The sequence below is a fragment of the Citrobacter sp. RHBSTW-00986 genome (assembly GCF_013783065.1).
GTDB lineage: Bacteria > Pseudomonadota > Gammaproteobacteria > Enterobacterales > Enterobacteriaceae > Citrobacter > Citrobacter braakii.
Genome location: NZ_CP056200.1, coordinates 3,164,323 through 3,277,783, shown reverse-complemented (window position 1 = coordinate 3,277,783; position 113,461 = coordinate 3,164,323). Strand labels below are relative to the sequence as shown.

Below are 113,461 nucleotides of genomic sequence, written 5' to 3'. Positions count from 1 at the left end.
CGTTTATCGAAGCCAAGGATATCCAGCCACTGTTGCACCAGCTTGTGCTGCCTGTCGGAAACGGCCTGATAGATGCCGATTGAATCAAAATAACCAGAGAGAATAACGTTGCGAACTGTGGTACTCACCCGGTAATCCAGATGCAGACTGCTGCTGACGTAGCCGATGTGTTTTTTGATATCCCAGATAGTTTCACCGCTGCCACGGCGACGGCCAAACAGGGTCAGGTCGTTGCTGTAGCCCTGGGGGTGATCGCCGGTGATTAAACTGAGCAGAGTTGATTTTCCCGCTCCGTTGGGGCCGACGATTTGCCAGTGTTCCCCCGGATTTACCTGCCAGCTCAAATGGTGAAGGATAGGGCGATCGTTATACGAGACCGTGCCATCGTTAAGCACAATTCGCGGCTCGTTATCTGACAACGTACGGCGCACCGAAGGCTCGTCCGGTTCAGGTAACTGAATTCCTTCCAGCCGCTCGCTATGGGCAAGCTGAGCGATTAATGCTTGTTGCAGAAGGTCGGTTTTTGCGCCGGTTTCTGTCAGTGTGCAATCGGCAAGTACGCCAGCAAACTGCACGAATTCGGGAATCTCATCAAAGCGGTTAAGTACCAGCACCAGCGTAAAGCCGGCCTGATGCAACTCCGCGAGCAGTTCTGCTAACTGACGGCGTGACGCCACGTCCAGCCCGTCAAAGGGCTCATCAAGGATCAGTAAATCCGGCGCGGACATTAACGCCTGACAGAGCAGGGTTTTGCGTGTTTCACCGGTGGAAAGGTATTTGAAACGCCTGTTGAGAAGGGAAGAAATGCCAAACTGCTGCGCCAACGCAGCGCAGCGGGCGGGATCGTTGATCTCATCCTGGATGATTTCGGCGGTGGTGCGCCCGGTGTCGTCTTCACCGGGACTAAGAAGATCGGTGTTGTTTCGCTGCCACTCGTCGCTGACTAGCTTTTGTAGCTGCTCAAAGGAGAGTCGGGTAATACGCGTGAACTGACAGTGGCGCTCGCCTTTCAGAAGCGGCAGCTCACCCGCCAGTGCGCGGGCCAGCGCGGATTTCCCGCTCCCGTTAGCGCCAACAAACGCCCAGCTATCACCCGCGTTTAACGTCAACGCATCTAACTGGAGCGTTTTTGTGTCGCTAAGACGAAACGTGCCTTGCGAAATTTGCAACGATGACATTTTGTATCCCATTATTTGCAGCGATTAATAACAGGGATACGTGTTCTTCAGGCTGATGTCAATCTACTCAGCACAGCGTGGCGATAATCACTCTGTCTGCATTAAACCATGCGGTGACGTTAGCACCTTCTTGCAGCGTTGCGGCGTCTTGGGCCGGAACGGTGGCGCACAGCGTCTGGCCGTCTGGTAACGTCATCAGCACTTCACACTGTTCCGCACCGCGTTCAATATGGCTAATCGTGCCCTGCAACTGGTTATCGGCGGCCTGAGCGATGGCGTCGTCCTGAGTGATTCCTACCCACGGCGCTTTCAGCAGAATCAGTACTTCTTTGCCTTCCTCAAGACCCAGACGCTCGCCGCTTTGCGCAGTGATCGCCACTTTCAGGCGCGTTTCGCCATCGGCCAGCAGGACGTCGACATGCTGCTGGACCTGATCGTGGTCGCGGGCGGTGATTGTGCCAAACCATTGGTTACGGGCGCTGGTTTGCAGTGAAAATCGAGAGATAGCCGCCAGCAGGCTATTGAGCGGTAGCGCATCGTCATCGCTCAAAACATCAAAGGCTTTTTGTTGGATCTGCGCCAGCAAATCATACAACTGAATTAAGCGTTGGCCGTAGCGCGTTAATACCGCGCCGCCGCCGCCTTTGCCGCCGGTGGCGCGCTCAACCAGCGTCTGCTCGCTGAGTTGGTTCATTTCGTTAATCGCATCCCAGGCGCTTTTGTAGCTAATACCTGCATCCTTCGCGCCCTGACTGATGGAGCCGGAAAGCGCAATATGCTTAAGCAGAGAAATGCGACGGGGATCGGCAAACAGTTTTTGCTGAAGTTTCAGCGTAAGAAGGATTTCGGCCTGCATCACAAGCTCCTGGCAAAAGAGGGTATTGTGACGGAAAACCGGGCTTGAGCAAAGTCGACCGCACAAAAGGGGAGTGCTTTTCTGCGTTATGTGGTTAGAATACAGCTAAGGACTACATCTGGAGTTGACCATGTTAGAGTTATTGAAAAGTCTGGTATTCGCCGTAATCATGGTACCTGTGGTAATGGCCATCATTCTGGGTCTGATTTACGGACTGGGTGAAGTGTTCAACATTTTCTCCGGTATCGGTCAAAAAGACCAGTCCAGACAGAATCATTGATTCCCCAAACGCCCGCTCAGTCGGGCGTTTATATTTTTTACGCCTTCCAACCCGTTTTCTCTGTCCACCGTTTCTCAAGATCCTGCTTTCCCTGCCGATATTTTCTTCGTGTAACCTCAAATTGGTATCAATAACCACTGGGAAAATCCTGGTTTACTCGTTATATTTGCGACTACATAACGAAACGCAAAGGAGTTACAGATGGCACGTACATGGTTACGCTTGTTTGCCGGGGCAACACTTTCTCTTACTGTTGCCGGGCATGCGCTGGCGGATGAAGGAAAGATTACTGTTTTCGCAGCGGCTTCACTGACTAACGCGATGCAGGATATTGCGACGCAATACAAAAAAGAGAAGAACGTTGACGTTGTCTCTTCTTTTGCGTCTTCTTCCACGCTGGCGCGCCAGATTGAAGCAGGCGCTCCGGCCGATCTGTTTATCTCTGCCGATCAGAAATGGATGGATTACGCGGTAGACAAAAAGTCGATTGATACCGCAACGCGTGAAACGCTGTTGGGTAACAGCCTGGTGGTTGTCGCACCGAAAGACAGTGCGCAGAAAGACTTCACCATCGACAGCAAAACCAACTGGACCCGTTTGTTAAATGGTGGGCGTCTGGCCGTTGGCGATCCGGAACATGTTCCGGCGGGCATTTATGCTAAAGAAGCGCTGCAAAAATTGGGGGCATGGGATACCCTGGCCCCGAAACTGGCACCTGCCGAAGATGTGCGCGGTGCGCTGGCGCTGGTAGAGCGTAACGAAGCGCCGCTGGGGATCGTCTATGGTTCCGATGCTGTCGCCAGCAAGGGCGTAAAAGTTGTTGCGACTTTCCCGGAAGATTCACACAAAAAAGTGGAATACCCTATCGCAATTGTTGATGGGCACAAAAACGCAACGGTCAGCGCGTTCTATGATTACCTGAAAGGACCGCAGGCTGCTGAAATCTTTAAACGTTATGGATTTACGACCAAGTAATGATACTGACCGATCCTGAATGGCAGGCCGTTATACTGAGCCTGAAAGTTTCTTCCCTGGCTGTGTTGTTTAGTCTGCCGTTTGGGATCTTCTTTGCCTGGCTGCTTGTGCGATGCAAGTTCCCGGGCAAAGCGCTGCTCGACAGCGTTCTGCATTTGCCGCTGGTACTGCCGCCGGTCGTGGTGGGCTATCTGCTGTTGGTCGCCATGGGACGCCGCGGATTCATTGGCGAATGGCTGTATGACTGGTTTGGCATTACCTTTGCCTTTAGCTGGCGCGGTGCGGTACTGGCTGCGGCGGTGATGTCTTTCCCGCTTATGGTACGGGCTATTCGTCTGGCGCTGGAAGGTGTCGATGTCAAGCTGGAGCAGGCGGCCCGCACGCTGGGCGCTGGACGCTGGCGCGTATTTGTGACGATTACTTTACCGCTGATGCTACCTGGCATTATTGTCGGTACGGTGCTGGCGTTCGCGCGTTCCCTCGGGGAATTTGGCGCAACGATTACCTTTGTCTCCAATATTCCTGGCGAAACCCGCACTATCCCATCGGCGATGTATACCCTGATCCAGACCCCAGGCGGCGAAAGCGCGGCGGCAAGGTTATGTATCATTTCTATTGTGTTAGCGCTGATTTCACTGCTGATTTCTGAATGGCTGGCGCGTATTAGCCGTGAACGGACGGGGCGGTAATCATGCTGGAACTTAATTTCTCCCAGACGCTGGGGACGCATTGCCTGACGCTCAACGAAACGCTGCCAGCCAGTGGGATCACCGCTATTTTTGGCGTTTCCGGTGCGGGTAAAACCTCGCTGATTAACGCCATCAGCGGCCTGACGCAGCCGCAGTCCGGGCGCATCGTGCTTAACGGACGGGTTTTGAACGACGTCGAGAACGGTATCTGTTTAACGCCCGAAAAACGCCGGGTGGGCTATGTTTTCCAGGATGCGCGCCTGTTTCCACATTATAAAGTGCGCGGCAACCTGCGTTACGGTATGGCGAAAAGTATGGCCGGACAGTTTGATAAGCTGGTGGCCCTGTTGGGCATTGAATCGCTGCTTGACCGTCTGCCCGGCGGGCTTTCTGGCGGTGAAAAACAGCGCGTAGCCATCGGTCGGGCGCTGCTTACCGCGCCGGAACTGTTGTTGCTTGATGAGCCGTTAGCCTCGCTGGATATCCCGCGTAAGCGTGAACTGTTGCCTTACCTGCAACGCCTGGCGCGTGAAATTAATATTCCGATGCTGTACGTCAGCCACTCGCTCGATGAAATCTTGCACCTGGCTGACAAAGTGATGGTGCTGGAAAACGGGCAGGTTAAAGCGTTCGGTTCGCTGGAAGATGTCTGGGGCAGCAGCGTGATGCACCCGTGGCTACCAAAGGAACAGCAAAGCAGCATTCTGAAAGTCAGCGTGCTGGAACATCATCCACATTACGCAATGACTGCACTGACGCTTGGCGATCAGCATCTATGGGTCAATAAGCTGGATCAACCGCTGCAAACTGCGCTGCGTATTCGTATTCAGGCATCTGATGTTTCGCTGGTGCTTCAACCGCCGCAGCAGACCAGTATCCGTAACGTGCTGCGGGCGAAAGTCGCGCAGTGCTATGACGATAATGGTCAGGTGGAGGTTCAGCTTGAAGTGGGCGGTAAAACGCTGTGGGCGAGGATCAGCCCGTGGGCCAGGGATGAACTGGGTATCAAACCTGGCCTGTGGCTGTACGCGCAAATTAAGAGCGTGTCGATTACCGCGTGATTACAGCAGGTGGGAGTAAATAAATTTCGCGATGCTGTCGGTGGTGTTGTCACCAATTACGATGTTGGCGCGGGCTTTGACCGCGTCGTCCGCATTACCCATCGCCACGCCGGTACCTGCGGCTTCCAGCATGCTGATATCGTTAAAGTTGTCACCAAAGGCAATGACGTTTTCCATTGACCCGCCCTGTGCTTCAATCCACTGGGTAAGGCGTCGTCCTTTGCTGTTGCCTTTACGGGCAATGTCGACCTGATCGTGCCAGGACCATTCACACTCCAGCCCCAACTGTTGTTCAACATGCTTACCAAACTGCTGCAGTTTCGGAATATCTTCGTCGGTGAGGGCAAATTTCCAGACGGCGTTAACGTCATGTGCGGCCTGCGCCAGCGAAGGCACCTGGGTGAAGGTCGGGCGCTGTTCCGGCGGCAGGGTTTGCGCCCAGTTAGCGGTACGCACCACATGCCCGGTTGGGCGCTCATACAGCATGGCCTCATCCACATACATCAGCCCGTGGATCTGATGTTCATCCAGCATTTCGATCAGCTGTAATGCCTGGTTTACCGGAAGGGGATCGGATTCCAGTACCGTTTTTGCCTGATAATCATACAAGTAGGTGCCGTTGCAGCAAATTGCAGGTGTATCCAGCGCCAGTGCCTGATAAAAAGGATGAATAGCAACGTGATGGCGACCTGTGACAATGATAAGTTGGTATCCTGCTTCTCTGGCGCGCGCGAGCGCTTCAACAGAGGATGGCAGCAAGGTTTTTTTCGGGGTCAACAGGGTACCGTCTAAATCCAGGGCAATCACGCGTGCGGTCATAGTTATTTCCAGATTAAGGTTGAGAATTTTATCTGCTGGAATGGTACACCGAGACGGGAGCCGGACAAAATTCTGCGCCTTAATTAAGCATTCACCGTTAAAAGCGTCTACCTTAGGCGTGTGTCAGGCAATTGCAGCCACCTGCCAAAAAGCAAAGGAGTATTCATGAAGCAAACCGTTTATACCGCCAGCCCTGAAAGTCAGCAAATCCACGTCTGGAGCCTGAATCATGATGGTTCTTTGACGCTGACGCAGGTGGTTGATGTGCCGGGTCAGGTACAGCCGATGGTCGTCAGCCCGGATAAGCGCTACCTCTATGTTGGCGTGCGCCCGGAGTTTCGCGTGTTGGCTTACCGCATTGCGCCTGATGACGGTGCGCTGACCTTCGCGGCGGAGTCTGCGCTGCCGGGTAGCCCGACGCATATTTCTACCGATCATCAGGGACGTTTCGTGTTTGTCGGCTCTTATAACGCCGGGAGCGTGAGCGTCACGCGTCTGGAAGATGGCCTGCCGGTGGAACAGGTTGACGTGGTTGAAGGTCTGGACGGCTGCCACTCGGCTAACATCTCACCGGATAACCGTATCCTGTGGGTTCCGGCGTTGAAACAGGATCGTATCTGTCTGTTTGAGGTAAGCGATGATGGACATCTGGAGGCGCAGGAACCGGCAGAAGTGACCACCGTTGAAGGTGCTGGCCCGCGTCATATGACGTTCCATCCGAATAAGCAATTTGCCTACTGTGTGAATGAGCTGAACAGCTCCGTTGACGTCTGGGCGCTGAAAGATCCGTACGGCAAGATTGAGTGTGTGCAGACGCTGGATATGATGCCGGCTGATTTCACTGATACCCGTTGGGCAGCGGATATTCACATTACACCGGATGGTCGTCATCTGTACGCCTGTGACCGTACCGCCAGCCTGATTACGATCTTTAGCGTGTCTGAAGATGGCAGCGTGCTGACCAAAGAGGGTTTCCAGCCTACTGAAGTTCAGCCGCGCGGGTTTAATATCGATCACAGCGGTAAATACCTGATTGCTGCCGGGCAAAAATCGCACCATATCGCGGTGTATGAGATTGCTGGCGAGCAGGGGCTGCTGGCAGAGAAGGGGCGTTATGCAGTGGGGCAGGGACCGATGTGGGTCGTGGTGAACGCGTATTGATTCTGCGTTGAATGCCGGATGAGCACCCGGCATACTGCCCGGCAGAGTATGAGTCTGCCGGGCCTGGATAAGGGAATGGCGTTTACTGCTTCGGTTCGGCAACCACTTTGCTACCGATACCGCGGTTGTTGTATTCCCACATGCGGTTGAAGTTGGTGTCGTTCAGGTTGCGCTGGATTTCACCTTTGTCATCTTGTGCACCGGTATTACCGGCAAAAGGACGCTTCGAGATAACGCTGTCAGCCCATGGTTTTGCCATGTTAAAGCCTTCGTTGATCACGCTGTCGCGGATAACGACCTGACCGTTAGTGTTTGAATCGACATCCAGCGAGCGGCCCAACTGTGCCACGCCATCACCACTCGCCGTGAAGCGGCTATTTGTGGCGAGGAAGCCGTAGTAGATGTTTGACAGCGTCGCGGGTGCAAACACATAGGCTTCCTGCTGAGTACGGGAGTTCACAACGCGGAAATCGGTGTTATCGAACACCACGGCGCCGCGACCGGAAACAATATCCACATCGCCTTCAATGTAGCTGTTGGTTACCAAAGTACGCGGTTGACGATCGTTTTCCAGACGGTTTTGTACGCCGCTGTTGGTCACGAAAAACGTATTCTGGCGACCGAGGATGTTGACCTTATTGATCTGCACTTTATCGCCATCGGTACGTAGCGCAACGGCCGGGTGATTACCCGCATCAACGCTGTCACCCAGATTGTTTTCGATGGTCAGGTTCTGCAATTGCAGACCATTATTTTGCGACCAGACGACGGCAGAACACATCACGCCAATATTCGTGCCGCGCTTGTTCTGGCAATTATCAAACATATACCACGCCGGTTTACCCGGCATGTATTTACCGCCCGGGTTCACCGTACGACGCCAGTCTGCGGTGCTCATGTCACCATCAATAGCCTGGCCAATTTTCACATCCAGCGGTTTTTCGCCCATACCGTACAGCGTCAGACTCCCCGTTGCTGCCGGGATATATACCGTGCCCTGATACTCGCCCGGCATAATCGCGATGTACTGACGTTTGTTAGTACGTTTGATGATTGCCGCATCAACCGCAGCCTGAATGCTGGTATGGGTGACGCCCTGAGTCCCAGCCGGGCCAACCACGAAGTCAGGCTGTGCAGGCAGAGAAATAGCAGAAGGGCTCCACGGCGCGGTGTTTGGCGTCAGCGCGGAAAAATAGTGCGCAGCAACGAAGTTATTCGCTTCATTGGCCGACAAGATCGGGCGCGAAGAGGTACCTGGCGCGGTCTGATCGGAAGGAATTTGATCGGGCGGCGTAGAGCTACAGGCGGTCAGCGTCACGCCAAAAGCCATTGCCAGCGCCAGACGGGAAACTGATGATATGTTCACAGGTTGCTCCGGGCTTTGAAAGTTATCCATTGAAGCCTGCTTTTTTATACTAAGTTGAGCGAAACGGGAAGGTTAAAAGGTAAAAAGTTGTTTTTATCGCCGTAAAGCCCGGCGCGGAGAGTCCTTATATCACAAATACATAACAATTACGGTCCTTCAGGTTGACAACATCCGTATAATCAAAAATAAATGTCTATACAACCTATGACAAGTGGTGAGTCGAATGCAGCAATTCTTCCCTGATGATGTTATCTGGCGCAATGTTCGTCTGGCGACCATGGATCCCGAACGTAACACCCCGTATGGGCTGGTGGAGGGTCATGCGCTGATCGTCCGCCAGGGGAAGATTCGCGATATCGTCCCGGAGTCATCGCTCTATCTCACACATGACAACACCTTTGATATGCAGGGCAGGCTAATTACACCTGGCCTGATTGACTGTCATACGCATCTGGTCTTTGGTGGAAACCGCGCAGGTGAATGGGAGCAGCGGCTAAACGGTGTCTCCTACCAGCAGATAAGCGCCCAGGGTGGGGGTATCAATGCCACGGTATCAGCGACCCGCAGCGCCAGTGATGAACAACTCTTACATCTAGCGCATCAGCGTATGGAACAGCTGATCAAAGAAGGCGTTACGTTGTTGGAAATAAAATCCGGTTACGGCCTGGATTTGCAGACAGAAGAGAAAATATTGCGCGTGGCAGCCGTGCTGGCAGCGGAGAATATCATTGAAATAAGCCCCACGCTGTTGGCTGCCCATGCGACTCCAGCAGAATACCGGGATGATCCTGACGGCTATATTACGCTGGTGTGCGAGACCATTTTGCCGCAGCTGTGGGAACAAGGGCTGTTCGAGACCGTCGATCTGTTTTGTGAAAGCGTGGGTTTTTCGTTGGCGCAGAGCGAGCGAGTGTTTCAGGCCGCGCAGGCGTTGGGCATCCCGATTAAAGGCCATGTTGAACAGCTGTCATTGCTGGGTGGCGCACAGCTGGTAAGCCGCTACCACGGGTTATCCGCCGATCATATTGAATATCTCGATGAAGCGGGCGTGGCGGCGATGAGCCAAAGCGGTACGGTCGGCGTGCTGCTGCCCGGCGCATTCTATTTCCTTAAAGAGCAACAGCGTCCGCCGGTGGCGTTGCTGCGTCAGTATCAGGTACCGATGGCGGTGGCGACAGATTTTAACCCGGGTACCAGCCCGTTTATCAGCCTGCACTGGGCGATGAATATGGCCTGCGTTCAGTTTGGCTTAACGCCGGAAGAAGCATGGGCGGGCGTCACCCGTCATGCGGCCCGGGCGCTGGGACGTCATGCCACTCATGGTCAATTGAAGGCCGGGTTTGTGGCCGATTTTGTGGTGTGGGATGCAACTCTCCCGGTCGAGATCCTGTATGAACCGGGGCGTAACCCGCTCTACCAACGCGTATTCAAAGGACAAATAGTATGACTCACTGGCAACCTGTTTCACCTGCGCTGTGGCAGGGACGTGATGACCGCGCCGAATCGCCGAATGCGCTGCGCCTGTTTCAGACTATCACGCTGAGCCCGACATTTAGCCCAGAAATGTATCGCGAGCAGATAGCGCTGCTTGGGTTTGCCTGCGACGAAGGCGTGAAACGTAATCAGGGCCGGACGGGAGCCGCCGGAGCGCCCGATGTGCTGCGCAAGGCGCTGGCGAATTTAGCCAGCCACGATGGGCATCATCGGCTGGTAGATCTGGGAAATATTGTGGCCCAGGCCCCCGATCTTGAGGGCGCGCAGCAGGCGCTACGCAATGCGGTGCAGCGCTGTCAGCAGGAGAATATTCGTACCTTTGTTCTGGGAGGAGGACACGAAACCGCATTTGCGCACGGCGCAGGCGTGCTGGATGCGTTCCCGCAGGCGAAAGTGGGGATCGTCAACTTCGATGCGCACCTCGATTTGCGCCATGCCGATCAGGCTACTTCCGGCACACCGTTTCGCCAACTGGCGCAGCTTTGCGATGAACAGCAGCGGGAATTTCACTATGCCTGTATCGGTGTCAGTCGGGCGGCAAACACCCAGGCGTTATGGGATGAGGCGCAGCGGCTTGGTGTGACCGTGGTGGAGGATCTGTACTGTGCAACGGCGCAGGCGCAGTTAGCGCAGTTTGTCGCCAACCTGGATGTTATCTATCTGACTATCGATCTCGACGTGCTGCCGGTGTGGGAAATGCCCGGCGTGTCGGCGCCCGCTGCGCTGGGCGTACCGTTGGCGACGCTGCTGAGTCTGATTGAACCCCTGTGTCGTAGCGGTAAACTGCAGGCGGTGGATATGGTTGAATTTAATCCACGCTTTGACGATGATGGCAGAGCGGCGCGCGTTGCGGCGCGATTAGGTTGGCAAATCGCGCACTGGTGGCACTGATATACCTGATGGCGTTGCGCTTATCAGGTTCGGGTAATGCCTGTAAACTGTACCCACTCACATTCTCAGCTTAAGGAAGGCTTACGCATGCTCCCATCCCGTTCTGCTCCGGCACCTTTTTACGAAAAGGTCAAACAGGAGATCAGCGAAAAGATTGCCAGCGGTATCTGGCAACCTCACGATCGCATTCCCTCTGAGGCGGAGCTGGTGGCGCAGTATGGTTTCAGCCGCATGACCATCAACCGGGCGCTGCGTGAGTTAACGGATGAAGGGTTACTGGTTCGCTTGCAGGGCGTAGGGACGTTTGTCGCCGAGCCGAAGGGCCAGTCTGCGCTATTTGAAATTCGCAGCATCGCGGATGAAATCAACGCCCGTCAGCATCAGCACCGGTGCGAGGTGATCACGCTGGAACGAACCCAGGCAAGCGCGCAGCAGGCTTTGGTGTTAAACGTCAAAGAAGGCACCTCCATTTTTCACTCTGTCATGGTGCACTACGAGAACGAACTGCCGGTGCAGATTGAAGATCGCTGCGTGAATGCCGAAATTGTGCCAGCGTATCTGGCGCAGGATTACAGCCAGACTACGCCGCATGCGTATCTGTCGCTGATAGCCCCTTTAACGGAAGGCGAGCATATTGTTGAAGCGGTCCGCGCCAGTGCCGAAGAGTGCGCGCTGCTGAATATCAAAGAACACGATCCCTGTCTGCTGATCCGCCGTAAAACCTGGTCTGCGTCATCTATTGTCTCTCATGCCCGTTTGCTCTTCCCGGGTTCCCGCTATCGCCTGCAAGGGCGGTTTATGTCCTGAAAAGCGTGATTGCTGCCGCAGTATAATAAAATTGTATCTTTTTTGTTAAAAGCACGCTTGCGACAACTTGTATAGACAAGTATATGTTACTTATCTGTCCGATCGTTCGCGAGGAGTGCTCTACCATGTCTCATAGCAAGTACCGTCAGCAGGATATTCGTGCCCCACGCGGCACCACTTTAACGGCCAAAAGCTGGCTGACCGAAGCGCCGCTGCGCATGTTAATGAATAACCTGGATCCCGATGTGGCGGAAAATCCGCATGAGCTGGTGGTATACGGCGGGATTGGTCGCGCCGCGCGGGACTGGGAATGTTATGACGCCATCGTCAACGCGCTGACCAAACTGGAGACCGATGAGACCCTGCTGGTCCAGTCCGGTAAACCGGTTGGCGTTTTCAAAACCCATGACAATGCGCCGCGCGTGCTGATTGCCAACTCCAACCTGGTGCCGCATTGGGCTACATGGGAACACTTCAACGAACTGGACGCCAAAGGGCTGGCGATGTATGGCCAGATGACCGCCGGGAGCTGGATCTACATCGGCAGCCAGGGCATCGTGCAGGGGACTTATGAAACCTTCGTTGAGGCCGGGCGTCAGCATTATCAGGGTAACCTGAGCGGACGCTGGGTGCTGACCGCCGGGCTGGGCGGCATGGGTGGGGCGCAACCGTTAGCCGCAACGCTGGCAGGTGCTTGCTCGCTGAATATTGAGTGCCAGCAAAGCCGGATCGATTTCCGTCTGCGTACCCGCTACGTGGACGAGCAGGCGACATCGCTTGACGACGCGCTGGCGCGTATCGAAAAGTACACCCGCGAGGGTAAAGCGGTCTCCATTGCGCTATGCGCTAACGCCGCCGACGTTGTGCCGGAACTGGTGAAGCGTGGTGTGCGCCCGGATATGGTCACTGACCAGACCAGCGCCCACGATCCGCTGCATGGTTATCTGCCGTCCGGCTGGAGCTGGGAAGCGTATCAGGCGAAAGCGGTGTCCGATCCGCAGGGCACGGTACAGGCGGCGAAACGCTCAATGGCAACGCACGTCGAGGCAATGCTGGCGTTCAGCAAAATGGGCGTGCCGACGTTTGATTACGGCAACAACATTCGCCAGATGGCCAAAGAGATGGGCGTGGAAAACGCCTTTGATTTCCCCGGTTTCGTCCCTGCTTATATTCGCCCTCTGTTCTGCCGCGGCATTGGCCCATTCCGTTGGGTGGCGCTTTCCGGCGATCCGCAGGATATTTATAAAACGGATGCCAAAGTGAAAGAGATCGTGGCTGACGATAAACATCTGCACCACTGGCTGGATATGGCGCGTGAGCGGATTAACTTCCAGGGATTACCGGCGCGTATCTGCTGGGTCGGTCTGGAATGGCGTCAAAAACTGGGGCTGGCGTTTAATGAAATGGTGCGCAGCGGCGAAGTGTCTGCGCCGATTGTTATTGGTCGTGACCATCTGGATTCCGGCTCCGTCGCCAGCCCGAACCGCGAAACAGAGGCCATGCGTGACGGTTCTGATGCAGTATCCGACTGGCCGCTGCTGAACGCGCTGCTTAACACCGCCAGCGGTGCAACCTGGGTGTCACTGCATCACGGTGGCGGGGTAGGAATGGGCTTCTCCCAGCATGCCGGGATGGTGATTGTTTGCGATGGCACTGATGAAGCCGCAGCGCGTATCGTCCGGGTATTACATAACGATCCGGCTACCGGGGTGATGCGCCACGCCGACGCCGGGTATGACATTGCGGTGGAATGCGCCGTCGAAGAAGGGCTAAATTTGCCGATGGTCGCGGCGACGCAGGAGAAACGCTGATATGAACACCATGACATTAACGCCGGGTCATCTGAGCTTTGCGCAACTACGCGACATCTGGCAGCAGCCGGTCAAACTGAGCCTGGATGCCGGGGCGATTGATGCGATCAACGCAAGCGTCGCCTGCGTCAATAATATTGTCGCTGAAGGCCGTACGGCGTATGGCATTAATACCGGCTTTGGCCTGCTGGCTCAGACCCGTATCGCCACGGAAGATTTGCAGAATTTACAGCGTTCGCTGGTGCTTTCCCATGCGGCAGGCGTTGGTGAGGCGCTCGATGACGCGATGGTACGCCTGATTATGGTGCTGAAAATCAACAGCCTGGCGCGGGGTTTTTCGGGTATTCGTCTCAGCGTGATTGAAGCGCTGATTGCGCTGGTGAATGCCGAGGTGTATCCACTGATCCCGGCGAAAGGGTCAGTGGGCGCATCGGGCGACCTGGCACCGCTGGCGCATATGTCTCTGACGCTGCTGGGCGAAGGTAAAGCGCGCTGGCAGGGGGAATGGATTCCGGCGACCGAAGCGCTGAAAAAGGCCGGGTTGGAGCCGATTACGCTGGAGGCGAAAGAAGGGCTGGCGCTGCTCAACGGTACCCAGGCTTCCACAGCCTTTGCGCTGCGCGGGTTAATTGAAGCCCAGGAGCTGTTCGCGTCTGCGACGGTATGTGGGGCGCTGACCACCGAAGCGGTATTGGGCTCTCGTCGCCCGTTTGATGCCCGTATTCATGCCGCACGAGGACTGCGTGGGCAGATTGATGCCGCAACGTTGTACCGCCACGTGTTGACCGACACCAGCGCGCTTTCTCAGTCGCATCATAACTGTGAAAAAGTGCAGGATCCGTATTCTTTGCGCTGTCAGCCGCAGGTGATGGGGGCGTGCCTGACGCAAATGCGTCAGGTAATGGAGGTCTTGCTGGTAGAAGCCAACGCGGTTTCCGACAACCCGCTGGTGTTTGCCGAAGAGGGCGATGTCATTTCCGGCGGCAACTTCCATGCTGAACCGGTGGCGATGGCGGCAGATAATCTGGCGCTGGCGATTGCGGAAATCGGGGCGTTATCAGAGCGACGGATTGCGCTGATGATGGACAAACATATGTCGCAGTTGCCGCCGTTCCTGGTGAAAAACGGCGGGGTGAACTCCGGCTTTATGATTGCTCAGGTAACCGCGGCCGCGCTGGCGAGCGAGAACAAAGCGCTGGCGCATCCGCACAGCGTGGACAGCTTGCCGACCTCCGCCAACCAGGAAGATCATGTGTCTATGGCGCCGGCAGCGGGCCGCAGGTTGTGGGAGATGGCAGCGAATACGCGCGGCGTGATTGCCGTGGAGTGGCTGGCGGCGTGTCAGGGGATTGACCTGCGTGAAGGGTTAACCTCAAGCCCGCTGCTGGAGCAGGCGCGCCAGGCTCTGCGCGAGCAGGTTGCCCACTATACGCAGGATCGCTTTTTTGCTCCGGATATTGAGTGCGCAACCGAACTGTTAGCCCAGGGGGCATTGTTGAAATTGTTGCCTGAATTTCTGTAGATAAGCCTTGTTTAGTAGGCCGGATGCGGTGAAGCCGACATCCGGCACAACACAGCTTAACTGAATATCGCCGTAATGGAGGCGCTGGCGAGCGAGTGGAAGTGAACGTTAAAGCCAACCATCGCGCCGCTGGCGTCCTCATCGACATCAATACGCTCCACATCCAACGCGTGAACCGTAAAGATATAGCGATGGGTTTCCCCCTTCGGCGGCGCAGCACCGCCATAACCTGCTTTACCAAAATCCGTACGGGTCTGAATCACCCCATCCGGCAGCGCAACCAGCCCGGAGCCGAAGCCTTGCGTGAGTACGCGGGTATCTGCTGGCAGATTTACCACCACCCAATGCCACCAGCCGGAGCCGGTTGGCGCATCAGGATCGTAGCAGGTCACGACAAAGCTTTTGGTCCCTGCAGGCACGTCATCCCACGCCAGATGCGGGGAAATATTATCCCCGTCATATCCCATGCCGTTAAAGACGTGGCGATGCGCAAGCTTTTCGCCATCGCGCAGATCGTTACTGATTAGTTTCATGCTGACTCCTCTCGTAAGCCAAAAAGTGTAGCCAGGAACCGTATGTAGCGTGGCGAAATATTCTGGACTGTTTTGCGTTCAATCAAGGGTGGCAAATCCGGTTTCGTGCAAACCAAGGTATGTGAGAATGTCGGCAATAGTGTTCTTGCTGATAATGTCACGACCAACAGAAGTTAAATCAGCCAGCGCTGCCTTATCCTCTCCGGTGAAGTAGGGTACTTTATTCGCACTGGTGACCAGTCCAGCCAGTGCGGCATCGAGTAAACTCCAGATACTCCTTCTCGGCGGTGTCAGGGAAAATCTGGCGAATAATCCAGCCCTGATAGGCGTAGAGATCGTCCGCCACGCCTGATACAGCATTAGCCCAGACGGCGTAGTCGCTGTCGCTGCTGGTGTCGACGTTCTCATCGGGTAGCGCGTTCTGAATATCGCGTAACTGGCGGTCGGTACTTTCCGCAACGGTCGGGACGGGAAATGTCATTAAATAATCCTTACTGGGTGCCGGAACGTGTGCGGGGTGCCGGTGCTGTCGGTTAAACCCACTGCATGAGCGGTTATTGTGTGGTGTTGAGTATTCAGGGAGCGGCTGCGGCACGAAAAATCAAAGGGAAGCGGAGGAAAGGACCCGGCCATATTGACCGGGTTAATTATCTTACTTAACCTGACGGGCGTTGTCTGCTTTCCATTCCTCATATGTTGCTTCGAGGAACCACAAGCAGCGAGCGCCCTTATCAGTGCTTAACAACGCAGGACGTGTCCGCTGATAAAAATCCTCAACGGTTGCTGGAGCTTCAACAGGCACTCCGCAGACAATATCAGTCCCGATCATGTGCGGCCATTTTCCCGCGTCAATGACGCTGAGCGCATCAAGAGCGCCGGTTGTATTTGCTGTTAGGGCAGCAGATAAAGCATCTTCCAGTTTAATGGCCTGCTTAACATCTGCCGCAGCCGCGAGTTCTGGCGTTTTATTCAGCCACGCTTGATCGCCCGTAGCCACGCCTTTCAGCGCATCGGGCCAGTTCACTTCGCCAGCTGCTGAAGTGGCCACAATAAACGGAAGTAGTAGCAACAATGCGAGCCGTTTCATCGTACAACCTCAAGCTGGCCGCCTTCACGTCCATGAACATCGACGGAACCTTTGATATCAGCGCCGCCGTCATCTTTGAGCCATAAATAAGCTGGAATAGCCATTTTCTTAAAACTCCATTTAAGGAAAATCTCATAAAATCCTTTCACTTTAGTCAGTTATGTGACAAAGTCACGTTATCGCTTACTAAATCACCCGTCAATTTTTGCTCAGCATCGACATAAAACGATTTGCAATTTCTTTGATGCAAATAAAAAAAGGCCGGAATAATCCGGCCTTCATGTCTAAATATTGTTACTTCATCAGTCATCGAATAATCCGGGCTGTTTCACTTTTCCACGTCCGGACCGGGCGCTGATTAATCGCTAAAAAATGTTGCACTGCGCACAGCCTCGTTTACGGCCTGGGTCAGACGACGCAACTGATCGGGCTGAATAATGTACGGCGGCATCAGATAGATCAGTTTGCCAAACGGTCGTACCCACACACCCTGTTCAACAAAGAACTTCTGTAACGCCGCCATATTCACCGGATGCGTGGTTTCGATCACGCCGATGGCGCCGAGTACGCGCACGTCGGCTACCCAACTCGAGTCTGCCGCCGGGGCGAGTTCTGTCCGCAGTTGCGCTTCAATAGCCGCTACCTGTGAGCGCCACTCACCGGTTTCGAGTAACGACAGGCTGGCGGAGGCGACGGAGCAGGCCAGCGGATTACCCATAAAGGTTGGACCGTGCATGAAGCATCCGGCTTCACCGTTGCTGATGGTTTCCGCGACCTGACGCGTGGTCAGGGTGGCGGAAAGGGTCATCGTTCCGCCGGTTAACGCTTTGCCGAGGCACAAAATGTCCGGAGTTATGTTGGCGTGTTCACAGGCAAAAAGCTTGCCTGTACGACCAAATCCGGTGGCGATTTCATCGGCAATCAGCAGGATCCCTTCACGGTCGCACATCTTACGGATGCGTTTTAACCATTCGGGATGATACATGCGCATGCCGCCAGCGCCCTGCACAATCGGCTCAAGGATCACCGCCGCAATCTCGTGGCGATGCGCGGCCATCAGGCGGGCAAAAGGCACCATATCCAGTTCGTCCCACTCGCCGTCCATGCGGCTTTGCGGGGCGGGCGCAAACAGGTTCTCCGGCAGATAACCCTTCCACAGACTGTGCATCGAGTTGTCGGGATCGCAGACCGACATCGCGCCGAAGGTATCGCCGTGATAACCGTTTCGAAATGTCAGGAAACGCTGACGGGATTCGCCTTTGGCCTGCCAGTATTGCAGCGCCATTTTCATTGCTACTTCTACGGCGACCGAACCTGAATCCGCGAGAAAAACGCACTCCAGCGCCTCTGGCGTCATCGCCACCAACTGGCGGCACAGCGCAATGGCCGGGGCATGGGTAATGCCGCCAAACATCACATGTGACATGGCATCAATCTGCGTTTTCATCGCGGCGTTCAGCTGTGGGTGATTGTAACCGTGGATCGCCGCCCACCAGGACGACATGCCGTCTATCAGCCTCTCACCGCTGGCTAAAATCAGTTCGCAACCTTCGGCACGCGCCACCGGATAAACCGGTAACGGGGAGGTCATGGAGGTGTAAGGGTGCCAGATATGGCGTTGGTCAAACGCAAGATCGTCCGTTGTCATAATCGACTTGTAAACCAAATTAAAAAGATTTAGGTTTACGAGTCTACACCAAACTCATAACGAAACGTATACCAATATGGCTCATTCTTCTCGCTGGACAATGTCGCAAGTCACCGAATTATTTGATAAACCGCTGTTGGATCTGCTGTTTGAAGCGCAGCAGGTTCACCGTCAGCACTTTGATCCGCGGCAGGTTCAGGTCAGTACGCTGCTGTCGATTAAGACCGGTGCCTGCCCGGAAGACTGCAAATACTGCCCGCAAAGCTCCCGCTATAAAACCGGTCTGGAAACGGAACGTTTGATGGAGGTTGAACAGGTACTGGACTCTGCGCGTAAAGCGAAACAGGCCGGTTCAACGCGGTTTTGCATGGGCGCGGCGTGGAAGAATCCACACGAACGCGACATGCCTTACCTGGAACAGATGGTTCAGGGCGTAAAAGAACTGGGGCTGGAAGCGTGTATGACGCTGGGTACGCTGAACGAAAATCAGGCCCAGCGGCTGGCTAATGCGGGTCTGGACTACTACAACCATAACCTCGACACCTCGCCGGAATTCTACGGCAATATCATCACAACCCGTTCGTACCAGGAGCGCCTGGATACGCTGGATAAAGTGCGTGAGGCGGGCATTAAAGTTTGCTCCGGCGGGATTGTGGGACTGGGGGAAACGGTGACCGACCGCGCGGGTCTGTTGCTGCAATTAGCGAATCTGCCAACGCCGCCAGAAAGCGTGCCGATCAACATGCTGGTGAAAGTGAAAGGCACGCCGCTTGCCGATAACGACGATGTGGATGCCTTTGATTTTATTCGTACTATCGCCGTGGCGCGGATCATGATGCCGGCTTCATATGTCCGTCTTTCAGCTGGACGCGAGCAGATGAACGAACAAACCCAGGCGATGTGCTTTATGGCCGGGGCTAACTCGATTTTCTACGGCTGCAAACTGCTGACCACGCCGAACCCGAACGAAGATAAGGATTTGCTGTTGTTTCGCAAGCTGGGTCTCAATCCGCAGCAAACGGCGGTGCTGGCGGGTGATAACGAACAGCAGCAACGCCTGGAGCAGGCGCTGCGTACCCCGGATACCGACGAATACTACAACGCGGCAACCGTATGACCTGGCAGCAAAAAATAGACGATGCGTTAACGGCGCGTCGTCGTGCTGATGCGCTGCGTCGGCGCTATGCGGTGACGCAGGGCGCCGGTCGCTGGCTGCAGGCCGACGGTCGCCAGTACCTGAACTTTTCCAGCAACGACTACCTTGGCTTAAGCCACCATCCGCATATTATCTGCGCGTGGCAGCAAGGCGCTGAGCGTTTTGGCGTCGGCAGCGGCGGCTCGGGTCATGTCAGCGGTTATTCCGTTGCTCATCAGGCGCTGGAAGATGAGCTGGCGCAATGGCTCGGCTATTCACGGGCGCTGTTGTTTATCTCCGGTTTTGCCGCTAATCAGGCGGTCATTGCCGCGCTGATGGGCAAAGAGGACCGGATTGTTGCTGACCGGCTCAGCCATGCCTCACTGCTGGAAGCTGCCAGCCTTAGCCCTGCCGTGCTACGTCGCTTTACCCATAACGATCCGCAACATCTGGAACGTCTGCTGACCACCCCCTGTCCGGGGCAACAACTCGTGGTCACTGAAGGGGTGTTCAGCATGGATGGCGATAGCGCACCGCTGGCGGAAATTCACGCGGTGGCAGAGCGGCATGGCGCGTGGTTGCTGGTGGATGATGCGCACGGGATTGGCGTCAGCGGTGAGGAAGGGCGCGGTTCGTGCTCCCGACAGCAGGTGAAACCCGAGCTGTTAGTGGTGACGTTTGGCAAAGGGTTTGGCGTCAGCGGTGCGGCAATCTTGTGCTCAGACAGCGTGGCCGATTATCTGCTGCAGTTTGCCCGTCATCTGATCTACAGCACCAGTATGCCTCCGGCGCAGGCCCAGGCCTTGCGCGCCGCGCTGGAGGTGATCCGCAGCCGCGAAGGCGATGAGCGCAGAGAAAAATTGGCGATGCTGATCCAGCGTTTTCGCGCTGGGGTGAATACGCCGGACTTAACGCTGGCGCAGTCAGACAGCGCCATTCAGCCACTGATCGTGGGCGACAATCATAAAGCCTTGCTGCTGGCGGCGGCATTACGTCAACAGGGATGCTGGGTGACGGCTATTCGCCCACCGACGGTGCCGGTTGGTACGGCCAGGCTGCGGCTTACGCTGACCCAGGCGCATGAAGTCCAGGATATCGATCGCTTACTGGAGGTGCTGCATGGCGCAGGTCAATAAGCAGGCGATTGCTGCCGCGTTTGGCCGCGCGGCTACTCACTATGAGCAACACGCGGAACTCCAGCGTCAGAGCGCCGATGCGTTACTGGCGCGACTCGATGGTCGGGCATTCTCTCAGGTTTTAGATGCGGGCTGCGGACCCGGGCGTATGAGCCGTTACTGGCGGGAGCAGGGGAGCGAGGTCTGCGCGCTGGATCTGTCGGCGCAAATGCTGACTGAAGCACAGCGTCACGATGTCGCCCACCGCTATTTGCTGGCGGATATTGAAGCCATTCCGCAGGCTGCTGCTACTTTCGACCTGGCCTGGAGCAATCTGGCCGTACAGTGGTGCAGCGATCTGCGCGGCGCGTTACGCGAGCTTTACCGGGTGGTGCGTCCTGGCGGGACGGTGGCGTTTAGTACCCTGGCGCAGGGGTCAATGCCGGAACTTCGTCAGGCGTGGCGAGCGGTTGATGAGCGGGAGCACGCCAATCGTTTTTTGCCCGTGGATCAACTGGAAAACGCCCTGCATGGGTGGGACGTTGAATACCAGTCTCATGCCGTCACGCTGTGGTTTGACGATGCGCTGAGCGCCATGCGCTCGCTGAAGGGCATTGGCGCGACGCATTTGCATGATGGCCGCGAGCCGCGCGTACTGACCCGCTCACAGCTGCGCCAGCTACAGCTAGCCTGGCCCTGCCAGCAGGGGAAATATCCGCTGACCTATCATCTATTTTTGGGAGTGATTCAACGTGACTAACACTTTTTTTGTCACCGGGACGGATACCGAAGTGGGGAAAACTATCGCCAGTTGCGCGTTGCTACAGGCGGCGGGGCAGAGGGGATTGCGAACCGTCGGCTATAAGCCAGTGGCGTCGGGCAGTGAAATGACGGTTGAAGGTCTGCGCAATAGCGATGCCCTGGCATTACAGCGCAACAGTGTTGTGACGGTGGACTATGCGGCTATCAACCCCTATACCTTCGCGGAACCTACCTCACCGCATATCATCAGCGCGGACGAAGGTCGCCCTATTCAGGCCTCTGTAATGTCTGCGGGTTTACGCGCGCTGGAACAACAGGCTGACTGGGTGCTGGTGGAAGGTGCCGGCGGGTGGTTTACGCCGCTTTCGCCAACGCTGAGTTTTGCTGATTGGGTAAAAACAGAGCAGTTGCCGGTTATTCTGGTGGTTGGCGTTAAGCTCGGCTGCATCAACCACGCTATGCTGACCGCCCAGGCGGTGCAGCAGGCCGGACTGACGCTTGCCGGATGGGTCGCCAATGATGTGACGCCACCTGGCAAGCGTCATGCTGAATATATGGCAACGCTCAGGCGTGTGCTTGCGGCTCCGCTGCTGGGGGAAATTCCCTGGCTGGCAGAAGAGCCGGAGCGGGCATCGACAGGACGTTATATCGATCTTAGCGTTTTGTCTGTGGCGTCACCCAATCGGTGATTAGCGGGTTGCTGAGCTGTGTGATTTGCCCCTGAGCCACGTTGCGCCCACGGTGTAACAGGCAGTAGCAGTCAGCGACCCGACGAATAAACGGCAGGCTCTGCTCCGCGAGCATTATGGCGATGCCGAGCTCCTGGCTTAACCTTACCACCAGGTTCCCCAGCTTGTGGATATATGCCTGGCCACTTCCCCGCGTGGGCTCATCGAGGATCAGCAGGCGCGGGCGTGTGACCAGCGCGCTGGCGAGCGCAAGCTGGTGCTGATCATCTTCCGATAATGCCGCCCCTTTGGTCTGACGCAGAACGAACAACTGTGGAAACAGGCGGTAAATATCACTGCTGTTCATCGTTTCGCTTTCCTCAACCGCCTGGCGCGCAATATGCAGATTTTCCTCTACCGTCAATTGCGAAAAAATCCGTCTCTCTTGTGAAACGTAGTTAATGCCCAGCGCGATGCGATTTGCCGCCGGAATGGGACTCAGGTCGCGCGGCGGCGCGCCAGCCTGATGCCAGAACATGGTGCCGCTTTCGATCGGTAAATTGCCGATAATGCAATTGGTCAGCGTAGTCTTTCCCATTCCTGGAAGCCCCAGCACACCGGTACATTTACCGGGCAGCAGGTCGAGATCCACATCCCATAGGGAGTGTTGATTACCGTAATAATGATTCACTGCGCGAAGACTCAACATAGATTCCTCCAGCATGATGCTATCCGCCCCACGTACAGGTCGTCGGAAGAAAATTGCAATTCTCTTGCCAGAAGAGGGATTGGGGTCAAAAAACAGCAGGAGAGTGTGCCGCGCAGGCGGTAACGTCTGGCTGGCCGGAGGGCTGGCGTTGTTTTGTGCACATTGCCAGTGCCTGGCGGTGTCGTAATGGTGCAGGCAAGAAAATGATGAAAATGCGAGCAAGATCCCGGCCATTCCAGGCCGCTTCGTTAGCTGATAAATATCAAAAAATAGCGATAAATTTTTTTTATCCCTCCGGAAAAGGGAGTGAGGGCGTTTTTGCCAGGCTACAGTCCATACGGGCTGGAGGCAGTTATCCACTATTCCTGTGGATAACCTTGTGTATTAGAGTTAGAAAACACAATGTAAGCGAGAGAAGACGCGGCCTGCGACTAAATTGATGCGAAAGACGGCTCGGGAGAATAGTCATTAAATTACAGAATGTTAGATAAAATCAATGGCTGTCGCAGAAGTGTCATGCGTTGCCACAAAACTTTCATCGGGCAGCTTGACAAATGTTAAAAAAGTCATTGCTTTGGGGATAACACGTTTTTGCTGGTGTTTTATCTTGTCTGAGGCCAAATTTTAGCCTGCAGTCACGGTCATTCTGATGGCGTATCAGAAATATTCTGGTGCGTTACTGTTTTTTCATCCAGTATATTTTACTGGCAAAATATACGACTGCGAGTAAAATTACACACCTGCCCGCCCATTGCTTCAGGTAGCTGCTCATGAGTAAACCGTTCAAACTAAATTCCGCTTTTAAACCCTCTGGCGATCAGCCTGAGGCTATTCGCCGTCTGGAAGAAGGGCTGGAGGATGGTCTGGCGCATCAGACGCTGCTGGGGGTGACGGGCTCGGGGAAGACATTCACCATCGCTAACGTAATTGCGGACTTGCAGCGGCCTACGATGGTGCTGGCTCCCAATAAGACGCTGGCCGCGCAGTTGTACGGTGAGATGAAAGAGTTCTTCCCGGATAACGCGGTGGAGTATTTCGTCTCCTACTACGACTATTATCAACCGGAAGCCTACGTACCAAGTTCTGACACCTTCATCGAGAAGGATGCCTCGGTTAACGAACATATTGAGCAGATGCGTCTGTCGGCGACCAAAGCGCTGCTGGAACGTCGGGATGTCGTCGTCGTCGCGTCAGTTTCCGCTATCTATGGTTTGGGCGACCCGGATCTGTATCTGAAAATGATGCTGCATCTGACGGTAGGGATGATTATCGACCAGCGTGCGATCCTGCGCCGCCTGGCGGAACTGCAATATACCCGCAACGATCAGGCATTTCAGCGCGGAACCTTCCGCGTGCGTGGTGAAGTGATCGACATTTTCCCGGCTGAATCCGACGATATCGCGCTGCGCGTGGAACTGTTTGATGAAGAGGTCGAACGTTTATCGCTGTTTGACCCGCTTACCGGGCAGGTTGAATCCACGATTTCGCGCTACACCATCTATCCTAAAACGCACTACGTGACGCCGCGCGAACGTATCGTGCAGGCGATGGAAGAAATCAAAGTTGAGCTGGCAGAGCGGCGTAAGGTCCTGCTGGCAAATAACAAACTGCTGGAAGAACAGCGGCTAAGTCAGCGTACGCAGTTCGATCTGGAAATGATGAATGAGCTGGGTTACTGCTCGGGGATTGAAAACTACTCCCGCTATCTGTCCGGGCGTGGCCCCGGCGAGCCGCCGCCGACGCTGTTTGATTACCTGCCTGCCGACGGCCTGCTGGTGGTGGATGAATCCCACGTCACTATCCCGCAAATTGGCGGTATGTATCGTGGTGACCGGGCGCGTAAAGAGACTCTGGTCGAATACGGATTCCGTTTACCGTCGGCTCTGGATAACCGTCCGCTTAAATTTGAAGAGTTTGAAGCGCTGGCCCCGCAGACCATCTACGTCTCAGCGACGCCGGGCAACTATGAACTGGAGAAATCCGGTGATGACGTCGTCGATCAGGTAGTACGACCGACCGGCCTGCTGGATCCTATCATTGAGGTACGCCCGGTGGCGACGCAGGTTGACGATCTGCTGTCTGAGATCCGCATCCGTGCGGCGATTAACGAACGTGTGCTGGTCACTACGCTCACGAAACGGATGGCAGAGGATCTCACCGAATACCTCGAAGAGCACGGTGAGCGGGTGCGCTATCTGCACTCAGACATCGATACCGTGGAACGTATGGAAATCATTCGTGACCTGCGTCTGGGCGAGTTTGACGTGCTGGTGGGTATCAACCTGTTACGTGAGGGTCTGGATATGCCTGAGGTCTCACTGGTGGCGATTCTGGACGCAGACAAAGAAGGGTTCCTGCGTTCGGAACGTTCGCTTATTCAGACCATCGGTCGTGCGGCGCGTAATATCAACGGGAAGGCTATTCTCTACGGCGACAAAATTACCGCCTCAATGGCTAAGGCGATAGGTGAAACTGAACGCCGTCGTGAGAAACAGCAGCTCTACAACGAAGAACACGGTATTACGCCGCAGGGGCTGAACAAGAAAGTGGTCGATATTCTGGCGCTGGGTCAGAATATTGCGAAGACTAAGGCGAAAGGCAAAGGGAAGTCACGCGCAGGCGCGAAGTCTGAAATTGTCGAACTGGATATGACGCCAAAAGCGCTGCAGCAGAAGATTCATGAGCTGGAAGGGCAGATGATGCAGCATGCGCAGAATCTTGAATTTGAAGAGGCTGCGACAATCCGCGACCAGTTGCATCAGTTGCGCGAGTTGTTTATCGCGGCATCGTAAGATTGTTTCCACTTTCCAATTCGCCATCGCGTAAATGCCATGGCGATTGGAAAAATAGAGAATGTATTATCACTTATAATTATATTATTCGTTTTTTTATTGCCATTTATTATTCTTAAAATTAATGCGCTCACTCTAATTGATTCTTTGCTGAATTGATTTTTGTTTTTCAGCTTTGTGAACCTCATCGTTTTATTCTTTACATTTCTGACGATTCTTTCAGCATTTTGGCAGCAAGCAAAAGGCTGTCATTGTTCCTTTTTTTATAATTGTCCTGTTATAGAAATTTCCCTGACGAAAATATAAAGGAAAATTATGAAAGAGATAATATGCAATTACGCTGAGAATGATTATGCCGTTCAGGACGCCATGATATGTTCTGGAGTTGGTGAACAACACCAGAAAAATTTTGGTGCAGTCAGCCCTCCGCTAGTAAAAACCAGTCTGTTTGTGCAGCAGAGCTATCAGCAATACTGTGATGATATGCAGCACGAAGCTGAACGTTACATCTATTCCCGGGGGCTTAACCCAACAACGGAACTGTTAGAACATAAACTGGCAGCGTTGGAGCGTGGCGCGGCCTGCAAAGTTTTTGGCTCGGGCATGGGCGCGATAAGCGCAACATTGTTTGGCCTGCTGAAAAGTGGTGACCATATTATTCTGGTGAATAATGTTTATGGTCCAACAGTTGTGCTGGTGAAGCAAATGCAACAACGATTTGGTATTGACTATGACATTGTTCTCAGTGGCGATGTCGAGGATATTCGGCAGAAAATAAAGCCGAATACTCGCATGATATACACGGAATCCCCAGGAACAATGACCATGCGAGTTGTGGATCTGCAGATGATAGCAGGGTTGGCGAAAGAGAATAATATTATTACTGCCATTGATAATACATGGGCTACGCCACTCTTCCAAAAGCCATTGACTCTTGGTTTCGATTTAGTGCTCCACTCTTGTACTAAATATATCGGCGGTCACAGTGATTTAACGGCGGGGGCTGTGGTAGGCGCAAAAGTCTATCTTGATATTATTCGTGATTTTTCACATCAGCTTCTTGGCGCAGTGCTGGCCCCGGATAGTGCATGGCTAGTGATTCGCGGTTTACGAACGTTGCCGCTGCGCATGAGACAACATCAGAATAATACCTATGCAATTCTTACTTTTCTCAATAGCAGAGCAGAGGTTGAGAATATCTGTCACCCTCTTATGGCTGATGCAAAACAACGTGAAATTGTTTCACAACAAATGTTTGGTACTTCTGGTCTCATTAGTTTTGAACTTAAAGATGGCAGTTTTGAAAAAGTTAAAGCCATTATTGATAGTTGTAGAATTTTCAAACCGGGGTGCAGTTGGGGGGGATATGAAAGCCTGATTATTTCTCCAAATCGCGGTTATAACCAGGATGTAATATGCAAAGATGGGATGGCACCTGGTTTAATTAGGATTTCAATTGGACAAGAATCTCCAGAGATGTTAATCGCGGACTTAGAGAATGCGTTTGATTCTATAAAAACATATTAATAGCGGGAAAATAACATGGTAAGCACAAATAAGCAACCGAGCTTTTATGCAGCATTGATGTTATTAGTGGCTATTTTCCTGGTTTTCTTTATAGGTATTGGGATTTTAAATTACCCAGTTGAATTTATCTTAATTGTTATTACGATTATTACAGGTTTTTTTGCCAGATACTATGGCGCGGGCTGGAAGGAAATTCTCCAGACTTTTATAGAAAAAATAAAAGATGCCGTCCCTGCAATGTTAATTCTACTGTCGATCGGTATGTTGATTGGATGCTGGATGGTTAGTGGTACCATTCCGTTAATGGTCTATTATGGCCTGGAAATTATCAACCCAGCTTACTTATATCTTACAGCTTTTTTAGTGACGGTTTGCATCTCGACATTTACAGGCACTTCATGGGGTTCCGCAGGAACAATTGGTGTGGCGTTGGTTGCCGTTGCTGCGGCGATGAATGTGTCATTGCCGATTACTGCTGGAGCCGTTATCTCCGGTGCCTATTTTGGTGATAAATTATCTCCTTTATCAGATACCACAAACATGGCCGCGTTAGCTGCGGGGGCTGAGCTTTATCAAAGTATTAGAAATATGTTGTATACATCGGTTCCTGCTTTTTTGTTTGCCTGCCTGGGGTTTTATATCGCGGGGTTAGATTTAAATGTGGTAAATTCAATCCAACTAGATACTATCCCGGTCATGAAAAAAGCGCTAAACTCATTATTCTGGCTTAACCCTTTATTAATATTACCGACATTGCTGGTCTTTATTGGTGCGATAAAAAAATGGGATACCATTATTGTTTTGATCGCATCTTCTTTTTTTGCTCTGGCAATATGCGCAATTTTTCAGCCGTTTACCATGATGGACCTTGTTCAAGCATCGATTAATGGCTTTAATACCAATATGATCAGCAATTTTTCAGATGTCGCGATGAATGAATCTACGACTAAAAATATTAATATATTGCTTAATCGTGGCGGTATGTATTCAATGGTTAGCCCAATTGTGGTTATGCTTTGTGCATTTATGTTCGCTTCGGCACTTGATGTTTCTGGTGGCCTTAATGTACTGCTTGGGCGACTGGTTCAGAAATTAAAAACGGTGACCAGTACTCTGTTGGCGACAATGTTCACAAGTTCTTTATTAGTTGCCTGCACTGGCAATGCAGTCATCAGTTTCTTTCTGGTGAAGAATATTTATGATCCTTGTTTTAAAAACAAAAAATTGCATATGGTTAATATGTCCCGATCAATGGAGTCTGGAGCCACGCTACTTGAAGGGCTTTTCCCTTGGACAATATCTGGTATGTTCATGGCGAAAACGCTGGGGGTGGCGACGCTGGATTATGCACCCTGGGTTTTGTTCAATTTAAGTTGCCTGGTTATGGCCGTATTCTTTGCCATTCTTGCCCGGTGGTCTAATTTTGGCACAAGATACGAAGAGCCAATATCCGCCGAGCAGGTACCTGTGCTGAGAGGTTAATGCAGTAAGCTACAAGTACAATCCTCATTACGATGAGGATTGTATGCTAATCACGCACTTGGGATTACCCCAGCGCCTGTACCGCTTTCTCCAGCGCGTAATGCAATAGCTGGCGGTCATGGCGGTAGGGAATGTCGCTGGCTTCCAGCACTTCCTGAATAACAACGCGGTCGGTAACGGTGGATACATCTACTTTCGGGCCCACAACCACCGCATCAATCACTTTCCTGCCAACGTACTGTTCAATGATTGCCAGCTTATCGTTAAGCGTCAGGCTGGCTGCTGGCAGGCTTAATTCACGACCCAGATTGCCGATGTAGACCATCGGGGCAGGTGTGCGACGTAATGCCTGCGCCAATTCGTCGAGTAGCAGGAGCGGCATCAGGCTGGTGTAAAAACTGCCGGGTCCGATCAAAATCAAATCCGCTTCGGCGATAGCTTCAACTGCCTCCCGCGTGGTGGGGACTTTTGGCGACAGCATCAGTTCCTGAGGCGGGATGGTGAGCTGATCGATATTCACTTCGCCATAGACTTCATGTCCCTGATCGTCGATAGCCATCAGGTCCACCGGCAGCTCCGACATCGGAATTAAATGCGCGTCAACTTTCAGCAGACTACGAATTAAATTGATGGCTTCCAGAGGCCGCACACTGAGGTGATCGAGCGCCTTTAACATCAGATTTCCGAGGTTATGCCCGGAAAGCTCACCATTACCGCCAAAACGATACTCAAACATGGCGGATGCAACGCTGGGTTGAGTAATTAACTGGTTCAGACAGTTACGCATGTCTCCCCAGGCAATTCCTCCTTCAGAGCGACGAATACGACCTGTCGACCCGCCGTTATCGGTCGTGGTGACAATCCCCGTCAGGCGTGAACCTAAAGGGGAAAGAGAGGAGAGAACGCGTCCCAGTCCATGCCCTCCGCCGAGAGCGACAACGCGGTCCAGATCTGCCAGCGTGCGAGTGCGCATATATTTTCCTGATATCAATTGATCGGCGCTACAGTAACGTAAATAGTGTGTTTTCAGCAATTATCCAGGCGGAATCTGGCGTAATTTTTTTCTGCGATCTACTCCTTTCTGACGAGATGCACCTGCCGGCAAGATGATGTATATCAATGCAAAACTGTGGTTTTTGCTTATTCTGTAGCGAAATTGCACGATCATGTCGCTATATATGTGTTTATACAGCGAAAGTGTACATGGCAAAAGCGTCATTTACACGCTAGTATCGGCATAACCACAATGTACTCTGAATAATTTGAGTTGCAGGAAGGCAGTGAGGGAGAAAATCCCCCGTAAGCGGACATAAGTACGTGACTGGGGTGAACGAATAAAGCCCACGCTTCTGCAATTTGAAGTATGACGAGAATAAACACTCTAGCCTCTGCACCTGGGTCAAATGATACGGTGCTTTGGCCGTGACAATACTTGAATAAGTTTGTCACCAGGGCGTAGGAAGAAATGACTACGTCTCCCGTATTTGGAAAGGTGTACATGGGCTCTCAACTTACCGATGCTTTCGCACGTAAGTTTTACTACTTACGTTTGTCGATTACCGATGTGTGTAACTTTCGTTGCACCTACTGTCTGCCGGATGGCTATAAGCCCGGCGGTGTCACCAATAACGGCTTTTTGACCGTTGATGAAATTCGCCGCGTCACGCGCGCGTTCGCCAGTCTGGGAACGGAAAAAGTGCGTCTGACAGGGGGCGAACCTTCATTGCGTCGCGACTTTACCGACATTATCGCCGCCGTGCGCGAAAACGATGCCATCCGTCAGATTGCGGTGACCACTAATGGTTATCGTCTGGCGCGTGATGCCGCTGCCTGGCGCGATGCCGGACTGACCGCACTTAACGTCAGCGTCGACAGCCTCGATGCCCGTCAGTTTCACGCCATTACCGGGCAGGACAAATTTCAGCAGGTGATGGCAGGCATTGACGCCGCCTTTGATGCGGGTTTTGAAAAAGTGAAAGTCAATACCGTGCTGATGCGCGACGTAAACCATCATCAACTGGACACCTTCCTGGCGTGGGTTCAGCCCCGTCCTATCCAACTACGCTTTATTGAACTGATGGAAACGGGCGAGGGCAGCTCTCTCTTCCGTAAACACCATATCTCAGGCCAGGTCCTGCGCGATGAGCTGCTGCGTCGCGGCTGGATCCACCAGATCCGACAGCGCAGCGACGGCCCGGCTCAGGTTTTCTGTCATCCTGACTATGCTGGTGAAATTGGTCTGATCATGCCTTATGAGAAAGACTTCTGCGCCACCTGCAACCGTCTGCGCGTTTCCTCTGTCGGCAAACTGCATCTGTGTTTATTTGGTGAAGGCGGCGTAAGCCTGCGTGATTTGCTTGAAGATGACGCTCAGCAGTCGGCGCTGGAAGAACGCATTTCAGCCGCGCTGCTGGAGAAAAAGCAGACTCATTTCCTGCATCAGAACAATACCGGTATTACGCAAAACTTATCTTACATTGGCGGCTGATCGCTAAAAGGAGTTTTTCATGAGTCAGGTAAGCGCTGAATTTATCCCGACACGCATCGCTATTCTTACTGTTTCCAACCGTCGCGGCGAAGAAGATGACACCTCCGGCCATTATCTGCGTGACTCGGCGCAAGAGGCGGGTCATCAGATTGTCGACAAGGCGATTGTCAAAGAGAACCGCTACGCCATTCGCGCCCAGGTTTCTGCATGGATTGCCAGTGAGGATGTGCAGGTTGTGCTCATTACAGGCGGCACGGGCTTAACCGAAGGGGACCAGGCGCCAGAAGCGCTGCAACCGCTGTTCGACAGAGAAGTCGAAGGGTTTGGTGAAGTATTTCGTATGCTGTCGTTTGAAGAGATTGGCACCGCGACGCTGCAATCCCGGGCGATTGCCGGAGTGGCCAACAAAACACTGATTTTCGCCATGCCGGGGTCGACTAAGGCGTGTCGTACCGCATGGGAAAATATCATTGCGCCGCAGCTCGATGCCCGTACGCGTCCGTGTAATTTCCACCCACATTTGAAGAAATAAGTATGTCGCAACTGACTCATATTAACGCTGCTGGCGAAGCGCATATGGTGGATGTCTCCGCCAAAGCGGAAACCGTACGCGAGGCGCGTGCAGAAGCATTCGTGACCATGCGTAGCGAAACGCTGGCGATGATTATCGACGGCAGCCACCATAAGGGCGACGTTTTCGCCACGGCGCGTATTGCCGGTATTCAGGCCGCCAAACGGACCTGGGAGCTTATCCCGCTGTGCCATCCGCTGATGTTGAGCAAGGTTGAAGTTAATCTGCACGCCGAGCCGGAACACAACCGCGTACGCATTGAAACGCTGTGTCGCCTGACCGGGAAAACCGGCGTCGAAATGGAAGCGTTAACGGCGGCCTCCGTGGCAGCGTTGACCATCTACGATATGTGCAAAGCGGTGCAAAAGGATATGGTGATTGGTCCGGTGCGTCTGCTGGCTAAAAGCGGCGGCAAATCGGGAGATTTTAAGGTGGATGCGCATGATTAAGGTTCTTTTCTTTGCTCAGGTACGGGAATTGGTGAACACGGATGCGATAGAAGTCGCCGCTGAGTTTGCAACGGTAGAAGCGCTGCGCCGGAGTCTTGCGGCAAAAAGCGATCGCTGGGCGTTGGCGCTGGAAGACGGCAAGCTGCTGGCCGCGGTAAACCAGACGCTGGTCAGTTTTGACCATCCCCTTAATGCGGGTGACGAAGTGGCTTTCTTCCCACCGGTAACCGGAGGCTAAGATGGCTGAAACGCGAATTGTTGTTGGTCATGCGCCGTTCAGCGTCGGGGATGAGTATCCCTGGCTGGCCGAACGCGATGAAGATGGCGCGGTGGTCACTTTCACCGGTAAAGTCCGCAATCACAATCTCGGCGATAGCGTGCAGGCGTTAACGCTGGAACACTATCCAGGAATGACCGAAAAAGCGCTGGCGGAGATTGTCGACGAAGCGCGTGCGCGCTGGCCGCTGGGACGAGTAACGGTCATTCATCGCATTGGCGAACTGTGGCCGGGTGACGAAATCGTTTTTGTTGGCGTGACCAGTGCGCATCGCAGCAGCGCGTTTGATGCCGGGCAGTTCATTATGGATTATCTGAAAACCCGCGCACCGTTCTGGAAGCGCGAGGCCACGCCAGAAGGTGAGCGTTGGGTTGATGCCCGCGACAGCGATAAGCTAGCAGCAAAACGCTGGTAGAGTACAATTGGTGTAGGCTCATACTGATTCAGGAGATTGTCATGGACCGATTCCCACGATCCGATTCTATTGTACAGGCCCGTTCCGGCCTGCAAACGTATATGGCGCAGGTGTACGGCTGGATGACCTGCGGACTGTTGCTGACGGCGTTTATCGCCTGGTATGCAGCAAATACGCCCGCGGTGATGATGTTTGTCTTCTCCAGCAAAATCACCTTCTTTGGACTGATCATCGCCCAGCTAGCGCTGGTGTTCGTCCTGTCCGGCATGGTGCAAAGGCTCAGCGCGGGAATGGCGACCACGCTGTTTATGCTCTATTCGGCATTAACCGGGCTGACGCTATCAAGCATTTTTATCGTCTATACCTACTCGTCTATCGCCAGCACCTTCGTGGTCACCGGCGGGATGTTCGGGATCATGAGTTTGTATGGCTACACCACCAAACGCGATCTCAGCGGTTTCGGCAATATGCTGTTTATGGCACTGATCGGTATTGTGCTGGCCTCACTGGTTAACTTCTGGCTGAAGAGCGAAGCGCTGATGTGGGCGGTGACCTATATTGGGGTGATTGTGTTTGTCGGCCTGACCGCTTATGACACGCAGAAGCTGAAAAACATCGGTGAGCAGATCGACCTGCGTGACAGCTCCAATCTGCGTAAATACGCAATTCTTGGGGCCTTAACGCTGTATCTGGACTTCATCAACCTGTTCCTGATGCTGCTGCGTATCTTCGGCAATCGTCGTTAATTCTCTGTTGCCGGATGGCGTAAGCCGCCATCCGGTGAATCATTTCGCCATCGCCTTCTCGTTTTTTACCCGCAACTTTTTCGCCCGACTCTCCAGCAGCAAATAGCACATCAGCGCCAGCAGCAGCGGAATAAAATAGTACAGCACGCGATACGCGAGCAGGGCGGCAATGATTGTCCCCTGAGAGGTGTTCTCTCCTGCCAGCAGCGCCATAAAGACCGCCTCCAGCACGCCAATCCCCGCCGGAATATGCACGATAACACCGGCAATACTGCTCACCAGCAGCACGCCCAGCACGAAGAAATAGTTGATATTCTGACCCAGCAACAGCCAGATAATCGCCCCCATTACCATCCAGTTAGTACCGGATATCGCCATTTGCGCGAGGGCAAATTTCCAAGAGGGCAGTACCAGTTTTTGGCCCTTGATGGTGATGTGGCGATGTTTCGCGAAAGCGCAAAACCACAGATAAACAACAATCATCAGCAGCAGCGCAATGCCTAAGAGGCGTAGCGTACCTTCATCGATATACCAGTGCGCGGGCAGTTCAACGACGCCGAAGGTGAAAATAAAACCGCCCAGCAGAATATAGCCCAGCCAGTTGGTGGTAATGCTCAGTGAAAAAATTCGCGTAATTGTGCTCCCCGGTAATCCGAGACGCGAGTAGAGACGATAACGCATCCCAATACCGCCCACCCATGTGCTTAACGTCAGGTTGAAGGCGTAACAGATAAACGACACCAGCATGACCTGGCGTTTTGCCAGCTTGTGCCCGCAGTAGTAGCGCCCGAGCAAGTCATAGCAGCCGTAAAGTAAATAACTGACGATCACCAGCCCTACGGCGCTGAGCAGGGCGCTCCGATTGTAATCGCGAATTACCGTCCATACTTCCTGCCAGTTGACCTTACTGGCATAAACGACCAGCAATACGATGACTGCAATAAAAAATAGCCATGTGAGGATCTTTTTCGCTAAGCGCCAGCGTCGGTGGTTTTTTGGCATCAGGTTTCCCCTCCTGCATCCTCAGTTGGAATACGATCCTGGGTTTCCAGAGTTGGCTGTGCGGGTGGTTCTACCTCGGCCAGATGCGGGGTATGCGCCGGTAGCCAGCCGACCAGCGCTGGGAAGTGGCGTAAAAAGTGGAAGGCCAACACGCTTTTGGTCAGGTTCCACCAGGTGCGTTTTGGCAGCATTGATTCATCAACTCGCTTGCAGTCCTGCGCAATAATGGGGTTCAGGTTGTCACGCAGGGTCTGGTTAAACGTGCGGTCATGAATAATAAGATTTGCCTCCAGATTGAGCGACAGACTGAGCGGGTCGAGATTGCTGGAACCTACCGTCGCCCAATGATCGTCCATCAGCGCGACTTTACCATGCAGGGGCTTACGCCGGTATTCATAGACATGGACGCCGCCTTTAACCAGATAGTTATACAGCAGGCGGGCACCCACTTTCACAATCGGCATATCCGGTTCACCCTGGACGATGAGTTTTACCCGAACACCGCGTCGCGCAGCTTTTCGTAGGGCATGCAGCAGGCGATAACCCGGAAAGAAATAGGCATTGGCAATGATCACTTCCCGCCGGGCCTGGGTCAGCATTTTCAAATAGTGGCGTTCAATATCATCGCGATGCTCTTCGTTATCGCGCCAGACAAACAGCGCCTGCGCTTCGCCAGGCCGATGATTCTCAATTGCCCGGTGATGACGTCGCCACCAGCGTCGTACGGCGCTCTGTCCCGGTAAGTTCTCCAGCACGAATTTCAGGATGTCGGCCACGACAGGACCTTCCACGCGAACGGCGTAATCCTGCTTGGCCTCGGGACCGTAATCAGACATGTGTTCAGCGGAATAATTGATGCCGCCGACAAAGGCAACACGGTCATCAATGACCACAATTTTGCGATGCATACGGCGAAAGAGATTGGTACGCATACCGAACAGACGCGGGCGCGGATCGTAGTAGCGGAAAACAACGCCAGCTACGGTCAACTCTTCGACAAAACTGTCGCTAAGATCCGGCGAGCCGTAACCGTCCAGCAGCACCTCTGCTTTGATTCCGCGCTGGGCGGCGCCGAGCAAGGCGGCATGCAGCTGTTTTCCGACCGCATCTTCAAACCAGATAAAGGTCTCAAGGATAATTTTTTGCTGTGCCTGTGCAATGGCGTCAAAGACGGCGGGATAGTATTGATCGCCATTTTCCAGCAGTTGAATTTGATTGCCTTCACGCCAGCCATTTTTCATAAACGAATCTCCGCACTCAGGGGGGCATGATCGGACAAATGTCGCCAGTGACGCAGCGCCAGCGTCGTTGGGGTACTGGCATTCGCGTTTTTCACATAGATCCTGTCCAGACGCAGCAGGGGAAACTGCACCGGAAACGTCCGCGCCGGGCGACCGTGGGCGCGGGTAAAAATCTCGTCAAGGCCGGCTCTGGCTTTCAACGGGTGATTGGCCGTTTGCCGCCAGTCGTTAAAATCTCCGGCGATCACCACGGGCTCCGCGTCGGGCAGGGCATTGACCCAGTCAGCCAGCATAGCGAGCTGGGCCTGACGGTGTGCTTCACGCAAACCGAGATGCACGCACATGACATGAATTGGGTGCGAGAGCATTGGCGGCACGATGCGGCAGTAGAGGACCCCGCGCTTTTCACTCGCGCCGACGGACACATCGCGATTTTCATAATGTTCAATGGGATAACGCGACAGCACCGCGTTACCGTGATGCCCTTGCGGGTACACGGCGTTACGCCCGTAGGCGAAGTCGCTCCACATGGTGTCCGCCAGAAATTCGTAGTGGGTGGTATCCGGCCAGTTCTCAATCTGCAGCGAGTGAGCATCGTGCGCGCCCATAACTTCCTGTAGGCACACAATGTCTGCACCGACCGTTCTGACAGCCTCCCGTAGCTCAGGCAAAATAAAACGCCGGTTGAAGGCGGTGAACCCTTTGTGAGTATTAATGGTGAGCACATTGAATGAAAATTGAACTCCCGATCCGCTCATGAGCCTCCCGTTGGCGTCACTTCCTAAATAAAATAGTGTAGTCGTCGTCACAAAAAGATGCGGTGTTGCGGAATTTTCCGTAAAGTCCGGTACTCTGAATAATTAGTTGAAAATCCTTCAGGAGAAAAGCCATGAGGTGGCAACAACGTGTTCGTGTCGCAACGGGTCTAAGTTGCTGGCAGATTGTGTTGCATTTACTGGTAGTGGCGTTGCTGGTAATGGGCTGGATGAGCGGTACGCTGGTGCGCGTCGGCCTGGGATTATGCGTCGTTTACGGCGTAACGGTTTTATTAATGCTGGCCTTGCAACGTCACCATGAACAGCGGTGGCGCGACGTAGCTGATGTGCTGGAAGAACTGACTACCACGTGGTATTTCGGTGCCGCGATGATCGTACTGTGGTTGCTGTCGCGCGTGCTGCAAAACAACGTCTTGCTGGCCCTGGCGGGGCTGGTGATCCTTGCCGGACCCGCCGTGGTCTCGCTGTTGGCGAAAGACAAAAAGCTACATCACCTTGCGTCTAAACATCGCATACGCCGCTGAGCCGGTCGTGGCCGCTATTACCAACAGCGGCCACAAACTTCCCCACACAATCTGCAGACTCGCATCCTTCAGGTAAATCTGTTTCGTGATGTCCGTAAAATGGCGGATTGGGTTTATCCACGTCAGATTCTGTAGCCAGACCGGCATATTTTCGACCGGCGATACGTAGCCTGAAAGTAAAATCGCCGGCATCATAAACACAAACACGCCGATAAACGCCTGCTGCTGGGTGGCGCACAGTGATGAAATCAGCAGACCAAAGCCGACCAGCGACAGCCCGTAAATCACCATCGTGAAATAGAACAGCCCCAGTGAACCGGCAAAGGGGATGTGATAAGCCCAGATGCCGATCGCCAGCACAATGGTGGCCTGAAACGTTGCCACAATTAACGCGGGCACCGCTTTACCGATGAATATCTGCCAGGTGGTAAGCGGGGAGACCAGCAGCTGATCCAGCGTGCCTTGCTCGCGCTCGCGGGCAACCGAGAGCGAAGTGACGATCATGACGCCGATGGTGGTGATCATGGCGATCAGCGACGGAACCACAAACCATTTGTAATCCAGATTCGGGTTATACCAGTTACGCACCACCAGCTCGCTGTTGTTCGGTTTCGGCTTGCCGTCCATCAGCTCCTGCTGATACTCCTTAACGATCTGCTGCAGATAATTCGCGGCAATTTGCGCACTGTTAGAGTTACGCCCGTCGAGAATAATCTGCATGGGAGCCTGCTGGAAGGTATCCAGATTACGCGAAAAGTTGGCCGGGAAGCGCACCAGCAACAGGGCTTTTTGCGTGTCGATGGTGGGCTGGATCTCCTGCGGGCTTTTCAGCAGCAGAACGTGCGTAAAGGCGCTGGCGCGAGCGAAGCGCTGGGTTAGTTCCACCGAATGTTTACCGTTGTCTTCGTTATAGATAGCGATAGTGGCGTTGGTGACTTCCAGCGTGGCCGCGAACGGGAACAGAATAACCTGAATCAGTACCGGTAAAATCAGAATGGCTCGCGTCTGCGGTTCACGTAACAGTGATTGCAGCTCTTTACGAATTAATGTCCATAAGCGATGAAACATGCCCGTCCCCTTAATCCAGCCGACGTTTGGTTTTAAGCCACGTCAGGCCAATAAACATCACCGCCGAAGCGATTAAAAACAGCACGTTGATAATCAGCACCACCGGAATATTTCCCGCCAGAAACAGGCTTTGTAGGGTGCTGACGAAATAACGAGCCGGAATAATATAGGTTACTGCCCGGATAATCGCCGGCATGCTGTCTATCTGGAAGATAAAACCCGATAGCATAATCGAGGGCAGGAAGGCGGCGTTTAGCGCGACCTGCGCGGCGTTAAACTGATTGCGGGTGATGGTGGAGATAAGCAACCCCATGCCGAGCGTGCTGAGCAGAAACAGACTGGTAATGAAAAACAGGATCAGCAACGAACCGCGATAAGGCACGCCGAGAATAAACACCGACACCAGCATACACAGCAGCATCGCCAGCATGCCCAGAAAGTAATAGGGGATCAGTTTGCACAGCAGCAGTTCGACGCGGGTGACTTCGGTAGACAACAGCGCTTCCATGGTTCCGCGCTCCCATTCGCGCGCCACCACTAATGAGGTGAGGATAGCGCCAATAACCGTCATGATGATGGTTACCGCCCCGGGAATAATAAAATGTTGGCTGATGGCCGCCGGGTTAAACCAGTAGCGGGTCTGCACGTCGATCAAAGGTTCAAATGATTCTCCGCGATCTTCCGCCCGCTGTTGTTGCCAAATCTGCCAGATGCCTTCGACATAACCCTGTACAAAGTTAGCGGTATTCGGTTCACTGCCGTCGGTGATCACCTGGATCGGCGCCACGTCGTTGGGTCGCGCCATCTGCTGGGCGAAATCCACCGGGATCACCACCAGCCCGCGAATGCGCCCGGCCTGCATTTTCTCAATCAATTCCTGACGGTTATCGCTGATGGTGGCGTCAATATACGGTGAACCGGTCATGGTATGGGTAAAATCCAGCGCCTCTTCGCTTTGCTGTTCGAGCAGAATCCCTACCCGCAGCTTGCTGGAGTCGAGGTTGATCCCGTAGCCGAAGATAAACAGCAGCAGCAGCGGGATCACCACCGCAATCAGCCAACTGCTGGGATCGCGGACGATCTGACGCGTCTCTTTCACGCACAGCGCGCGTACGCGACGCCAAGAAAGAATGGAGTTACTCATGCGTATGCTCCTTATCCCAGTCATTGATTAGCGTGATAAACGCCTGTTCCATGGTCGGGTCTGGCGTCTCACTGTCAGCAGCCTGAGCTTTCAGGTCGTCCGGCGTACCGCTGGCAATCAGTTTTCCGCGATACACCAGCCCGATGCGATCGCAGTATTCTGCCTCATCCATAAAGTGGGTGGTCACCATCACCGTGACGCCTTTTTCCACCATGCTGTTGATATGTAACCAGAACTCCCGACGGGTGAGAGGATCGACCCCGGAAGTGGGTTCATCGAGGAACAGAATGTCGGGTTCATGCATCAGCGAACAGGCCAGCGCCAGGCGCTGTTTAAAGCCCAGCGGCAGTTCGTCGGTGGCGTGGGAGGCGATACTCTTCAGGCCGAATGCCTCGCTCATCCGCTCGATTTTCTCCTTCTGCGCCCGACCGCGCAGGCCGTAGACGCCGGAGAAAAAGCGCAGATTCTGTTCAACCGTCAGGTTGCCATACAGGGAGAATTTCTGCGCCATATAGCCCAGATGCTGGCGCGCTTTACCGGAGCTGACTTTCAGGTCCATGTCCAGCACCAGCGCTTTACCCGAGGTGGGGACCAGCAGGCCGCACATCATTTTAAAGGTAGTGGATTTGCCCGCGCCGTTGGGTCCTAACAAACCAAAAATCTCGCCGCGCTGCACGGCAAAGTCTACGTGGTCGGTAGCGGCAAAATCGCCAAATTTTTTGGTCAGCGCTTTGGCTTCGATCACCGTTTCACCTGGCGTGCCTTCCACGGTATGCAGGATAGCGCCCAGCGGTGACTCCGATGTTCCGGCCCCGCCGAGTAAATCGATAAAGGCATCCTCGAAGCGGGGGGCGGTTTCGTTGATGGTTATCTCCGGCATGCCGTCAGCGTTTTGAATCTGCTGGGCCGTCGCTTCTTTTTTCAGGATTAAGCGGACGGATTTCCCCTGAATCATCCCGTCGCTAACCTGCGGCAGTTTTAACGTGCGTTGCAGCAGTCGGCGGTTATTTTCCTGCGAACTGCTCATCAGGAAGCTGCGACCCGACATGGTTTGCGTAAGCTGAGTGGGATCGCCCTGATACAGCAATTCACCTTCGTTCATCAGCAGCACATCACGGCATTGTTCAGCTTCATCCAGATACGAAGTGCTCCAGAGGATCAGCATGCCGTCCCCGGCCAGCTCATGAACCATTTGCCACAGTTCGCGACGGGAAATAGGGTCGACGCCCACGCCAGGCTCATCCAGCAGTAACACGCTGGGTTCACCGACCAGCGTACAGGCAAGTCCGAGCTTCTGTTTCATGCCGCCGGAAAGCTTGCCGGCCAGTCGTCCGGTAAACGGCCCCAGCGAGGTAAATTCCAGTAGTCGGGCAAAGGTTTTTTCTCGCGCTTCACCGGTAACGCTACGTAAATCTGCATAGAGATTGAGGTTCTCCATGACGGTCAAATCTTCATACAGACCAAATTTCTGCGGCATGTAACCCAGTACCGCATGCAGCGCGCTGTCGTCTTTGATGGGATCAAAACCAATTACCGTTGCGCTACCGGCGTCGGGTTTCAACAGCCCTGCCAGCATTCGCATCAGCGTGGTTTTGCCAGCACCATCCGGCCCGACCAGCCCGGTCACGTAGCCCGCATGAACGGTACAGTCGAGCGGGGCGACGGCCGGTTTATCCATTCCGGCAAAGTTTTTCGTCAGTCCATTCAGCGTAATGACGGCGTCATTCATGCCGTGCCTCATCGCTGAACTTTATCGTTACCGGCATTCCCTGGCGCAGCGCATCGTCCGCGTCGGTCACCACAATACGCAGGCGATAAACCAGGTCGGTGCGCAGGTCAGGGGTCTCGACTGTTTTTGGGGTAAACTCGGCGGTGGGCGACACGAAGCCGATTTTACCGTGATACGGTTTGTCCGGACGGCCATCGGTGTAAAGCAGGATTTCGCGTCCTGGCTGCGCCTGGCTCAGATTTCGTTCGTCAACGTAGGCGCGAACCCATACCGGACGCGTGAGTGACAGCGTCAGTACCGCGCCCCCTTCGTTCAACATGCTGCCGGGTTCGACCGCACGGGTGAGTAACGTGCCGTCAGACGGCGAGGTCAGCGTGGTGTCATGCAAATTAAGCTCTGCCTGGGCCAGCTCGGCCTGAGCTTGTTCGAGCGTGGCTTTCGCCTGCTCGATGTCCTGCACACGATTACCGCTGCGGTATTGGCTGAGTTTATCCTGTGCGGATTTCAGAGAGGCCAGCGCCTGATCGCGTGATGAACGGGCGTTTTCCAGATCGTTGGCGGAGATAGTGCGGCTTTTCCACAATCCTACCTGCCGATTGTAAAAGTTTTGCGCGTAATCATAGGCTGCCTGCGCCTGTTTGACTGCCGCTGCGGTTTGCGCGATCTCCTCTTCACGATACCCTGCCAGCATCAGATCGTATTGCGCCTGCGCGGCGGCAACATTCGCTTTTGCCTGCATTAATGCGTTTTCGTACGGCGCACGGTCCAGTTCGCCCAGCACCTGACCGGCGGTAATGGCATCGCCTTCGTCAACCGCCAGCGAGGCCAGCCTGCCGCCGACGCGAAAACTCAGGTTGACGCTACGGATATCGACATTGCCGTACAGCGTCAGACCGTTATCTTGCCGACTTTGATACCACCACGTTCCACCGGCAATCACGGCAACGAGGGCCGCGATGACCAGCCCGAGAACGACAGGTTTTTTCATGACTCCAGACTCCTTTGCGTTAAACCTTGCAGAATAAGATCGATGTGACAGGTGATCGTTTGGTCAATCAGCGCGGTTTTATCCTCATCAAATTGTGACCAGCCCGTACGCAACAGAATGGTTTCTTTCCCCAGACGAAAGGCCAGTACCTCGCCGAGTAGGGCGTGGGTGTGCAGGATCATTTGGGTATCGTTGGCATCGCCGCCGGTATAGGCAGCAATCAGGCGCGTCAGGTGAGTATGCAGCGGATTGATAACCTGGTCGTGCACCAGTTGATAAGCCGCGGTGGGTGAAAGCTGTTCGCGCGAAATAAATTTGCTCAGGTTAACGGTATCGTCCTGGGTTAACAGCATGATCATATTTTTGCAGGCGCGGAGGATCAGTTCGCGCATCGCGCCACGATCCGGTTCCGGCTGAGCAAACAGACGCTCGGCTTCTTCAGCGTGCGGGCGAAACTGTGAGCCGATAAAATCCGCAATCCACTGGGCGCAGGCGAGATATAAATCCTCTTTTGAGCCAAAATAGTAGGTGATAGCAGCAATATTTTGCCCGGCCTGCGCGGCGATATCGCGAGTAGTGGCGTGCAGACCATACTCGCCAAACTGTGCCAGCGCGGCGGCAATGAGCTGATTTTTCGCCTGTTCACCTTTGGTTGTCATGGTGGGTGTATTCATAGCACGACTCAGATCTTAATCAATCGATTGATTAAGATTATGACTGATGTGTAACCTTGTCCAGTCCGGACCGTTATTTTTCAGCGCAGGGATAATTTATGCGGCACATCACAAAAACTGCTACACTCCGCCCCTTCATGACATTGTGGTTTTTGTCATCTTTATTATATGTATCTCCCTGAAAACGACACCGGTAACGGTCAGGGTGGTTCGGAGTTGTTATGTCTTTTGATTCCCTTGGTTTAAACCCTGATATTTTACGTGCCGTTGCCGAGCAGGGTTACCGTGAACCTACCCCTATTCAGCAGCAGGCGATCCCTGCCGTGCTGGAAGGCCGCGATCTGATGGCTAGCGCCCAGACCGGTACGGGGAAAACGGCAGGTTTTACCCTGCCGCTGTTACAGCACCTGATTACCCATCAGCCGCATGGGAAAAGCCGTCGTCCGGTGCGTGCGCTGATCCTTACGCCAACCCGCGAACTGGCGGCCCAGATTGGCGAAAACGTACGTGATTACAGTAAGTATCTGAATATTCGCTCGCTGGTGGTCTTCGGCGGCGTGAGCATTAACCCACAGATGATGAAGCTGCGCGGCGGTGTGGATGTGCTGATCGCCACGCCTGGTCGTTTGCTCGATCTGGAACACCAGAATGCGGTGAAACTGGATCAGGTTGAGATTCTGGTACTGGATGAAGCTGACCGCATGCTGGATATGGGCTTTATTCATGATATCCGTCGCGTTCTGGCGAAACTGCCGGCAAAACGCCAGAACCTGCTGTTCTCAGCAACGTTCTCTGATGATATTAAGTCGCTGGCCGAAAAGCTGCTGCACAATCCGCTGGAAATCGAAGTGGCGCGCCGTAATACCGCGTCAGAGCAGGTGACTCAGCACGTTCATTTCGTTGATAAAAAGCGTAAACGTGAACTGTTGTCGCAGATGATCGGTCAGGGCAACTGGCAGCAGGTGCTGGTGTTTACCCGTACCAAACATGGTGCGAACCATCTGGCGGAACAGCTGAATAAAGACGGCATTCGCAGCGCGGCGATCCACGGTAATAAATCTCAGGGGGCGCGTACGCGTGCGCTGGCTGATTTTAAATCCGGTGATATTCGTGTGCTGGTGGCAACCGATATTGCCGCGCGCGGTCTGGATATTGAAGAGCTGCCGCACGTGGTGAACTACGAGCTGCCAAACGTCCCGGAAGATTATGTGCACCGTATTGGTCGTACCGGTCGTGCGGCCGCTACCGGCGAAGCGTTGTCTCTGGTGTGCGTCGATGAACACAAGCTGCTGCGTGACATCGAGAAGCTGCTGAAAAAAGAGATCCCGCGAATTGCGATGCCAGGCTACGAGCCAGACCCGTCCATCAAAGCCGAGCCGATCCAGAATGGTCGCCAGCAGCGTGGCGGCGGTGGTCGCGGTCAGGGTGGAGCAGGGCGTGGTCAGCAGCCGCGTCGTCAGGATGGCGGTGCGCCAAAAGCGAAACCGCGTAGCGGCGAAGGCAAACCGGCGGGCGATAAGCCTCGTCCACCGCGCCGTCCGCGCAAACCGTCTACAGCGCAGTAATTGCGAGCCCGGCCGAAAGGTCGGGCTTTTCTTTTTGCGACACGTATCAGAAAGTGCCACAATAGTGGCTGTTTATACAGTATTTCAGGTTTTCTCATGGCACTAACGGCTGCGCTAAAAGCGCAAATTGCCGCCTGGTATAAGGCGCTTCAGGAACAGATCCCCGACTTTATTCCCCGTGCGCCCCAGCGGCAGATGATTGCTGACGTCGCGAAAACGCTCACCGGGGAAGAAGGGCGGCATCTGGCAATTGAAGCGCCGACCGGGGTGGGGAAAACGCTGTCGTACCTGATTCCCGGTATTGCCATAGCGCGTGAAGAACAAAAAACGCTGGTGGTCAGTACCGCCAACGTTGCTTTACAGGATCAGATCTACAGCAAAGATTTACCGCTGCTGCGCAAAATTATTCCCGATCTGCGTTTTACCGCCGCGTTTGGTCGCGGGCGTTATGTCTGCCCGCGTAATTTAGCGGCGCTGGCCAGTAGCGAACCCAATCAGCAGGATCTGTTGGCCTTTCTCGACGATGACCTGACGCCCAACAACCAGGAAGAACAAAAGCGCTGCGCCAGGCTAAAAGGCGATCTCGACAGCTACAAGTGGGACGGGCTGCGCGATCACACGGATATCGCTATCGACGACGGACTCTGGCAGCGCCTGAGCACTGATAAAGCCAGCTGTTTGAATCGTAACTGTCACTACTATCGTGAATGCCCCTTTTTTGTCGCCCGCCGTGAGATTCAGGAAGCCGAAGTGGTGGTGGCTAACCACGCGCTGGTGATGGCGGCCATGGAAAGCGAAGCTGTTTTGCCGGAGCCGAAGAACCTGCTGCTGGTCCTTGATGAAGGTCACCATTTGCCGGACGTCGCGCGCGATGCGCTGGAGATGAGCGCAGAAATCAGCGCCCCCTGGTATCGGCTGCAGTTGGATCTGTTTTGCAAATTAGTGGCCACCTGCCTGGAACAGTTTCGTCCAAAAACCACGCCGCCGCTGGCGAATGCCGAGCGTCTGAACGGTCACTGTGAGGAACTGTATGAGCTGATTTCATCGCTCAATAACATTCTTAATCTGTACATGCCTGCGACCCAGGAGGCGGAACACCGCTTCGCAATGGGCGAACTGCCTGCGGAAGTGATGGAGATTTGTCAGCGTCTGGCGAAGCTAACAGAAATGCTGCGCGGTCTGGCGGAACTGTTCCTCAACGATCTCAGCGAAAAAACCGGCACCCACGATATTGTGCGTCTGCATAGGGTTATTTTGCAGATGAATCGGGCTTTGGGCATGTTTGAGGCGCAAAGCAAACTGTGGCGGCTGGCTTCGCTCGCGCAGTCGTCAGGCGCGCCGGTGAGTAAATGGGCGACGCGCGAAGTGCGTGACGGGCAGATCCACGTCTGGTTCCACTGTGTGGGGATCCGCGTGAGCGATCAGCTTGAACGACTGCTGTGGCGCAGCGTACCGCATATTATCGTGACCTCTGCCACGCTGCGTTCGCTCAACAGCTTCTCGCGTTTGCAGGAGATGAGCGGGCTGAAAGAAAAAGCAGGGGACCGGTTTATCGCGCTGGATTCACCGTTTAATCACGTTGAGCAAGGCAAAATCGTCATTCCGCAGATGCGCTACGAACCGTCAATTGATAACGAAGAGCAGCATATCGCGGAAATGGCCGCCTATTTCCGCGAACAGCTGGAAAGTAAAAAGCATCAGGGCATGCTGGTACTCTTTGCTAGCGGTCGGGCAATGCAGCGTTTTCTTGAGCACGTTACCGATCTGCGTCTGCTGTTGCTGGTACAAGGCGACCAGCCGCGCTATCGACTGGTGGAGCTGCACCGCAAGCGGGTGACCAACGGCGAGCGTAGCGTACTGATCGGGCTGCAATCTTTTGCCGAAGGTCTGGATTTGAAAGGCGACTTGCTGACCCAGGTGCATATTCACAAAATTGCTTTTCCGCCTATCGACAGCCCGGTGGTGATCACCGAGGGCGAGTGGCTGAAAAGCCTGAACCGCTACCCCTTTGAGGTGCAGAGCTTGCCCGCGGCGTCATTCAATTTGATCCAGCAGGTTGGGCGACTCATTCGTAGCCACGGCTGCTGGGGAGAAGTGGTTATTTATGACAAGCGTTTATTGACCAAAAGCTATGGCAAGCGTTTACTGAACGCATTACCCATATTTCCGATAGAGCAACCTGCTGTGCCAGACGTTATAGTAAAACCAAAAGAAAAAGCGAAACCCACGCGTCGCCGTCGGCGTTAACGATGCGAGCAACAGGCAAGGAGTTATCGATGGATTACCGCAAAATCATCAAAGAGATTGGGCGAGGAAAAAATCACGCGCGTGACCTGGATAAGGATACTGCTCGCGGACTGTATACCCATATGATGAACGGCGAGGTGCCCGATCTTGAGATGGGCGGTGTACTGATTGCGCTGCGCATTAAAGGCGAAGGCGAAGCGGAGATGCTGGGCTTTTACGAAGCGATGCAGAACCACACCATTCGCCTGACTCCGCCAGTGGCCAAACCCATGCCGATTGTCATTCCCAGCTACAATGGCGCGCGCAAGCAGGCAAATTTGACTCCGCTGCTGGCGATTTTACTGCATAAACTTGGCTTCCCGGTGGTGGTGCACGGTGTCAGCGAGGATCCAACCCGCGTGCTGACTGAAACCATTTTTGAACTGATGGGGATTGCGCCGACGCTGCATGCCGGGCAGGCGCAGGCAAAGCTGGATGGTCATGAGCCGGTGTTTATCCCGGTGAGTGCGCTGTGTCCTCCGCTGGAAAAACAGCTGGCGATGCGCTGGCGAATGGGCGTGCGTAACAGTGCGCATACACTGGCTAAATTAGCCACGCCGTTTGCCGAAGATGCCGCGCTGCGTCTTTCCAGCGTTTCCCACCCGGAATACGTATCGCGCGTGGCGAAATTTTTCGGCGATATCGGTGGGCGTGCCCTGTTGATGCACGGTACCGAGGGTGAAGTGTACGCCAACCCGCAGCGCTGCCCGCAGATAAGCCTGATAGATTCGTCCGGCGTGCGAGTGCTACAGGACCGGCAGAGCGAGATGCCCGATGAGCCGGTCCCACTGCCGGTGGCTAAAGACCCGGAAACTACCGCGCGCTGGATTGAGCGTTGTCTGGCGGGCAGTGAGCCTGTTCCGGCATCGCTGAAGATCCAGATGGCCTGCTGCCTGGTAGCAACCGGTGAATCCGCGACGCTGGCTGAAGGACTTGACCGCGTCGAGCAAAGCTTCTGATTTTTCTTTCTCCCGACGGGTCATTTGCCTGGCCCGTCGCTTCACGCCTTCCGGCAACGTGAAATTTCTGCACGTTTATTGATCTCCTGAGCGCTGTGGCGCAGCATAGTTTGTTGAAAAATAAGAAACACAATCAACACGCGACACAACAGGAGATAACAATGAACAGTGGACATCGCTTCCATGTGCCAACGCTGCACGCCTTTATCCAGGCCGTTTTTCACCAGATGGGAAGCAATGAGCTGGAGGCGCGGCTGGTGGCCGATCATCTGATAGCCTCTAACCTCGCCGGCCACGACTCCCACGGTATCGGCATGATCCCAAGCTATATTCGCTCATTTTCGCAGGGACACCTGCAGATCAACCGCCATGCCAAAGTGGTCAACGATGCGGGAGCGGTGATTACGCTTGACGGCGACTGCGCATTTGGTCAGGTGGCGGCCCACGAGGCAATTACGCTTGGGATCGAAAAAGCGCGCCAGTACGGTATCGCTGCTGTGGCATTACATAATTCGCACCATATTGGACGCATTGGCTACTGGGCGGAGCAATGTGCGGCGGCGGGTTTTGTTTCGGTGCACTTTGTGAATGTGGTAGGGATCCCGATGGTCGCACCGTTTCATGGCCGCGATAGTCGATTTGGCACCAACCCCTTCTGCGTGGTGTTCCCGCGTAAAAATACGTTCCCGTTGTTGCTGGACTATGCAACCAGCGCCATCGCGTTTGGCAAAACCCGTGTGGCATGGCACAAGGGCGAGCCGGTGGCTCCGGGATGTCTGATTGATGCTAATGGGGTACCCACAACCGATCCCGCCGTAATGCAGGTCTCTCCGCTGGGGTCGTTGCTGACCTTCGCCCAACACAAAGGTTATGCGCTGGCGGCAATGTGCGAAATTATGGGGGGAGCGCTTTCTGGTGGTAAAACCACACATGAAGAGAGCCTGCAGACCAGCGCGGATGCCATCATTAACTGTATGACGACCATCATTATGAATCCGGAACTGTTTGGCGCGCCGGACTGCGACAACCAGGTCGCGGCCTTTGCTAAGTGGGTGAAAGCGTCCCCCCATGCTGAAGATGCCCCGATCCTGTTGCCAGGGGAGTGGGAGGTGAATACTCGTGAAGAACGGCTGGAGCAAGGTATTCCGCTGGATGCCGGAAGCTGGCAGGCGATTTGCGAGGCGGCGTTGCAAATAGGGATGCCAGACGCCGTGTTGCAGGAATTCCGTCAAAGACTGGAACACTAAGCAAAAAAAAGCCCGTCCAGTGGCGGACGGGCAAACAAAGGGTAACAAACAGGGTCAATGAGGGTTGGAGCATTGGGTCGTACAGGTAATCTTTCGGTTATTTATAGATAACCGCGGTGCCGCTCATTTTGTCTTTGCCGATAGCGGAAGTGATGCTGTAACCCGTTGCACCAGCAGCAGTCGCTTTTTCAGCCAGTTTTGCTTCCAGGCCGTCCAGCGTGGTGGCGCCGTCAGCAGATACCACACCAATTTTGTTCATGCTTTGCGCCTGAGTAGAGGAAACTGGCTCGGCAGCGAAAACGCCAAATGACAGGGTAGACAGAGCGATGGCGGCAACAGCAAATTTGATATTTTTCATGATTAATTTCTCGCAGGTTTGTTCTGTTAGTCAGTGTTCTTTAAGAAGACGTTGTTTCGTCGATGTGAGAAGTATCACGTTTTTTTATGCGAGATAAAATCGAATAGAATTGACGACATCAATCAAAAAAATTGAATGACAAATAACTTATTGAATATTAATAAATTCGAAAGAGGGATTTACAGTTCTTGTCATTGCGCTTTACAGAGAAACCGACAACGGCACATTTTGCTACACAGAGTGCAAAAAAGCGTGCTCGTAAAGGAAATCGTATGTGCTGAAACTTTCGGTAAAGATAAGTCAACGTAGCTGGCTGTCTTTCGAACCTCTGCGATTATATCCTGAAAATGCTGCACTATGTGAATCTTTATCCTGCTGGCATGTGATGCACAAGCGTACGCCGGGCACGGCCTCCCGTCTGGCCTGAGAGATTGGATTGCCACATTCTTCGCATTCATACAGACTTTCCCCCGTCGGTAACTCACCGCGGGCGCGGGCAACAGCATCTTCAATAGTATTGTTGATCTGTTCGTTAACAGCGTCGTCATTTGCCCATCCGGATGCCATACCTACCTCCTGCTGATGTCTACAGAATAAGTATAGCGAATGTGATGGCTGAAAAACGACCACGTGTCAGCGGTATCAGATTTCAGACCATTCGCGCAGCAGGTTATGGTAGAGATTGAGAAGCGACAGGATCTCGCTACTCTCCCCATGACGTGTCTTCAGGGACTGGATGTTTTTATCCAGTTCAAAAAGCATGGCGCGATTTTTGTCGTCCCGGATCATCGACTGGATCCACATAAAGGATGCCACCCGAACCCCACGGGTCACCGGCGTAACGCAGTGCAGGCTGCTGGAAGGGTAAAGTACCAGATCGCCTGCCGGAAGTTTTACCGCATGCTGGCCGTAGGTGTCATTGACCAGCAGCTCTCCTCCCTCATAATCGTCGGGATTACTCAGGAATAAGGTGGCGGAAAGATCTGTGCGCATCCAGCCGTTTTCCGGATGACTACGCACCGCGCCGTCAACGTGAAAACCGTAGGTCTCGTTGTCCTGGTAGCGATTGAACAGCGGTGTGGAGAGCGTTTTCGGTAATGCAGCGGCGAAGAATAACGCGCTGTTGTTCACCGCGTTTTGTACCGCCTGTTGTAAAACGCCGTAACGCTCACTTTGCGTATTCACCTGCTGGTTGTTTTTAACCTGCGCGCCCTGAGCGCCGGTGGTTGCGCGGCCATCAACCCAGTCGGCAGCGTCCAGTTGTTCGCGAAACCAGGCGACATCCTGCGCCGACAGAATGCCGGGAATGTGATACATCATCAGTGTTTCTCCTGAAAGTGGGGCTTACGCCCCACGTAAAAGATCAGAAATGCATATTTGCCGTGAGCAGGAAGGTTCTTGGCTCACCCGGATGGTAACGGTATCCGCTCTTGTTAATGGAGGATACATAATCGGTGTCGAACAGGTTATAGACGTTCAACTGGAAATCGAGATTGCGATTCACGCGATAACCCAGTTTCGCGTCGGCGACCCAGTAACCTTCGGTGTAGGATGGCGTACCCACGGCCCCGTCGGAACCGCGATGCATACTGCCCACGTAGCGAGCGCCCGCGCCAACGGAAATATTATCGGTAGCCTGGTACTGGTTCCACAGCGTGAACGCATGTTCTGGCGTATACGGCAGAGATGAAGAACCATCCTGAGCAACGTTTTTGCCGCTGTGGATCGTCGCGCGCTGCTGGGTGTAACCCCCAATAACCTGCCATGCGGGAGTGATGTTCCCTGCTACCGAGAGTTCGTAACCTTCAACGCGCTTCTCCCCGTACTGGGAATATGTGCCGTCGTCGTTCTGCTCAACTTCGTTCTCAATATCCGTACGGAAAATCGCGGCAGTTAACAGCAGGCGCTTATCCAGCACCTCCCATTTGGTGCCGATCTCGCTGGTTTTCGCTTTCTGCGGTTTGAAATCGGTACGGTTCGCACTGTTACCGCTTCCACCCTGAGCGAGGGCAAAGTTGCTGCCGCCCGGCGGTTGCTGAGAAACGGCGTAGTTAATGTAAACGTTACCGTTATCGGTCAGGTGATACAGCGCGCCCGCTTTCCAGTTCACCAGATTGCCTGATTTGGCAGTATCCACGGTGGTGACCGGAGAACCTTTCGCCACGCCTGTCGGACACGCGACCGCGCCGCGACCAGAAGCGCCGCAAGCGGTGGCGCTGTCATATTCCGTGCGGTAATTGTCGAGGCGAATACCACCGTTTAGTTCAAACTCACGGGTAATCTGTAGCGTATCAAAGGCGTATACACCGAAGGTATCGGTTTGCCCGTTAGCATTAGCGCCGTTACGAGACAATCCGCCGATATTCACATTGCTGTTGGGGTGATAGATATTTACCGACGGCGGAGTGATCGGGTTTACACCATAGTTGGTTTGCGTTTCGCGCGTTAGCTCCACGCCGGTGCTGATGTCGTGACCGATGGATCCGGTGTAAAATTTTGAGGTCAGGTTGGTTTGGTTGGTCAGGATCTTATTGCTGACATCTTTGGTATTAGCCAGGCGTGACCAGGTCCAGGTGTCGACGCTGCTGGTGGGTTGGGTGATGTTAGTCGCGCCGCCCATCACCGCCGTCATCAGATAATCCTGCTTAATGCGTGACCAGCGGGTGGTGTTGCGAATAGTGGTGCTGTCGTTCAGGTCATGTTCAAAACGCATCGTTGCGGTATCGGTCGTCGAATCGTCGTAATCCGAGTTGGTACCGTAGAAGTTATGCGTATCCACTTTTCCTGACTGATTCAGTGCAGCAGTCCCCGCGGAAGGCGCAGAATATCCCGGCAGACCGATGGTGGGGACACCGCCATCCGGGGTGTTGTGCTGGGTGACATGCAGATAGTTCAGATACAGTCGGTTCTCAGTGCCTAAGCCAAAGGCGAGAGAGGGGGCCACACCATAACGTTCATTCTTAACGTTATCGCGACCGGCATCATGCGTTTTTTCACCCATCAGGTTTAACCGTGCAGCGGTGGTCTCGCCGATGACCTGGTTAATGTCCAGCGTACCACGGCGGAACCAGGCGCTACCGACGCTGGCCGAGGCATCGATCCCTGAGTCGGTGCGCGGCTGTTTGCTGATCATATTGATGGAGCCCGTTGGCGCGCTACGGCCATAGTCGGTGCCGGAGGGGCCTTTGATCACTTCAACCTGTTCGGTATTGAAAGTGTCGCGCGTAACGCTGCCAATATCTCGGATACCGTCGATATAAATACTGTTCGAGGTATCCGCACCACGCATGTAAACCGCGTCACCGGTGGTGGAGTTACCGTTCTCACCGGCGAAAAACGCGCCAACGCCCGGTACGTTTTTCAGCGCATCGGTCAGATTGGTTGCGCCTTGATCCTTAATCACCTGCTCAGAAATCACTGTCATGGTGCGGGTTGTATCCGCTACCGGGCGGGAGAACTTAGGGTCGGCAGACTGCGTTGGGGCGTATAACGAAGGTTTGGCCGCTTCAACAACCAACGTATCTTCTTGTTTTTTATCTTGATCGCCCGCGGCGACAGCCTGAGCTACCGGAGACAGGCCAATACACAGACCGGCAAAAAAAGTCAGTGAATGAAAACTACTGGCAGGCAAATTGCGATTTTTATCCATGTTAGTGAGTGACTTATTATTTTTTGAGTAGACGGTTTCACTCGCGCGAAGGGACATCTCTGTGGATGTTATACCCTGCAGGCCTCGCGGGAGTGAATGTGTAATTGATAATGATTTTGATAAGCATTACTAATCAGTGCGACGTTTTAGCATTCATTAATTCAAAAATAAATACATTTATTTACATTGGATTCAAAATTGCTACACGATGATTACAATTTGAGCGGTGAACGACGTGAACAGCAGGTAGCAAACTGCATTCGGGGTGAATGCAGTTGGGCTAAGGTGAGGGACTACTTATAGATAGTTGCGCTGCCGTACATCTGGTTTTTACCGCCCGCAGAATTGACGACAAAGCCTTTTGCGCCTTGCTCTTTCGCTTTCTCTGCCAGCTTGTCTTCGAGATCGCTCAGGTTAGAAGCTCCGGAAGCGAAAACAGTGCCGGAAGCTTGTAGCTGGCCGGTTTGAGGGCTGGTGTAGGGCTGTGCAGCAAAGGACGCAAATGTCATGCCGGTCAGTACGGTAGCGGCAAGGAATGTGAGGCATTTCTTCATGGTGATATCCTCTGAGAAACAACAGGTCGTGCCTGATAAGTTTAGGCCGTCAGTGGATAACATTTACCGCAAAAAACTGGTGATGAGATGTCTGTTTTTTGAACAATCAGCAAGCCATCAAATAGGTATAAAAAAAGCAAATTTCCTTGCAGTGTGTTTACCGCGTGGCGTTATGCGGGTATCTTACGCCGCTGTTAAAAGGAGAATGCTATGCCCCCCCAGAAACCGGGATTACACCCACGCAACCGCCACAATGGCCGTTATGATCTTGCGACTTTATGCCAGGTTACACCCGAGTTGACGCAATTTCTCACCCTCACGCCAGGCGGCGAGCAGAGTGTTGATTTCGCGAATCCGCAGGCAGTGAAGGCGCTCAATAAAGCACTGCTGGCGCATTTTTATGCGGTGAAAAACTGGGATATTCCAGACGGTTTTCTGTGCCCGCCGGTTCCTGGTCGCGCTGACTACATTCACCATCTGGCCGACCTGTTAGGTGAAACCAGCGGAACCATTCCGGCAAATGCGAGCGTGCTGGACGTGGGAGTTGGGGCAAACTGTATTTATCCGCTGATCGGCGTGCATGAATACGGCTGGCGATTCACCGGTAGTGAGACCAGTAGCGAAGCGTTTAACAGCGCTCAGGCGATCGTAAACGCCAATCCGGGGTTAACCCGTGCTATTCGTCTGCGTCGCCAGAAAGATGCTACGGCAATCTTCAACGGTATCATTCACAAGAATGAGCAATATGAAGCCACATTGTGTAACCCGCCTTTCCATGATTCTGCGGCTTCAGCCCGCGCCGGAAGCGAGCGCAAACGTCGTAATCTGGGGCAGGATAAAGATGATGCGCTGAACTTTGGCGGGCAGCAGCAGGAGCTGTGGTGTGAAGGCGGTGAAGTGGCGTTCATCAAAAAAATGATCGCCGAAAGCCAGGCCTTTGGCCGTCAGGTGATGTGGTTCACCACGCTGGTTTCGCGCGGTGAGAATTTGCCTCCGCTGTACCACGCGTTAACGGATGCGGGCGCGGTGAAAGTGGTTAAGAAAGAGATGGCCCAGGGGCAAAAGCAGAGTCGCTTTATTGCCTGGACCTTTATGGATAACGATCAGCGTCGCCGTTTTATGGCGCGTAAACGCTAAAGCGTTGGCTCGGTTGGCGGCAGCGGTTCGCTTGCTGCCGACGCAGGGCCATTAACCGGTGCAGGCAAAACCTGATACGTCTGTACCGGCGCGCGTACGTTGGCCAGATCGAAGTATTTCTTCACCTGGCTGTCGAGCGCGAAACGTACCGTCCACTGTTTCAGCGGTAATGTGGTAAATGAGACCCGTAGCGTGAAGGCCGTATTGGTTAACCCCACAATCCCGGCAAACGACGGCTCGCCAATAATCAGCCCGCGAATATCGTCCTGTTCCATCACTGCAGCCACAGCGTCTTTCAACGCCTGATTCGCTTTATCCGCATCCTCATGGCGGTCTACGTCGTAATTGGCGACGACCGATCCAATCCCGCGCACAAAGTTGGCGAAGGTCGTTATCGATGACCAGGGAATGATATGGTACGCCCCGGTGTCCTGACGGACGCCCACAGAGCGGATGGACATCCGTTCAACCGTACCGGTGAGTGGACCGATGGTCACCAGGTCGCCGGTGTTCATGCCATTTTCGAACTGAATAAAGATCCCGGTAATAATATCTTTTACCAGCGTTTGCGAGCCGAAAGAGATAGCCAGCCCCAGCGCCCCGGCCCCGGCCAGTAAGGGCGCGATATTGACGCCAATTTCGGATAGCACAATCATGATGGTGATCGTGCTGATGATCACCGCCAGCGCGTTGCGAAACAGCGTCAGCAGGGTGCGGGTACGGGCGCTGGGGAGCGGGCGGCCGTGAATATCGGAAGCCAGACGATTTTCAATCAGGCTGGCAAGGATCGTCCAGCCGATGGCGGAGAAGAATAAAATCAGCGCGATACGGATCAGGATATCCACCGTTTTTTCTCCTGCGCCGTAATGCAGCCAGTTCCAGAAGTCGAACAATCCCCAGGCATTCAGTAGCAGCATTACCGCGACGCACACCGTCAGGATCCTGGCCACGCTTAACGCCGTCGACAGCCAGCCATTCAACCGTTTTTGTAATTCCGGATAGCTGCGCTGGGTGTGTGGCGAAAGGGTAATAGTCTTGGCTATCCAGCGGGAAAGCATACCGGAAACAAAGGCGGCGATCCCAATGATCACCAGACTGCGCAGCGTAGCGCCCATCATGAATTTCAGGCTGTTGCCAGGGTCAAACAGCGAGAAGAAAAACAGCACAATGAAGTAGGCGCTGGCCAGCCAATGCCATACCAGCGCAAAGGCGCGGATAAACAGGCTGAAAAACGCTAACGATCTTTCCGCCAGATTCAGCAAATGCTGCGTTATCTCTTTCTTGTTTCTGAAAATCAGGTACAGCGCCCATAGCGTGATACAGAGCATGATGATGACGTTTGCCATCGCGCCGACCTGCACGTTGACCTGATTCGAGATAATGGGAACGGCAACGATAAGTCCGTATCCAATCAGGCTGCTCAATGAACTTAAACGGCGATTCCAGTAGCGCGCACCGGCATCCTGAATGTTAAACGGGCGCAGTTCGGCCACCGTTGGGCAAAATATCAGGCGCAGAATGGCTTTGAAGAACTCAATCAACGCAAAGGCATTGAGAAACAGACTTTGCTGAAAGGCGATAGTGCGGCTACCGGCGTTCATTCTGTCACTCAGTATCTGCCCGACAAACAAAGTCAGCGCCAGCAGAAGCAAATCGATAATGAATGCGCCGACGATCATCGCCGGAAGCTGGAGCCAGTTGCTGCGTTCGCGGTTTTTCCGTCGTGCCCATTGCCCCATTTTGCGATACAGCGGCAGCGCGCACAGGCGAAGCAGCCAGAAAAAACCGAACACTGACGCCGCCAGCATTAAAAAATGGGTCAGGGCATTGGTGAACGTTTGCGGGTTAAATGTCTTGTGTGGTGCATCGGTAATATTGCGGTAAAGCTGAGCAAAGCGGCTGGAGAGCGCCTCACCGTAGTGGCGGGTGACATCCGTGACGTTTTCCAGCACCGTTTTTTCTTCCGTTAACGTGGGCGGAACAATGGTTGGCACCGGCTCGGCAGGGGGCGCTGTCGCCACTTTGCGTAACTGACCGATCAGTTCCTGGCGCGAGGCATCATTTTCCAGCACATCAGCCAGTGCGCCGTAGGCCGCTTTCTTCTGTTCAACATCCGGCTCTTTCGCCGGCGCGGTTTGCGCGTTGGTTGACGTTGGCGTAGTGACGCCTGGTATCGTCACCGCCTGAGTCGGGAGACTCACCAGACAAACAAAGATGAACAGGATCCAGCGCATGACTCCTCCCATGAGAAAATAAATTCAAAAGGATAAGTATAGATGTCAGGGCGGGGGAGAAATGAAATGAGAGGATTCTGGTGAAAAACCTCCCTTCAGGCGAAGGGAGGGAGAGCTATCAGGAAACGTGCTGCAAGAATTCCTGTAAACGTTGGCTGGGCGGATTTTCAATCAGGGCCTGCGGATTACCGTCTTCGGCAATACGTCCCTTATCGATGAAAATCAGGCGTGAAGCCACTTTTTCGGCAAAGCCGATTTCGTGGGTCACAATGACCATGGTCATCCCTTCCTCCGCCAGATCCTGCATAACTTTCAGAACTTCGTGGCGCAGTTCCGGGTCCAGCGCTGAGGTTGGCTCATCAAACAGCATCATTTTCGGCTTCACCGCCAGCGCTCGGGCGATCGCCACACGCTGCTGTTGACCGCCAGACAGCTCAGAAGGGTAGTGATGCGCACGCTCGGCCAGACCTACTTTCGCCAGCAGCTCTTTAGCCAGTTTCTCGGCCTGTTCTTTATTCGCCCCGCGTACGCGCTGCGGTCCGAACATGACGTTTTCCAGCGCCGTCAGATGCGGGAACAGGTAGAACTGCTGAAACACCATCCCGGCTTCCTGGCGGATTAACCGCTCGTCTACCTTTGGATCGTTTACCTTCAGACCATCGACGATCAGATCGCCAGAGGTTATCTCTTCCAGTTTGTTAATGCAGCGCAGCAGGGTTGATTTGCCGGACCCGGATGGCCCGATAATTACCACCACTTCGCCCTGCTGAATGTTCAGGTCAATATTGTGCAGCACCTGGGTTGGGCCAAAGTGCTTAGAAACGTTTTTAAATTCAATCACAGGATTTTCATCCTTCTTTCCAGACGACGCAGAATGAAGCTCAGCACCAGCGTAATGATCAGATAGAACACCGCAACGGCGCTCCAGATTTCCAGTGCGCGGAAGTTACCGGCAATGATTTCCTGGCCCTGACGGGTCAGTTCAGCGACGCCAATGACAATAAACAGCGAGGTATCTTTAATGCTGATGATCCACTGGTTGCCCAGCGGTGGCAGCATACGACGCAGCGCGAGAGGTAAAATAACGTGGCGGATAGTCTCTGTACGTGAAAGCCCAAGCGCCAGTCCGGCTTCACTGAATCCTTTATGGATTGAGAGCACCGCGCCGCGGGTGATTTCCGCAATATAGGCGCCGGAGTTGATCATGATGGTGACAACGGCGGCGCTAAAGGGATCAATGCGTAAATCGTTAAATGCCATTGGCAGGGCAAAGTAAATAAACATCACCTGCACAACGATTGGCGTACCGCGAATGACTTCGATAAACACCAGCGCTACGTGGTTGGCTATCCAACCGCCGAAAGTACGCGCAAACCCTGCTGCAAGCCCGATTATCAGACCGCCTGCCAGACCGAGGACCGAGATCCACAGGGTCATTTTGGCGCCTTCAATCAAAAGTGGGATGGCGGGCCAGATGGCACTCCAGTCAAACTGCATATTTCGTTCCTGTTACCGTGGTGAGAAAAGTAATGAGCCATAACGTGATGACTCAAAATTGCAGGCCCGGCGGCGCTGGCGCTACCGGGCGTTACAGAACGTTCTTGTTATTTAGGTTCGGTACCGAACCATTTTTTGTAGATTTCGTTGTATGTGCCGTTCTCTTTCAGCGTTTTCAGCGCGCCGTTGACTTTCTCACGCAGTTCATCGCTGCCTTTCGGGAAGGCGATACCGTACTGCTGGGCTTCCAGGGATTCGCCTACAGCTTTGAACTGACCGTTGCCAGCGGTTTTGATGAAGTAAAGAATGTTTGGCGTGTCGTGCAGCACGGCGTCTGCGCGGTTGGTGCCCAGTTCCATATATGCGTTATCGATATTCGGGAATTGACGCAGATCTTTGGTTTTGATGTTAGCTTTCGCGTAATCAACGGAACCCGTGCCGCTCTTCACAGCGACGACTTTACCATCCAGATCTTTCACGCTTTTCACGTCGTTATTATTCGCTTTGACCATCACTAACAGACCGCTTTTGTAGTAGCCGTCAGAGAAGTCGATCGCTTTTTTACGCTCATCAGTGATGGTGATACCCGCCAGCGCCAGGTCGATATTCTTGGTTTGCAGAGCCGGGATGATGCCGCTGAAATCCATTGGTTTCAGTTCATAATCCAGCTTCAGTTCTTTGGCCACGGCAGCCCACAGATCCACATCAAAACCAACGTATTTGTCACCCTGTTTGAATTCGAACGGTACAAATGCGGTGTCGGTTGCGACAACCAGTTTCTTATCTGCGGCATGGGAGGACACCGCAAAAGCCAGGGTAAGTGCAGCCAGTGAGACTTTTAATACAGACTTCATAGGATTTCCTTTTATATCCACGGGGCGATCCCCTGCGAGAACATATGGCTTAATGAAAAAATCGTGCCAGTTTTGCAACTCATTGTTTTAACAAGAGGGTGTCTCGTTTCTCTGCACAATAAGTAGGGCAAAGTGGGCAATCTGCACTGTTTTGGGGCACTCATTTGGTGCGTACCTGACACAGTGCAAACGGTATGACTATTTAGCGTAAAAATTGTTGATAAAACAATCTTTCGTTAACGATTGTGTGAAGTGATTATTACAAATAATTTACTTTGGAGTGACGAACGATCAATGTCATGCACCATAGATGTGCAAAACCCCCGCCAGGGCGAGGGTTATATAGGTAATTCTTATGTCTGCTGTTATTCAATGTTGGCTTCGATAAACCACAGGAATTTGTCGAGGTCGCGTGAAGCGGCGGTGAAGATATCTGCTGTATCTTCGTCTTTTGCTTCGCTAATGGCTTTACGGACGCTGTTAGCGACGACGGCATAACGATCGGCCAGCTCTTTTAAGTGGTCCTGTACGCTATGGATATCCAGCGGATAGCTTTTCAGAGGCGTTTTGCTGTTAATAACCTGGGTGGTACCCAATGCCACACCGCCTAACTGTACGGCGCGCTCAGCCATGGTATCGAGGTGATCGGTCAGGGCAGTACGGAAGCCATCAAGCATTTCATGTACAGCAATGAAGTTCGCGCCGCGCATGTTCCAGTGAGCCTGTTTGGTGATCAAAGACAGGTCGATGAACTGGATCACTTGCTGATTCAGCAGCTCTACGGTCGCTTTCTTTTCGCTATCTGTTACATCGTTGCGGGTATAAAGGAGGGCAGATGCTTTTGTTTTTACCAGTTTTGCGGTACTCATATTTTCATATCCTCTTGATAATTATGTCCCAGCTCTTCAACGGGAATAAGTATAGCGTGAATTTTGGATTTATTTTTCTGGTGTTACCTATCACTTTAATAGTGAAGAGAGGGGTGGATATGAAATAACTAATAAAATCATATGGATATAGTGGTTATTAATGGAGGTGTGTTATTTTTATGTTAATGTAAAAATTTCAAGAAATATGCAGATGAGAAAATTATATTTATTAGAATAATTATCACGCAGATTTACAATTGAATACTCTGCATGATTATGCAAACCATGCAGAATATTAAGTGGTTAATTCACGTCAACTTGCTTAATTTGTGGTTCTTTGCGAATAGTGAGCGTCGAACCCATTGATGCGACAATAATGGCGCCCAGAGCCAGCGTCTGGACAAGCGTCAGCGTTTCACCGAGGAAGATCATTCCTGAAACCGCAGCCAGTGCAGGTTCCATACTCATCAGAGTACCAAAAGTGCGTGTTGGCAGCCGCGTCAACGCAATCATCTCCAGCGAGTAGGGAAGCGCAGTGGAGAGGACCGCAATGGCCAGGCCTAACGGTAGAATGGACCAGTGCCACAAGGCATCCCCAGCCTGGAGCGCGCCGATGGGTACAAAAATCAGCGCCGCAATTAATGACCCTACCGCAACGGTCGCCGGACCATGTTCCGCGCCGGCTCGCTGCCCGGTAAGGATATAGATTGCCCAGCAGGCGCCAGCGCCCAGCGCCAGCGCAGCGCCGGTTAAATCCACGTGAGAAACGTCCTGACCTAACGGCAGCAGGAACCATAGTCCGAGTACAGCCAGTGCAACCCAAATGAAATCCACCGGACGTCGGGATGAAAACAGCGCTACCGCGAGCGGGCCGGTGAACTCCAGCGCTACGGCAATTCCCAGCGGGACGGTCTGGATTGACAGGTAGAAGAGATAGTTCATCCCGCCCAGAGACAGACCATAAAACAGCAGCGGCAGGCGTTGTTCTTTGGCGAATCGCAAACGCCAGGGTTTAAAGAAGGCAATAAGGATGAGGGTGCCCAGCGCAAGGCGCAATGCGGTAACGCCCGGCGCACCGACGAGTGGGAATAGCGATTTTGCCAGAGATGCTCCGCTTTGAATGGAGGACATAGCAATAAGCAAAACCAAAATAGGCAACCAGACTGGCGCTTTACGTGACGACCCCGGCATCCTTTCTCCTGTCAAATGATAATTACACGCCTTCATCTGCGCGACGTTGCAAATTTGCTACGACACGGATGACGTGATGTATAGAAAAGTAAAACAGCGAGTGTAATGGAAATACGCACCGCTGGTTGAGTATTCGTTGAAAAAAAAATTGCTCAGTTCCGTACAATGGCATGAAAGTGATGGATTAATAATCTGTGTGATTAGGAATATTCTGGATGAATGTGCCATATTGTGCGCGCAATAATGGCATTTTTGGTTAGAAAAGTGATGTTAATTGAAAGAGATAGCGGGTTTCTGAAACGTTCTGTTACATGAAAGACCCTGTTAGACATCGCGAATCGCAAAGAGTTTCCCATCAATTTTTGGTATATTTAAAACTTAGGATTTACTTGAAGCACATTTGAGGTGGTTATGAAAAAAATTGCATGTCTTTCAGCACTGGCCGCTGTTCTGGCTTTCTCCGCAGGTACTGCTGTAGCTGCGACTTCTACCGTTACCGGTGGTTACGCTCAGAGCGATGCTCAGGGCGCAGCGAACAAAATGAACGGTTTTAACCTGAAGTATCGCTACGAGCAGGACAGCAACCCGCTGGGTGTTATCGGTTCCTTCACTTACACTGAAAAAGATCGTACCGATGCGTCTGGCGACTACAACAAAACCCAGTACTACGGCATCACTGCTGGCCCGGCTTACCGTCTGAACGACTGGGCAAGCATCTACGGTGTAGTGGGTGTTGGCTACGGTAAATTCCAGAACGCAGCATCCCCGGCTGATAACCACACCACCAGTGACTACGGTTTCTCTTACGGTGCTGGTCTGCAGTTCAACCCGATCGAAAACGTTGCTCTGGACTTCTCCTACGAGCAGAGCCGTATTCGTAGCGTTGACGTTGGCACCTGGATCGCTGGCGTGGGTTACCGCTTCTAATCACTTCGGTGATACAAAAAATCCGCCTCTCGGGGCGGATTTTTTTTGTGCGCAACTCAGAGATTAACGAGATTTGGTCTCAAAGATGTCGGTACCCAGATGGTTGTAGTCCACCTTCTGCAATTTGAAGTTGGTGATGTACACCGGGCCAGCCTTTTTCTCTGAAATAAAGCGATAGCTGTTGGTGATTTCCTTCGCGCTTATCCCCGTCCACTGCGAGAAAAAGCTGAGGAAATCATTGGCGGAGCGACGGGCTTTAATCACCCGGTGCGCTTTATCATCGCTCGACAGCACCATAAATGGTACCTGGAAATTCTGCTGGAACTGATCGTCATGCGCCAGGTACTGCACCTCTTTCCCCCGCTCTTTAAACGCGAGGCCATGATCGGAGAAATAGACCATCGAGAAGCTGTTACCGCTGTTACGTAACTGATCGTAAAGCTGGCGCAGCAGGTCATCCGTCTGCGTCATGGTGTACAGATAGCAAGATGTCTCTTTCGACTGGACGAAAGTCTCGTATTTACCCTGCGTACGGTCGCAGGCCTGCGGATGCGAGCCCATTAAATGCAGCACGATAAGCTGTGGCTGAGTGCGCTCGGTTGCCAGCACCTGGGCGGTCATCTTCAACAACGCTTCGTCACGGGTATTTTTATCCGCTTCGAAATCACCGCTTTTGAGGAACTGAACTTCATCAGCTCGCTTCGCAATGCTGGCGATGGCCGTATCGTATTCACCAATCTGTCCCTGATTGGAGAACCACCACGTCTGGAATCCCGCGCGGTTGGCCAGAGTGACAAAGTTATCCTGGAACTGGGGTTTATTGTCGACCACCCGATTCAGCGTCAGGCCGAGTGATTTTTGTGTCGAACCGCTTGCCGCGATGTAATCCGCGAAGATGTAGCCGTTAACGGAACTGGCAAACGGCGTGTTATCCCAGTGACCACCAAAAGCGCCTAACGCATCGCGGCGGGCGCTTTCGCCGATAACCACCACGTAGGTATGATACTTCGGCTTCACGGCGGTTACCGTCCAGCTGTCTTTCACGCTCGCCAGCTTCGCCATGCGCTCTTGTTCGTCGAGCACTTCGTTGTTATTAACGATAACGTCCTTGGCAAAGCGGAAAACCGGATAGCCGGTGTCTTTCAGCTTGAACACGCCGCCCCAGGCCAGGTTTTGCACCGGGGTAACAAAGAACGCGACAACGCTGAACAGCAAACAAATGCTGTCGAACTTATTCCAGCTACGCTGCTGCACCTCTTTTTTACGGCGTACGGCGATAACACCGAGGGCGAAAATAAACACCCCAACCAGATAACTGTACCAGGGGAAGATGGTCAGGATTTCAGTAGACTCTTCCATATTGGTTGAGTGCAGCGCCAGCAAGGTATTGAAGTTCGGCGAACCGTAAGCCTGGCCAAACGGGAAGTACATTGCCGCTATCAGCGAGCAAATGCCAATCAGCACTTTCTGCGCACGCGGCGCGCTGCGCCACAGCAGCATCAATATACAGGTGAAAGCAACGCTATAGAGCAGGCTAAGCGGATAGCCCAGCGCAAGGTTGATCAGCAGAGACTGTAAGAAATAGAGGCCAGTCCACGGACTAATCGCCCGGCTACGAGCAATGATTGAATCTTTGAGGGTTAAATTCATATGCCACTGTTACAAAAACGCCATGTGCTTACCCTGGCGCTAAGGGTCATTGCCTGCCTGAGAGAGCGAGAAGGGGGATAGGGTCCGCATCCGCGAGCCGCAATATATGCAGGGCTGCGAAAAGATAGAGTGTGTGCAAGAGAAGGTCAACTACTACTAAGAAATTGTTTTGCGAGGGGCGTGGCAAAACTGACAAAAAGAAGGGTTATTGGCATGAAAACGATCACTGTATCCGAGTTACGGCAGGAAAATGAAGCGGCGTGCCGCGACGCCGCATTATTTATCTGCAGGTTTATCCTGCTCTGGTTTGCTGTTAATCATGTCGCACAGCATAGAGATCAGCATTAACCGTACTTTAAAGGGAGAGTGGCTAAACACGCGTATACACCTCTTAAATTCATTCATATAAACCTCCTGACTTCACGATCCCATCAGTCCTTGAGGGATGTCTTTATTATATACAGATATAGCACAGGCTATATTATATAGCTATTGCTAAAACGTTAATTTTTTGTGCCCACGCAACTCTGGTTTACAATGAGCGTTCTCTAATCAGATGCCGTTAACGCGTCACAGTAACGAGGAAGCAGAATGAGTCGTCGCGCAGGTATGCCAACAACAAAAAAAGTGACGCAATTGGTGAATGTCGAAGAACACGTTGAAGGATTTCGTCAGGTCCGGGAGGCACATCGCCGTGAGCTGATTGATGACTACGTAGAGCTGATTTCCGATCTCATTATTGAGGTGGGTGAAGCGCGCCAGGTAGATATGGCAGCACGGCTTGGGGTTTCCCAGCCGACGGTTGCTAAAATGCTTAAGCGTCTTGCTTCAGTTGGGTTGATTGAAATGATCCCCTGGCGGGGCGTTTTTTTAACCGCAGAAGGTGAACGACTGGCTCAGGAGAGTCGGGAGCGTCACCAGATTGTGGAGAATTTCCTGCTGATGTTAGGTATCAGCCCGGAAATTGCCCGTCGCGACGCGGAGGGAATGGAGCATCACGTCAGTAAGGAAACGCTGGAGGCTTTTAGCCGGTTTACGCAACAGCAAGGTGCTGGCTCTGAATGAGTTTTCCTTTACTACGCGCCTTACAGCGCGATCGCTTTTTTCAGCTGTTAATCATCGTCGGGGTTGTACTGAGCCTGTTCGTGCCGTTTACGCCAAGGTCGTGGCCGGGGGCGATAGACTGGCACACGATTATTACACTTAGCGGCCTGATGTTACTGACCAAAGGCGTGGAGCTAAGCGGTTACTTCGATGTGTTAGGGCGCAAGATGACCCGGCGTTTTAACACCGAACGTCAATTGGCGATATTTATGGTGCTGGCGGCGGCGCTGCTGTCGACGTTTCTGACCAACGATGTTGCGCTGTTTATTGTTGTTCCGCTGACGATCACCCTGAAAAAATTGTGCGCCATTCCTGTAAATCGCCTGATTATCTTTGAGGCGCTGGCGGTAAACGCCGGTTCGCTGCTCACGCCAATAGGTAATCCGCAAAACATTCTGATGTGGGGACGCTCCGGCTTATCGTTTACCGCGTTTACCTGGCAGATGGCGCCGCTTGCGGGGGCCATGATGCTGACGCTGGTGGTGCTGTGCTGGTTCAGTTTCCCGCATAAAGCTTTGCATTATCATACCGGTACGCGCGCGCCTGACTGGCAACCGCGCCTGGTGTGGAGCTGTCTGGGGCTGTATATCATCTTCCTGGCGGCACTGGAGTTAAAACAAGAGCTGTGGGGCCTGGCGATCGTCGCGGCAGGATTCATGGTGCTGGCTCGCCGCGTGATCCTCAGCGTGGATTGGACGCTGCTGTTGGTGTTTATGGCGATGTTCATTGATGTGCACTTGCTGACGCAACTCCCGGCCTTGCAGGAGATTACCCACCAGATTGGCACGCTTTCAGCGCCGGGGCTTTGGTTGACGGCCATTGGCCTGTCGCAGTTTATCAGTAATGTTCCCAGCACGATTTTGCTGCTGAACTACGTCCCACCAACGCTGCTGCTGGCCTGGGCGGTCAATGTGGGCGGTTTTGGGTTGTTGCCGGGATCGCTGGCGAATCTTATTGCTTTACGGATGGCAAACGATCGACGCATCTGGTGGCGTTTTCATTGGTATTCGGTGCCGATGCTGATATGGGCGGCGCTGGTAGGGTATGGTTTATTGCAGGTGATATGAGGATTGTGCCCGATGGGGCTGGCGCTTATCGGGCCTACAGGTTAAGTAGGCCCGATAAGGCGAAAGGGCAGTTTTGATGCTTAGTTCAGACGAACCGGCATACCTGAACGGTTCTGTACCGCCTGCTCAACGACGGCCTGATCGACGTCAGACTGACCGGTGATGCTGGTAATGCTCTTGTTCAGCGTAATCGGTACGATTTCCCCGCCTTCGAACTGTGCTTCAGTGGTAGACAGTGGGTTGTGTACCTCGATGTAACGGCTGCCGTCTGGTTCAGTCGTGGCTTTTACCGGCTCATCGATAAACTGTACGCGGGTGCCGACCGGCACATTTTCAAACAGGAATTTGATGTCGTCGTTACGCAGACGCACGCAACCGTGGCTGACGCGTAAGCCGACGCCGAAGTTAGCATTGGTGCCGTGGATGGCGTACAGGCGACCGATATACAGCGCGTACAGGCCCATCGGGTTATCCGGACCTGCCGGAACAACAGCTGGCAGTGGTTCGCCCGCAGCGCGGTATTCCGCATGCATTTTTGCCGTTGGCGTCCAGGTTGGGCCCGCTTTTTTACGTTCTACTTTGGTGGTCCAGTTGATTGGCGTGTCTTTGCCCAACTGACCAATACCGATCGGCAGAACAATAACGGTGTTGGTGCCTTTCGGGTAGTAGTACAGACGCATTTCAGCGCTGTTAATAACAATACCTTCATGCACGGTATCCGGCAGGATCAATTGCTGAGGTATGTTCAGGACGGTGCCGCCCTTCGGCAGGAAGGTATCCACGCCCGGGTTGGCTTCCAGCATATTAGACAGACCCATCTGATACTCCGCCGCAAAATACTCCAGCGGTTGGGTGTTGCCTTCAGGAATAGTGATGACCTGGTTTTGGCCGATCAAACGGCTGCCATCGGTAGGCAGCGGGTACGTGACGGCAGAAGCGGTGTTACAAAAACCAACTATTGCGAGTGCCGCCGCGAAAAGCGTTGTTAATTTAATATTCATGTTCATGTATGCGAGATTCAGTGCCAGGCAGGCTAGTGGGTTGAGATTTATGTAGTGTTGGGCACGCATTATATGTGCAATCTGAGCAACAAGGAATTCGGATGTGTACTAAATCACATTTTTTTCCTTTTGCTTTCACTTTAACCCTTCAGCATCAAGGCGCGATCTTATTGCAGACTTATGGCATAATAAGCGGTTCGTCACATATTTCTTTCTCTTTCAGGATACGCCAGTGTTAGTTTCCAGCAACGTCACCATGCAGTTCGGCAGTAAGCCGCTGTTTGAAAATATTTCCGTCAAATTTGGCGGCGGCAACCGTTACGGCCTGATTGGCGCGAACGGTAGCGGTAAATCCACTTTTATGAAAATTCTCGGCGGCGACCTCGAACCGACGCTGGGCAACGTTTCCCTCGATCCGAACGAGCGCATTGGTAAGCTGCGTCAGGATCAGTTCGCCTTTGAAGAGTTCACCGTGCTTGACACCGTGATCATGGGTCACGGTGAACTGTGGGAAGTAAAGCAGGAGCGCGATCGCATTTACGCCCTGGCCGAAATGAGCGAAGAAGACGGCTATAAAGTTGCTGACCTTGAAGTTCAGTATGGCGAAATGGACGGCTACTCTGCGGAAGCGCGTGCGGGTGAATTGCTGCTGGGCGTAGGTATTCCGGTAGAACAGCATTATGGCCCGATGAGCGAAGTCGCCCCCGGCTGGAAGCTGCGTGTGCTTCTTGCACAGGCGCTGTTCTCTAACCCGGACATTCTGCTGCTCGACGAACCAACGAACAACCTGGATATCGACACCATCCGCTGGCTGGAGCAGACGCTGAACGAGCGTGACAGCACCATGATCATCATTTCGCATGACCGTCACTTCCTGAACATGGTCTGTACGCACATGGCGGATCTGGACTACGGCGAACTGCGTGTTTATCCGGGTAACTACGACGAATATATGACGGCTGCAACCCAGGCGCGTGAACGTCTGCTGGCTGATAACGCCAAGAAGAAAGCGCAGATTGCCGATCTGCAATCCTTCGTCAGCCGCTTTAGCGCCAACGCATCTAAATCTCGTCAGGCGACTTCTCGTGCGCGTCAGATTGATAAGATCAAGCTTGACGAAGTGAAGGCGTCCAGCCGTCAGAACCCGTTCATCCGCTTCGAACAGGATAAGAAACTGTTCCGTAACGCGCTGGAAGTGGAAGCGCTGACGAAAGGGTTTGATGAAGGTCCGTTGTTTAAGAACTTTAACCTGCTGCTGGAAGTCGGTGAGAAAATTGCCATTCTGGGTGCCAACGGCGTGGGTAAATCAACCATGCTGAAGACGCTGGTCGGCGAATTACAGCCGGATAACGGTACTGTGAAATGGTCTGAAAACGCCCAGGTTGGTTACTACGCGCAGGATCACGAGTACGAATTCGAAAACGATCTGACGGTCTTCGAGTGGATGAGTCAGTGGAAACAGGAAGGCGACGATGAGCAGGTAGTACGTAGCTTCCTTGGTCGCTTGCTGTTCAGCCAGGACGATATCAAGAAACCTGCTAAAGTGCTGTCCGGTGGTGAAAAAGGACGCATGCTGTTCGGTAAGCTGATGATGCAGAAGCCGAATATCCTGGTAATGGATGAACCGACCAACCACCTGGATATGGAATCTATCGAATCGCTGAACATGGCGCTGGAAATGTACCAGGGCACGCTGATCTTCGTTTCTCACGACCGTGAGTTCGTCAGTTCGTTGGCAACCCGCGTGATTGAAATTACGCCGGAACGCGTAATCGACTTCACCGGTAACTACGAAGATTACCTGCGTAGCAAGGGCGTCGAATAATTTTCCCGTCGTCTTTCGTGTTACAGGTGTGTTGGCTGCACCTGTACACCCCGGTCACTTACTTGTGTAAGCTTGCGGGGATTTACAGGCTGGCCGCCTTCCTGTAACGCGAAATACTTAGGGAAACTTGTGTAAGTTACAAATTAAATAATCCCCAGCGCACGCTTGCCATGGATATTCAAATCATCCAGCGTGAAGCGTCCTTCCCAGTGAGTTTCATAATCCTCGCGTGGGAAATCACCCGGCGATACGCCTTTTTCCAGCGCGGCCTTCACTTTATGGGCGTAGGCCAGATTCTTTTCGCACATCGGTGCGGCAGGGATGTACATCACGTTGCCCCAACCCTGCTGATTTTCTACCGGCGCGACGGAGTGGATCACATCGCAATGCCACCAGACGGAGTCTCCGGCGTCCAGTTGCGGAATGCTGGTTAACGCTTCAATCAGCAGCGGATGCCATTGCGCAGAAATCGGCAGAACTCTGCCGGGCGCGACGCCGCAAAGTTCATCTTCCGGCACATCGTCAAGCAATGGACGTAACAGTACCCAGGCCATCGCTTCAGGGATAGGGACCACGTGCAACAACCCCTGACCTGGCAGCATATCAGAGAGAGCAGTCCAGCCCTGGAAGGTGCGGAATACTGAACATTTGGTGGTGTTATCCACCGTGTACTCTTCTACTTCAGTGCGATGCGCGGCCTGCCAAGGATCGTAATCTTCCAGCTTACCATTGAAAACATTAGCAAAGACCTGCTGATATGCCGGCAGAAGCCAGCGTTCCAGCGCGCCGGAATCCGTATGCGCGCCCAGCCCTTTGGACGTTGTTCCCGGTGGACGACGGCGTATGCGGTCGGGGTAGATAACGCTGACATCCGGGTTAAACCATTGCTTACCTTCGCCTGCAAATGTCCAAAGACGGTTGAGAAATGACTGCGCATTTGCCATTTCTTCACTCTGACGGGCCTGCATCTGCGCCTGGGACCAGTAGATGGGGTAGATTTCAGGCCGCGATGCGCTCAGGGTACCAAAGAAATTATCACCCGGTCCTTGGTAAACGTCGTCAAAATGGTTGCGGTCCAGATAGTCCAGCATTGACCTATCCCAATCGAGGGCTTGTTCGCGAGAGAAATGGCCTTTAATGACCGCGCATCCGCGACGCTTAATTTCTTCACGCTGCTCAGTACTCACGCGACCCGCCTTGATATCCGCATAGGACAACACAGGCCATACCGGAGAGCCTTGCGCTTTGAGGTCGTTGATTTCCGCCACGCGATTGGCAATGGCCTCGCTCAACTGATTGAAAATCAACTGAACATCTCCAAGCTGTTCACGCAATTGCTTTTTCATCTGCCGGATTGCCGCTTTGTGATCGGTGGGCAACGTGTCGCTGGTAAAAGTAAAAGCCATATCCACCTCGCATTAACTTTCATTCGAAACTTGTTTAACTTACAGGTGATAATATAAGTTAAAATTTAGTTAACGCAAGTTTAAAATTTGATGGTGTGAGAAACATGAAAAAGCGTGGAAACCGGGGCAAGGGGATACCCCGGTTGGGCAGGATTAGCAATTAAAAGGGGAAGTGTTATCCAGCACCGCCTGAATCACGTTCAGCGCGCCCTGATGGTTATTGTCGTCGGTCTGATAGCGGGCAATCGATTTGATACTCTCTGCCGCGTTGGCCATGGCGAAAGAGTAGCGCGCCATTTTCAGCATTTCTGCGTCATTGCCGCTATCGCCAATGGCGACCACGTTTTGCGGGGACAGGTTCCAGCGCTTTAGCAGACGGCTGATTCCGTTGGCTTTATGCAAACCTGGAATGATCAGGTCGATAAACCCAAAGCCGCTGGTGACGGGCTTCATTATACCGTCAAGGGCAGAATGAAGGTGATCGATCACTAATGGGATTTGTTGATCCGGTAAATTCAGCGAGAACTTGAACAGCACATCATCGATGTCCTGATAATCCTTCACGGGTTTCAGGCGATGGTAGTGTTTTGACATCAATGCGACAAAGGACTCGGGGGCATTTTCGCTAACGTAGGCGCTTTGCAGGCCACAAGCCACAAAGTTGAGATGCGTATCTTTGAGCAGTTCGCCAATGACAATGCGGGATTCGTGGCGGGTCAGCTCACCGTGAAACAGCTGTTTGCCATGTTCAAAGACTAACGCCCCGTTCTCGGCAACAAAAGAGATCTCATCTTTGAGTTCCGGGAAAAAGGAGATCAGTTGGTAATACTGATTGCCGCTGGCCACGACAAATTCAATATCCCGTTTTTTTAGTTCCTGATACTGCGCCATAAAACGTGCAAGATCGTATTTTTTGGCGTCGTCGAGAAAAGTTCCGTCCATATCAGTGACGATAACTTTGATGGTCATACTTGCTCCTGGCTCATAACTGCGACCAGAAACATTTTAATAACAATGTGAGCTAAAGCACAAATTTATTTCATTCGAAAGAAGAATACCCGGCAAGCGAAATGCCGCCGGGTAAGGGGGATTACAGCATATGTTCAGTACGTGCGATAATATCGTCCTGCGCATCTGGAGACAGCGCGGTGAAGAAGGCCGAATAACCTGCTACACGGACCACCAGGTCACGATACTGATCCGGGTGCTTTTTGGCTTCCAGCAGCGTTTCACGGGAGACAATGTTGTACTGAATATGCCAGCCTTTGTGCTCTTCAAAGAAGGTACGCAGCAGGATCATCAGCTTTTGCTTATCGGATTCATTCTCCAGCGTGGCCGGGTTCAGCTTCTGGTTTAACAACACGCCGCCGAGGATTGAACCGGTCGGCAGTTTACCCACCGAGCCAATTACCGCTGTTGGGCCGAGATGGTCCGTTCCGGAAGCCGGGCTTGCGCCTTCTGCCAGCGGAGTGTGCGCCTTACGACCATCCGGTGTGGCCATCGTTGCCGCGCCAAACGGTACGTTTGCGGAGATCGATGAGGTACCCGCGTAGTAATTGCCGCCAACCGGGCCACGTCCATAACGCGGATTATGATACTGTTTCAACTCATTGATATAGGTCTGATAAGCACGAGCCAGCAGCGTATCAACGCTATCGTCATCGTTGCCGTATTTCGGTGCGCCGTTGATCAGCCGCTGGCGTAATTGTTCGTGGCTCAGACCGTCAAAATCGTCGGCCAGCGCGGTGGCCAGTTGCTGCTGACCGATAGCGCCTTGTTCAAAGACCAGTTTCTTCACCGCAGCCAGGCTATTGCCGAGGTTGGCAATACCCACCTGCAAACCCGATACCCAGTCGTATTTCGCGCCGCCTTGCTTAATGCTTTTCGCGCGTTCAATACAGTCATCTACCAGCGCAGAGCACAGAATATCGTGTACGTTCTCTTCCAGCATGGTGTCGACAACATACTCAATTTCGATAGATTTACGCGTGTAGTAGCGAATCTGCGCATCCCAGGCATCCATCACTTCGTCGAAATTGTTGAAGTTACCAGCTGAGAGCGCTTTTTCCTGTGGCAGAAATACTTTACCGCTGGTGGCATCGCGACCACCTTCCAGCGCTGCCAGCATCACGCGGGCAAAGTTAATAAAGCTCATACCGGTACAGCGGTAGCCCCATTTGCCGCCAACGGCGGTTTCGATGCAACCAATGGCCGCATAGTCATAGGCGTCCTGCGGTTCAATGCCAAGCTTAATGAATTCAGGTATGACGATTTCGTCGTTATTAAAGGCAGGCATCCCGAAGCCGCAGCGGATCACCTGTACACAGGCATCCAGGAAATCATTACTCATCCCTGCATGATAACGCACGCTCAGGTTTGGCTGAGTAGAACGCAAGCGACCGCAGGATTCCAGAATAGCGTAGGAGAGCGGATTGACGGCATCCATTGCCTGACCGTTAACCAGGTTTTGGCCACCAATGGTCACGTTCTGATACAGCGGGCTACCCGCCGAGGCTTTCGAATGGGAGCCGGAGCGGATTTTGTTCACTTCCAACAGTTTCAGCCAGCAGCTGTGCAGCAGCTCAATGGCGTGCTCACGATCGAGGCTCTGGTTCAGTTCTACGTCACGACGGTAGAACGGATAGAGGTACTGATCCATGCGACCAAACGACACTGAGTGACCATTTGATTCAATTTGCAGGATCAACTGGATGAAATAGCACAACTGCAGCGCCTGCCAGAACGTTTTTGGCGGCTCATGGGCGATCACATCGCAGTTGTCCGCCATGGTCAGCAGTTCATCACGACGACTGGCGCGAGTTTCCGTGGCCGCCATTTTACGTGCCAGCGCGGCAAAGCGCTCAATGTGCAGACTGACGGCCTCCAGCACGATATCAATCGCTTTCAGAAACTGATCGCCATGGAGGTCTTCCAGACATGTCAGATTGATGCGGGAACGACGTTCATCAACTTTGTGGCGCAGGCCGTCGAGACCTTTTTCCAGCAGCAGCGGGAAGTTTACCGCCAGGTGTGCATCACCAGAGGTCATGTTACCTTCGGCTTTGATAATGCCGGTTTCCAGCAGCCCTTTCTGCTCGTCCGTAAACATCCCGTAGCAGCGATCCTGCACGGTCTGACCACGCCACCATGGACACACCTCGTGCAACACGCGTTTGTTCTCTTCGCTTACCGCAAAGCCCGCGCCCGGCCTGTCGGCGAGGTCATCGATCTCTTTTTCAATCCACGACACGGTGTATTCCGGGAAGATTGGCGCGGCACGCACTTCGCTTGCCTGGTTACCAATGATCAGTTCGTCATGCTTGATCCAGATGGTGCGTTCCGCCAGATGATGGGCCAGCGCCAGCGCGCGGCGAACCGGAATAGGTTTATCCAGATGCTGTTGGTACATCTCGGTATAGTGCTGGGCGCGCTCGGTACAAACCGGCGGCTTCACGATGTGGATCAGGGCCGTTTTATGCGCTTTGATACGGTCGCTGAGTGTGTCCAGTTTCAGAGTGGTCATGGCGATTATCCTCGTAGGGTCGCGGTTAAACCTTTCAGGCTGGCGTACTGCTGGGCAAATTCGAGCAGCGCAGGCGCATCAAGCGGTTTATCCGGTGCGTTGTAGGGTTGACTGAGTAAGTGGTATTTGTTGATGCCCAGCGTGTGGTAGGGCAAAAAATGGATCTCATCGACGTGAAGCTCGTCGGCAGCAAAATCGGTAATGGCCTGAATAGCGGCTTCGTCAGCGTTGAACCCCTGAATCAGGGGGACGCGGATAACCATTTTTTTACCGGCGGCGGCCAGTTTTTTCAGATTTTCCAGTACGCGAGAGGCGCTGCCATCGGTCCACTGTTTAAACGGCGCGTCGGCGACATGTTTTAAATCGGCCAGGAACAGGTCGACGTCAGGTAATGACGGTTCAATATACTTCCACGGGACATGCAGACAGGTTTCAACCGCTGTATGAATACCTGCATCGTGGCTGGCTTTGAGCAGCGCTGCCGCCAGTTCTGGCTGCATAAAGGGTTCACCGCCAGACAGGGTGAGACCCCCGCCGCTGCGATCGTAAAACGGTTTATCACGCACTACGGTCGCCATGATGTCGTCCACGCTTTTTTCCTCTCCGCAGACGGTCAGCGCCTGGGTTGGACAGCAGTGGGTCAGCGCCGTGAGCGCATCATCGGTCAGTTTTTCGCGATGAATCAGCAATCCACTCAGCGCGCGTTCAATCACCTTCGGTGCGGCCTGAGCACAGAGATCGCAACCGTCGAGGCACAAACGCGCGTCATAGAGCAGATCCTGCGTGCGGGCGCGGCTTTCCGGATTCTGGCACCACCGACAGCCCAGAGAGCATCCCTTAAGGAACACTACAGTACGGATACCGGGACCATCATGTGTGGAATAGCGCTGGATATTGAAAATCATAAGCGGCCTCTCATCTTTCGTATAAAGATTAAATTACTTTCGAATGAAAGTTATATTGACGTACGTCAACTAACCGTGAGGTTTCGCCGTGCTACCTTTTATTCATGCTAATTATTCGTTTGAGGAAAGGTTATGGAACTCTATTTAGATACGTCTGACGTTGACGCGGTAAAAGCTCTGGCGCGGGTTTTTCCGCTGGCAGGGGTGACCACTAACCCAAGCATTGTGGCGGCAGGTAAGCAGACGCTGGACGTGTTACTGCCGCAACTGCAGGAAGCGATGGGAGGGCAAGGACGCCTGTTTGCTCAGGTAATGGCGACCACCGCCGAAGGCATGGTCAGTGATGCGCGTAAGCTGCGGGCAATCATTGCGGATATCGTGGTCAAAGTGCCCGTCACGGCAGAGGGTCTGACGGCCATTAAATTGCTGAAAGAAGAAGGGATCCCGACGTTGGGTACCGCGGTATACGGCGCTGCTCAAGGGCTATTAGCTGCGCTTGCGGGGGCCGAATACGTTGCGCCATATGTTAACCGTGTGGATGCGCAGGGGGGGGACGGCATTCAGACGGTGACCGATCTGCAGACCTTACTGAAAATGCATGCCCCGCACGCCAAAGTACTGGCCGCCAGTTTTAAAACGCCGCGTCAGGCGCTGGATTGCCTGCTGGCAGGCTGCGAGTCCATCACGCTGCCGCTGGATGTCGCTCAGCAGATGATTAGCTCTCCGGCCGTTGATGCTGCCGTAGCGAAGTTCGAGCACGACTGGCAGAGCGCATTTGGACGCACTTCTCTGTAAGTCTGTTTTGCCGGATGGCGGCTGACACCTTATCCGGCCTACACAATGCGCTGTTGTAGGCCTGATTGGAGGCATTAGCATCGCCCTCTGGCAATAGTGCGGTGCCGACGATTTCTCTGCTAACTCCCGCAGACCTCACAGGTGGGATTGCGCATCAGCTTCATTTCGCGAAACTGGCAGGTCATGGCGTCGTACATGACGATTTTTCCTGAAGCCGGTTTACCGTAGTTAGCCAGTAGCTTAATGGCTTCCATCGCCTGTAACGAGCCGATCACGCCGATCAGCGGGGCCATCACTCCGGCCTCTACGCAGGTCAGGGCGTTTTCACCGAACAGACGGCTCAGGCAACGGTAGCAGGGCTCTCCTTCCTGGTAGGTAAATACGGTAATTTGTCCTTCCATGCGAATTGCCGCACCGGAAACCAGCGGAATCCTGGCGGCGAAGCATCCGGCATTCAACTGATTGCGGATGCTGACATTATCCGTACAGTCCAGCACCAAATCGTGTTCGGTAATAAGCGTGTGAATCTCGCTCTCGTCCAGCAGCGCATTCACCGGCGTAATGGCGATATAAGGGTTAATCCGCGCCAGTGCGTCGCGGGCGGATAACACTTTTGGCTGTCCAACGGTCGCATCGCTGTGCAGCGTCTGGCGCTGGAGGTTCGACACGGAGACTGTGTCAAAGTCGAGCAAGGTTAAATGCCCGACGCCAGCGCCTGCAAGGTACTGAGTTGCTGCGCATCCCAGTCCTCCCACACCAACGACCAGTACCCGCGCCTCCTTGAGCGCTTCCTGACCTTCGAAATCGAAGCCGCGCAGAATGATTTGCCGGTTATAGCGCATCATCTCCTGGTCGCTGAGTTCTGCCATTACAAGCCTCCAAACAGTGCGTTAAATGGCTCGACCTCAACCCATTCGCCAGCTTCGATGTTACCGCGATCGCGCTCCAGCACGATAAAACAGTTACCCTGGCTAAAAGAGCTAAAAATATGCGAGCCCTGGTGCCCGGTAGTGGTGACTTCCAGTTCGCCTTCAGCGGTACGCTGCAATACACCGCGCTGAAAATCCAGACGGCCAGGTGTTTTCTTCAGGCGTGAAGCGGTGCGCACGCGCTGGCGAGGCGGTAGTCCACAGGCGGTGTTGCCGCTGAGTTTCGCCAGGAGCGGTTGTACCAGTTGATAGAAGGTGAGGGCCGCAGACACTGGATTACCCGGCAGACCGCAAAACCAGCTGTTGCTCAGTTTGCCAAACGCGAACGGTTTGCCCGGTTTGATGGCCAGCTTCCAGAAGGCAATTTCTCCCAGCTCTTCCAGAATAGTTTTAGTGTAATCCGCTTCGCCTACTGAAACGCCGCCGGAACTGATGACGACATCGGCCTGGCTGTCGGCTTCGATAAACGCGGCACGCAGCGCGTTGGGATCGTCGCGAATAATCCCCAGGTTGATCACTTCGCAGCCCAACTGTTGCAGCATCAGGTGAACGGTCAGACGGTTAGTGTCATAAATCTGCCCGTCTCCCAGCGGCTGACCTGGCAACTGCAGTTCATCACCGGTGGAGAACAGCGCCACGCGGACTTTGCGCACTACGGGAGCATCGGCAACACCGAGCGAAGCCAAAACGGGAAGCTCGGCGGTTGTCAGGCGAGTCCCGGCGGGAAACACCACCGCGCCGTTTGCAATATCTTCACCGCGCAGACGAATATTTTGCCCGCGGCGGACTTCGGCGGTAAAACGCACCCCGTCGTCAGTTTGTTCCGTTTGCTCCTGCATCACCACTGCTTCACAACCAGCAGGCACCGGGGCGCCGGTCATAATACGGATGCAGGTTCCCGCAGGCCACTCGCCATGGAAAGGCTGACCGGCAAAGGCTTTACCCGCCACCGCAAGCGGCTGATCAGATTGTAAATCGGCTAATCGTACCGCATAGCCATCCATTGCTGAGTTATCGAATCCCGGTACATCAATGGGGGAGACAACGTCGGTGGCCAGAATACGGCCAAAACATTGAACCAGCGGCAGCGTTTCGACGGCGGTGAGCGGGGTAATACGCGAAAGCATCTGAGAGAGAGCCGTTTCAAGCGGCATCAGTCCGGCGGTAAATTCCATGAGAAGACTCCTGCGGGGCAAAATCGAATCTGCTCATTATGTCAGAAAATGGACGCGGGCAGTATGCTACCTCAGACTTAGAATCAGATCTGGTAAAGGTTTTGTGCCAGGGATAGCGCTGCAGGAAGAATGCAGTATAGACTCAATATTTCCGCTCTTTTTTCCCAGGGGGCTAAATGGCCAATATTATTCCAGACGCAATTCGACGACAGGTGGAGGCCGCCAGTGCGTGCATCCGTCAGATTTTCGAGGGGAATCTCATTGCCCTTCATTTGTATGGCTCTGCGGTTGAAGGCGGCTTAAAACCCCAAAGCGACATTGATTTATTGGTCACCCTGCGTGAACCCATAAATGCCCGACAAAGAAAAAAACTGATGCAGGATTTGCTGACCATTTCAGCGCCTCCCGGCACCTCCGGGCCATATCGTGCGTTGGAAGTGACCGTTGTTCTGCACTCGCAGATCGTGCCGTGGCGATTTCCACCGGCGAGAGAAATGCAGTTTGGCGAATGGCTGCGTGATGATATTCGCGCTGGCGTGTTTGAACTGGCAATGGTGGATGCTGATCTTTCTATTCTGCTGACCCAGGCCCGGCGCGCCAGCGTACCGCTGTTCGGTGAACCGGCTGAGATGTTATTTAACGTCATTCCGTTTAGCGATGTATTGCAAACATTTCGGCATATCCTTGAGATGTGGCAGAAACCGGCTGATTTAGAGGGGGACGAGCGTAATATCATCCTTGCTCTGGCACGTATCTGGTATAGCGTGGTTACGGGTAATATTGTCGCTAAAGATGAGGCCGCATCCTGGCTTCTGCCGCAATTACCCGCTGAGCATGCTGATTTGCTGCAAGCAGCGCGTGCGGAATATCTGGGGTTAACCAAACATAACTGGGCAGCGTGTATGCCGTCTGTAGAACGCTTTGTATTTTATGCAAAAAAACAGATTACCGATCGGCTTGAATAATTTAGCACCAACGTCGAGAGATCTCCTTTCCGTTAAACACATCTGAATGGCCTGATGAGACGGGGTGTGAGGTGCGAGCCTTTACCTTTACATGACGTCTGCATCTTTCTATATTCAAAAATCGAATCAATAAGTCACCGAAATTCTGATATTTATAACCCCCCAGTACCCGCCACCTAATGGACGAATAAAATGGGTAAAGCAGTCATTGCAATTCACGGCGGCGCAGGGGCTATCACCCGCGCGTTACTGAGCCAGGAGCAAGAATTGCGTTATATACAAGCGCTGTCGGATATCGTTGAAACCGGCCAACGGATGCTTGAAGACGGTCGTAGCGCACTGGATGTGGTCACCGAAGCCGTGCGTTTGTTGGAAGAGTGTCCGTTGTTTAATGCCGGAATTGGCGCGGTGTATACCCGTGATGAAACCCATGAACTGGACGCCTGTGTGATGGACGGTAATACGCTAAACGCGGGAGCCGTCGCCGGGGTTAGCCATCTGCGCAACCCAATTCTCGCGGCACGCCTGGTGATGGAACACAGCCCACACGTCATGATGATAGGTGAAGGGGCTGAAAACTTTGCCATTGCGCAGGGTATGGAGCGCGTTTCGGCGGATATTTTCTCGACGCCAGAACGCTACGCTCAACTGCTGGCAGCGCAATCGGCGGGTGAAACGGTGCTGGATCATAGCGCGACCCCGCTGGATGAAAACAACAAAATGGGTACTGTGGGTGCGGTCGCGCTGGATATGTTTGGCAATCTGGCGGCGGCAACATCGACCGGCGGAATGACCAATAAATTACCGGGTCGGGTAGGTGACAGTCCGCTGGTCGGCGCTGGCTGTTATGCCAATAACGCAAGTGTGGCCGTTTCCTGCACCGGAACCGGTGAAGTCTTTATTCGTGCGCTGGCGGCCTATGACATTGCGGCGTTGATGGACTATGGCGGCCTGAGTTTATCGGAGGCGTGCGAACGCGTAGTAATGGAAAAATTACCGGCGCTCGGCGGTAGCGGCGGTTTAATTGCCGTCGATCACGAGGGCAACGTCGCCTTGCCCTTTAACAGCGAAGGCATGTACCGTGCCTGGGGATATGCAGGCGATACGCCAACCACCGGTATTTATCGGGAAAAAGGAGATACCGTTGCCACACAGTGATGAGCTTGACGCCTGCGACGTGCTGGCAGTCAGCAACCTGAACATTGCCTTTGAACAGGAGCAACAGCGCATCAGTGCGGTGCGTAATCTGTCATTTCGCCTGAAGCGTGGTGAAACGCTGGCGATAGTGGGTGAATCCGGTTCAGGAAAGTCGGTAACAGCCTTGTCGCTGATGCGTTTGATTGAACAGTCAGGCGGCGAGGTGAGCTGCGATGAAATGCTCCTTCGACGCCGTAACCGACAGGTTATTGAGCTGGGTGAACAGAGCGCGTCGCGGATGCGTCACGTGCGTGGCGCAGATATCGCCATGATCTTCCAGGAGCCCATGACATCGCTTAATCCGGTATTTACCGTGGGTGAGCAGATTGCTGAGTCAATCCGTTTGCATCAGGGGGCCAGCCACGAAGAGGCGATGGTGGAAGCGAAACGGATGCTCGACCAGGTGCGTATCCCCGAGGCGAAGGCTATTTTATCGCGCTATCCGCACCAGCTTTCTGGCGGCATGCGCCAGCGGGTAATGATCGCCATGGCGCTATCGTGTCGCCCTGCGGTTTTAATTGCCGATGAACCGACTACCGCGCTGGATGTCACTATTCAGGCACAGATCCTGCAACTGATAAAAGTGTTGCAGCAGGATATGTCGATGGGAGTGATCTTTATTACCCACGATATGGGCGTCGTGGCGGATATTGCCGATCGCGTGCTGGTGATGTATCAGGGCGAGGCGGTAGAAACCGGCAGCGTTGAGCAGATTTTTCACGCTCCCCAGCATCCTTACACCAAAGCGCTGCTGGCAGCCGTGCCGCAGCTTGGGGCGATGACCGGACAAGCGTACCCGCGCCGGTTTCCACTCATTTCGTTACACGATCCCAGCCATGTAGAACCACAGACTGAACAGGATACCGTGGTTGAAGGCGAGCCTATTTTGCAGGTACGTAATCTGGTGACGCGTTTTCCGCTGCGCAGCGGCATTCTTAATCGGGTGACCCGCGAGGTGCATGCGGTGGAAAACGTCAGCTTTGACCTGTGGCCCGGGGAGACGCTCTCGCTGGTGGGGGAGTCAGGCTGCGGGAAATCCACCACCGGTCGGGCGCTGCTACGTCTGGTAGAGTCTCAACGCGGGGAGATTGTTTTCAACGGACAGCGTATCGATACCCTGGCCGCCAGTAAGCTACAGCCGCTGCGTCGGGATATTCAATTTATCTTCCAGGACCCCTATGCTTCGCTCGATCCGCGTCAGACCGTGGGATATTCCATTTTAGAACCGCTGCGGGTGCATGGGCTACTGCAAGGCGATGCGGCGGCAAAACGGGTTGCATGGCTGCTGGAACGCGTAGGATTGCTCCCTGAGCATGCCTGGCGCTATCCGCATGAGTTTTCCGGTGGTCAGCGTCAGCGTATCTGTATTGCCCGGGCGCTGGCGCTCAATCCCAAGGTGATTATTGCCGATGAGTCAGTCTCGGCGCTGGATGTCTCAATTCGCGGGCAAATTATCAACCTGTTGCTCGACCTCCAACGAGAAATGGGGATTGCGTACCTGTTTATTTCCCACGATATGGCGGTGGTGGAGCGGATCAGTCATCGGGTGGCGGTGATGTACCTTGGGCAAATCGTCGAGATCGGCACCCGACGCGCGGTGTTTGAAAATCCGCAGCATCCGTACACCCGCAAACTGATGGCGGCAGTCCCGGTCGCCGATCCCTCACATCACCGGCCCCAGCGCGTGCTGCTGTCGGATGATATCCCCAGTAATATCCGCAAACGCGGTGAAGAGATTTCCCCCGTTTCACTACAGCAAGTTGGCCCGGGGCATTATGTTGCGCGTCCGCAACCAGAAAATGCGCTTTCGCGTTTATAACAGGCAGGCAGGGTTTAAGGAGAATAACATGACAAAAATTGTTGCTCGAAAATGGCTGGTTGCTGTGGGAGTGGCCTCTGCGCTGGCCGCCACACCTGGCTGGGCCGCCAAAGATGTAGTAGTGGCGGTAGGATCCAATTTCACCACCCTCGATCCCTACGACGCAAACGACACGTTGTCGCAGGCGGTAGCGAAGTCGTTTTACCAGGGGCTGTTTGGCCTTGATAAAGAGATGAAGCTGAAAAATGTGCTGGCGGAGAGTTATACGGTTTCTGATGATGGCCTGACTTATACCCTTAAGCTGCGACAGGGCGTGAAGTTTCAGGACGGCACCGACTTCAACGCCGATGCGGTTAAAGCTAACCTCGACCGGGCCAGCAACCCGGAAAACCATCTGAAACGCTACAACCTGTATAAGAATATCGATAAAACCGAGGTCGTCGATCCGTCGACGGTGAAGATAACGCTGAAGCAGCCGTTCTCTGCATTTATCAATATTCTGGCGCACCCGGCTACGGCGATGATCTCTCCCGCCGCGCTGGAGAAATACGGCAAGGAGATCGGTTTCCATCCCGTGGGGACCGGGCCGTATCAGCTTGAGACCTGGAATCAGACGGATTTTGTAAAGGTTAAGAAGTTCGCGGGTTACTGGCAGCAAGGGCTGCCAAAGCTGGATACGATTACCTGGCGTCCGGTGACCGACAACAACACGCGTGCGGCAATGCTGCAGACCGGGGAAGCGCAGTTTGCCTTTCCGATCCCTTACGAGCAGGCGGCGCTACTGACGAAGAATAAAAACCTGGAACTGGTGGCCAGTCCGTCTATTATGCAGCGTTACATCAGCATGAACGTCACGCAAAAACCGTTCGATAACCCGAAGGTGCGTGAAGCGCTGAATTATGCCATCAACCGTCAGGCGCTGGTAAAAGTGGCGTTTGCCGGTTATGCGACGCCAGCAACCGGCGTTCTCCCTCCGTCGATCGCCTATGCGCAAAGCTATACGCCATGGCCATACGACCCGGCAAAAGCGCGCGAACTGCTGAAAGAAGCGGGTTATCCGAACGGTTTTACCACCACGCTATGGTCTTCTCATAACCATAGTACCGCGCAGAAAGTGCTGCAATTTACCCAGCAGCAACTGGCGCAGGTGGGCGTTAAGGCTCAGGTGACGGCGATGGATGCCGGTCAGCGCGCGGCGCAAGTCGAAGGTAAAGCGCAGAAAGAGAGCGGGGTACGCATGTTCTACACCGGCTGGTCTGCCTCTACGGGTGAAGCAGACTGGGCGCTGTCACCGCTGTTTGCATCTCAAAACTGGCCGCCAACGCTGTTTAATACGGCGTTCTACAGCAATAAGCAGGTGGACAGTGATTTAGCAGCAGCGTTGCAAACCAACGATCCGGCCCAGAAAGCGAAGCTGTACAAGGATGCGCAGGATATTATCTGGAAAGAGTCGCCGTGGATCCCACTGGTAGTGGAACAACTGATTTCGGCGCACAACACCAGATTGACCGGGTTCTGGATCATGCCGGATACCGGATTTAGCTTTGATGATGCGGATTTAAAATAAGCTATTCATCCGGCCCCGCCATACAGGGGCCGGCGAAGGGAGTGTGATGCTTAACTATGTTTTCAAGCGCCTGCTGGGGTTGATTCCAACTCTGTTGATTGTAGCGGTGCTGGTATTTTTATTTGTTCACCTGCTACCCGGCGATCCGGCCCGGCTGATTGCCGGACCGGAGGCTGATGCTGAGGTGATCGAACTGGTGCGCCAGCAGTTGGGTCTGGATCAGCCGCTGCATATTCAGTTCTGGCATTACATTACTAACGTGTTGCAAGGCGATTTTGGAACCTCAATGGTTTCTCGTCGCCCGGTCTCCGAAGAGATAGCCAGTCGTTTTATGCCATCGCTATGGCTGACCATTGCCAGCATGGCGTGGGCGGTGTTATTCGGCATGACGGCAGGGATCATTGCTGCTGTATGGCGTAATCGTTGGCCGGACAGATTGAGTATGACGCTCGCCGTCACCGGGATCTCTTTCCCGGCGTTTGCGCTCGGCATGCTGCTCATGCAGATATTCTCCGTTGAGCTTGGCTGGTTGCCCACCGTTGGCGCTGATACCTGGCGGCACTATATCCTCCCGTCTATTACCCTGGGTGCGGCGGTGGCTGCGGTGTTAGCCCGGTTTACCCGCGCTTCGTTTGTCGATGTGCTCAGTGAAGACTATATGCGTACCGCGCGGGCCAAAGGGGTGAGTGAAACCTGGGTGGTGTTAAAACATGGTTTGCGCAATGCGATGATCCCGGTGGTCACCATGATGGGGCTACAGTTTGGCTTTTTGCTTGGCGGCTCGATTGTGGTTGAGAAGGTGTTTAACTGGCCAGGGCTTGGGCGGCTGTTGGTGGACTCAGTCGAAATGCGCGACTACCCGGTGATTCAGGCCGAGGTGCTGTTGTTTTCTCTGGAGTTTATTCTTATTAACTTAGTGGTGGATGTGCTCTATGCCGCCATTAATCCGGCTATCAGGTACAAGTAAGGATGCGATTTTTTAACTGGCGCCGACAGGCGATTTTAAATGCGATGCCCCTTGTTAAGCCTGAGCAGATACGCACGCCGTGGCATGAATTCTGGCGTCGTTTCCGTCGCCAGCGCATGGCGATGTTAGCGGGGTTATTTGTCGTGCTGCTAATAATGGTGGCGATTTTTGCTCGCTGGTTAACGCCATTTGATGCCGAGAATTACTTCGATTATGACCGTCTGAATGACGGACCGTCGATGCTGCACTGGTTCGGCGTTGACTCGCTGGGGCGGGATATTTTTAGCCGTGTGCTGGTGGGGGCGCAAATCTCGCTGGCGGCGGGGGTCTTTGCCGTATTTATTGGCGCAGCGATTGGCACCGTGCTGGGTCTGCTGGCGGGATACTACGAAGGCTGGTGGGATCGACTGATTATGCGTATCTGCGATGTGCTGTTCGCCTTTCCGGGTATTTTGCTGGCGATAGCCGTGGTCGCCGTGCTGGGCAGCGGCATTGCAAACGTGATTATTGCCGTGGCCATTTTCTCCATTCCGGCCTTCGCGCGGCTGGTGCGCGCAAATACGCTGGTGCTAAAGCAGCAGACCTTTATTGAATCCGCGCGCAGTATTGGCGCCAGCGATGCGACCATCATCTTCAACCATATCTTGCCGGGTACGGTTTCATCGATCGTGGTCTTTTTTACCATGCGTATTGGCACGTCGATTATCTCTGCCGCGAGCCTGTCATTTCTGGGATTGGGTGCGCAGCCGCCGACCCCGGAGTGGGGGGCAATGCTCAATGAAGCCCGCGCTGATATGGTGATCGCGCCGCACGTGGCGATTTTCCCGGCGGTGGCGATATTCCTGACGGTGCTGGCGTTTAACTTACTCGGAGATGGTCTGCGCGACGCGCTGGACCCGAAAATTAAAGGATAAATCACAGGGCCGGATAAGACGTAACGCTTATCCGGCCTACAGTTGGGTTGCGCTTATTTAAACGCGGGTGCCCCACAGATCGTATTCATCAGCGTTTTCGACCTTCACGCGGATGATATCGCCAGGTTTCACCTTGGTTTCGCCATTCAGGTATACCGCGCCGTCGATTTCCGGGGCGTCAGCCATGCTGCGGCCAATCGCGCCTTCTTCGTCAACTTCATCAACGATAACCAGAATTTCGCGGCCCACTTTCTCCTGCAAACGTTCAGCAGAGATTTGCTGTTGCAATTGCATAAAGCGGTTCCAGCGTTCCTCTTTCACCTCTTCCGGGATTTGGTCCGGCAGGTCATTGGCGCCAGCGCCTTCTACCGGGCTGTATTTAAAGCAGCCCACGCGGTCCAGACGCGCTTCCTTCAGGAAGTCGAGCAGCATCTGGAAGTCTTCTTCCGTTTCACCCGGGAAACCGACAATGAAGGTTGAGCGCAGCGTCAGTTCAGGGCAGATTTCACGCCACTGCTTGATGCGTGCCAGTTGTCTGTCCACGGAGCCTGGGCGTTTCATCAGCTTAAGAATACGCGGGCTGGCATGTTGCAGCGGGATGTCCAGATACGGCAGGATTTTCCCTCCCGCCATCAGTGGGATCACGTCATCAACGTGCGGGTAGGGATAGACGTAATGCAGACGAGTCCAGATCCCCAGTTTTGATAACTGCTCGCACAGATCAACCATGCTGGTTTTGACCGGCTCGCCGTTATGGAAACCGGTGCGATGCTTCACATCCACGCCGTACGCGGAGGTATCCTGAGAAATGACCAGTATCTCTTTCACGCCCGCATCCACCAGACGTTTGGCTTCGCTGAGGACGTCGCCAATCGGACGGCTCACCAGATCGCCACGCATCGACGGAATAATGCAGAACGTGCAGCGGTGGTTGCAGCCTTCAGAAATTTTCAGATAGGCATAATGACGCGGAGTGAGCTTGACGCCCTGTTCAGGAACCAGGCTCAGGAACGGGTTGTGCTTTGGTTTGGGCACATAGTGGTGAACGTGCTCCAGAACCTGTTCGTAGCTATGCGGTCCGGTGATTTCCAGCACCTTCGGGTGGACTTCACGGATCTGATCGACTTTCGCGCCCAGACAGCCGGTGACGATCACCTTCCCGTTTTCGTTCAGCGCTTCGCCGATTGCTTCCAGCGACTCCTGAACCGCGCTGTCGATAAAGCCACAGGTGTTAACGATAACCATATCCGCGTCGTCGTAGCTTGGCACAACGTCATAGCCTTCGGTACGAAGTTCGGTCAGGATGCGTTCAGAATCGACGAGGTTTTTCGGGCACCCTAATGATATAAATCCAATCTTAGACATTATTTTGTACAATACATTGCTCAGGAAAACTCGGATTATACATCATGCCTTAACTTTACAGCTACATCCGTTGGTCAAGTGACCGACAAGACAAGGGAACGACAAAAGACCGCCAGCTATCGGCAGCGAGGACGTATGCTGAAGAGAAGGGGCTGGAGATGGTAGAAATCATTGTGTAAACATCCCGCATAATCGTGCCATTCACATTTAGAGATCATCCGGCATAATCAATCTGCCAACGAAGGAGATCGCTATGCGTAAAGCCCGTTTTACTGAGCATCAGATCATCGCTGTGATTAAGTCGGTTGAAGCCGGACGAACTGTTAAAGATGTCTGCCGGGAGACCGGTATCTCTGAAGCCACCTACTACAACTGGAAGTCCAGATACGGCGGCATGGAGGCTTCTGATATTAAAAAGATCAAGGATCTTGAGGACGAGAACCGACGTCTCAAACAGATGTTTGCCGACCTGAGCCTTGAGAACCGGGCGCTGAAAGACGTTATCGAAAAAAAGCTTTAAAACCAGCCTTTAAGCGTGAGCTGGTCACTCATCTGATAACGACATTTGGACTCAGTATCCGTCAGGCCTGCCGGAGTCTGAACCTGAGCAGAACGGTTTACCATTACCGTCCGGATACCACGCGTGACGAACCTGTTATTGTCGCGTTGCAGGCAGTGGCAGAGCGATACCCACGATACGGTTTTCCAAAACTTTTCCAGGTTCTGCGGCGGCAGGGATACCCGTGGAATCACAAAAGGATCCATCGTATTTATTGTCTGCTGAAGCTGAATTTTCGCCGTAAAGGCAAACAACGGTTGCCGGTGCGTAATCCCTCGCCACTGGCCACACCGGAAGCGCTGAACCAGAGCTGGTCTGTCGATTTTATGCATGATGCTCTGGTCTGTGGCCGTCGTTTTCGCACGTTCAATGTCGTTGATGACTTTAACCGTGAGGCATTGTCGATTGAAATCGATCTGAATCTGCCAGCTTTGCGCGTGGTCCGTGTACTCGACAGGATTGCGGCAAATCGCGGCTATCCGGTCATGCTACGCATGGATAATGGTCCGGAATTTATCTCTCTGGCACTGGCTGAATGGGCAGAGCAACATGCAGTAAAACTGGAATTTATTCAGCCGGGTAAGCCGACGCAGAACGCTTTTATTGAGCGCTTTAACCGGACATACCGTACAGAAATACTCGATTTTTATCTGTTCAGAACGCTGAGTGAAGTGCGGGAAATCACGGAGAAATGGTTGTCAGAATATAACTGTGAACGCCCGCATGAATCACTGAACAATATGACACCGGAGGAATACCGACAGCACCATTATTTGGCCGGGATCTCAAAAAATGCATGGAACTAAAACGGGTCTATTTACAGCCTGACGGATACTGAGTCCAAATGTCGTTATCAGATGAGTGACCAGCTCACGCTTAAAGGCTGGTTTTAAAGCTTTTTTTCGATAACGTCTTTCAGCGCCCGGTTCTCAAGGCTCAGGTCGGCAAACATCTGTTTGAGACGTCGGTTCTCGTCCTCAAGATCCTTGATCTTTTTAATATCAGAAGCCTCCATGCCGCCGTATCTGGACTTCCAGTTGTAGTAGGTGGCTTCAGAGATACCGGTCTCCCGGCAGACATCTTTAACAGTTCGTCCGGCTTCAACCGACTTAATCACAGCGATGATCTGATGCTCAGTAAAACGGGCTTTACGCATAGCGATCTCCTTCGTTGGCAGATTGATTATGCCGGATACTTACAGATAGGGGAAACTAAGCTAGACATACTAAAAGCCTATATAGAGCGATACAGGAAGGATAATAACGACAAAATGCCAACACATACACACCTAAATAATGAATTCAATATGAGATCTACTAAGGAATTCTATAAAGGAGTGGAAAATGAAACTAGAGGGAACTAACTCTACTGATTTCTATGAACATTACTTTTATAATGATGAGATAATTATAAATGTCTTTGATAATATGGTAGTGTTCTACGATTGCATAGAACGTATAGTACTGAATAGGCATACATCACAATTTAATATCGAACCTCGTCCTACATATATTGAGACCCATTGCAGTACTTGTTAAACCAAACTGAAGAAGAGGAATTTCAATTGATGACAGTAATAGACGTAGAGAAGTATAAACAAGTGCAGCAAGAAATGATAAAGTGTCTGAAATACTCTCAGTAATAAAGCCCTATAGTAGGGCTATTTAAAGAAATATATTACTCAAGCTCTATTCTACCAGAGTCCTCCTTAGTGACAGAGGCACCTATATTTCGGAATGTTACCCAAATTATAAGTGAAATGCCGAATTGTATCCATAGTGCGGAATCATTAGTAATCTGCGAAGGAATAATTGCTGCAAAAATTGAGGAGCAAGCCCAAAGCGTCAACAGTGCATAATTAAAAGTTTCTACACTTCTACTAATTGATGCCTTTTTTTTGTTTTTGTAATTAAACTTAATTGCATATAAATGGCCGGATACAAAAGGTTCAAGAGTGTAAACATGATACTCCCAAACCTTTTGCCAATGCTTACCTGCATCAATAATGAAACTGGTGAAGATTGTTACAATACCTCCTATAAGTGAAAGAAATGATAGCGAAGCAAACATAATATATGGTGCTTCTCCTTCATTAAATTCTATGATCTTGAAAATTAATGCTCCCCATCCAGCAAATAGCAATGCGGTGATGGCCCAAAGAAAATTAAGTCTTTTCCAATACAAACCGATTTCGAAATCACGTATCCGATGTGATACTTCGAAAGACTTTTCTATTTTTTTAATGTCTTCTGGTGTTATATTAATATTTAAGTCAGAAAAATCCTTAGACAAAAGTTTTTCGAAATACGCAATGTTATTTGAAAAATGTTCAACAAGCTCAGTTGGTAAATTATAAGTACGTATTTGTGTAGTCACATGCTATCCTTATCTATACTAACTTATGGTTTTTTTTGTATCGAATGAAATCAGTTATAGGTCTATTTCTAGAGTGAATATCACGGATGAATTGTGATGTTTTTATATTCAAATCAATGACTTTTTTCTGAATGTCTCTACCTTCAGTCATTGCGACTTCAATTACTGTATCATCAGCATGATATAACATTCCTATGTCAGAACTAAAGACTAAAATTTCTTCATGAATTTCATTGAATTCATTTAAAATTTTTTGTAATTCAGCAGAGATATTTTTAGCGTAATCAGTTAAGGTATAATTATACCTTGAAACTGAATTCAATCGATTAATTATAGAGTAAGATAGAATAAATAATGCATCTAGGTCTTTCTCAATGTCATTTATAGAGTCACTAAGGGAATTTGGTTCACCTAATCTATTTTTCAATGCAAGAACTAGGTTTTTGCATAATTTTACAATTTTGAATTTTAAATATAGAGAGGAAGTGCGGACTTTAGCAAGATCATTATAGATAGTATCTTCAATAATGCTGTGTGCAATATCATAGTGTTTCTGTGCCATCCATTCAGGGACTTTTATATATGCAAGTATTGCAATACAAAGTGTACCAGCTGTACTCAGTGAACTAATCCAGTCCGTAACACTTCCCCATTCGAAGTCTTTAAAATTAGAAAATAATATCTTAATACCAATCAAAATAGCAAGTAACAATACGGTACTAATTAGTATTGAATTAATTTTTTTGAGGTTTTGCATTTTAATTCCATTTCTTAAGCAAAAGACATAGCTATGTAAAAATGTAGTACCAAAAACTACCTACTAATACTTTACCATCAAAAGGAACACACATACACTATCGATTGTTGGAGGTTTCTATTTATTTTAGGTAGGTTTGTTAGCTGTACGAACGATAGGAACCTCCAACAATCGATAGTATTAAGTGATGTAGATCACACATTTTAAGGATAAAAAATGTCCCGTACAGAGTTCATGCGTTCTTTAGGTGCTACATGTAAAAATGATAACTGGAGTTGGTCATTTATTGATGAGATCAACAAAAAAATAATTTTTGGAGCTTGGGAAGATCTTAGATCAGATGATGGAAAGAAAGTTTTAATCTTGGCTAGCAGTTGGCGTGAGAATGTAAATGGACACAAAAAATCTGGTTATACACAATCTGTTGAACACATAGATAAGATTTTACATGAAGGGTACAGTCTCTTTACCTTTAGCCAGACTAGGCATGAGAAAACAACTGAAAATGGTGCTGCTAGGATTAAACATTTTGAAAAGAAAATAGTACGAAAATATCTTACAAAAATTGATGGGGATTGGTACGCCACCGATGAAGATTTCTATTCATTTACTCCCGAAATCGAAAATGAATACTATGAGGGGGAAAAGCGTCAAAGGATTGCAACGTACTATGAGAGAGATCCAAAGGCGAGAAAAGAATGTATCGATAAACATGGTTTGAGTTGTGCTGTCTGTGGTTTTAATTTTGAAAAAATGTATGGTAAACACGGAAAAAATTATATTCATGTTCATCATATAGTGCCACTACATACTATTGGCAAACGCTATAAGATTGACCCAATTAAAGATCTCATTCCTTTATGTGCAAACTGTCATGCAATGATTCATATTGGAAAAGAAATGAAGACAGTTGACGAATTAAAAGAGTTGTTAAGAAAGTAAAGTTAAATCAAATTTTATTACGAGACGATATGCGATGATAAAATTATTAGTTATTGTGCCATTATTGTTCAGTTCTTCACTCTACGCAGCGGAAGCTAATGTTGGTCAGATCTGCAAAGCGGCAGCTGCATCTATGTTTGGGCGAGATCATAAAATAATGAAGCTTGATAAGATTCAATCAGATGTAGCCTATGTCCATTACATACGTAAAGATGACAGCACAAGATGGGCTATCAAGTGTAAGCTGATTGATGATCAAGTTATGTGGGCATCAAACAATCCAGATAGCTCAGGTCGTTGGAGAAATGACCCGGCTGATAGTGTAGTAAAATACAAAGTGGATGGGAACAAACTGACTATATCAGAGGTGTATAGCGATGGTTCAAGTACATCTAACTCATATCCATTAAAACAATTAAATTAAGATGAAAGCCTACTTATGATTCGTAGGTAAAAGGTTATGGTGCAATGAAATTATTGTTTATTATTTTGACTGTTTTTAGCGGTACAGTAATTGCAAAGAATTTACCAAATTTTAATTGTACAGACATTAGAGGTGATACCGTTGTCACAGACAACTATTTTCTGACGAAGCGAGTTTATGATCAAATGCCAGTACCTTATGGTTCATATAGATATTCATCAGAAAATGGCGAGCAAGAGTTGATCATAGTGGATACTTTAGATAGAGGATATTATTATGGAAATATGTACTTAGATAAAGATGGTTATATGAATTATGAAGTGAGATGTAATGTTAAAAAATAATCAACACAGAACAATATTATTGAAGCATGAGTAAAGTTATGCTAATTCACTTTACAAAATAATAATTACTATAGTTTTTGGTAGGATAAAAAAAGACGTACTCATATTATAATTGATAACTTCTCAAAGTTATAAGGAAATAAAATGAAAAGTATCATCGCAATCGCAATTTTGCTAGCCCCATTTGCAGTGCAAGCTGATGATGAACAAGATGCAAAAGATTTTGCTCAAGCATTGATCCAATCGCGTGACTATAAATGTGATAAGGTTACAGCGTTCAGTACAGCAAACTTCTCAGGTAAAGCTGTTGTGTGGTGTGATGATCGATATGAATATGAGATCACGCAGCCCGGTGGCCGCTGGAAGGTAGAAGCAATGAACTAATTTATTTTTTTCTAAGCCCACTAATTATAGTGGGCTTTTTTGTGTCTGTTATCCAAGTATTAAAAAAATAAATACATATAGATTTTTTAATGTACACGGATAATCAAATGATTCTTAGGGGTACAGATATATTCGAGTTTCCTCCGCGAATTATCTTTCACATTCGTGGGGATTTTGATCGAAAACAAACAAAACGAAAGGTAAAACTTTCATAACGAAAATAAAATAATTATTACCTATTAATAGTAAATGAATAGGATATGAGTAATGGTAAAGATTAAAGACGATGGAACCCGCTACACGTGGCAAGAAATCGCAGACCGATTCGGGGTAGAACACAGTACAGTTTTAATGCTAAAGGCACAAACTTAGAACGGGCATCCACTCAAGTAGAAGATGGAATGTACGCAAACGAAAATGAAGGGGTTATTAATCGAACGTGTTATTACATTAACACCGACGTTTATGACTCATATTAAAAGGAAACACGTAATGGACTACATCGCGATAGGGGGTCTATTAATGGCCTTTTGTACATTTATGGGGCGTCTACTCTACAGACGAAAACAAGAGATCTTAGATGCCGAAAGACGTATAAGTGATATTGAAAGTAAACTTCTAGTATTAGAAACTAAAACTGAAAGCAATGAAGCAGATATTGATGAATTGTATGATTTAGTACGAGAACTTTCAAAAATAAAAAGTGACATTTCAGAAATTAAAGGGATGTTAAAATCTAAATGAAGCCCCTTATGGGGCTTTATCTATTCTTGTGGTTATAACTATTTGGCTATTTGTCTCTCTAAACGTAGATGTGCTTTTTATATTTGGCAAGTACCGTGTTGTTTTGTTTTTAAATTTTTTATAATCCCAAATGATGTATGCCATTCCTAAAATAATCACTAAGGAATATATTAATGTATCGGGAAATTTAAACTTATCATTTACATAAAATGATGTTATGGATGCACTGATAGCTACAGCCACACTGAACACACCAATAAGATCGATTTCCCGTTCTAGGAAATGATTTATCTTTGTTTTCACGGAATAAGTGGCTGCAATGAATGTCAAGATCAAAGATTGTGCACTAACCCAAAGTGAATATTCAGTATCTGGGCATAGATAAATCAACGCAATATTAGCGGCTATAGATAATAATGTAATGACTATAATTGCTGCTAATAGTTTGAAGGTTTTCATTAATAATTCCCTAACTACCTGTGCATAAATTGTATAAGGGTATTTTATGGCAAAAGTAGCTAAAAAGAAATCTACTAATCATAATAGGTAGATGAAGTTAGTACGTTCTGGTGAGTAGATAACATATGCTGATAAAGAGGTTATAGGGTGGATTAATGTTACAGGAATTTTACCATTAGCGTGATTGCTGGATTATTGTATCAGTACTGATGCATTTTAGATTAGTGGCAATACAAGCCCATTAGAGCATTTCTTGCAGGTGTTTTTAATTATGGTTAGTGGAACTTAGGCCGGTAATCCGGCCTTTTTTACATAGTAAGCATTGATAGCTTTACTTGGCTTCCTTCAACATTTGTTTTGTTGAGGAATTTATGTACATACGCAATATCTGGAGTGGAGCCGCAAATTCTGATCAATTCTTGACCGATAGGCGTAAGTAAAGCCGTTCCTATTTGTAGATTCCAAGTTGATGAATCATCGCTCTGAAATTCAACTAAAAATGCCATTCCGTAATAGCCAATACGACCTTTTTTACTACCGAAGGTTAAATGGTAGCCAATGCCTTGTTGAATAACTCCTAAAGAGTCTAAAACAGAAAGTTCATTGAAGGTTATACCTTCAGTGTTTCCATTCTCATCGGTCAATAAAATTGGAGTAAGGTTACTTGCCTGCCAAACAAACTTGCCAAAATAAGTAATAAGATTCGCTTCTTCTTTGCTTAAGGTTGACAATAGTTTTAAGGTTCTACGACTAAAAGAACCTTTTGACTTTGCTTCTTCGGATAAAATTCTTCCCCATAGCGTTTGCATTTGTTCGTCATTAATATCCTCACACTCTCTGAAGAAAGCCTCTATCCAATCGTCGTCAATATCAGAAACATTATCAGTCTCAGATAGGCTTTGTGCTGCTTGTATTGTAATATTTTCAATGTTTTCTTGTCGTTTAGTTTCACGTTTGAGAAAACGCTCAACTGCCCGTTTTTCTATTCCCTCAAGCTCTAACCTCGAAATTAGCTCTGTACGTTTAGCTTCAGCTTCAGCCTTCGCTTTTTTCCTGATTCTTGTAGGTTCATAAAGCACGCCAATCGCATCACTGACTTTTTCAATAAGTTTTGTTCCAGGTTTTGATAATCCTGAAAAACTTAAATCGATAAGGCTCATCGAGTTCCCCTAAATACCCGTACAACAACTGTACAAGGGTATTTTATGGCAAGAATAACTAAAAAGGAATCACAACTACATTTAAAAGTGATGGAGTTAGTACATTCAGATAGGCAACTAGCAGAAGATGATAAAGAGTTTATCTTCAATAATTACAAAGGTGATGGTATCGGAGCTACTGGTGCTTTCTTCACTCCCGAAATGTTGGCATGGGATTTCATGCTAGATGCTGGCTGTAGTGATGACTGTATAGAATTATGTGCGGGTATCGGGCGACTTAGCTACTTCCAGTTCATACGTAATAAACCATCGCACATAACATGTGTAGAGCTGAATCCAGAGTACGTAATGATTGGAAAGCGGGTATTGCCACAAGCCGAATGGGTCACAGGTGACGCACTCCAATACACACCAGAACGTTTCTACCGTGTAGCGTATGGCAATCCCCCATTTGGGAAGATCAAAACGTCAGGGACGTATACAGGCCGTTATACGGGTAGTGAATTCGAGTACAAGATAATTGATAGGGCAAGGGAGTATTCCAGTTATGGGGCATGGATTGTTCCACAGGGTAGTGCGGGATTTAAGTATTCAGGCCACACGTACTATGATCGTTCAGTACAGACAACCAAGTACCTGAAATTTGAAAAGGATACGGGGCTAATCTTACATCCTGGTGTGGGCATTGGTACATCAATCTATCGTGACCAATGGAACGGTACGAAGGTAACATGTGAATCGGTATTAGTTGATTATCAATAAGTTAACTGAATAGCATAAAAAATAACACAATATATTTATTGATTTTTCGGGCAGCCGAGGGAGACAAAGCCGATTTTCGGCTGGTGGGTTACATTGCTCATAGCGTAAAAATTGTTCAGTTATTGGAATATTCAGGGCACGGATTCTACAGAGTTCTGAATAAAAATTGTATCGCAATCTCATACCATCAGTCGCCACGCCCGGCGTGGAATTAAAGATTATTTGTAAATTGTGTTAATTTTCGGTGATGGATTGATCCTGGACACGACTTTGTTCAAAAAATGACCATACTATTAAGTTGCACCATAGTTGGAAAGAGGAGGAACAAAGTATGGTTGTTGACAGACTGAGAACCGATCTTCTCAACAAATTGATAAACGCCCGTGTCGAACTTGCCGCTTATCTGCTGTTGAGAAAAGCGAAAGGCTACATGTCAGTCAGCGAGAGCGATCGTCTGCGTGATAATTTTTTTGTACTGAATCGCGAATTGCACGAGCAATCACAGCTTCACGGTATGCATCTTGATCAGGAAGAGTGGAATGCCCTTCATCGTGCTGAAGGGGCGTTAGCCGCCGCCGCTGTTTGTCTTATGAGTGGACATCACGATTGTCCAACCTTTATCGCCGTTAACGCAGAGAAACTGGAAAACTGCCTGACAACGCTGACGCTAAGTATCCAGTGTTTGCAATCTTATTCAACGCTGGAACACGTCTGAATCAGGGGGAGGGCGCTCCCCCTTTTCGTTAAGATTATGTAAATGTGGAGGGATAATTCCCCTTGCTGGCTACGCTTTATGCAGAGCCATTAAGGAGGTGTTATGCGTCGACTCTTTCTCTGTGCTGTCCCACTCGCGCTATTTTCCTCTTATGCCGCCGCGGTAGAGGTGGAAGTGCTGCAAACGAAACTCGATCATCCGTGGTCGCTGGCGTTTTTACCCGACAATCGCGGTATGCTCATTACGCTCAAAGGCGGCCAGCTTCGACTTTGGCAGTCTGGAAAGGGGCTTTCCGACCCGCTAACCGGCGTACCCAAAGTCTGGGCGAATGGTCAGGGGGGATTGCTTGATGTGGCATTAGCTCCGGATTTTAAACAATCTCGCCGGGTGTGGCTTAGCTTTGCTGAAGCTGACGGTGAAGGTAACGCCGGGACAGCGGTTGGTTACGGACGACTGAGCGACGATCTTAAACATCTGCAAGGGTTCCAGACCATTTTTCGCCAACAGCCGAAGCTCTCCAGCGGAAACCATTTTGGCGGACGTATGGTTTTTGATGGCAACGGTTATCTGTTTATTGGCCTTGGTGAAAACAATCAACGTTCTACCGCACAGGATCTGGATAAGCTGCAGGGCAAGGTCGTACGACTGACCGATGAAGGAAAAATTCCGCCGGATAATCCGTTTGTGAAGAGGGCAGGAGCGCGGGCAGAGATTTGGTCATATGGTATCCGCAACCCGCAGGGGATGGCGATGAATCCCTGGAGCGATACGCTGTGGCTCAATGAGCATGGTCCACGCGGGGGCGATGAAATCAATATCCCGGAGAAAGGGAAAAACTATGGCTGGCCGCTTGCGACCTGGGGCGTTAACTACAGTGGTCTTAAAATTCCCGAAGCAAAAGGCCCAATTGTTGCTGGAACAGAGCAACCCATCTTTTACTGGGAAAAGTCACCGGCGGTCAGCGGAATGGCTTTTTATAATAGCGATACCTTCCCACAGTGGCGGCAGAAGTTATTCATTGGCGCGTTGAAAGATAAAGAAGTGATCGTGCTGAGCGTCAAAGGGAATGCCGTCACCGAAGAGGGGCGTCTGTTGCAGGAAAGGGGACAACGGATCCGTGATGTGCGCGTCGGACCAGACGGGTACTTATACGTACTAACCGACGAGTCCGACGGGGAATTACTGAAAGTGAGTCCCTGATTTAGTTAGCTGACCGGGATCATTACGACTTTTTGAAACGCCGGACGTTCGGTCAGTTGCTGATACCAGTTCTCCAGATGTGGGCGCGGGGTCCAGCTCAGGCCAACGTTGAACAGGTTATAGATAAACGGCGCAACGGCGATATCGGCAGTGCCAAATTCAGCCCCGGAGAACCATGGCTGGTCCGCCAGCGCGTTATCCAGAATAGCAAACAGGTTATCGCACACCTGACTACCCGCCTCGATTGCCGCCATATCGCGTTTCTCGGCAGGGGTTCTGACCAGGCCAAACAAGATAACCCGATGCGCAGGACTTAGCGTCTGGTTTGCCCAGTCCATCCATTTTTCACCGACGGCGCGCGCGGCCGGGGCGTCAATCCACAAACGCTTTTGTCCGTACTGAGCTGCCAGATAGCGGACAATGGTATTGGATTCCCACAGAACAACGTCCGTTTCATCATCACGTAGCAGCGGGACCAGTCCGTTCGGGTTGAGTGCCAGATAGTCGGCATCGCGGTTACCGCCATGCTGTCCGCCCGCCAGAATTTGGTTATACGGCAGTTCCAGTTCCTCGAGCGTCCACAATACTTTTTTTACGTTGGTCGAGTTATTGCGACCCCACAGTGTAATCATAGTAACCCCGCAAATTAATTGAGCAGCTTTATGGCTGCAGATGCCATCTGACTAGCCCACATGGTGGGGTAAACCTAATATTTACGCAACAAAGTCTAAAAAAATCGTGCCAGGAGCAGCGCAGCGCGGTGTTATTGCATAAACTTTAAAAACTTTACCAACTTACGGTTTCTTTAAGCTCGTTAGTGCGTTATTACTCACCGCACTTATTTTACACGTCATCCATCAGACCTTTTCTGTATGGGTTGGCCAGGGTCGCCTGGCCGGTTTTGTGTAAACACGGTGTGGTATGACGTGGTTTTTTGGAATGGATACTCGGGTGGCATTTATGACGCAATACTTCTCTTCACTTCGCAGCTTTGCTGCAGGTTCTGCACTCTTAATCCTTTTGGCGCCGAGCGTACAGGCGGCGGAGCAACCAACGGCCCCACCGAGCGTCGACGCGCGCGCGTGGATCCTAATGGATTACGCCAGCGGTAAGGTACTGGCGGAAGGTAATGCTGATGAGAAACTGGATCCTGCCAGTCTGACCAAGATCATGACCAGCTATGTGGTCGGTCAGGCGCTGAAGGCCGGGAAAATTAACCTCAACGACATGGTCACCGTGGGCAAAGACGCCTGGGCGACCGGTAATCCGGCCCTGCGCGGTTCGTCGGTTATGTTCCTCAAACCCGGCGATCAGGTTGCAGTGTCCGATCTGAACAAAGGCGTTATCATCCAGTCTGGTAACGATGCCTGTATCGCACTGGCTGATTACGTTGCCGGCAGCCAGGAATCCTTCATTGGTCTGATGAACGGCTACGCGAAAAAACTGGGGCTGACCAATACCACTTTCCAGACCGTGCATGGCCTGGATGCGGCAGGACAGTTCAGTACCGCACGTGATATGGCCCTGCTCGGGAAGGCGCTAATCCACGATGTACCGGAAGAGTACGCTATCCACAAAGAGAAAGAATTTACCTTTAATAAAATCCGCCAGCCGAACCGCAACCGTTTGTTGTGGAGCACCAACCTGAACGTGGACGGTATGAAAACCGGTACCACGGCCGGGGCGGGATACAACCTGGTCGCTTCCGCGACCCAGGGGGATATGCGCCTGATTTCCGTGGTGTTGGGGGCGAAAACCGACCGCATTCGTTTTAATGAGTCAGAAAAGCTGCTGACCTGGGGCTTCCGCTTCTTTGAAACCGTTACGCCGATTAAACCGGATGCCACTTTCGTGACGCAGCGCGTCTGGTTTGGTGATAAGAGTGAAGTTAATTTGGGTGCCGGAGAAGCGGGCTCGGTGACTATCCCGCGTGGTCAGCTCAAAAACCTGAAGGCCAGCTTTACCCTGACCGAACCACAGTTAACCGCGCCGCTGAAGAAAGGCCAGGTTGTGGGGACTATCGACTTCCAGTTGAACGGGAAATCCATCGAGCAGCGTCCACTGATGGTGATGGAGGCCGTGGAAGAGGGGGGATTCTTTAGTCGCATGTGGGACTTTGTGATGATGAAATTCCACCAGTGGTTTGGCGGCTGGTTCTCTTAATCTTAGCGTTTGCCGGATGACGCTATCGCCATCCGGCAGTATCGCTTAATACATCAGTTTGATACGTTGCGCTTTCGCGTGCTCAACAAACGCCTCGTCAGGACGGCTATCGCTGACGATGGTATTAAAGCGTTTTACTTCACCCATCCGCGCAGGACGCACCTTACCAAATTTGCTGTGATCGACCACCAGCACGTGATGCTGCGCCATCGACATCGCCCAGTGCTTCACCGGTAGCTCTTCCAGGTTAAAACAGGTCGCGCCTTTCTCAATATGAACGCCAGCTGCGGAATAAAAAGCGATATCCGGGCACAGGTTGTTCAGCGTTTCCTGGAAATCAAGCGGTTTGAAAATTGCGTTGCTGGCATGGAATTCGCCACCACACAGAATGACGCGGCACTGCGGTTTTTCCTGTAGCACCAGAAACGTATTCAGCGAGTAGCAGATTGCGGTGAAAGGCAATTCATTGTCGATAGCCTCAATGATCCACGGCGTGGTGGTACCACAGTCGAAAAAGATAGTCTGATGTGCCTGCACGAGGCTTGCCGCCATCTGGGCGGCACGGCGCTTTTCATCAACCAGTCGGGATTTTTGATCGCTGATTAAATAGTGATTGGCGCTGCGGGGTTCCAGAACAATATAGCCCCCGAGCAAGACGACGGGAGCATCGTGATTATTCAGGTCGCGACGAATGGTCATCTCAGATACGCCCAGCAGCGTCGCGGCTTCTTTGAGGTGTAATTTATCGCTGCGTTTCAGCGCCTGCAGTAATTGACCAATACGCTCGTCGCGTCGAGTTTCCATAGTTCCCCTGGAGAGTAGAATAAGTGCTCAGTATCGCGCTTAATACTACTCTTTTTACCGTGGGTTAGTCACGCACCCAGCCTTTACGGATGGGCAGAGCGAAGCAGGCGCGATAGCCATTTTGCAAGCCGAGGTACAGGGGCGTGCCAAACCGCTGCCAGATCATCTGAGCGCTCAGGCAGCCAATCAGCCCGGCGAGTAATCCTCCCAGCATATCCAGCGGCCAGTGTACGCCAAGGTAGACCCGCGACCAGGCAATCGCCACAGCAACGACCATCAGCAGAGCGCCCGTCCACAGGCGATGCCAGAACAAGAAAGCCAGTGCAAAGGTAAAGATAACCGTACCGTGATCGCTCGGGAAAGAGTCATCCGCCGCATGATGCAGGAAGTTGTAACCGATGTGGTTAACAAACGGACGATCGTGAGGGAACAGATGCCCCATCAGCCATGAAATCGTCAGACCGACGATCAGCGCAATCGCCATTTTTATAACTAACTGGCGCTGGAGAGTAACCTGGGCCCGCGGCCCCCAAAGCCAAAGCACAACGGCTAACAGCGGTACGATGTTAATCAGGTCTTTGGCAATAAAAATGGCAAGCGATATCATCCATTGCGCAGAGTCCGGCGTGGCATTGATGAGATAAAAAAGTGAGTTGTTCAGATTTTCCAGCATAACGTCCAGACTCAGTGTAATCGTTAAAAAGGCCCAAGAGGGGAGAGCATAAAATTGCTTTCACGGGATAAAAAGCGGTCTTGTCTTATTTGTCTGTTAAATGACTATTTTTCAGACAATTAATGAGACTTATTGAACATGATAGCGGCCTCAACTTAAATTAACCTTAACGCAAAATGTTCCTGAGCAAATGAGTGTAAAAATGTGCGCAATTTGCTTTCAAATCACATAATTCACTATCACCAGTACGGCGCATTTATTACACTTTGCGCGATTTTTCTATAGTTAAGAGACTGCATGCAGAACCGTTTATCTTCAGGCGCCCGTTTGGGGCGTCAGGCATTACTTTTCCCTCTCTGTCTGGTGCTTTACGAATTCTCTACTTATATCGGCAACGATATGATCCAGCCCGGAATGTTGGCGGTGGTGGAGCAATATAATGCCGGATTAGATTGGGTGCCCACATCCATGACCGCCTATCTGGCTGGCGGCATGTTTTTGCAGTGGTTATTAGGACCGCTGTCGGATCGAATTGGACGTCGCCCGGTGATGTTAACCGGCGTGCTCTGGTTCATTGTGACCTGCCTTGCAACCCTGCTTGCGCAGAATATTGAGCAATTTACCTTCCTGCGTTTTTTACAAGGGATAAGCCTGTGCTTTATTGGTGCGGTGGGTTACGCCGCAATTCAGGAATCCTTTGAAGAAGCGGTGTGCATAAAAATTACCGCGCTGATGGCAAACGTAGCGTTGATTGCGCCCCTGCTGGGGCCGTTGGTCGGTGCAGCCTGGGTACATGTTCTGCCGTGGGAAGGGATGTTTATCCTGTTTGCCGCCCTGGCCGCCATCTCTTTTTTTGGTCTGCAACGCGCGATGCCGGAGACGGCAACCCGGCTTGGTGAAAAGCTGTCGATTAAAGAGCTGGGCAAAGATTATAAGCTGGTGCTGAGGAACGTGCGCTTTGTTGCAGGCGCGCTGGCATTGGGTTTTGTCAGCCTGCCGTTACTGGCGTGGATTGCGCAGTCCCCGATTATTATCATCAGCGGTGAACATCTCAGCAGCTACGAATATGGCCTGTTGCAGGTGCCGATTTTTGGCGCGTTGATTGCCGGTAACCTGGTACTGGCGCGCCTGACCTCGCGAAAAACCGTACGTTCGCTGATTATCATGGGCGGCTGGCCAATCGCCGTCGGGCTGGTGATTGCCGCTGCGGCCACGGTGGTGTCATCCCATGCTTATCTATGGATGACGGCGGGTTTAAGCATCTATGCGTTTGGTATTGGCGTGGCGAATGCGGGACTGGTACGTCTGACGCTGTTTGCCAGTGAAATGAGTAAGGGCACGGTTTCTGCCGCCATGGGTATGTTGCAGATGCTGATTTTTACCGTCGGTATTGAGCTGAGTAAACACGCTTATCTGCTCGGAGGAAACGGCTTGTTCAGCCTGTTCAATCTGGCAAGCGGCGTACTGTGGGTGATTCTGATGGTTATCTTTCTGAAAGATAAACGGGTAGGGGATTCACGGGAAGGTTAAAGCCCGGTTGCCCGGGCCAGGCAAAAACTTAGTGGTGATCGTCAATCTGGTGTTCGATGATCATTCCTTCACCGACGCTGGCAACATGTCGCGCATAAGGATGTGCGCGATAGACAGGGGCCGGGGCAGGCGTCGGAGCAACATACACCGTTTGTGGCGCGGTGGTAACGCTGACCGCCTGCGGAACGCTGACGGAAGAGGGCACTACCACCACCTTATAACCGCTTGGTACATCAACGGTAACGCTTTGCGCAAATGTTGTCCCCGCAAAACCCAGCAACAATGTCGCTATCAGTACACTTTTCTTCATAATCCGCTCGTCTGAATATTCACTGGAGGTAATAATCCAGCGGGTTAATTTGAGGCGGATTATGAATAGATCATGCCATCATTTTGTTGCCGTCTGTGCTGAGGCGTTATTGCGTAAACGGTGCTTCATTCTTTAACACGCGGTCGATAATATCCAGCACGCTCTCTTCATTGTTCGACCCTGCGCGATATTTTGCCGCCTGGATAACCGGCTCATGGGCGTTCGCCATTGCAAAACTAAATCCTGCCTGACGCAGCATCTCAATATCATTGCCGCCATCGCCAAACACAACAACCTCATCGTCGGTAATATTCCAGCGTTGTTGCAGCAGACGCAGACCGTTTGCCTTATGCACTCCGGGTATAATTAAATCGATGCTGCCGTAGCCGGTATGTACCGGTACCATAATGTCGCCAATCGCCTCATGGAGGTCAGCCTGCACCTGGGGGATACGATCGTCTGAAATATTTAGCCCGAACTTGAAGAAAACGTCATTGAGGTTGTCAAAATTATCCACAAATTCAAGACGATGATAATACATGGCGGAGACCGTCTTATGCTCATCGCTGTACCGCTTCAGGGTATAAGCGCTATTTTTACCGCAGGCGATAATGTCGGTGTCCGTACGGGTCAGCAGATGTTCCACGATGGCCTGGAAATCGTCTTTTGCCAGCTCGCCGTTAAAGACATCTTCCCCTTCACTGACCACCCATCCGCCGTTTTCGGCAACAAATGAGATTTCACTGGCCAGTTCAGGAAAAAAGGAGATGAGCTGGTAATATTGGTTGCCGCTGGCGACCACAAAGCGGATCCCTTGTTCTTTCATCTGGCGATATTGCGCCATAAAGCGCTCACGATTATAGGTTTTTTGGTCGCTTAAAAATGTGCCGTCCATGTCGACTGCAATCAGTTTGATACGCATTAGCTGTTCTCCATCACAGTGGTGTTTTTGAGATCCGGTTTTGCCACCGCTTTCGCGACGATGGCGGCGACAAGCACCAGCGCCAGCACCACCAGCATAGCGCTACGCAGGCCGTAGTGTTCACCCAGGTAGCCCAGCAGCGGTGGTCCAACCAGGAATGCCAGATAGCCGGTAGTGGCGACAACGCTGACGCGGGTTGGAGCATCGGGGCCGGTGTCGCTGGCAGCCGAAATGGTCAGTGGGAAGCCCAGTGATGCGCCGAGTCCCCACAAAATAACGGAAACACCCGCCACCCAAGTGCTGTCGACAAAAATAATCAGGCTAATCCCAAGAGCACCCATTAGCGCACTGGCGCGCACTACCGCGACGCGGCTGTAGCGGTCGATGAACCAGCCGCCAGTAAATCGTCCAACGGTCATACCCAGCGTAAATCCGGCATAAATCAGCGAGCCTGATGTCGGGCTAAATCCATGTCCGTCCACCATCAGCAGCGGAAGCCAGTCGTTGGCGGAACCTTCAGCAAATGCCATTGCGAGCACCACGACGCCAATCAGCAATAACTGAATATCGCGATAAAAAGGCAGTCCTTTTTCGCCGGAGTGAGACCCGTCAGCGGCATTTTTACCCGTGCCGTCAGGAATGGCTTTGATGGCGATGAAGATAGGGGTGATAGCCACCATCGCCGCCAGCAAGATATGCGCGGTCGCCGGTACGCTGAAGGCGGTAAGCATCATCCCGACTCCGGCACCCGCCAGCGTTCCCAGGCTGTAAAAACCGTGCATCATCGGCAGTACGGTTTTATTCATTTCGCGCTCAACAGCCGCACCTTCGACGTTGATGGCAACTTCTGCTGCGCCAAAGCTGGCGCCGAACACGCCCAGACCAAATGCGAAAAGCCATGCGGAATGCAGCCAGAGCGCCACGCTGAGGATTGCCATTCCGAGGACTGCGCAAGACATGGTGGTGCGGATCACTTTACGCGTGCCAAATCGTTTCACCAGCCAGGCCGAACAAAGAATGCCACTCATCGAACCAATTGAGAGTCCAAACAGCACCGCGCCCATTTCGGCGGTTGAGATGGAGAGGATATCTCTGATGGCAGGGGTACGCGTTGCCCAGGAGGCCATTAATAATCCTGGTAAAAAGAAGAACGTGAACAGTGCCCAGGTGCGACGTCTTAAGGCTTTGCGTGATGAGATGCCAGTCATGAATTCGAGCCGAAGAAAAGAGGAAAGAAGACAACCTTAGCAAGGTTGTGTACATTTGTACACAAATGCAAGAAGAGGTAATGCAGTGCGACGTGCGAACGATCCGCAGCGGCGGGAAAAAATAGTTCAGGCGACTCTGGATGCGGTAATAGCCCATGGTATTCATGCGGTTACACATCGGAAGATTGCGACAATTGCTCAGGTGCCCTTGGGTTCTATGACCTATTATTTTTCGGGAATTGATGAGCTTTTAATGGAGGCGTTTGACCGTTTTACTGACAGGATGATGCTGCAGTATCAGGCTTTTTTTGCCGACGTTGCGGATGCGTCGCAGGCTTGCCATGCGATTACCGATATGATTTACAGCTCCCAGGTCACGACACCCGATAACATGGAACTCATGTATCAGCTGTATGCCTTCGCCAGCCGTAAACCGGCACTAAAAACGGTGATGCAAAACTGGATGTTACGCAGCCAACAAACGCTGGAGCAGTGGTTTTCTCCGGTTACGGCGCGGGCGCTGGATGCGTTTATTGAAGGGATGACGCTGCATTTTGTCACGGACAAAAAGCCGCTGCGGCGAGAAGATATCTTGCTGATGGTGGAGCGTATTGCGGGGTTGCCCGCGACGGTCAGTTGTGCGTAGCGCCGCCGGTAATATTCACCACCGTTGCGGTGATTGCTCCGGCATGGTCTGAAGCCAGAAAGGTCATTACCTCAGCGATTTGTGCAAGCGTAGGCAGACGCCCAAGCATGGTACTTTGCGCCGCACCACCTAACCATTGTGCGACGGTTATACCTATTGACTGCGCTTTAGCGGTAAAAATCTCCCCGGTATAGGAACCGGCCTGAACGGCATCCACAATCGCATGCGAGCGCACGCCGACGACCCGAATATTCGCCGGCCCCAGTTCGCTGGCAAGCGCTTTAATAAAGGCCTCTGTTCCCGCACAGCCAACGATGTGTCCCAGATGTCCAGGTATCGCCATCGGGGCCGCGGGCGCAACAACGGTGAGAATGACGCCCGCACGATTGCCGCCCATGTGTGGTGTTACGGCTTTTGCGATATTGAACTGCGCCGAGAGGAAAGGGGTGATACCGCTCATAAACTCAGAAAGGGATAACGCCTCGATGCGTTTGCCCTGTTCATGCATAAAGCCGGTTGCGTTAACCACCACATCTATTCCACCGGTTTGCTGCGCAAGCTGAGTAACTGGTTTTGAGGTGCCGTATTCGTCGAGTACATCGGTGACAAAGGTTTCGACGGCACCGCCCGCGGTTCGAATGCTACTGGCCGCCCAATCCAGCTTTTCCTGACTGCTCGCGCCCAGATACACATGGGCGCCTTCACGCGCCATGGCATGCGCAACTGCACTACCTATAGCGCCGCTGCCTCCGAAGATTACCGCGACTTTGCCTGCGAGTAACATAGCACCCCCCATTATCATTTAGCTCTGACTAAAAGTATGTGTCATAACCAGCATGCTGCAAATGTGAGAGAGTTTCGGGGGGAGGGAGTCAGCGATCGCAAAATTCAGGCAACAAAAAACCCATCAACCTTGAACCAAAACGGCGGGGTTGATGGGCTCCACAAATTGGGGACATCAAAGAAAAGCAGTGGCAATAGTTATGACTGACGTCTTGAAGAAAAGTTCTGCTTACCTGCAAAAAATTTTCGTTTAAGAGTAAATTTCAGCGCTAACCAAGCCCAGGCCAGACAATGACGATGAGTGTCCCCGCTAATGTCAGCAGTACGTTGGCAATTGCGTAGGTCCCGGCATAGCCTAATGCGGGTATGTTGCTGCGTGCCGTATCGCTGATGATTTCCATTGCCGGAGCGCAGGTACGCGCGCCCATCATGGCGCCAAAAAGCAGGGCGCGGTTCATGCGCAATACGTAAGCACCGAATAAGAAACAGATGACAACCGGCACCAGGCTGACAACCAGGCCGGCAATCAGCATTTGCCCACCCACGGCGCCAAGGCCATTGCCAATGCCGCTGCCCGCGCTTAAACCGACGCCTGCCATAAATACCATCAGGCCAAACTCTTTGACCATGTTCAGCGCCCCCTGTGGGATATAGCCAAACGTTGGATGGTTGGCACGCAGGAAGCCCAGCATGATCCCAGCGAACAGCAGTCCAGCCGCATTCCCGATGCCGAAGCTGAAATTACTGAACTGGAAGGTGATCATCCCGATCATCAGACCGATGATAAAGAAGGCGCAGAAGGCCAGCAGATCGGTCACCTGACTGTGAATGGAAATGAAGCCGATACGATCGGCAATGGTTTTGACGCGGCGAGCATCCCCACTGACCTGCAGCACGTCGCCTTTATTAAGCACGACGTTGTCATCGATAGGCATTTCAATCTGGCTACGGATCACGCGGTTGAGAAAACAGCCGTGATCGGTCAGCTTCAACTGGGCCAGGCGGCGGCCAACGGCATTGTGATTTTTCACCACAATCTCTTCAGTGACGATGCGCATATCGAGCAGATCGCGATCGAACACCTCTTTACCATTACGGAAGCTGGGATCGAGGCGGGCATGCGCATCCGGATAACCCACCAGGGCTATCTCATCGCCCATTTGCAGTACCGCGTCGCCATCCGGGTTGGCCAGGATGCCGTTGCGACGGATGCGTTCAATGTAACAACCGGTCTGGCGATAGATACCCAGCTCGCGCAGATTTTTGCCATCGGCCCATGCCACCAGTTCCGGGCCAACGCGATAGGCACGAATTACCGGCAGATAAACCTTACGGTTGGCATCAGTGTCCAGACCTCGTTCACGTGCGATTTGTTGGGCGCTGGTTTGCAGATCCTGATGCTGAAGTTTCGGCAGGTAGCGCGCGCCAACAATCAGACTGACCAAACCAATCAAATAGGTGAGCGCATAACCGAGGCTCAGGTTATCGAGGGCGGTTGAAAGCGATGTCCCCGACATTCCGGAATGGCGCAAGGTGTCACCCGCGCCGACCAGCACCGGCGTTGAGGTCATCGAGCCGGCCAGCATACCTGCCGTCAGGCCGATGTCCCAGCCAAATAGCTTACCCAGCCCCAGGGCGATCAGCATGGCGCTGCCGACCATCACCAGAGCAAGCATTAGATAATTTTTCCCATCGCGAAAAAAAATCGAAAAAAAGTTGGGACCGGCTTCGACGCCGACACAAAAAATAAACAGCATAAAGCCGAGATTTAATGCATCGGTGTTAATACTAAAGTGCTGTTGACCTAATAATAGGGACACCACTAAAACGCCAATGGAATTACCGAGTTGGACTGAACCCAGACGTAATTTACCCAGACACAGGCCCAGTGCCAGGACCACAAATAATAACAGGATGTAATTCCCATTTAACAAATCTGCGACGTTTATATTCACGGAGACTAACTTCTTGTTTACTAGTAAGCTATTGAAAGAAATGGCAATTTACGCTAATGTTTTTGCCAGAAATTAAGGGGCGACAGCTTCGTACACAGCCCCGAATAATGCAGCATAACAATATATGCGGTTAGTTTAATCTCATTACGTATCAACGGCTATAAGAATCGTGTGAGTGTGTTTTTGGCATGGAATGCCTGGTTACTTTATCTGACTGGACGCCTGCGGGCGAAAAGAGTGTTCGATAGAGAATGTGTCAGGAGGAACAATTGAAACATAAGCAAAGTTGGGCGGGTGCGGTCTGCTGCTTTGTGCTCTTTATTGTGGTGTGTCTTTCATTAACGCTGAACGTGAAAGGGGCATTCAGAGCGGCAGGGCATCCTGAGGTCGGATTGTTGTTTTTTATCCTGCCTGGTGCTGCAGCAAGCTTTTTCTCCCATCGTCGGGAGGTGCTCAAACCCCTTCTTGGTGCCATGTTGGCGGCGCCGTGCTGTCTGTTACTGATGCGGTTCGTTTTTATGCCGACGCGTTCATTGTGGCAAGAGCTGGCGTGGTTGTTTAGTGCGGTGTTTTGGTGCGCGCTTGGCGCATTGTGTTTTTTGTTTATCAGCAACTTGTTCAATCAGCATCATCGACGGAAAAAGAACTGAAGACGCCCTCCAGCGGAGGGCGTAGAAACGGCGATCAGGCGAACAGATTCATGTTCTCTTTTGCCCACGCTTCAAAATCCGTGCAGCCGCCGATGTGTTTTTGATCAACAAAAATCTGCGGAACGGTTTCAACTGGCTTACCTACCGTCTTTTCCAGATCGGCTTTCGTAATACCTTCGGCATGGATATCAATGTAGCGGAAGTTAAAATCGTCATGCTCATTGCTTAATTTTTCTGCTAATTCTTTTGCGCGCACGCAATACGGGCACCCTGGACGACCAAAAATAACGGCAAACATCTCTCTCTCCTCGAACTTATCAGGCCGGATGGCAATACTTGTTATGATGCCGCGATTTGTGACGGATGAAAAGCAGGTTCAGCCTGTTGCTTTGATATCCTCAAGCTATAACTGTTAAACACGACAAGCCGGAACGTTTTATAATGAAAGCCATTTCGCCGGGAGGCCGCTTATGCGCACAATTGGTGCATTACCCAAAAGCGTATTGATGCTGGAAATAATCGGGATGGTTTTGTTATCGCTGGCGCTGCTATCGCTTAACGATTACCTCACTTTACCCGCACCGCTTGGCAGTCCGTTAGCCTGCGTGGTGATGATATTTCTGGGTGTGCTGCTGATGCTTCCCGCCGCGGTGGTATTAACGTGGCGTATTGCTCAACTGGTTGCGCCGCAGTTGATGTCACGAACCCCCGGTGATTCTTCACGTTCAGACAGAGAAAAAAGAGATGACGCCAACCATTGATTTACTTCGTAGCCACCGTTCCATTCGCCATTTCACCGATGATGCCATTTCGGATGCGCAGCGGGAGGCGATTATTGCCGCCGCTCAGGGGACCTCAAGCTCCAGTTTTTTACAATGCACAACCATCGTTCGCATAACGGATAACGCACTGCGCGAATCACTGGCTACTTTATCCGGCGGACAAAAACATGTGGCGCAGGCCGCCGAGTTCTGGGTGTTTTGCGCTGACTTTAATCGCCATTTGCAGATTTGCCCTGACGCGCAACTCGGGCTGGCGGAACAACTGCTACTGGGCGTTGTTGATACCGCGATGATGGCGCAAAATGCGCTGACGGCGGCAGAGTCTTTGGGGCTTGGCGGCGTGTTTATTGGCGGTCTGCGAAATAACATTGAGCCGGTCACTGAGCTTCTGAAGCTTCCGCAACATGTTCTGCCGTTGTTTGGGCTATGCCTCGGCTGGCCTGCTGATAACCCGGATATCAAGCCGCGACTGCCAGCGTCGCTTGTGGTGCACGAAAATCAGTATCAGCCACTCAACAAAGACGTTTTGTCGCAATATGATGAGCAGCTCGCGCAGTACTATCTGACCCGCGGGAGCAATACGCGCCGTGACACCTGGAGCGACCATATTCGCCGCACCATCATTAAAGAAAGTCGTCCCTTTATCCTGGAATATTTGCATAAACAGGGATGGGCTACGCGCTAAAGATTTTAACGCAGTGTATGATACGCCAGCTTTTACCAGGTCATTCAGAGAGGTGCAGGGTGAAAATTGCCATTTTGTCCCGGGACGGAACGCTCTATTCTTGTAAGCGCCTGCGTGAAGCGGCGATGCAGCGTGGTCACCTGGTTGAAATTATCGATCCCCTTTCTTGCTATATGAACATCAGCCCGGCGGCGTCCTCTATTCATTACAAGGGCCGCCAGCTTCCTCATTTCGATGCAGTGATCCCAAGGATTGGTTCAGCGATTACCTTTTACGGTACTGCGGCGTTGCGCCAGTTTGAGATGCTGGGTAGCTATCCGCTGAATGAGTCGGTAGCAATTACGCGTGCGCGCGATAAGCTGCGTTCGCTGCAGTTGCTGGCGCGTCAGGGAATCGATTTACCCATCACCGGGATTGCTCACTCTCCGGACGATACCAGCGACATGATTGACATGGTTGGCGGCGCGCCGCTGGTGGTGAAACTGGTTGAAGGTACGCAGGGGATCGGCGTGGTACTGGCGGAAACGCGGCAGGCCGCAGAAAGCGTGGTGGATGCCTTTCGTGGGTTGAATGCCCATATTCTGGTTCAGGAATATATCAAAGAAGCGAAAGGGCGAGATATTCGCTGTTTCGTGGTCGGTGACGAGGTGGTGGCCGCCATTGAGCGCCGGGCCAAAGAAGGTGATTTTCGTTCTAATCTCCATCGCGGTGGGGTTGCCACTATTGCGAATATCACGCCGCGCGAAAGGGAAATTGCGCTCAAAGCCGCTCAGACAATGGGTCTGGACGTTGCTGGCGTTGATATTCTGCGTGCTGAACGTGGGCCGCTGGTCATGGAGGTCAACGCTTCTCCTGGCCTGGAAGGGGTGGAGAAAACTACCGGAATAGACATTGCCGGCAAGATGATCCAGTGGATTGAGCGTCACGCTACACCTGAATTTTGCCTTAAAATCGGCGGCTAAGCACAATATCGATTGCGATCGTAGTATGACACGCTCTTTTTGCGTAAGCTGTGCCGGTATTTTTTCATCAATAGAGGTCGCACATTATTATGACATCACTGGTCGTTCCCACTCTGGATACGTTGCGTCAATGGCTCGACGACCTGGGCATGAGTTTTTTTGAATGCGATACCTGTCAGGCGCTGCATTTGCCGCACATGCAGAATTTTGACGGCATCTTTGATGCAAAAGTTGATTTGGTCGATAACGTCATTCTGTTTTCCGCGATGGCAGAAGTCAGACCTTCTGCACTACTGCCGCTGGCCGCCGATCTGTCTGCGATTAACGCCAGTTCACTGACGGTGAAAGCCTTTCTGGATATGCAGGATGATAATCTGCCAAAGCTGGTGGTCTGCCAGTCTTTATCCGTTATCCCGGGCGTGACGTTTGAGCAGTTCGAATATTTTGTTCGCCAGAGTGAAGAGCAAATATCGATGGTGATCCTCGAGGCCGGTGCGCATCAGCTGTTATTTAACGCTGAAGAAGATGCGCAAAACAGCAACGCCGAAGTTCATTTCCTCCATTAATTCTTCCTGAATCTGGACATATATTGCGCAGCCGCTGCCAAAGCGGTTGCGTATTGCCTGTTTTTATTCTGCATTTAACCGTTCATTAAAGAATTATTCACCTCCATTCAGCGCCTTCCGCTGTATGTCATAGACAATTCATGCATAAAAAATTGATAAAAGACGTTTTTTAATCTGGGCTATATCCACAAATCCTGGCTAAAGTTATTCTTGCGAAGCTTATCAACGTCATCATTCAAACAGCCCCTTGTGGCCTGACCTGTGGCCACAATGCATATTGAATGCATGGGGGGATGCCAGCGCGCAATAGCGGCGTGAGGAGAGGCCTCTCTTTTCATGGGTGCCGCTTGAAAGAATATGCACGTTTCTTGCATATCATTAGAGTGTGACATTTTTGTTCGTTTGTTAACGAACTTTCAGAAGGAAAGAGATTATGACCGCCTTAAATAAACGATGGTTACCAGGCCTGGTTGCGGGTGCTCTGATGGCCATCTCTGCTGGCACGCTCGCTGCTGAACAAAAAACGCTGCATATTTATAACTGGTCTGATTATATTGCCCCGGATACGGTGGCTAATTTTGAAAAAGAGACCGGAATTAAAGTTATCTATGACGTATTTGATTCCAATGAAGTGCTGGAAGGTAAGCTCATGGCTGGCAGTACCGGCTTTGACCTTGTCGTTCCATCCGCCAGTTTCCTTGAGCGTCAACTGACCGCGGGCGTCTTCCAGCCGCTGGATAAGAGCAAATTGCCTGGCTGGAAAAACCTCGATCCTGAATTGCTGCAGCTGGTGGGTAAACACGATCCGGACAACAAGTTTGCGATGCCGTATATGTGGGCAACAACCGGTATTGGCTATAACGTGGATAAAGTGAAAGCGGTACTGGGGCCAGATGCGCCGGTTAATAGCTGGGATCTGATCCTCAAGCCAGAAAATCTGGAAAAACTCAAAAGCTGCGGCGTCTCTTTCCTCGACGCGCCCGAAGAAGTGTTTGCCACCGTGCTGAATTATTTGGGTAAAGATCCAAACAGTACCAAAGCGGATGATTACACCGGACCGGCAACCGATCTGCTGTTGAAACTGCGCCCGAATATTCGCTACTTCCACTCCTCGCAGTACATTAACGACCTGGCAAACGGTGATACCTGCGTGGCGATTGGCTGGGCCGGGGATGTGTGGCAGGCGGCAAACCGGGCGAAAGAAGCGAAAAATGGCGTCAATATTTCCTTCTCAATTCCTAAGGAAGGTGCGATGGCCTTCTTTGATGTGTTCGCGATGCCTGCCGATGCGAAAAACAAAGACGAAGCCTATCAGTTCCTCAACTACCTGCTGCGCCCTGATGTAATTGCGCATATTTCTGACCACGTGTTCTATGCCAATGCCAACAAAGAAGCGACAGCACTGGTCAGCCAGGACGTGCGCGACAACCCGGGCATTTACCCGCCTGCCGATGTCCGCGCCAAGCTGTTCACGCTGAAAGTACAGGATCCGAAGATCGACCGTGTACGTACTCGCGCCTGGACGAAGGTAAAAAGCGGGAAATAACCCGATGTACGGGACGTGACCCGGCAGGATTTACGCCTGCCGGGCAGTGTTGATCCCGGACACATATAACCCGGCAATACGCACCACTGTGGTGCGTTATTTGCACCGTTTCTTTGTTTTATGCCGGAGAGCGCCTAATTGAATGATGCAATCCCACGCCCACAAGCGAAAATCCGCAAGGCGCTGACCCCGCTGCTTGAAATTCGCAACCTGACCAAGTCCTTTGACGGTCAGCACGCCGTTGATGACGTCAATCTTACTATCTACAAAGGTGAAATATTTGCTCTGCTCGGGGCGTCCGGCTGCGGTAAATCGACCCTGTTGCGGATGCTGGCGGGATTTGAACAGCCAACAACCGGGCAAATTATGCTTGATGGCGTCGATTTAGTGCATGTCCCGCCTTATCTGCGTCCGATTAATATGATGTTTCAGTCCTATGCACTGTTTCCGCACATGACGGTAGAGCAGAACATTGCCTTTGGCCTCAAG

The 113,461-nt window shown here is 52.0% G+C and carries 111 protein-coding genes, 2 pseudogenes and 1 riboswitch (2 of these 114 running past the window's edge); of the genes and pseudogenes, 59 read left to right on the top strand and 54 right to left on the bottom strand.

Annotated features, from left to right (window positions below):
* Both modF and modE read right to left on the bottom strand, forming a co-directional pair.
* A protein-coding gene (modF, locus tag HV345_RS16015) for a molybdate ABC transporter ATP-binding protein ModF (RefSeq protein WP_181626317.1) crosses the window boundary here: on the bottom strand, positions 1–1,178 show its 5' portion. The gene continues 295 nt to the left of window position 1, outside the view; the window shows 1,178 of its 1,473 coding nt (coding positions 1–1,178); the start codon lies at positions 1,176–1,178; its stop codon lies beyond the left edge, outside the window.
* A 67-nt stretch (positions 1,179–1,245) separates the two neighbouring features.
* Complete coding sequence (gene modE / locus HV345_RS16010) at positions 1,246–2,034, bottom strand: molybdenum-dependent transcriptional regulator (RefSeq protein WP_016152325.1); 789 nt, start codon at positions 2,032–2,034, stop codon at positions 1,246–1,248.
* Between the two features lie 130 nt (positions 2,035–2,164).
* On the opposite strand from modE, the gene HV345_RS16005 reads away from it, so the two are divergent.
* The 4 genes from HV345_RS16005 to modC all read left to right on the top strand — a co-directional run bounded on the left by HV345_RS16005 (position 2,165) and on the right by modC (position 5,039).
* Positions 2,165–2,314 (top strand): AcrZ family multidrug efflux pump-associated protein, encoded by a 150-nt coding sequence (locus HV345_RS16005; protein ID WP_003023026.1) that lies wholly within the window; start codon positions 2,165–2,167, stop codon positions 2,312–2,314.
* A 201-nt stretch (positions 2,315–2,515) separates the two neighbouring features.
* A complete protein-coding gene (gene modA, locus HV345_RS16000) occupies positions 2,516–3,289 on the top strand; it encodes a molybdate ABC transporter substrate-binding protein (RefSeq protein ID WP_016152326.1) in 774 nt (257 codons plus the stop codon).
* Positions 3,289–3,978, top strand: coding sequence for a molybdate ABC transporter permease subunit (modB, locus tag HV345_RS15995; protein ID WP_016152327.1), 690 nt, complete (start codon positions 3,289–3,291; stop codon positions 3,976–3,978). The genes modA and modB overlap by 1 nt, the downstream gene beginning before the upstream one ends.
* 2 nt (positions 3,979–3,980) lie before the next feature.
* Complete coding sequence (modC, locus tag HV345_RS15990) at positions 3,981–5,039, top strand: molybdenum ABC transporter ATP-binding protein ModC (RefSeq protein WP_181635804.1); 1,059 nt, start codon at positions 3,981–3,983, stop codon at positions 5,037–5,039.
* Here modC and HV345_RS15985 read toward each other — a convergent pair whose 3' ends face one another.
* Positions 5,040–5,858 carry a pyridoxal phosphatase gene (locus HV345_RS15985; protein WP_019076314.1) on the bottom strand — a complete coding sequence of 273 codons (819 nt, stop codon included), beginning with the start codon at positions 5,856–5,858 and terminating at the stop codon, positions 5,040–5,042.
* Between the two features lie 165 nt (positions 5,859–6,023).
* On the opposite strand from HV345_RS15985, the gene pgl reads away from it, so the two are divergent.
* Entirely contained in the window at positions 6,024–7,019 is a 996-nt protein-coding gene (gene pgl / locus HV345_RS15980; protein WP_181635803.1) for a 6-phosphogluconolactonase, read from the top strand.
* A gap of 82 nt (positions 7,020–7,101) precedes the next feature.
* Here pgl and HV345_RS15975 read toward each other — a convergent pair whose 3' ends face one another.
* Complete coding sequence (locus HV345_RS15975) at positions 7,102–8,385, bottom strand: putative acyl-CoA thioester hydrolase (protein WP_046274669.1); 1,284 nt, start codon at positions 8,383–8,385, stop codon at positions 7,102–7,104.
* 223 nt (positions 8,386–8,608) lie between these two features.
* Between HV345_RS15975 and hutI the strand changes: the two genes are divergently transcribed.
* The 5 genes from hutI (at position 8,609) to hutH (ending at position 14,910) form a co-directional block, all read left to right on the top strand.
* Positions 8,609–9,832 carry an imidazolonepropionase gene (hutI, locus tag HV345_RS15970; protein WP_181635802.1) on the top strand — a complete coding sequence of 408 codons (1,224 nt, stop codon included), beginning with the start codon at positions 8,609–8,611 and terminating at the stop codon, positions 9,830–9,832.
* Positions 9,829–10,770, top strand: a complete 942-nt coding sequence (gene hutG / locus HV345_RS15965; RefSeq protein ID WP_131348119.1) for a formimidoylglutamase — start codon at positions 9,829–9,831, stop codon at positions 10,768–10,770. The genes hutI and hutG overlap by 4 nt, the downstream gene beginning before the upstream one ends.
* A gap of 87 nt (positions 10,771–10,857) precedes the next feature.
* Positions 10,858–11,577, top strand: coding sequence for a histidine utilization repressor (locus HV345_RS15960; RefSeq protein ID WP_016152334.1), 720 nt, complete (start codon positions 10,858–10,860; stop codon positions 11,575–11,577).
* 125 nt (positions 11,578–11,702) lie between these two features.
* Entirely contained in the window at positions 11,703–13,388 is a 1,686-nt protein-coding gene (gene hutU, locus HV345_RS15955; RefSeq protein WP_181635801.1) for a urocanate hydratase, read from the top strand.
* 1 nt (position 13,389) lies between these two features.
* Entirely contained in the window at positions 13,390–14,910 is a 1,521-nt protein-coding gene (hutH, locus tag HV345_RS15950; RefSeq protein ID WP_181635800.1) for a histidine ammonia-lyase, read from the top strand.
* A 56-nt stretch (positions 14,911–14,966) separates the two neighbouring features.
* Here hutH and HV345_RS15945 read toward each other — a convergent pair whose 3' ends face one another.
* The 5 genes and pseudogenes from HV345_RS15945 to bioA form a co-directional block, all read right to left on the bottom strand.
* On the bottom strand, positions 14,967–15,443 hold the full coding sequence (locus tag HV345_RS15945) for a kinase inhibitor (RefSeq protein WP_181635799.1): 477 nt from the start codon (positions 15,441–15,443) through the stop codon (positions 14,967–14,969).
* A gap of 99 nt (positions 15,444–15,542) precedes the next feature.
* Positions 15,543–15,695, bottom strand: a pseudogene (locus HV345_RS26475) (phage tail protein); the annotation flags it as partial.
* A complete protein-coding gene (locus HV345_RS15940; protein ID WP_181635798.1) occupies positions 15,664–15,924 on the bottom strand; it encodes a hypothetical protein in 261 nt (86 codons plus the stop codon). The gene HV345_RS15940 and the pseudogene HV345_RS26475, both read right to left, overlap by 32 nt.
* Before the next feature lie 171 nt (positions 15,925–16,095).
* On the bottom strand, positions 16,096–16,530 hold the full coding sequence (locus tag HV345_RS15935) for a hypothetical protein (RefSeq protein WP_049282680.1): 435 nt from the start codon (positions 16,528–16,530) through the stop codon (positions 16,096–16,098).
* A 358-nt stretch (positions 16,531–16,888) separates the two neighbouring features.
* Positions 16,889–18,178 carry an adenosylmethionine--8-amino-7-oxononanoate transaminase gene (gene bioA, locus HV345_RS15930; RefSeq protein ID WP_181635797.1) on the bottom strand — a complete coding sequence of 430 codons (1,290 nt, stop codon included), beginning with the start codon at positions 18,176–18,178 and terminating at the stop codon, positions 16,889–16,891.
* Positions 18,179–18,254: 76 nt separating this feature from the next.
* On the opposite strand from bioA, the gene bioB reads away from it, so the two are divergent.
* Genes bioB through bioD form a run of 4 tightly spaced genes read left to right on the top strand, consistent with a single transcriptional unit; the run spans position 18,255 to position 21,879 of the window.
* Complete coding sequence (gene bioB / locus HV345_RS15925) at positions 18,255–19,295, top strand: biotin synthase BioB (protein ID WP_181635796.1); 1,041 nt, start codon at positions 18,255–18,257, stop codon at positions 19,293–19,295.
* Positions 19,292–20,449 carry an 8-amino-7-oxononanoate synthase gene (gene bioF, locus HV345_RS15920; RefSeq protein ID WP_181635795.1) on the top strand — a complete coding sequence of 386 codons (1,158 nt, stop codon included), beginning with the start codon at positions 19,292–19,294 and terminating at the stop codon, positions 20,447–20,449. The genes bioB and bioF overlap by 4 nt, the downstream gene beginning before the upstream one ends.
* Positions 20,433–21,188 (top strand): malonyl-ACP O-methyltransferase BioC, encoded by a 756-nt coding sequence (gene bioC / locus HV345_RS15915; RefSeq protein WP_016152341.1) that lies wholly within the window; start codon positions 20,433–20,435, stop codon positions 21,186–21,188. The genes bioF and bioC overlap by 17 nt, the downstream gene beginning before the upstream one ends.
* Positions 21,181–21,879 carry a dethiobiotin synthase gene (bioD, locus tag HV345_RS15910; protein WP_181628929.1) on the top strand — a complete coding sequence of 233 codons (699 nt, stop codon included), beginning with the start codon at positions 21,181–21,183 and terminating at the stop codon, positions 21,877–21,879. Before bioC ends, bioD begins: the two co-directional genes overlap by 8 nt.
* On the opposite strand, the gene HV345_RS15905 is transcribed toward bioD, so the two are convergent.
* Positions 21,845–22,567, bottom strand: a complete 723-nt coding sequence (locus tag HV345_RS15905; protein WP_181635794.1) for an ATP-binding cassette domain-containing protein — start codon at positions 22,565–22,567, stop codon at positions 21,845–21,847. The genes bioD and HV345_RS15905 overlap by 35 nt on opposite strands.
* Before the next feature lie 770 nt (positions 22,568–23,337).
* Here HV345_RS15905 and uvrB point away from each other — a divergent pair.
* The 3 genes from uvrB to nhaC all read left to right on the top strand — a co-directional run bounded on the left by uvrB (position 23,338) and on the right by nhaC (position 28,368).
* A complete protein-coding gene (gene uvrB, locus HV345_RS15900; protein ID WP_016152344.1) occupies positions 23,338–25,359 on the top strand; it encodes an excinuclease ABC subunit UvrB in 2,022 nt (673 codons plus the stop codon).
* A gap of 315 nt (positions 25,360–25,674) precedes the next feature.
* Positions 25,675–26,886: a PLP-dependent aspartate aminotransferase family protein gene (locus tag HV345_RS15895; RefSeq protein ID WP_181628926.1), complete on the top strand. Its 1,212-nt coding sequence runs from the start codon at positions 25,675–25,677 to the stop codon at positions 26,884–26,886.
* A gap of 15 nt (positions 26,887–26,901) precedes the next feature.
* Positions 26,902–28,368: a Na+/H+ antiporter NhaC gene (gene nhaC / locus HV345_RS15890; protein WP_049043054.1), complete on the top strand. Its 1,467-nt coding sequence runs from the start codon at positions 26,902–26,904 to the stop codon at positions 28,366–28,368.
* A 64-nt stretch (positions 28,369–28,432) separates the two neighbouring features.
* On the opposite strand, the gene yvcK is transcribed toward nhaC, so the two are convergent.
* On the bottom strand, positions 28,433–29,341 hold the full coding sequence (gene yvcK, locus HV345_RS15885) for a uridine diphosphate-N-acetylglucosamine-binding protein YvcK (RefSeq protein WP_016152345.1): 909 nt from the start codon (positions 29,339–29,341) through the stop codon (positions 28,433–28,435).
* Between the two features lie 392 nt (positions 29,342–29,733).
* Positions 29,734–29,879, top strand: a riboswitch (molybdenum cofactor riboswitch).
* Between yvcK and moaA the strand changes: the two genes are divergently transcribed.
* The 6 genes from moaA (at position 29,867) to HV345_RS15855 (ending at position 33,314) form a co-directional block, all read left to right on the top strand.
* Entirely contained in the window at positions 29,867–30,856 is a 990-nt protein-coding gene (gene moaA, locus HV345_RS15880; RefSeq protein WP_065554855.1) for a GTP 3',8-cyclase MoaA, read from the top strand. Its footprint overlaps the riboswitch before it by 13 nt.
* A 19-nt stretch (positions 30,857–30,875) precedes the next feature.
* Complete coding sequence (gene moaB, locus HV345_RS15875; RefSeq protein WP_016152347.1) at positions 30,876–31,388, top strand: molybdenum cofactor biosynthesis protein B; 513 nt, start codon at positions 30,876–30,878, stop codon at positions 31,386–31,388.
* A 2-nt stretch (positions 31,389–31,390) separates the two neighbouring features.
* Entirely contained in the window at positions 31,391–31,876 is a 486-nt protein-coding gene (gene moaC / locus HV345_RS15870) for a cyclic pyranopterin monophosphate synthase MoaC (protein ID WP_149381123.1), read from the top strand.
* On the top strand, positions 31,869–32,114 hold the full coding sequence (gene moaD, locus HV345_RS15865; protein WP_016152348.1) for a molybdopterin synthase sulfur carrier subunit: 246 nt from the start codon (positions 31,869–31,871) through the stop codon (positions 32,112–32,114). Before moaC ends, moaD begins: the two co-directional genes overlap by 8 nt.
* Before the next feature lies 1 nt (position 32,115).
* Positions 32,116–32,568 carry a molybdopterin synthase catalytic subunit MoaE gene (moaE, locus tag HV345_RS15860; protein WP_046274634.1) on the top strand — a complete coding sequence of 151 codons (453 nt, stop codon included), beginning with the start codon at positions 32,116–32,118 and terminating at the stop codon, positions 32,566–32,568.
* A 41-nt stretch (positions 32,569–32,609) separates the two neighbouring features.
* Positions 32,610–33,314, top strand: a complete 705-nt coding sequence (locus HV345_RS15855) for a Bax inhibitor-1/YccA family protein (RefSeq protein ID WP_003831536.1) — start codon at positions 32,610–32,612, stop codon at positions 33,312–33,314.
* A gap of 39 nt (positions 33,315–33,353) precedes the next feature.
* On the opposite strand, the gene HV345_RS15850 is transcribed toward HV345_RS15855, so the two are convergent.
* Genes HV345_RS15850 through HV345_RS15840 form a run of 3 tightly spaced genes read right to left on the bottom strand, consistent with a single transcriptional unit; the run spans position 33,354 to position 36,315 of the window.
* On the bottom strand, positions 33,354–34,316 hold the full coding sequence (locus HV345_RS15850; RefSeq protein ID WP_181635793.1) for a YbhN family protein: 963 nt from the start codon (positions 34,314–34,316) through the stop codon (positions 33,354–33,356).
* On the bottom strand, positions 34,316–35,557 hold the full coding sequence (gene clsB / locus HV345_RS15845; RefSeq protein WP_181635792.1) for a cardiolipin synthase ClsB: 1,242 nt from the start codon (positions 35,555–35,557) through the stop codon (positions 34,316–34,318). The genes HV345_RS15850 and clsB overlap by 1 nt, the downstream gene beginning before the upstream one ends.
* On the bottom strand, positions 35,554–36,315 hold the full coding sequence (locus tag HV345_RS15840) for an endonuclease/exonuclease/phosphatase family protein (RefSeq protein ID WP_181635791.1): 762 nt from the start codon (positions 36,313–36,315) through the stop codon (positions 35,554–35,556). Before HV345_RS15840 ends, clsB begins: the two co-directional genes overlap by 4 nt.
* Positions 36,316–36,446: 131 nt before the next feature.
* On the opposite strand from HV345_RS15840, the gene HV345_RS15835 reads away from it, so the two are divergent.
* Positions 36,447–36,857 (top strand): YbhQ family protein, encoded by a 411-nt coding sequence (locus tag HV345_RS15835; protein WP_016152353.1) that lies wholly within the window; start codon positions 36,447–36,449, stop codon positions 36,855–36,857.
* On the opposite strand, the gene HV345_RS15830 is transcribed toward HV345_RS15835, so the two are convergent.
* The 5 genes from HV345_RS15830 to cecR are packed head-to-tail and all read right to left on the bottom strand — an operon-like array spanning position 36,819 to position 42,460.
* Complete coding sequence (locus tag HV345_RS15830; protein ID WP_008784194.1) at positions 36,819–37,925, bottom strand: ABC transporter permease; 1,107 nt, start codon at positions 37,923–37,925, stop codon at positions 36,819–36,821. The genes HV345_RS15835 and HV345_RS15830 overlap by 39 nt on opposite strands.
* Before the next feature lie 10 nt (positions 37,926–37,935).
* Complete coding sequence (locus HV345_RS15825; protein ID WP_016152355.1) at positions 37,936–39,069, bottom strand: ABC transporter permease; 1,134 nt, start codon at positions 39,067–39,069, stop codon at positions 37,936–37,938.
* Positions 39,062–40,798: an ATP-binding cassette domain-containing protein gene (locus HV345_RS15820; RefSeq protein ID WP_016152356.1), complete on the bottom strand. Its 1,737-nt coding sequence runs from the start codon at positions 40,796–40,798 to the stop codon at positions 39,062–39,064. The genes HV345_RS15825 and HV345_RS15820 overlap by 8 nt, the downstream gene beginning before the upstream one ends.
* Positions 40,791–41,786 (bottom strand): secretion protein HlyD, encoded by a 996-nt coding sequence (hlyD, locus tag HV345_RS15815; RefSeq protein WP_181635790.1) that lies wholly within the window; start codon positions 41,784–41,786, stop codon positions 40,791–40,793. The genes HV345_RS15820 and hlyD overlap by 8 nt, the downstream gene beginning before the upstream one ends.
* Positions 41,783–42,460, bottom strand: coding sequence for a transcriptional regulator CecR (gene cecR / locus HV345_RS15810; RefSeq protein ID WP_016152358.1), 678 nt, complete (start codon positions 42,458–42,460; stop codon positions 41,783–41,785). The genes hlyD and cecR overlap by 4 nt, the downstream gene beginning before the upstream one ends.
* Positions 42,461–42,681: 221 nt before the next feature.
* On the opposite strand from cecR, the gene rhlE reads away from it, so the two are divergent.
* From rhlE to HV345_RS15790, 4 genes are all read left to right on the top strand, one after another.
* On the top strand, positions 42,682–44,025 hold the full coding sequence (gene rhlE / locus HV345_RS15805; RefSeq protein WP_047415258.1) for an ATP-dependent RNA helicase RhlE: 1,344 nt from the start codon (positions 42,682–42,684) through the stop codon (positions 44,023–44,025).
* Between the two features lie 96 nt (positions 44,026–44,121).
* Positions 44,122–46,272, top strand: coding sequence for an ATP-dependent DNA helicase DinG (gene dinG / locus HV345_RS15800; RefSeq protein ID WP_046274637.1), 2,151 nt, complete (start codon positions 44,122–44,124; stop codon positions 46,270–46,272).
* Positions 46,273–46,301: 29 nt separating this feature from the next.
* Positions 46,302–47,270 carry a DNA-binding protein YbiB gene (ybiB, locus tag HV345_RS15795; protein ID WP_046274638.1) on the top strand — a complete coding sequence of 323 codons (969 nt, stop codon included), beginning with the start codon at positions 46,302–46,304 and terminating at the stop codon, positions 47,268–47,270.
* A gap of 161 nt (positions 47,271–47,431) precedes the next feature.
* On the top strand, positions 47,432–48,517 hold the full coding sequence (locus HV345_RS15790; protein ID WP_046274639.1) for a malate/lactate/ureidoglycolate dehydrogenase: 1,086 nt from the start codon (positions 47,432–47,434) through the stop codon (positions 48,515–48,517).
* Positions 48,518–48,614: 97 nt separating this feature from the next.
* Here HV345_RS15790 and ybiJ read toward each other — a convergent pair whose 3' ends face one another.
* From ybiJ to mcbA, 5 genes are all read right to left on the bottom strand, one after another.
* Complete coding sequence (gene ybiJ / locus HV345_RS15785; RefSeq protein WP_181628916.1) at positions 48,615–48,875, bottom strand: DUF1471 family protein YbiJ; 261 nt, start codon at positions 48,873–48,875, stop codon at positions 48,615–48,617.
* A 300-nt stretch (positions 48,876–49,175) separates the two neighbouring features.
* Entirely contained in the window at positions 49,176–49,442 is a 267-nt protein-coding gene (locus HV345_RS15780) for a DksA/TraR family C4-type zinc finger protein (RefSeq protein WP_181635789.1), read from the bottom strand.
* A 75-nt stretch (positions 49,443–49,517) separates the two neighbouring features.
* Complete coding sequence (gene ybiX / locus HV345_RS15775) at positions 49,518–50,195, bottom strand: PKHD-type hydroxylase YbiX (RefSeq protein ID WP_016152365.1); 678 nt, start codon at positions 50,193–50,195, stop codon at positions 49,518–49,520.
* Positions 50,196–50,238: 43 nt separating this feature from the next.
* A complete protein-coding gene (locus HV345_RS15770) occupies positions 50,239–52,524 on the bottom strand; it encodes a catecholate siderophore receptor Fiu (protein WP_169330260.1) in 2,286 nt (761 codons plus the stop codon).
* A gap of 293 nt (positions 52,525–52,817) precedes the next feature.
* Positions 52,818–53,078: a DUF1471 family periplasmic protein McbA gene (gene mcbA / locus HV345_RS15765; RefSeq protein WP_181635788.1), complete on the bottom strand. Its 261-nt coding sequence runs from the start codon at positions 53,076–53,078 to the stop codon at positions 52,818–52,820.
* 210 nt (positions 53,079–53,288) lie between these two features.
* Here mcbA and rlmF point away from each other — a divergent pair, with 210 nt between their 5' ends.
* The gene (rlmF, locus tag HV345_RS15760; protein ID WP_047359435.1) at positions 53,289–54,215 is read left to right on the top strand and encodes a 23S rRNA (adenine(1618)-N(6))-methyltransferase RlmF; all 927 of its coding nucleotides are present in this window, start codon (positions 53,289–53,291) and stop codon (positions 54,213–54,215) included.
* On the opposite strand, the gene ybiO is transcribed toward rlmF, so the two are convergent.
* From ybiO to rhtA, 6 genes are all read right to left on the bottom strand, one after another.
* Entirely contained in the window at positions 54,212–56,449 is a 2,238-nt protein-coding gene (gene ybiO / locus HV345_RS15755) for a mechanosensitive channel protein (RefSeq protein ID WP_046274641.1), read from the bottom strand. The two genes, rlmF and ybiO, sit on opposite strands and share 4 nt — an antisense overlap.
* A 118-nt stretch (positions 56,450–56,567) precedes the next feature.
* Positions 56,568–57,290, bottom strand: a complete 723-nt coding sequence (gene glnQ / locus HV345_RS15750; RefSeq protein WP_003035246.1) for a glutamine ABC transporter ATP-binding protein GlnQ — start codon at positions 57,288–57,290, stop codon at positions 56,568–56,570.
* The gene (gene glnP / locus HV345_RS15745) at positions 57,287–57,946 is read right to left on the bottom strand and encodes a glutamine ABC transporter permease GlnP (protein ID WP_003035248.1); all 660 of its coding nucleotides are present in this window, start codon (positions 57,944–57,946) and stop codon (positions 57,287–57,289) included. The genes glnQ and glnP overlap by 4 nt, the downstream gene beginning before the upstream one ends.
* A gap of 107 nt (positions 57,947–58,053) precedes the next feature.
* Entirely contained in the window at positions 58,054–58,800 is a 747-nt protein-coding gene (gene glnH, locus HV345_RS15740; RefSeq protein WP_016152370.1) for a glutamine ABC transporter substrate-binding protein GlnH, read from the bottom strand.
* 365 nt (positions 58,801–59,165) lie between these two features.
* Positions 59,166–59,669 (bottom strand): DNA starvation/stationary phase protection protein Dps, encoded by a 504-nt coding sequence (gene dps / locus HV345_RS15735; protein ID WP_006685362.1) that lies wholly within the window; start codon positions 59,667–59,669, stop codon positions 59,166–59,168.
* Between the two features lie 303 nt (positions 59,670–59,972).
* Entirely contained in the window at positions 59,973–60,860 is an 888-nt protein-coding gene (gene rhtA, locus HV345_RS15730; protein WP_016156069.1) for a threonine/homoserine exporter RhtA, read from the bottom strand.
* A 411-nt stretch (positions 60,861–61,271) separates the two neighbouring features.
* Between rhtA and ompX the strand changes: the two genes are divergently transcribed.
* On the top strand, positions 61,272–61,787 hold the full coding sequence (ompX, locus tag HV345_RS15725) for an outer membrane protein OmpX (RefSeq protein ID WP_016152372.1): 516 nt from the start codon (positions 61,272–61,274) through the stop codon (positions 61,785–61,787).
* A gap of 63 nt (positions 61,788–61,850) precedes the next feature.
* Here ompX and HV345_RS15720 read toward each other — a convergent pair whose 3' ends face one another.
* Positions 61,851–63,437: a phosphoethanolamine transferase gene (locus HV345_RS15720; RefSeq protein ID WP_047359432.1), complete on the bottom strand. Its 1,587-nt coding sequence runs from the start codon at positions 63,435–63,437 to the stop codon at positions 61,851–61,853.
* A gap of 276 nt (positions 63,438–63,713) precedes the next feature.
* Positions 63,714–63,842 carry a manganase accumulation protein MntS gene (gene mntS / locus HV345_RS15715; RefSeq protein WP_016152374.1) on the bottom strand — a complete coding sequence of 43 codons (129 nt, stop codon included), beginning with the start codon at positions 63,840–63,842 and terminating at the stop codon, positions 63,714–63,716.
* 186 nt (positions 63,843–64,028) lie between these two features.
* Here mntS and mntR point away from each other — a divergent pair, with 186 nt between their 5' ends.
* Positions 64,029–64,502 (top strand): manganese-binding transcriptional regulator MntR, encoded by a 474-nt coding sequence (gene mntR, locus HV345_RS15710; RefSeq protein ID WP_016156071.1) that lies wholly within the window; start codon positions 64,029–64,031, stop codon positions 64,500–64,502.
* On the top strand, positions 64,499–65,608 hold the full coding sequence (locus HV345_RS15705) for an anion transporter (RefSeq protein ID WP_181635787.1): 1,110 nt from the start codon (positions 64,499–64,501) through the stop codon (positions 65,606–65,608). The genes mntR and HV345_RS15705 overlap by 4 nt, the downstream gene beginning before the upstream one ends.
* An 80-nt stretch (positions 65,609–65,688) precedes the next feature.
* Here the strand turns inward: HV345_RS15705 and ldtB are convergent, their stop codons facing one another.
* The gene (ldtB, locus tag HV345_RS15700; protein WP_181636703.1) at positions 65,689–66,609 is read right to left on the bottom strand and encodes a L,D-transpeptidase; all 921 of its coding nucleotides are present in this window, start codon (positions 66,607–66,609) and stop codon (positions 65,689–65,691) included.
* 232 nt (positions 66,610–66,841) lie between these two features.
* On the opposite strand from ldtB, the gene HV345_RS15695 reads away from it, so the two are divergent.
* Complete coding sequence (locus HV345_RS15695; protein WP_016156073.1) at positions 66,842–68,434, top strand: ABC-F family ATPase; 1,593 nt, start codon at positions 66,842–66,844, stop codon at positions 68,432–68,434.
* 143 nt (positions 68,435–68,577) lie between these two features.
* Here the strand turns inward: HV345_RS15695 and HV345_RS15690 are convergent, their stop codons facing one another.
* The 4 genes from HV345_RS15690 to HV345_RS15675 form a co-directional block, all read right to left on the bottom strand.
* Entirely contained in the window at positions 68,578–69,840 is a 1,263-nt protein-coding gene (locus HV345_RS15690; protein WP_131352007.1) for a DUF1479 domain-containing protein, read from the bottom strand.
* Positions 69,841–69,993: 153 nt separating this feature from the next.
* Positions 69,994–70,809 (bottom strand): Cof-type HAD-IIB family hydrolase, encoded by an 816-nt coding sequence (locus HV345_RS15685; protein ID WP_065554862.1) that lies wholly within the window; start codon positions 70,807–70,809, stop codon positions 69,994–69,996.
* A 121-nt stretch (positions 70,810–70,930) separates the two neighbouring features.
* A complete protein-coding gene (locus HV345_RS15680) occupies positions 70,931–73,363 on the bottom strand; it encodes a glycyl radical protein (protein WP_181635786.1) in 2,433 nt (810 codons plus the stop codon).
* Between the two features lie 5 nt (positions 73,364–73,368).
* The gene (locus HV345_RS15675) at positions 73,369–74,268 is read right to left on the bottom strand and encodes a glycyl-radical enzyme activating protein (RefSeq protein WP_016152383.1); all 900 of its coding nucleotides are present in this window, start codon (positions 74,266–74,268) and stop codon (positions 73,369–73,371) included.
* Between the two features lie 132 nt (positions 74,269–74,400).
* On the opposite strand from HV345_RS15675, the gene fsa reads away from it, so the two are divergent.
* The gene (gene fsa / locus HV345_RS15670) at positions 74,401–75,063 is read left to right on the top strand and encodes a fructose-6-phosphate aldolase (RefSeq protein ID WP_019076360.1); all 663 of its coding nucleotides are present in this window, start codon (positions 74,401–74,403) and stop codon (positions 75,061–75,063) included.
* A 119-nt stretch (positions 75,064–75,182) separates the two neighbouring features.
* Here the strand turns inward: fsa and moeB are convergent, their stop codons facing one another.
* Both moeB and moeA read right to left on the bottom strand, forming a co-directional pair.
* On the bottom strand, positions 75,183–75,932 hold the full coding sequence (gene moeB / locus HV345_RS15665; protein WP_016152385.1) for a molybdopterin-synthase adenylyltransferase MoeB: 750 nt from the start codon (positions 75,930–75,932) through the stop codon (positions 75,183–75,185).
* On the bottom strand, positions 75,932–77,167 hold the full coding sequence (moeA, locus tag HV345_RS15660; protein ID WP_181635785.1) for a molybdopterin molybdotransferase MoeA: 1,236 nt from the start codon (positions 77,165–77,167) through the stop codon (positions 75,932–75,934). Before moeA ends, moeB begins: the two co-directional genes overlap by 1 nt.
* A 176-nt stretch (positions 77,168–77,343) precedes the next feature.
* Here moeA and HV345_RS15655 point away from each other — a divergent pair, with 176 nt between their 5' ends.
* The 6 genes from HV345_RS15655 to gsiD all read left to right on the top strand — a co-directional run bounded on the left by HV345_RS15655 (position 77,344) and on the right by gsiD (position 84,596).
* Positions 77,344–78,132: an aminoglycoside adenylyltransferase family protein gene (locus HV345_RS15655; protein WP_181626295.1), complete on the top strand. Its 789-nt coding sequence runs from the start codon at positions 77,344–77,346 to the stop codon at positions 78,130–78,132.
* 192 nt (positions 78,133–78,324) lie between these two features.
* A complete protein-coding gene (gene iaaA, locus HV345_RS15650; protein WP_016156081.1) occupies positions 78,325–79,290 on the top strand; it encodes a beta-aspartyl-peptidase in 966 nt (321 codons plus the stop codon).
* A complete protein-coding gene (gene gsiA, locus HV345_RS15645; protein ID WP_047415279.1) occupies positions 79,277–81,148 on the top strand; it encodes a glutathione ABC transporter ATP-binding protein GsiA in 1,872 nt (623 codons plus the stop codon). Before iaaA ends, gsiA begins: the two co-directional genes overlap by 14 nt.
* 28 nt (positions 81,149–81,176) lie before the next feature.
* A complete protein-coding gene (gene gsiB, locus HV345_RS15640; RefSeq protein WP_153690563.1) occupies positions 81,177–82,715 on the top strand; it encodes a glutathione ABC transporter substrate-binding protein GsiB in 1,539 nt (512 codons plus the stop codon).
* Positions 82,716–82,761: 46 nt separating this feature from the next.
* Positions 82,762–83,682: a glutathione ABC transporter permease GsiC gene (gene gsiC, locus HV345_RS15635; RefSeq protein WP_016152391.1), complete on the top strand. Its 921-nt coding sequence runs from the start codon at positions 82,762–82,764 to the stop codon at positions 83,680–83,682.
* 2 nt (positions 83,683–83,684) lie between these two features.
* On the top strand, positions 83,685–84,596 hold the full coding sequence (gsiD, locus tag HV345_RS15630) for a glutathione ABC transporter permease GsiD (protein WP_016156084.1): 912 nt from the start codon (positions 83,685–83,687) through the stop codon (positions 84,594–84,596).
* A gap of 57 nt (positions 84,597–84,653) precedes the next feature.
* Here the strand turns inward: gsiD and rimO are convergent, their stop codons facing one another.
* Positions 84,654–85,961 (bottom strand): 30S ribosomal protein S12 methylthiotransferase RimO, encoded by a 1,308-nt coding sequence (rimO, locus tag HV345_RS15625; protein WP_181635784.1) that lies wholly within the window; start codon positions 85,959–85,961, stop codon positions 84,654–84,656.
* A 253-nt stretch (positions 85,962–86,214) separates the two neighbouring features.
* On the opposite strand from rimO, the gene HV345_RS15620 reads away from it, so the two are divergent.
* A protein-coding gene (locus HV345_RS15620) for an IS3 family transposase (protein ID WP_181632868.1) occupies positions 86,215–87,326 on the top strand; the annotation gives its coding sequence in 2 pieces (ribosomal slippage) (positions 86,215–86,476 and positions 86,476–87,326; 1,113 coding nt in all).
* A 15-nt stretch (positions 87,327–87,341) separates the two neighbouring features.
* Here HV345_RS15620 and HV345_RS15615 read toward each other — a convergent pair.
* From HV345_RS15615 to HV345_RS15605, 3 genes and pseudogenes are all read right to left on the bottom strand, one after another.
* Positions 87,342–87,676 (bottom strand): annotated as a pseudogene (locus HV345_RS15615) (transposase); the annotation flags it as partial.
* Between the two features lie 521 nt (positions 87,677–88,197).
* Complete coding sequence (locus tag HV345_RS15610) at positions 88,198–88,896, bottom strand: hypothetical protein (protein ID WP_181635783.1); 699 nt, start codon at positions 88,894–88,896, stop codon at positions 88,198–88,200.
* 13 nt (positions 88,897–88,909) lie between these two features.
* Positions 88,910–89,653: a hypothetical protein gene (locus HV345_RS15605; RefSeq protein ID WP_131348171.1), complete on the bottom strand. Its 744-nt coding sequence runs from the start codon at positions 89,651–89,653 to the stop codon at positions 88,910–88,912.
* A gap of 216 nt (positions 89,654–89,869) precedes the next feature.
* Between HV345_RS15605 and HV345_RS15600 the strand changes: the two genes are divergently transcribed.
* From HV345_RS15600 to HV345_RS15580, 5 genes are all read left to right on the top strand, one after another.
* Positions 89,870–90,595 carry an HNH endonuclease gene (locus HV345_RS15600; RefSeq protein WP_047359415.1) on the top strand — a complete coding sequence of 242 codons (726 nt, stop codon included), beginning with the start codon at positions 89,870–89,872 and terminating at the stop codon, positions 90,593–90,595.
* Between the two features lie 34 nt (positions 90,596–90,629).
* Positions 90,630–91,019 carry a hypothetical protein gene (locus HV345_RS15595; RefSeq protein ID WP_110248939.1) on the top strand — a complete coding sequence of 130 codons (390 nt, stop codon included), beginning with the start codon at positions 90,630–90,632 and terminating at the stop codon, positions 91,017–91,019.
* A 44-nt stretch (positions 91,020–91,063) separates the two neighbouring features.
* Positions 91,064–91,363, top strand: a complete 300-nt coding sequence (locus HV345_RS15590; protein ID WP_131348175.1) for a hypothetical protein — start codon at positions 91,064–91,066, stop codon at positions 91,361–91,363.
* Between the two features lie 144 nt (positions 91,364–91,507).
* A complete protein-coding gene (locus HV345_RS15585; RefSeq protein WP_047359414.1) occupies positions 91,508–91,747 on the top strand; it encodes a hypothetical protein in 240 nt (79 codons plus the stop codon).
* A gap of 492 nt (positions 91,748–92,239) precedes the next feature.
* A complete protein-coding gene (locus tag HV345_RS15580) occupies positions 92,240–92,491 on the top strand; it encodes a hypothetical protein (RefSeq protein ID WP_240489697.1) in 252 nt (83 codons plus the stop codon).
* 6 nt (positions 92,492–92,497) lie between these two features.
* Here HV345_RS15580 and HV345_RS15575 read toward each other — a convergent pair whose 3' ends face one another.
* Complete coding sequence (locus HV345_RS15575; protein ID WP_181635782.1) at positions 92,498–92,950, bottom strand: hypothetical protein; 453 nt, start codon at positions 92,948–92,950, stop codon at positions 92,498–92,500.
* Between the two features lie 308 nt (positions 92,951–93,258).
* The gene (locus HV345_RS15570; protein WP_047359411.1) at positions 93,259–94,110 is read right to left on the bottom strand and encodes a DUF2806 domain-containing protein; all 852 of its coding nucleotides are present in this window, start codon (positions 94,108–94,110) and stop codon (positions 93,259–93,261) included.
* Positions 94,111–94,155: 45 nt separating this feature from the next.
* Here HV345_RS15570 and HV345_RS15565 point away from each other — a divergent pair, with 45 nt between their 5' ends.
* The 3 genes from HV345_RS15565 (at position 94,156) to HV345_RS15555 (ending at position 96,787) form a co-directional block, all read left to right on the top strand.
* The gene (locus tag HV345_RS15565; protein WP_181635781.1) at positions 94,156–94,872 is read left to right on the top strand and encodes a methyltransferase; all 717 of its coding nucleotides are present in this window, start codon (positions 94,156–94,158) and stop codon (positions 94,870–94,872) included.
* A gap of 331 nt (positions 94,873–95,203) precedes the next feature.
* A complete protein-coding gene (bssR, locus tag HV345_RS15560) occupies positions 95,204–95,587 on the top strand; it encodes a biofilm formation regulator BssR (RefSeq protein ID WP_094760733.1) in 384 nt (127 codons plus the stop codon).
* 102 nt (positions 95,588–95,689) lie between these two features.
* Entirely contained in the window at positions 95,690–96,787 is a 1,098-nt protein-coding gene (locus HV345_RS15555) for a PQQ-dependent sugar dehydrogenase (RefSeq protein ID WP_181598413.1), read from the top strand.
* Positions 96,788–96,792: 5 nt separating this feature from the next.
* On the opposite strand, the gene HV345_RS15550 is transcribed toward HV345_RS15555, so the two are convergent.
* Positions 96,793–97,419, bottom strand: a complete 627-nt coding sequence (locus HV345_RS15550) for a glutathione S-transferase family protein (RefSeq protein WP_016156088.1) — start codon at positions 97,417–97,419, stop codon at positions 96,793–96,795.
* A 328-nt stretch (positions 97,420–97,747) separates the two neighbouring features.
* Between HV345_RS15550 and dacC the strand changes: the two genes are divergently transcribed.
* Positions 97,748–98,950 carry a serine-type D-Ala-D-Ala carboxypeptidase gene (dacC, locus tag HV345_RS15545; RefSeq protein WP_016156089.1) on the top strand — a complete coding sequence of 401 codons (1,203 nt, stop codon included), beginning with the start codon at positions 97,748–97,750 and terminating at the stop codon, positions 98,948–98,950.
* A gap of 45 nt (positions 98,951–98,995) precedes the next feature.
* On the opposite strand, the gene deoR is transcribed toward dacC, so the two are convergent.
* Positions 98,996–99,754 carry a DNA-binding transcriptional repressor DeoR gene (deoR, locus tag HV345_RS15540; protein ID WP_016156090.1) on the bottom strand — a complete coding sequence of 253 codons (759 nt, stop codon included), beginning with the start codon at positions 99,752–99,754 and terminating at the stop codon, positions 98,996–98,998.
* 64 nt (positions 99,755–99,818) lie between these two features.
* Complete coding sequence (ybjG, locus tag HV345_RS15535; RefSeq protein ID WP_016156091.1) at positions 99,819–100,427, bottom strand: undecaprenyl-diphosphate phosphatase; 609 nt, start codon at positions 100,425–100,427, stop codon at positions 99,819–99,821.
* 297 nt (positions 100,428–100,724) lie between these two features.
* Between ybjG and HV345_RS15530 the strand changes: the two genes are divergently transcribed.
* Positions 100,725–101,957, top strand: a complete 1,233-nt coding sequence (locus tag HV345_RS15530; RefSeq protein WP_047501216.1) for an MFS transporter — start codon at positions 100,725–100,727, stop codon at positions 101,955–101,957.
* A gap of 28 nt (positions 101,958–101,985) precedes the next feature.
* On the opposite strand, the gene HV345_RS15525 is transcribed toward HV345_RS15530, so the two are convergent.
* The 3 genes from HV345_RS15525 to HV345_RS15515 form a co-directional block, all read right to left on the bottom strand.
* Complete coding sequence (locus HV345_RS15525) at positions 101,986–102,267, bottom strand: hypothetical protein (RefSeq protein ID WP_047415290.1); 282 nt, start codon at positions 102,265–102,267, stop codon at positions 101,986–101,988.
* Between the two features lie 106 nt (positions 102,268–102,373).
* A complete protein-coding gene (locus HV345_RS15520; protein ID WP_181635780.1) occupies positions 102,374–103,189 on the bottom strand; it encodes a Cof-type HAD-IIB family hydrolase in 816 nt (271 codons plus the stop codon).
* Positions 103,189–104,397, bottom strand: a complete 1,209-nt coding sequence (locus tag HV345_RS15515; RefSeq protein WP_029139467.1) for an MFS transporter — start codon at positions 104,395–104,397, stop codon at positions 103,189–103,191. Before HV345_RS15515 ends, HV345_RS15520 begins: the two co-directional genes overlap by 1 nt.
* Positions 104,398–104,482: 85 nt before the next feature.
* Between HV345_RS15515 and HV345_RS15510 the strand changes: the two genes are divergently transcribed.
* Positions 104,483–105,043 (top strand): TetR/AcrR family transcriptional regulator, encoded by a 561-nt coding sequence (locus HV345_RS15510; protein ID WP_181635779.1) that lies wholly within the window; start codon positions 104,483–104,485, stop codon positions 105,041–105,043.
* Here the strand turns inward: HV345_RS15510 and HV345_RS15505 are convergent.
* Complete coding sequence (locus tag HV345_RS15505; RefSeq protein WP_181635778.1) at positions 105,030–105,827, bottom strand: SDR family NAD(P)-dependent oxidoreductase; 798 nt, start codon at positions 105,825–105,827, stop codon at positions 105,030–105,032. The genes HV345_RS15510 and HV345_RS15505 overlap by 14 nt on opposite strands.
* Positions 105,828–106,095: 268 nt before the next feature.
* Positions 106,096–107,781 (bottom strand): aspartate:alanine antiporter, encoded by a 1,686-nt coding sequence (locus HV345_RS15500; protein ID WP_016152406.1) that lies wholly within the window; start codon positions 107,779–107,781, stop codon positions 106,096–106,098.
* A gap of 269 nt (positions 107,782–108,050) precedes the next feature.
* On the opposite strand from HV345_RS15500, the gene HV345_RS15495 reads away from it, so the two are divergent.
* Positions 108,051–108,431: an inner membrane protein YbjM gene (locus tag HV345_RS15495; protein WP_016152407.1), complete on the top strand. Its 381-nt coding sequence runs from the start codon at positions 108,051–108,053 to the stop codon at positions 108,429–108,431.
* Positions 108,432–108,465: 34 nt separating this feature from the next.
* Here HV345_RS15495 and HV345_RS15490 read toward each other — a convergent pair whose 3' ends face one another.
* Positions 108,466–108,729, bottom strand: a complete 264-nt coding sequence (locus tag HV345_RS15490) for a GrxA family glutaredoxin (protein ID WP_016152408.1) — start codon at positions 108,727–108,729, stop codon at positions 108,466–108,468.
* 172 nt (positions 108,730–108,901) lie between these two features.
* Between HV345_RS15490 and HV345_RS15485 the strand changes: the two genes are divergently transcribed.
* From HV345_RS15485 to potG, 6 genes are all read left to right on the top strand, one after another.
* Positions 108,902–109,192: a YbjC family protein gene (locus HV345_RS15485; RefSeq protein WP_016152409.1), complete on the top strand. Its 291-nt coding sequence runs from the start codon at positions 108,902–108,904 to the stop codon at positions 109,190–109,192.
* Complete coding sequence (nfsA, locus tag HV345_RS15480; RefSeq protein ID WP_016156098.1) at positions 109,176–109,898, top strand: nitroreductase NfsA; 723 nt, start codon at positions 109,176–109,178, stop codon at positions 109,896–109,898. Before HV345_RS15485 ends, nfsA begins: the two co-directional genes overlap by 17 nt.
* 59 nt (positions 109,899–109,957) lie before the next feature.
* Entirely contained in the window at positions 109,958–110,860 is a 903-nt protein-coding gene (rimK, locus tag HV345_RS15475; protein ID WP_016152412.1) for a 30S ribosomal protein S6--L-glutamate ligase, read from the top strand.
* Positions 110,861–110,949: 89 nt separating this feature from the next.
* On the top strand, positions 110,950–111,426 hold the full coding sequence (locus HV345_RS15470; protein ID WP_016152413.1) for a YbjN domain-containing protein: 477 nt from the start codon (positions 110,950–110,952) through the stop codon (positions 111,424–111,426).
* A gap of 433 nt (positions 111,427–111,859) precedes the next feature.
* Positions 111,860–112,972: a spermidine/putrescine ABC transporter substrate-binding protein PotF gene (gene potF, locus HV345_RS15465; RefSeq protein ID WP_181635777.1), complete on the top strand. Its 1,113-nt coding sequence runs from the start codon at positions 111,860–111,862 to the stop codon at positions 112,970–112,972.
* Between the two features lie 138 nt (positions 112,973–113,110).
* A protein-coding gene (potG, locus tag HV345_RS15460; RefSeq protein WP_181635776.1) for a putrescine ABC transporter ATP-binding subunit PotG crosses the window boundary here: on the top strand, positions 113,111–113,461 show its start. It continues 783 nt past the right edge of the window; the window shows 351 of its 1,134 coding nt (coding positions 1–351); the start codon lies at positions 113,111–113,113; its stop codon lies off the right edge, out of view.

Excerpts from the sequence above, each read along its gene's own strand:
- modE (WP_016152325.1), bottom strand. The coding sequence starts at position 2,034 with ATGCAGGCCGAAATCCTTCTTACGCTGAAACTTCAGCAAAAACTGTTT.
- HV345_RS16005 (WP_003023026.1), top strand. The coding sequence starts at position 2,165 with ATGTTAGAGTTATTGAAAAGTCTGGTATTCGCCGTAATCATGGTACCT.
- modA (WP_016152326.1), top strand. The coding sequence starts at position 2,516 with ATGGCACGTACATGGTTACGCTTGTTTGCCGGGGCAACACTTTCTCTT.
- modB (WP_016152327.1), top strand. The coding sequence starts at position 3,289 with ATGATACTGACCGATCCTGAATGGCAGGCCGTTATACTGAGCCTGAAA.
- modC (WP_181635804.1), top strand. The coding sequence starts at position 3,981 with ATGCTGGAACTTAATTTCTCCCAGACGCTGGGGACGCATTGCCTGACG.
- HV345_RS15985 (WP_019076314.1), bottom strand. The coding sequence starts at position 5,858 with ATGACCGCACGCGTGATTGCCCTGGATTTAGACGGTACCCTGTTGACC.
- pgl (WP_181635803.1), top strand. The coding sequence starts at position 6,024 with ATGAAGCAAACCGTTTATACCGCCAGCCCTGAAAGTCAGCAAATCCAC.
- hutI (WP_181635802.1), top strand. The coding sequence starts at position 8,609 with ATGCAGCAATTCTTCCCTGATGATGTTATCTGGCGCAATGTTCGTCTG.
- hutG (WP_131348119.1), top strand. The coding sequence starts at position 9,829 with ATGACTCACTGGCAACCTGTTTCACCTGCGCTGTGGCAGGGACGTGAT.
- HV345_RS15960 (WP_016152334.1), top strand. The coding sequence starts at position 10,858 with ATGCTCCCATCCCGTTCTGCTCCGGCACCTTTTTACGAAAAGGTCAAA.
- hutU (WP_181635801.1), top strand. The coding sequence starts at position 11,703 with ATGTCTCATAGCAAGTACCGTCAGCAGGATATTCGTGCCCCACGCGGC.
- hutH (WP_181635800.1), top strand. The coding sequence starts at position 13,390 with ATGAACACCATGACATTAACGCCGGGTCATCTGAGCTTTGCGCAACTA.
- HV345_RS15945 (WP_181635799.1), bottom strand. The coding sequence starts at position 15,443 with ATGAAACTAATCAGTAACGATCTGCGCGATGGCGAAAAGCTTGCGCAT.
- HV345_RS15940 (WP_181635798.1), bottom strand. The coding sequence starts at position 15,924 with ATGACATTTCCCGTCCCGACCGTTGCGGAAAGTACCGACCGCCAGTTA.
- HV345_RS15935 (WP_049282680.1), bottom strand. The coding sequence starts at position 16,530 with ATGAAACGGCTCGCATTGTTGCTACTACTTCCGTTTATTGTGGCCACT.
- bioA (WP_181635797.1), bottom strand. The coding sequence starts at position 18,178 with ATGACAACGGACGATCTTGCGTTTGACCAACGCCATATCTGGCACCCT.
- bioB (WP_181635796.1), top strand. The coding sequence starts at position 18,255 with ATGGCTCATTCTTCTCGCTGGACAATGTCGCAAGTCACCGAATTATTT.
- bioF (WP_181635795.1), top strand. The coding sequence starts at position 19,292 with ATGACCTGGCAGCAAAAAATAGACGATGCGTTAACGGCGCGTCGTCGT.
- bioC (WP_016152341.1), top strand. The coding sequence starts at position 20,433 with ATGGCGCAGGTCAATAAGCAGGCGATTGCTGCCGCGTTTGGCCGCGCG.
- HV345_RS15905 (WP_181635794.1), bottom strand. The coding sequence starts at position 22,567 with ATGTTGAGTCTTCGCGCAGTGAATCATTATTACGGTAATCAACACTCC.
- uvrB (WP_016152344.1), top strand. The coding sequence starts at position 23,338 with ATGAGTAAACCGTTCAAACTAAATTCCGCTTTTAAACCCTCTGGCGAT.
- HV345_RS15895 (WP_181628926.1), top strand. The coding sequence starts at position 25,675 with ATGAAAGAGATAATATGCAATTACGCTGAGAATGATTATGCCGTTCAG.
- nhaC (WP_049043054.1), top strand. The coding sequence starts at position 26,902 with ATGGTAAGCACAAATAAGCAACCGAGCTTTTATGCAGCATTGATGTTA.
- yvcK (WP_016152345.1), bottom strand. The coding sequence starts at position 29,341 with ATGCGCACTCGCACGCTGGCAGATCTGGACCGCGTTGTCGCTCTCGGC.
- moaA (WP_065554855.1), top strand. The coding sequence starts at position 29,867 with ATGGGCTCTCAACTTACCGATGCTTTCGCACGTAAGTTTTACTACTTA.
- moaB (WP_016152347.1), top strand. The coding sequence starts at position 30,876 with ATGAGTCAGGTAAGCGCTGAATTTATCCCGACACGCATCGCTATTCTT.
- moaC (WP_149381123.1), top strand. The coding sequence starts at position 31,391 with ATGTCGCAACTGACTCATATTAACGCTGCTGGCGAAGCGCATATGGTG.
- moaD (WP_016152348.1), top strand. The coding sequence starts at position 31,869 with ATGATTAAGGTTCTTTTCTTTGCTCAGGTACGGGAATTGGTGAACACG.
- moaE (WP_046274634.1), top strand. The coding sequence starts at position 32,116 with ATGGCTGAAACGCGAATTGTTGTTGGTCATGCGCCGTTCAGCGTCGGG.
- HV345_RS15855 (WP_003831536.1), top strand. The coding sequence starts at position 32,610 with ATGGACCGATTCCCACGATCCGATTCTATTGTACAGGCCCGTTCCGGC.
- HV345_RS15850 (WP_181635793.1), bottom strand. The coding sequence starts at position 34,316 with ATGCCAAAAAACCACCGACGCTGGCGCTTAGCGAAAAAGATCCTCACA.
- clsB (WP_181635792.1), bottom strand. The coding sequence starts at position 35,557 with ATGAAAAATGGCTGGCGTGAAGGCAATCAAATTCAACTGCTGGAAAAT.
- HV345_RS15840 (WP_181635791.1), bottom strand. The coding sequence starts at position 36,315 with ATGAGCGGATCGGGAGTTCAATTTTCATTCAATGTGCTCACCATTAAT.
- HV345_RS15835 (WP_016152353.1), top strand. The coding sequence starts at position 36,447 with ATGAGGTGGCAACAACGTGTTCGTGTCGCAACGGGTCTAAGTTGCTGG.
- HV345_RS15830 (WP_008784194.1), bottom strand. The coding sequence starts at position 37,925 with ATGTTTCATCGCTTATGGACATTAATTCGTAAAGAGCTGCAATCACTG.
- HV345_RS15825 (WP_016152355.1), bottom strand. The coding sequence starts at position 39,069 with ATGAGTAACTCCATTCTTTCTTGGCGTCGCGTACGCGCGCTGTGCGTG.
- HV345_RS15820 (WP_016152356.1), bottom strand. The coding sequence starts at position 40,798 with ATGAATGACGCCGTCATTACGCTGAATGGACTGACGAAAAACTTTGCC.
- hlyD (WP_181635790.1), bottom strand. The coding sequence starts at position 41,786 with ATGAAAAAACCTGTCGTTCTCGGGCTGGTCATCGCGGCCCTCGTTGCC.
- cecR (WP_016152358.1), bottom strand. The coding sequence starts at position 42,460 with ATGAATACACCCACCATGACAACCAAAGGTGAACAGGCGAAAAATCAG.
- rhlE (WP_047415258.1), top strand. The coding sequence starts at position 42,682 with ATGTCTTTTGATTCCCTTGGTTTAAACCCTGATATTTTACGTGCCGTT.
- dinG (WP_046274637.1), top strand. The coding sequence starts at position 44,122 with ATGGCACTAACGGCTGCGCTAAAAGCGCAAATTGCCGCCTGGTATAAG.
- ybiB (WP_046274638.1), top strand. The coding sequence starts at position 46,302 with ATGGATTACCGCAAAATCATCAAAGAGATTGGGCGAGGAAAAAATCAC.
- HV345_RS15790 (WP_046274639.1), top strand. The coding sequence starts at position 47,432 with ATGAACAGTGGACATCGCTTCCATGTGCCAACGCTGCACGCCTTTATC.
- ybiJ (WP_181628916.1), bottom strand. The coding sequence starts at position 48,875 with ATGAAAAATATCAAATTTGCTGTTGCCGCCATCGCTCTGTCTACCCTG.
- HV345_RS15780 (WP_181635789.1), bottom strand. The coding sequence starts at position 49,442 with ATGGCATCCGGATGGGCAAATGACGACGCTGTTAACGAACAGATCAAC.
- ybiX (WP_016152365.1), bottom strand. The coding sequence starts at position 50,195 with ATGATGTATCACATTCCCGGCATTCTGTCGGCGCAGGATGTCGCCTGG.
- HV345_RS15770 (WP_169330260.1), bottom strand. The coding sequence starts at position 52,524 with ATGGATAAAAATCGCAATTTGCCTGCCAGTAGTTTTCATTCACTGACT.
- mcbA (WP_181635788.1), bottom strand. The coding sequence starts at position 53,078 with ATGAAGAAATGCCTCACATTCCTTGCCGCTACCGTACTGACCGGCATG.
- rlmF (WP_047359435.1), top strand. The coding sequence starts at position 53,289 with ATGCCCCCCCAGAAACCGGGATTACACCCACGCAACCGCCACAATGGC.
- ybiO (WP_046274641.1), bottom strand. The coding sequence starts at position 56,449 with ATGCGCTGGATCCTGTTCATCTTTGTTTGTCTGGTGAGTCTCCCGACT.
- glnP (WP_003035248.1), bottom strand. The coding sequence starts at position 57,946 with ATGCAGTTTGACTGGAGTGCCATCTGGCCCGCCATCCCACTTTTGATT.
- glnH (WP_016152370.1), bottom strand. The coding sequence starts at position 58,800 with ATGAAGTCTGTATTAAAAGTCTCACTGGCTGCACTTACCCTGGCTTTT.
- dps (WP_006685362.1), bottom strand. The coding sequence starts at position 59,669 with ATGAGTACCGCAAAACTGGTAAAAACAAAAGCATCTGCCCTCCTTTAT.
- rhtA (WP_016156069.1), bottom strand. The coding sequence starts at position 60,860 with ATGCCGGGGTCGTCACGTAAAGCGCCAGTCTGGTTGCCTATTTTGGTT.
- ompX (WP_016152372.1), top strand. The coding sequence starts at position 61,272 with ATGAAAAAAATTGCATGTCTTTCAGCACTGGCCGCTGTTCTGGCTTTC.
- HV345_RS15720 (WP_047359432.1), bottom strand. The coding sequence starts at position 63,437 with ATGAATTTAACCCTCAAAGATTCAATCATTGCTCGTAGCCGGGCGATT.
- mntS (WP_016152374.1), bottom strand. The coding sequence starts at position 63,842 with ATGAATGAATTTAAGAGGTGTATACGCGTGTTTAGCCACTCTCCCTTT.
- mntR (WP_016156071.1), top strand. The coding sequence starts at position 64,029 with ATGAGTCGTCGCGCAGGTATGCCAACAACAAAAAAAGTGACGCAATTG.
- HV345_RS15705 (WP_181635787.1), top strand. The coding sequence starts at position 64,499 with ATGAGTTTTCCTTTACTACGCGCCTTACAGCGCGATCGCTTTTTTCAG.
- ldtB (WP_181636703.1), bottom strand. The coding sequence starts at position 66,609 with ATGAATATTAAATTAACAACGCTTTTCGCGGCGGCACTCGCAATAGTT.
- HV345_RS15690 (WP_131352007.1), bottom strand. The coding sequence starts at position 69,840 with ATGGCTTTTACTTTTACCAGCGACACGTTGCCCACCGATCACAAAGCG.
- HV345_RS15685 (WP_065554862.1), bottom strand. The coding sequence starts at position 70,809 with ATGACCATCAAAGTTATCGTCACTGATATGGACGGAACTTTTCTCGAC.
- HV345_RS15680 (WP_181635786.1), bottom strand. The coding sequence starts at position 73,363 with ATGACCACTCTGAAACTGGACACACTCAGCGACCGTATCAAAGCGCAT.
- HV345_RS15675 (WP_016152383.1), bottom strand. The coding sequence starts at position 74,268 with ATGATTTTCAATATCCAGCGCTATTCCACACATGATGGTCCCGGTATC.
- fsa (WP_019076360.1), top strand. The coding sequence starts at position 74,401 with ATGGAACTCTATTTAGATACGTCTGACGTTGACGCGGTAAAAGCTCTG.
- moeB (WP_016152385.1), bottom strand. The coding sequence starts at position 75,932 with ATGGCAGAACTCAGCGACCAGGAGATGATGCGCTATAACCGGCAAATC.
- moeA (WP_181635785.1), bottom strand. The coding sequence starts at position 77,167 with ATGGAATTTACCGCCGGACTGATGCCGCTTGAAACGGCTCTCTCTCAG.
- HV345_RS15655 (WP_181626295.1), top strand. The coding sequence starts at position 77,344 with ATGGCCAATATTATTCCAGACGCAATTCGACGACAGGTGGAGGCCGCC.
- iaaA (WP_016156081.1), top strand. The coding sequence starts at position 78,325 with ATGGGTAAAGCAGTCATTGCAATTCACGGCGGCGCAGGGGCTATCACC.
- gsiB (WP_153690563.1), top strand. The coding sequence starts at position 81,177 with ATGACAAAAATTGTTGCTCGAAAATGGCTGGTTGCTGTGGGAGTGGCC.
- gsiC (WP_016152391.1), top strand. The coding sequence starts at position 82,762 with ATGCTTAACTATGTTTTCAAGCGCCTGCTGGGGTTGATTCCAACTCTG.
- gsiD (WP_016156084.1), top strand. The coding sequence starts at position 83,685 with ATGCGATTTTTTAACTGGCGCCGACAGGCGATTTTAAATGCGATGCCC.
- rimO (WP_181635784.1), bottom strand. The coding sequence starts at position 85,961 with ATGTCTAAGATTGGATTTATATCATTAGGGTGCCCGAAAAACCTCGTC.
- HV345_RS15605 (WP_131348171.1), bottom strand. The coding sequence starts at position 89,653 with ATGCAAAACCTCAAAAAAATTAATTCAATACTAATTAGTACCGTATTG.
- HV345_RS15600 (WP_047359415.1), top strand. The coding sequence starts at position 89,870 with ATGTCCCGTACAGAGTTCATGCGTTCTTTAGGTGCTACATGTAAAAAT.
- HV345_RS15595 (WP_110248939.1), top strand. The coding sequence starts at position 90,630 with ATGATAAAATTATTAGTTATTGTGCCATTATTGTTCAGTTCTTCACTC.
- HV345_RS15590 (WP_131348175.1), top strand. The coding sequence starts at position 91,064 with ATGAAATTATTGTTTATTATTTTGACTGTTTTTAGCGGTACAGTAATT.
- HV345_RS15585 (WP_047359414.1), top strand. The coding sequence starts at position 91,508 with ATGAAAAGTATCATCGCAATCGCAATTTTGCTAGCCCCATTTGCAGTG.
- HV345_RS15580 (WP_240489697.1), top strand. The coding sequence starts at position 92,240 with ATGGACTACATCGCGATAGGGGGTCTATTAATGGCCTTTTGTACATTT.
- HV345_RS15575 (WP_181635782.1), bottom strand. The coding sequence starts at position 92,950 with ATGAAAACCTTCAAACTATTAGCAGCAATTATAGTCATTACATTATTA.
- HV345_RS15570 (WP_047359411.1), bottom strand. The coding sequence starts at position 94,110 with ATGAGCCTTATCGATTTAAGTTTTTCAGGATTATCAAAACCTGGAACA.
- HV345_RS15565 (WP_181635781.1), top strand. The coding sequence starts at position 94,156 with ATGGCAAGAATAACTAAAAAGGAATCACAACTACATTTAAAAGTGATG.
- bssR (WP_094760733.1), top strand. The coding sequence starts at position 95,204 with ATGGTTGTTGACAGACTGAGAACCGATCTTCTCAACAAATTGATAAAC.
- HV345_RS15555 (WP_181598413.1), top strand. The coding sequence starts at position 95,690 with ATGCGTCGACTCTTTCTCTGTGCTGTCCCACTCGCGCTATTTTCCTCT.
- HV345_RS15550 (WP_016156088.1), bottom strand. The coding sequence starts at position 97,419 with ATGATTACACTGTGGGGTCGCAATAACTCGACCAACGTAAAAAAAGTA.
- dacC (WP_016156089.1), top strand. The coding sequence starts at position 97,748 with ATGACGCAATACTTCTCTTCACTTCGCAGCTTTGCTGCAGGTTCTGCA.
- deoR (WP_016156090.1), bottom strand. The coding sequence starts at position 99,754 with ATGGAAACTCGACGCGACGAGCGTATTGGTCAATTACTGCAGGCGCTG.
- ybjG (WP_016156091.1), bottom strand. The coding sequence starts at position 100,427 with ATGCTGGAAAATCTGAACAACTCACTTTTTTATCTCATCAATGCCACG.
- HV345_RS15530 (WP_047501216.1), top strand. The coding sequence starts at position 100,725 with ATGCAGAACCGTTTATCTTCAGGCGCCCGTTTGGGGCGTCAGGCATTA.
- HV345_RS15525 (WP_047415290.1), bottom strand. The coding sequence starts at position 102,267 with ATGAAGAAAAGTGTACTGATAGCGACATTGTTGCTGGGTTTTGCGGGG.
- HV345_RS15520 (WP_181635780.1), bottom strand. The coding sequence starts at position 103,189 with ATGCGTATCAAACTGATTGCAGTCGACATGGACGGCACATTTTTAAGC.
- HV345_RS15515 (WP_029139467.1), bottom strand. The coding sequence starts at position 104,397 with ATGACTGGCATCTCATCACGCAAAGCCTTAAGACGTCGCACCTGGGCA.
- HV345_RS15505 (WP_181635778.1), bottom strand. The coding sequence starts at position 105,827 with ATGTTACTCGCAGGCAAAGTCGCGGTAATCTTCGGAGGCAGCGGCGCT.
- HV345_RS15490 (WP_016152408.1), bottom strand. The coding sequence starts at position 108,729 with ATGTTTGCCGTTATTTTTGGTCGTCCAGGGTGCCCGTATTGCGTGCGC.
- HV345_RS15485 (WP_016152409.1), top strand. The coding sequence starts at position 108,902 with ATGCGCACAATTGGTGCATTACCCAAAAGCGTATTGATGCTGGAAATA.
- nfsA (WP_016156098.1), top strand. The coding sequence starts at position 109,176 with ATGACGCCAACCATTGATTTACTTCGTAGCCACCGTTCCATTCGCCAT.
- HV345_RS15470 (WP_016152413.1), top strand. The coding sequence starts at position 110,950 with ATGACATCACTGGTCGTTCCCACTCTGGATACGTTGCGTCAATGGCTC.
- potF (WP_181635777.1), top strand. The coding sequence starts at position 111,860 with ATGACCGCCTTAAATAAACGATGGTTACCAGGCCTGGTTGCGGGTGCT.